Origin of the sequence: Roseburia sp. CLA-AA-H209 (assembly GCF_020687575.1) — a bacterium.
Lineage (GTDB): Bacteria > Bacillota > Clostridia > Lachnospirales > Lachnospiraceae > Roseburia_C > Roseburia_C amylophila.
Map to the genome: position 1 here is coordinate 173,015 of NZ_JAJEQU010000003.1, position 82,998 is coordinate 256,012.

General features: G+C 37.9%; 64 protein-coding genes (1 of these 64 running past the window's edge). 63 read left to right on the forward strand and 1 reads right to left on the reverse strand.

The genetic code is table 11. From position 1 onward, the window contains the following. The 61 genes from LKD41_RS04525 to LKD41_RS04825 form a co-directional block, all read left to right on the forward strand. Positions 1-700, forward strand: partial view of an ABC transporter permease gene (locus LKD41_RS04525; RefSeq protein ID WP_227700517.1) — the 3' end only. The gene continues 713 nt to the left of window position 1, outside the view; only the last 700 of its 1,413 coding nucleotides appear in the window; the start codon falls outside the window, past its left edge; its stop codon occupies positions 698-700. A 13-nt stretch (positions 701-713) separates the two neighbouring features. Further along, complete coding sequence (locus LKD41_RS04530) at positions 714-2,024, forward strand: ABC transporter ATP-binding protein (RefSeq protein WP_227700518.1); 1,311 nt, start codon at positions 714-716, stop codon at positions 2,022-2,024. A gap of 22 nt (positions 2,025-2,046) precedes the next feature. Beyond that, positions 2,047-2,946, forward strand: coding sequence for a class I SAM-dependent methyltransferase (locus tag LKD41_RS04535; protein ID WP_227700519.1), 900 nt, complete (start codon positions 2,047-2,049; stop codon positions 2,944-2,946). A 6-nt stretch (positions 2,947-2,952) separates the two neighbouring features. Next, positions 2,953-4,386: a hypothetical protein gene (locus tag LKD41_RS04540; protein WP_227700520.1), complete on the forward strand. Its 1,434-nt coding sequence runs from the start codon at positions 2,953-2,955 to the stop codon at positions 4,384-4,386. 209 nt (positions 4,387-4,595) lie between these two features. Beyond that, a complete protein-coding gene (locus LKD41_RS04545; protein ID WP_227700521.1) occupies positions 4,596-6,953 on the forward strand; it encodes a glycosyltransferase family 2 protein in 2,358 nt (785 codons plus the stop codon). Beyond that, positions 6,950-8,509, forward strand: a complete 1,560-nt coding sequence (locus LKD41_RS04550) for a glucosaminidase domain-containing protein (protein WP_227700522.1) — start codon at positions 6,950-6,952, stop codon at positions 8,507-8,509. Before LKD41_RS04545 ends, LKD41_RS04550 begins: the two co-directional genes overlap by 4 nt. 18 nt (positions 8,510-8,527) lie before the next feature. Beyond that, on the forward strand, positions 8,528-9,535 hold the full coding sequence (locus tag LKD41_RS04555; protein ID WP_227700523.1) for a metallophosphoesterase family protein: 1,008 nt from the start codon (positions 8,528-8,530) through the stop codon (positions 9,533-9,535). 19 nt (positions 9,536-9,554) lie between these two features. Further along, positions 9,555-11,279: a hypothetical protein gene (locus LKD41_RS04560; RefSeq protein ID WP_227700524.1), complete on the forward strand. Its 1,725-nt coding sequence runs from the start codon at positions 9,555-9,557 to the stop codon at positions 11,277-11,279. Positions 11,280-11,295: 16 nt separating this feature from the next. Continuing rightward, the gene (locus LKD41_RS04565; protein WP_118056500.1) at positions 11,296-12,291 is read left to right on the forward strand and encodes a glycosyltransferase family 2 protein; all 996 of its coding nucleotides are present in this window, start codon (positions 11,296-11,298) and stop codon (positions 12,289-12,291) included. Positions 12,292-12,354: 63 nt separating this feature from the next. Next, on the forward strand, positions 12,355-13,482 hold the full coding sequence (locus LKD41_RS04570) for a glycosyltransferase (protein WP_118664872.1): 1,128 nt from the start codon (positions 12,355-12,357) through the stop codon (positions 13,480-13,482). After that, positions 13,482-14,483, forward strand: a complete 1,002-nt coding sequence (locus LKD41_RS04575; protein WP_118056498.1) for a GHMP family kinase ATP-binding protein — start codon at positions 13,482-13,484, stop codon at positions 14,481-14,483. Before LKD41_RS04570 ends, LKD41_RS04575 begins: the two co-directional genes overlap by 1 nt. 3 nt (positions 14,484-14,486) lie before the next feature. Then, complete coding sequence (locus LKD41_RS04580) at positions 14,487-15,344, forward strand: sugar nucleotide-binding protein (RefSeq protein WP_227700525.1); 858 nt, start codon at positions 14,487-14,489, stop codon at positions 15,342-15,344. 2 nt (positions 15,345-15,346) lie between these two features. Further along, on the forward strand, positions 15,347-16,384 hold the full coding sequence (locus LKD41_RS04585) for a GDP-mannose 4,6-dehydratase (RefSeq protein ID WP_227700526.1): 1,038 nt from the start codon (positions 15,347-15,349) through the stop codon (positions 16,382-16,384). Positions 16,385-16,411: 27 nt separating this feature from the next. Beyond that, positions 16,412-17,266 (forward strand): glycosyltransferase, encoded by an 855-nt coding sequence (locus LKD41_RS04590; RefSeq protein WP_227700527.1) that lies wholly within the window; start codon positions 16,412-16,414, stop codon positions 17,264-17,266. A gap of 21 nt (positions 17,267-17,287) precedes the next feature. Next, positions 17,288-18,499 (forward strand): glycosyltransferase, encoded by a 1,212-nt coding sequence (locus LKD41_RS04595; RefSeq protein ID WP_227700528.1) that lies wholly within the window; start codon positions 17,288-17,290, stop codon positions 18,497-18,499. Positions 18,500-18,507: 8 nt separating this feature from the next. Continuing rightward, the gene (locus LKD41_RS04600; RefSeq protein WP_227700529.1) at positions 18,508-20,334 is read left to right on the forward strand and encodes a hypothetical protein; all 1,827 of its coding nucleotides are present in this window, start codon (positions 18,508-18,510) and stop codon (positions 20,332-20,334) included. Further along, complete coding sequence (locus LKD41_RS04605) at positions 20,335-21,387, forward strand: polysaccharide pyruvyl transferase family protein (RefSeq protein ID WP_227700530.1); 1,053 nt, start codon at positions 20,335-20,337, stop codon at positions 21,385-21,387. After that, positions 21,384-22,142: an acyltransferase gene (locus tag LKD41_RS04610; RefSeq protein ID WP_227700531.1), complete on the forward strand. Its 759-nt coding sequence runs from the start codon at positions 21,384-21,386 to the stop codon at positions 22,140-22,142. Before LKD41_RS04605 ends, LKD41_RS04610 begins: the two co-directional genes overlap by 4 nt. A 24-nt stretch (positions 22,143-22,166) precedes the next feature. Then, positions 22,167-23,360 carry a Coenzyme F420 hydrogenase/dehydrogenase, beta subunit C-terminal domain gene (locus LKD41_RS04615; RefSeq protein WP_227700532.1) on the forward strand — a complete coding sequence of 398 codons (1,194 nt, stop codon included), beginning with the start codon at positions 22,167-22,169 and terminating at the stop codon, positions 23,358-23,360. After that, positions 23,350-24,858 carry an oligosaccharide flippase family protein gene (locus LKD41_RS04620; RefSeq protein WP_227700533.1) on the forward strand — a complete coding sequence of 503 codons (1,509 nt, stop codon included), beginning with the start codon at positions 23,350-23,352 and terminating at the stop codon, positions 24,856-24,858. The genes LKD41_RS04615 and LKD41_RS04620 overlap by 11 nt, the downstream gene beginning before the upstream one ends. 17 nt (positions 24,859-24,875) lie before the next feature. Continuing rightward, positions 24,876-25,838 (forward strand): hypothetical protein, encoded by a 963-nt coding sequence (locus tag LKD41_RS04625; RefSeq protein ID WP_227700534.1) that lies wholly within the window; start codon positions 24,876-24,878, stop codon positions 25,836-25,838. Continuing rightward, entirely contained in the window at positions 25,835-26,659 is an 825-nt protein-coding gene (locus LKD41_RS04630) for an SDR family NAD(P)-dependent oxidoreductase (protein ID WP_227700535.1), read from the forward strand. Before LKD41_RS04625 ends, LKD41_RS04630 begins: the two co-directional genes overlap by 4 nt. 13 nt (positions 26,660-26,672) lie before the next feature. Continuing rightward, on the forward strand, positions 26,673-28,028 hold the full coding sequence (gene gmhB, locus LKD41_RS04635; RefSeq protein WP_227700536.1) for a D-glycero-beta-D-manno-heptose 1,7-bisphosphate 7-phosphatase: 1,356 nt from the start codon (positions 26,673-26,675) through the stop codon (positions 28,026-28,028). A 19-nt stretch (positions 28,029-28,047) separates the two neighbouring features. Further along, the gene (locus LKD41_RS04640) at positions 28,048-28,701 is read left to right on the forward strand and encodes a D-sedoheptulose-7-phosphate isomerase (RefSeq protein WP_118056486.1); all 654 of its coding nucleotides are present in this window, start codon (positions 28,048-28,050) and stop codon (positions 28,699-28,701) included. Positions 28,702-28,770: 69 nt separating this feature from the next. Then, the gene (locus LKD41_RS04645; protein ID WP_227700537.1) at positions 28,771-30,486 is read left to right on the forward strand and encodes a hypothetical protein; all 1,716 of its coding nucleotides are present in this window, start codon (positions 28,771-28,773) and stop codon (positions 30,484-30,486) included. Positions 30,487-30,523: 37 nt separating this feature from the next. Then, the gene (locus LKD41_RS04650) at positions 30,524-32,155 is read left to right on the forward strand and encodes a cytidylyltransferase domain-containing protein (protein ID WP_227700538.1); all 1,632 of its coding nucleotides are present in this window, start codon (positions 30,524-30,526) and stop codon (positions 32,153-32,155) included. A gap of 79 nt (positions 32,156-32,234) precedes the next feature. After that, positions 32,235-33,248, forward strand: coding sequence for an acyltransferase family protein (locus LKD41_RS04655; RefSeq protein WP_227700539.1), 1,014 nt, complete (start codon positions 32,235-32,237; stop codon positions 33,246-33,248). Positions 33,249-33,261: 13 nt separating this feature from the next. After that, positions 33,262-34,329, forward strand: a complete 1,068-nt coding sequence (locus LKD41_RS04660) for an N-acetylneuraminate synthase family protein (protein ID WP_227700540.1) — start codon at positions 33,262-33,264, stop codon at positions 34,327-34,329. 98 nt (positions 34,330-34,427) lie between these two features. Continuing rightward, positions 34,428-35,561, forward strand: coding sequence for an AAA family ATPase (locus LKD41_RS04665; protein WP_227700541.1), 1,134 nt, complete (start codon positions 34,428-34,430; stop codon positions 35,559-35,561). After that, on the forward strand, positions 35,551-36,330 hold the full coding sequence (locus LKD41_RS04670; protein ID WP_227700542.1) for a hypothetical protein: 780 nt from the start codon (positions 35,551-35,553) through the stop codon (positions 36,328-36,330). The genes LKD41_RS04665 and LKD41_RS04670 overlap by 11 nt, the downstream gene beginning before the upstream one ends. 72 nt (positions 36,331-36,402) lie before the next feature. Then, positions 36,403-38,655, forward strand: coding sequence for a transglutaminase domain-containing protein (locus LKD41_RS04675; protein WP_227700543.1), 2,253 nt, complete (start codon positions 36,403-36,405; stop codon positions 38,653-38,655). 186 nt (positions 38,656-38,841) lie between these two features. Next, positions 38,842-40,731, forward strand: a complete 1,890-nt coding sequence (locus LKD41_RS04680) for a hypothetical protein (RefSeq protein WP_227700544.1) — start codon at positions 38,842-38,844, stop codon at positions 40,729-40,731. Between the two features lie 72 nt (positions 40,732-40,803). Then, positions 40,804-44,013, forward strand: coding sequence for an N-acetylmuramoyl-L-alanine amidase (locus tag LKD41_RS04685; RefSeq protein ID WP_227700545.1), 3,210 nt, complete (start codon positions 40,804-40,806; stop codon positions 44,011-44,013). Between the two features lie 103 nt (positions 44,014-44,116). After that, positions 44,117-46,555, forward strand: coding sequence for a glycosyltransferase family 2 protein (locus LKD41_RS04690; RefSeq protein ID WP_227700546.1), 2,439 nt, complete (start codon positions 44,117-44,119; stop codon positions 46,553-46,555). Between the two features lie 65 nt (positions 46,556-46,620). After that, positions 46,621-47,754: a dTDP-4-amino-4,6-dideoxygalactose transaminase gene (rffA, locus tag LKD41_RS04695; protein WP_227700547.1), complete on the forward strand. Its 1,134-nt coding sequence runs from the start codon at positions 46,621-46,623 to the stop codon at positions 47,752-47,754. A gap of 29 nt (positions 47,755-47,783) precedes the next feature. Beyond that, positions 47,784-48,800, forward strand: a complete 1,017-nt coding sequence (locus tag LKD41_RS04700; protein WP_227700548.1) for an NAD-dependent epimerase/dehydratase family protein — start codon at positions 47,784-47,786, stop codon at positions 48,798-48,800. Positions 48,801-48,819: 19 nt separating this feature from the next. Further along, the gene (locus LKD41_RS04705) at positions 48,820-49,965 is read left to right on the forward strand and encodes an ATP-grasp domain-containing protein (protein ID WP_227700549.1); all 1,146 of its coding nucleotides are present in this window, start codon (positions 48,820-48,822) and stop codon (positions 49,963-49,965) included. Further along, the gene (locus tag LKD41_RS04710) at positions 49,962-50,318 is read left to right on the forward strand and encodes a transporter (RefSeq protein ID WP_227700550.1); all 357 of its coding nucleotides are present in this window, start codon (positions 49,962-49,964) and stop codon (positions 50,316-50,318) included. The genes LKD41_RS04705 and LKD41_RS04710 overlap by 4 nt, the downstream gene beginning before the upstream one ends. 4 nt (positions 50,319-50,322) lie before the next feature. Then, entirely contained in the window at positions 50,323-50,655 is a 333-nt protein-coding gene (locus LKD41_RS04715; RefSeq protein ID WP_227700551.1) for an EamA family transporter, read from the forward strand. A gap of 12 nt (positions 50,656-50,667) precedes the next feature. Beyond that, positions 50,668-51,612: a glycosyltransferase family 2 protein gene (locus LKD41_RS04720; protein WP_118056473.1), complete on the forward strand. Its 945-nt coding sequence runs from the start codon at positions 50,668-50,670 to the stop codon at positions 51,610-51,612. After that, a complete protein-coding gene (locus LKD41_RS04725; RefSeq protein WP_227700552.1) occupies positions 51,593-54,529 on the forward strand; it encodes a YfhO family protein in 2,937 nt (978 codons plus the stop codon). Before LKD41_RS04720 ends, LKD41_RS04725 begins: the two co-directional genes overlap by 20 nt. Before the next feature lie 5 nt (positions 54,530-54,534). Then, positions 54,535-56,487, forward strand: coding sequence for a DUF2142 domain-containing protein (locus LKD41_RS04730; RefSeq protein WP_227700553.1), 1,953 nt, complete (start codon positions 54,535-54,537; stop codon positions 56,485-56,487). Between the two features lie 91 nt (positions 56,488-56,578). Then, positions 56,579-58,357 (forward strand): hypothetical protein, encoded by a 1,779-nt coding sequence (locus tag LKD41_RS04735; protein ID WP_227700554.1) that lies wholly within the window; start codon positions 56,579-56,581, stop codon positions 58,355-58,357. Further along, on the forward strand, positions 58,350-59,258 hold the full coding sequence (locus LKD41_RS04740; RefSeq protein WP_227700555.1) for a glycosyltransferase family 2 protein: 909 nt from the start codon (positions 58,350-58,352) through the stop codon (positions 59,256-59,258). The genes LKD41_RS04735 and LKD41_RS04740 overlap by 8 nt, the downstream gene beginning before the upstream one ends. Before the next feature lie 56 nt (positions 59,259-59,314). Continuing rightward, positions 59,315-60,283, forward strand: coding sequence for a glycosyltransferase family 2 protein (locus LKD41_RS04745; protein ID WP_227700556.1), 969 nt, complete (start codon positions 59,315-59,317; stop codon positions 60,281-60,283). 55 nt (positions 60,284-60,338) lie between these two features. Continuing rightward, positions 60,339-60,752 (forward strand): sugar 3,4-ketoisomerase, encoded by a 414-nt coding sequence (locus LKD41_RS04750; RefSeq protein ID WP_022244453.1) that lies wholly within the window; start codon positions 60,339-60,341, stop codon positions 60,750-60,752. 12 nt (positions 60,753-60,764) lie between these two features. Continuing rightward, entirely contained in the window at positions 60,765-61,862 is a 1,098-nt protein-coding gene (locus tag LKD41_RS04755; protein ID WP_118056467.1) for a DegT/DnrJ/EryC1/StrS family aminotransferase, read from the forward strand. A 13-nt stretch (positions 61,863-61,875) separates the two neighbouring features. Beyond that, a complete protein-coding gene (locus tag LKD41_RS04760; protein WP_022244451.1) occupies positions 61,876-62,865 on the forward strand; it encodes a GNAT family N-acetyltransferase in 990 nt (329 codons plus the stop codon). 15 nt (positions 62,866-62,880) lie between these two features. Then, the gene (locus LKD41_RS04765) at positions 62,881-63,888 is read left to right on the forward strand and encodes a glycosyltransferase family 2 protein (RefSeq protein ID WP_118088230.1); all 1,008 of its coding nucleotides are present in this window, start codon (positions 62,881-62,883) and stop codon (positions 63,886-63,888) included. A 26-nt stretch (positions 63,889-63,914) separates the two neighbouring features. Beyond that, positions 63,915-64,832, forward strand: a complete 918-nt coding sequence (locus tag LKD41_RS04770) for a glycosyltransferase family 2 protein (RefSeq protein WP_227700557.1) — start codon at positions 63,915-63,917, stop codon at positions 64,830-64,832. A gap of 15 nt (positions 64,833-64,847) precedes the next feature. Next, the gene (locus tag LKD41_RS04775; protein ID WP_227700558.1) at positions 64,848-66,320 is read left to right on the forward strand and encodes a flippase; all 1,473 of its coding nucleotides are present in this window, start codon (positions 64,848-64,850) and stop codon (positions 66,318-66,320) included. A gap of 11 nt (positions 66,321-66,331) precedes the next feature. Continuing rightward, positions 66,332-67,516 (forward strand): nucleotide sugar dehydrogenase, encoded by a 1,185-nt coding sequence (locus tag LKD41_RS04780; RefSeq protein WP_227700559.1) that lies wholly within the window; start codon positions 66,332-66,334, stop codon positions 67,514-67,516. Positions 67,517-67,593: 77 nt separating this feature from the next. Further along, on the forward strand, positions 67,594-69,237 hold the full coding sequence (locus LKD41_RS04785) for a glycosyltransferase family 2 protein (RefSeq protein ID WP_227700560.1): 1,644 nt from the start codon (positions 67,594-67,596) through the stop codon (positions 69,235-69,237). Between the two features lie 81 nt (positions 69,238-69,318). Then, entirely contained in the window at positions 69,319-69,516 is a 198-nt protein-coding gene (locus LKD41_RS04790) for a hypothetical protein (protein WP_022244445.1), read from the forward strand. 120 nt (positions 69,517-69,636) lie between these two features. Further along, the gene (locus LKD41_RS04795) at positions 69,637-71,043 is read left to right on the forward strand and encodes a sugar transferase (protein ID WP_227700561.1); all 1,407 of its coding nucleotides are present in this window, start codon (positions 69,637-69,639) and stop codon (positions 71,041-71,043) included. Positions 71,044-71,046: 3 nt separating this feature from the next. Then, the gene (locus LKD41_RS04800; protein WP_118056463.1) at positions 71,047-72,495 is read left to right on the forward strand and encodes a glycosyltransferase family 2 protein; all 1,449 of its coding nucleotides are present in this window, start codon (positions 71,047-71,049) and stop codon (positions 72,493-72,495) included. A gap of 3 nt (positions 72,496-72,498) precedes the next feature. Next, positions 72,499-73,665: a beta 1-4 rhamnosyltransferase Cps2T gene (gene cps2T, locus LKD41_RS04805; protein WP_227700562.1), complete on the forward strand. Its 1,167-nt coding sequence runs from the start codon at positions 72,499-72,501 to the stop codon at positions 73,663-73,665. Further along, positions 73,662-74,366 (forward strand): glycosyltransferase family 2 protein, encoded by a 705-nt coding sequence (locus LKD41_RS04810; protein WP_022244441.1) that lies wholly within the window; start codon positions 73,662-73,664, stop codon positions 74,364-74,366. Before cps2T ends, LKD41_RS04810 begins: the two co-directional genes overlap by 4 nt. A gap of 101 nt (positions 74,367-74,467) precedes the next feature. Continuing rightward, positions 74,468-75,616 carry an LCP family protein gene (locus LKD41_RS04815; protein ID WP_117946448.1) on the forward strand — a complete coding sequence of 383 codons (1,149 nt, stop codon included), beginning with the start codon at positions 74,468-74,470 and terminating at the stop codon, positions 75,614-75,616. Between the two features lie 142 nt (positions 75,617-75,758). Beyond that, positions 75,759-76,820 carry an SGNH/GDSL hydrolase family protein gene (locus tag LKD41_RS04820; protein WP_227700563.1) on the forward strand — a complete coding sequence of 354 codons (1,062 nt, stop codon included), beginning with the start codon at positions 75,759-75,761 and terminating at the stop codon, positions 76,818-76,820. Beyond that, positions 76,817-78,268, forward strand: a complete 1,452-nt coding sequence (locus LKD41_RS04825; protein ID WP_227700564.1) for an MBOAT family O-acyltransferase — start codon at positions 76,817-76,819, stop codon at positions 78,266-78,268. The genes LKD41_RS04820 and LKD41_RS04825 overlap by 4 nt, the downstream gene beginning before the upstream one ends. Here LKD41_RS04825 and LKD41_RS04830 read toward each other — a convergent pair. Beyond that, positions 78,249-79,223: a glycosyltransferase family 2 protein gene (locus tag LKD41_RS04830; protein ID WP_117697452.1), complete on the reverse strand. Its 975-nt coding sequence runs from the start codon at positions 79,221-79,223 to the stop codon at positions 78,249-78,251. The genes LKD41_RS04825 and LKD41_RS04830 overlap by 20 nt on opposite strands. Before the next feature lie 193 nt (positions 79,224-79,416). Here LKD41_RS04830 and LKD41_RS04835 point away from each other — a divergent pair, with 193 nt between their 5' ends. Beyond that, on the forward strand, positions 79,417-80,736 hold the full coding sequence (locus LKD41_RS04835) for an ArnT family glycosyltransferase (RefSeq protein WP_227700565.1): 1,320 nt from the start codon (positions 79,417-79,419) through the stop codon (positions 80,734-80,736). Positions 80,737-80,871: 135 nt separating this feature from the next. After that, on the forward strand, positions 80,872-82,698 hold the full coding sequence (glmS, locus tag LKD41_RS04840) for a glutamine--fructose-6-phosphate transaminase (isomerizing) (RefSeq protein ID WP_227700566.1): 1,827 nt from the start codon (positions 80,872-80,874) through the stop codon (positions 82,696-82,698). The last annotated feature ends 300 nt before the right edge of the window (positions 82,699-82,998 follow it).

The following is an 82,998-nucleotide window of genomic DNA, read 5'->3' on the forward strand; positions in this document are numbered from 1 at the left end:
TATACAGCCGATTGTAACGGTAGTGGTATACTGGTTCGTATTTGAAAAGGGATTAAAGGCTGGCGGAATCAACACCAGAGCCGGAATTGATGTTCCGTTTGTACTCTGGCTGGTTGCAGGTCTGGTGCCTTGGTTCTTCTTCCAGGATGCATTAAATGGTGGAACCAATGCACTGATTGAATACAGCTATCTGGTTAAGAAGGTTGTATTTAAGATAAGTATTCTCCCAATTGTGAAAGTAGTATCTGCACTGTTTGTACATGTATTCTTCGTAGTATTTACGCTGGTGCTGTATAGTGCATATCACTATTATCCGGATTTATATACATTGCAGATTGTGTATTATACCTTTGCCATGTTTATTATGGTATTGGGAATCGTGTATGCAACCTGTGCGATTGTAATCTTTTTCCGTGATTTAACACAGGTGATTAACATTGTTCTGCAGGTTGGGATGTGGATGACACCGATTATGTGGAACATTGATACCATGGAATTATCTCCAGTGCTGATTACCATATTCAAACTGAATCCGATGTACTATATTGTGGCAGGATACCGGGATGCGTTGATTAATAAGGCGTGGTTCTGGGAAAATGCACCACTGACTTTATACTTCTGGCTTCTGACAGCGGTATTATTCGGTATCGGAACCATGATATTTAAGCGGTTGAAGATTCATTTTGCAGATGTATTATAGGAAGGCATAGGATATGAGCGAAGTAGCAATTAGAGTAGATGATGTAAGCAAATTATATAAGCTTTATGATAAACCTTCAGACAGACTGAAGGAATCGTTAGGCTTGACACGAAAGAAATTATATAAGGAACATTATGCACTGCATAATGTTTCTTTTGATGTAAAAAGAGGAGAAACCGTTGGCATAATCGGAACCAACGGTTCCGGAAAATCTACGATTCTTAAGATTATTACCGGAGTCTTGAATCCATCCGGTGGTCATGTAGAGATTGATGGAAGAATTTCTGCACTGTTGGAGCTGGGCGCAGGCTTCAATATGGAATATACCGGAATTGAGAATATCTACCTTAATGGAACCATGATTGGTTTTTCCAGGGAAGAGATTGATGCAAAGATGCAGGATATTCTTGATTTTGCAGATATCGGTGACTTTGTGCATCAGCCGGTCAAGACATATTCCAGTGGTATGTTTGTGCGGCTGGCATTTGCGGTAGCAATTAATATTGACCCGGAAATACTGATTGTCGATGAGGCGTTGTCGGTAGGAGACGTATTCTTTCAGGCGAAATGCTACAAGAAATTTGAAGATTTTAAGAAAATGGGAAAAACCATTCTTTTTGTCAGCCATGATCTGGGCAGTATCAGCAAATACTGTGACCGTGTTGTACTTTTAAACAGAGGAAAGAAGCTGGCAGAGGGTACACCAAAAGAAATGGTAAGCATGTATAAGCGAATCATGGTCAATCAGGATAAGGCGGAGGAAATCGCAGCACACCAGATGGACATGAGCTCCTTGGAAGAAGATGATGAAAAGGAAATCAAAGAGGCTGCCTGCGAAGGACAGTGGAAGAAGCATTACAATCTGAATCCGGATGTGGATGAATATGGCAATGGTGCCGCTGAAATTGAAGACTTTGCCATAATAGATGAGAATGGTAATTATACCAATGCAATTGTAAAAGGAACACGATTCCGGCTGAAATCCAAAGTAAAATTTAAACAGGATATTCATGATCCGATATTTACCTATACCTTTAAAAATATACAGGGTGTGGCAATAACCGGAACCAATACCATGTATGAGAAGAAGGATGTTCCATTGGCAAAAGAAGGGGAGACTTATGTTGCAACCTTTGAGCAGGATATGTTCTTGCAGGGAGGGGAATACTTATTGTCCATGAGCTGTACCGGATATCGTGACGGTGAGTTCCAGGTATACCACAGATTATATGATGTATGCAATGTGACGGTGGTTTCAGATAAGAATACCGTAGGTTTTTATGATATGAATTCTGTTACGACAGTGGAGAAGATAGAAGAGTAAGAGAAAGTTGTAGGGTCAGGATTTGAATATAGTAGAAAAGGCAGAAAAAAATAATACTGAAAACCAGAAAATGGAAGAACTGCTCAAAATAGTGCAGCAATATACTGAGGATGATTTTCAGAAAATTATATCTGAAAAGAAGGACTTCTTTTTTCTATATCATCTTTCGCCTATGCGAAGAAATATTCTGGAATGGTATCCTTTTAAGAAAGATGCAAAAGTATTAGAAATAGATGCAGAATGCGGGGCTGTTACAGGATGTATTGCTGATAAAGTATTACAGGTGACAAGTCTTGAAAACAATGATTTGCAAAGACAGATAAATGAATGCAGAAATAGTAAAAAAGAAAATCTCAGAGTGTTTACAGGAACATATGACAAAATGGAAAATGAGTTAGAGAGAGATTATGATTATATTGTAATGGTCGGCTCATTTGCGAAAGCACCTGATTATTTTGCTGATGAAAAACCATATCATACATTTATAAAAAGTGCATTTAATCATCTGAAAGACGGTGGAGAAATACTAATAGCGTGTGATAATCGTATAGGAATGAAGTATTGGTCAGGTTGTCAGGAAGAATTATATTCTGATTATTTTAGTGGAATACAGGACTATATAGGTTTTGATAACCATAAGATGAGAAACTTTTCAAAAAAAGAAATAGAGAATATATTACAGGAAATAAGCAATCTGGAATATAAATTTTATTATCCATATCCGGATTATAAGTTTCCGATGGCAATATATTCTGATGAATATCTGCCTAAGAAGGCGGAATTAAGTATGAATATAAGAAATTTTGACAGAAGCCGTCTGCTTTTATTTGATGAGACAAAAGCATTCGATGGAATTATTGGTGCCGGACTTTTCCCGGAGTTTTCCAATTCTTTTTTGCTTAGGATAAAAAAAGGAGACTAAAAGAGAATGGATAAAATTCTTTTTGTTAAATATTCTAATGATAGAGCCAATCAATTCGCCATTTGTACAGAGATTTTTGCAAATGGGGATAAGAAGCTTTTAAAAAAAAGAGCGACAACGGAGAGCGCAAGAGAACATATAAAAAATATAGCATCATATTATGCACCTTTAAAAAGACAATTTGAAGGAGCCCTTAATGTTGCCGGATGCCAAAAAGAGTATGATGAAATAAACTTTGAGATGGTAGAGGGGAATGGATTAGATAAAATTATTGACTCATATTTTGAAAAAAATGAGATGGACAAAGTTTTTCAAATCATATCAGAGTTTGCTCAAAAAATATATGGATTAAAAGATAAGGATGTATTTACAATTACACCCTCTTTTGAAAAAGTTTTTGGTATGGTGCATTTTGAAGAAACACAGTATGCTTTAAAAATAACAGATATTGATATGCTGTTTGATAATATTATCGTAAAGGATAATAACTGGACAGTTATTGATTATGAGTGGAGCTTTCAATTTCCTATACCGGTAAAATTTGTTGTATATCGTACATTGGCTTATTGGTATGCCCGTCTGGAAAATAGAAGAAATATGGAACAGGATTTTTTGATGGAAATGGTTGGAATAACTACACAAGAACAGATTCAATTTGCAAAAATGGAAAAGAAATTTCAACAGTATATCATGGATGATAATATTCCATTACGCGATATGCCGAAAATGATGAACCATAAAACTGTAGATTTAAATCACATCCTTTCCGCAGTTGAACTTGAAGAAACTATGCAGGTATTCTATGGAAAGGATAGAAATTTTAAAGAAGAAAATTCTTACTTTAAAAAAGTGCAGGAATTAGAAGATGGAAACTTGAAGGTGAAAGTAGAAATTCCAGAGGGAATGCAGCAACTCCGACTAGATCCGGTTGAGGAGCCATGTATCATTAGCATAGAACATATTTATAATGCACAGGGCGAAGAAAAAGAAAAGATAGAAACAAATGGTGTTGAACTCTCCAATAAGATTTTTTTCTTTGAAACGAGTGATCCGCAGATTTTATTGCAGGCAAGAGAAGAAGATAGATGCTTAAACATCGTTTATAGAAAAATAAATTTAAATGCTTTTTCAAAAGATATCGTTCATAATATAGATTTTATCATTAGGAATGAGAGAGAAAAGAATCGACTGGGACAAGCTGCATTACAATTAGAAGTAGAAGAAAGAAAGAACAAAGAAGCTTTATTGAAGAACCAAATAGAGATAAATAATGAACTGTCAAAAAACAATGAGAATTTAAAACTTGAAAAGGAAAATTTAAATTCCCAGATAGAACAATATAAAGAAATGTATGAAGCAATCATAAATTCAAGGTCATGGAAAATAACAAAACCTATCCGTGATATGGCAGATAAAATGAAAAGGGTTAAGAAAAAATGATAAGAGAACATGTTGCAATTGAAGAAAAAGAATATATTTATAGTATTGATAAAATTTGTTGCTATGTCAATGATGATAATAGGGCATATTTACAAATTGTAGGTTGGGCATTTCTTAAAAGTGGCAAAAACAAAAATTTGCAGGTTTATATAAATAATAAGCAAACTGAAATGTATATGAAATATATAGACAGAGCAGATGTCCAAAAAATGTATAAAGACTATAATATTAACTTAAATTCCGGCTTTGTAATAGATGTGGAATTTGAGGTGGAGAATCAGAACGAGTGCAATATTGGTATTGGATATGAAAGTGGACAAATATTGTTTGAGGCAAACTTAAAGGAATATATGGAATTCGAGGTAGAGCCTGAAATCAAGTATTATATCGAGCAAACCGTATATAATAATGAAATTATATCTATTGATGGCTGGGGATTTACCACATCAGTTATTGATATGCAGAAAATAGACAGTGTACCAGTAGAGTTGAGCGTTATAAATGAAGATGGTCAGCAGGAAACGTTTATGTTGAAAAGAAAGTATCGGGCTGATGTAAATGAAAATTTTGGGTTAGAGAAAAGTAAAAAAGAATTTGGATTTGAGGTAAAGTGGAAAAATACGCAAAAAAATAAAGGCATTTATACTGTTGTTTTAAAAGGCGGAAAAACTTCTGAAAAATTTATTGTGGAATGCAATAAATTAGTAGATCAGGCCAGGGAAGAAAACAGAAAATATGAAAATTTTTTCGATATGTTAAAGAATAGAGATGAAGAATTGTTCATAGATGATTGGCATTATCTGGTAAACTTTGGATGGAAGAAGTATTGTGACAGAATAAAAAAGCGGTTTCAGGATACAGAAGAGGTTTATAATGTCTGGAGAAAAAAATATATCCCGAATGCCAGAAAATTGAAAAAGCAGAGGGCAGAAAAGCTGGATTATGAACCATGTATCAGTATTATAGTGCCTACATATAAAACACCGGAAAAATTCTTGAAAGAGATGATTGATTCCGTAAGAAATCAGAGCTATGAAAACTGGGAATTGTGCATTGGAGATGGCAGCGTTACAGAGGATACCGTTAAAAATGTTGTTGAAAGTTATCAGAAAAAGGATAAGCGGATAAAGATGCTTTGCCTTTCAGAAAATCTCGGAATAGCAGGAAATACCAATGCGGCGTTGTCTATCGCAACGGGAGATTATATAGCATTACTGGATCATGATGATATACTGGCACCAGATGCACTTTATGAAGTCGTAAAATGGATGAATGAGCATTATAAAGATGAAACAGATGTCATTTATACCGATGAAGATAAAGTTTCTTTTGATTTAAAGGATTATTTTGAACCTCATTTCAAATCAGATTATAATTTGGATTTGATTCGGAGTAATAACTATATCTGCCATTTATTTGTGGCTGGAAAAAGTATTGTGGACCAGGTGGGTGGTTTCCGAAAAGAATATGACGGTTCACAGGATTATGATTTTATATTGCGTTGTATAGAACAAAGCAAGCATGTAGAACATGTTCCGAAAGTATTGTATCATTGGCGTTGTCATCCGGGCTCAACAGCAGCAAATCAGGAAAGCAAAATGTATTGTTATGAAGCTGGAAAAAGAGCAATAGAAGATCACTTAAAACGCATGGGAGAGGATGACTGTCAGGTTGTAATGACAGAGCACCTGGGATTTTATCATGTGATATATCCAATACGTGAACAGAAGAAGGTATCAATTATTATACCGAATAAAGACCAGAAAGAAATACTGGAGCGTTGCATAGAGTCGGTTATACAGAAAACAGATTACAAAAACTATGAGATTATTATTGTAGAGAATAATAGTACAACAAATGAAATATTTGAATATTATAAAACAATAGAGCAGCGTGAAAACATCCGGGTTGTAATATGGAAGGACAAGTTTAATTATTCTGCAATAAATAATTTTGGAGTAAGGTATGCGAATGGAGAGTACCTTCTGTTTTTGAATAATGATATAGAAGTAATCAGGGAAAACTGGTTGAGTGAAATGCTTGCAAATGTTCAACGTAAAGAAGTTGGAATCGTAGGAGCAAAATTGCTTTATCCGGACAATATGGTGCAGCATGCAGGTGTTATTATTGGCATGGGTGGAATTGCCGGACATCCATTATCCAGACATCCGGCAGATGATTGTGGTTATTTTGCAAGAGGAATTATCCAGCAGAATCTGAATGCGGTAACGGCAGCATGTATGCTCACGAAAAAAGAAGTTTATGAGAAAGTGAATGGATTTGAAGAAAAGCTGGCAGTGGCTTTTAATGATATCGATTTATGCCTGAAAGTAAGAAAAGCGGGCTATTTAATAGTATATGATCCAGAAGCGTTATTGTATCACCATGAGTCTATTTCCAGAGGAAAGGAAGATACTTTGGAAAAACGTAATCGTTTTGAGGGCGAAGTAGATTATATGGCGAAAAAATGGAAAGATGTTTTAGAAAAAGGTGACGAGTATTACAATCCTAATTTAAGCTTGTTATCCGGAAATTTTGAACTGAAGAAAGAATCGGAGATGCAATGAAGAGAAAAGTAAAGAAAAGAGTGCAAAGGTTATTAACATTAGTGCTGGCAGCATGTTTCATGATGGCACAACCGACAGAAGCTACGCAGGTAGTAAATGGAGTCAATTCTACCATAAATACATATTATGACGGTGGATACAGTATTATGGGACCGACAACGGTTACCATTGGACAGATGATTAATTATTATCAGGCAAATCAGGCTTATCCGGCATTTTACGCCAATACGGATGCACCAAATATTTATGTATTCTGCATGATGTATATGGAAGAATGTAATGCCGAGGGCGTCCGTGCCGAGGTGGCATTCGCGCAGGCAATGAAGGAAACAGGATTTCTCCGTTACAGAGGAGATGTCCATATTGAGCAGTTTAACTTTGCAGGACTTGGTGCTACCGGTAATGGCAATCCGGGTAACAGCTTTCCAACCGTTCGTATGGGAATCCGTGCCCAGGTGCAGCATTTAAAAGCATATGCGACATCAGAACCATTGAATCAGGAAGTCGTAGACCCGCGTTACAGCCTTGTAAATAAAGGCAGTGCACCATATGTAGAATGGCTTGGCAAACATGAGAATCCAACGGGAATCGGCTGGGCAACTGCATGGGGCTACGGAAACAGTATTGTCAATGATTATATTGCAAGAATGCGGAATTATTCTACCTATTCCACCTGGTATCAGGGAGTGAACTATGAAGCAGTATACAATCCGGATTATTATATGTTACATAATCCGGATGTGGCAGCAGCCTGTGGCGGAAGTTCCGACAGTCTGCTTTCCCATTTTCTGAATTATGGAATGAAGGAAGGACGGCAGGGAATTGTATATTTTGATGTAAATTCTTATAAACGCCGGTACAAGGATCTTCGAATGGCTTTTGGGAATGACCTCAAATCATATTATCTTCATTATGTATATTATGGACAGAGTGAACACAGAATTGCATCCGGACCGGTTGACAACTTTGATGCGGTAACGGTTTATAATGGAGTGGATTATTCTCCTGTCTATGATTATAATTATTATGTAAATAAGTATCCGGATATCCGGGCAGCCTTTGGAGATGATGATATGGCAGTTCTTGCTCACTTTGTAAATTATGGAATGGGCGAAGGACGGCGGGGTAATGAGGCATTTGATATAAATTCTTATCGGAATGCGTATTCTGACCTTAGGGCAGCTTTTGGAATGGATTTAAAACAGTATTATCTGCATTATCTATATGCCGGTAAATCGGAAAAACGTGTAACCAGTGGCGTAACAGAACTGGTTAATCCGTTGACTGTATATAATGGGGTAGATTATTCTTCTGTATACGATTATAATTATTATATCAATCTTTATCCGGATATAAGAGCAGCCTTTGGAAATGATGACAGAGCAGTCCTTGCACATTTTGTAAACTGTGGAATGGCAGAGGGAAGAAGAGGAAATGCAACCTTTGATGTAGCTGCTTATCGTAATAAGTATGCGGATTTGCAGCAGGCATTCGGAAATGACTGGAAGGGGTATTATGAGCATTATGTGCAGTATGGAAGATTAGAGGGCAGATAAGAAAGTGATGTAGATGAAATGGGCAATACGAAGAGTAGAAAACGAGCAGTAATTCTTATTTTAATAAGTGCATTATGCTTAAGTGGATGTGGAAAAGAAGTGCATGAAACTGCATTTACAGACAGTGTTGCACCGGAAGATTATGGCTTGGAAATGGAGACAGTTCCTATTTCCGTAGATGGAGTAAAGGGAAGTTACACCTTCCTTTATATGACGGATGACCAGGCAATCTTTGAAAACAGAGATGATCTGGGCTGGTTTGGAAATACCGAAACCCGTGCATTTCGGGATGATGCAGGTATTCCATCAGGAGAAAATATAGAGCATTGGATACAGTATGCCAATGACAGCAAGGTCGATGCATTTCTTACCGGCGGAGATATGATTGATTATGGCTCTACAGAAAACATACAGACCGTTCAGAAAAAAATGTCAGAGCTTACGATGCCATACTTATATACCTACGGAAATCATGATTCCTATATTCCGTGGGAGAATACCTTTGTGGATACGGATGAAACATTCCTTAAAGTATTTAAAGATAACAACTGCGAGTTTCAGAGCCTTGATATGGGAGAGTTCTATGTTGCATCTATCCGGGATTATCAGGTAGATGGATTTGCACAGATTTCAGCAGAAGCTCTAGAGGGATTTCAAAGCTTATATAAAAAGGGAAAACCGATTATTTTAATCTGTCATGTTCCAATTTATACAGCCGGGGCAGAAGATTTGAGGAAGACACTTCAAAATGAGTATGGAGAACTGGTTGTGCAGTATGATGCCGGTGATTTTGGAACAGTAAATAAATCACTTCTGTTGGGAGAAGATTGTGGCTATGAATTAACGCCGGAAACAGAAGAATTTTTAAATCTGCTGACAGCAGATGACAGTCCGGTGGTAGCAGTTCTGGCGGGACATCTGCATTCCGGTTGGAGTGGCAATCTGACAGACCATATTTATGAATATGTGGGCAAACCTGCTTTCTTAAATCAGGGAGCATTAGTTAAGGTACAAGGAAGTGAGTAGAAAGGATTGGGATAGATTTATGGAATGGATGATACAATGGACAGATAAAAAGAAAGAGAAAGTTGCAGTTGGTCTGGCGGTTCTGCTCTGCTTTATTGTACATCTCCTTACAAGCACACAGTTTACTGGCTGGTTCTCAGGTGATGTATATGGGTATCTTTCCCATGCAGCAACGTTCACTGGAAGAAACTGGTCAGGCGTATTGAGAAATGCAAGTTCTTTTTATTCATGGGGATATAGTGCCTTGCTGGCAATTCCGATGGCATTTAGCAGCAATATAATAACAGTCTATCGGGTGGCAATGCTTTTCAATGTGCTGATAAGCTGTGGAGTACTGCTTTTGTGTTATAGTATTGCAAAAATGTTGGCGCAGGATGTAAATAAGTACCTGTTACTCTTATGTGCAACAGCAGTATCACTTTATACCAGTTATATTTTCCAGGGAGCAGTTATGCTATCGGAGATGTGGCTTTATTTCTTTGTGCTATTAAGTATTTATTTTGTGCTTAAATATTTAAAAACATATGCTATACGGTGGGGAATCTGCGCAGGGTTGGCAGTTGGATACACTTATATTATTCATAACCGTTCATTGGCAGTTGTGATTGCTTATGCAATAGTTGTGCTGGCACGGAGTATCCGGCAGAAAGATTGGAAGAGCTTGCTGATTCTTCTGTTGCCGCTGGCATTTATGCTTGCACTGAATCAGGGAGTATTGCAGTACCTGAATGTGCATGAGAAACAAGGACGTTCTTATACATATAATACATATGCAAGTCAAGCACAAAATGTTGGAAGCAAAGTTAATTTTTATTTTTTGATTTCCGGAATACAATGTATATTGGGAGAAATTTGGTATGCAATAATAGGGTCATTTGGCATTGTTTTGATTGGAATTTGCAGTGGAATAAAAACGTACATTAAAGAAAAAAAAGAAAAGAATGATTTGAAATATTTCTATGTATTTGTTGGACTGGCATTGGTCGGAACAGAGATGGTTTCAGTTTTAGATTTGGCATTAGCAAAGGTACCGCTTGATACATTGAGATATGATGTTTACATATATGGAAGATACTGGGAAACAGTATTTGCTTTCTTTTTGCTGCTAGGAATGATAGAATGTTGTAGAGGCATTGAAAGAAAAACCTGGATAGCGATTATTTCAGGTAGCGTTGTATTGTCTGTTTTTGTAGAATATATGACGAGGATATATCAGAATAATGCATTTAATTATTGGGCAATCCCAGCAGTGTTATTGCCATATTTCTCGACACAGAATCGCTTTACAGTAATGCAAAGCAGTATTGTTGGAATTACGTTTATGATATTTATTGCAGTCATATATTATAATTATAAAAAAATGGGAAAAATCGCTTTGATAGGCATATGGACTGGTATGTGTGTATTTAGTGGATATAATGCAAATTATCATGTAGCGGAATTGTATAAGGATACACCAAATGTCATTAATATGCCGCTTTATGAGACTCAGTTTCAAGTAGCGTGTGATTATTTGAGTGAGAATGGAATAGAAGAGTTTGCTGTGTGTGCAACAGATGGTTATCGTGCAGTTGCTTTCCAGATAAAATTTATGGAAGCAAAAGTTACTGGAATCACGGAAGGTGAGCTGGATGAAATAGAAAGTGGAAAGACATATGTTGTGGATAAAATGGCATGGGCAGAACCAATGGAAGGTACCGTGTTATATGAAAATGAAAATTATTACATTATAAGAAAAAAATAAAGTGAGGAACTAAAAGATGAAACTGATTATACAGATTCCCTGTTATAATGAAGCAGAGACACTTGAGGTAGCATTAAATGATTTACCAAAACATATTGATGGAATTGATAAAATAGAGTATCTGATTATCAATGATGGAAGTAAAGACAACACCGTTGAAGTAGCAAGAAATTGGGGCGTGCATTATATTGTGAGCTTTAAGAGAAATAAAGGACTTGCAAAGGGGTTTATGGCAGGTCTTAACGAATGCCTGAAACATGGAGCAGACATAATAGTGAATACGGATGCGGATAATCAGTATTGCGGTGAAGATATAGAGAAACTCGTAAGACCTATTATTGATAAAAAAGCAGATATAGTCATAGGGGAAAGACCTATTGATCAGACAAAACATTTTTCGCCGCTTAAAAAGAAATTACAGCATTTTGGAAGCTGGGTTGTGCGTAAGGCTTCTAATTCAGATATACCAGATGCACCATCTGGATTCAGGGCATATAGCAGAGAAGCAGCGCTTAAGATGAATGTAGTGAATGAATATACATATACACTGGAAACAATTGTACAGGCTGGGCGTGGTAAGATTGCCATGACATCAGTGCCGATACGTACGAATGCTGAACTGAGACCGTCAAGACTGTTCAGCAGTATGTTTGGTTATATAAAGAAATCCATGCTTACAATAATCAGAGCTTATATGATGTATAAACCATTGATGGCATTTACTACACTTTCTACAATTCCTATTTTAGGTGGAATTATATTGGGAATCAGATATATTGTTAGATTAGTGAACGGTGTAGGAGGAGGAAATGTACAATCGTTGATTTTATGTGCTATGCTTATCATTATAGGGGTACAAACTTTTGTAATGGGTATGCTTGCTGATGTAATATCTGCAAATAGAAAAATAATGCAGGATGTACAATATAAGGTAAGAAAAATGTACTATTCTTCTGATGCATGCATGGATAATACATTTGATGAGGCAAAAGATGAGGCTCCATTATCATAAAGAAAATTTTATTTATGCATAGGATTATGTATTTAATCTAAGAAAGTAGGAAGGAAAAATAAAATGAAAATAGTAATGGTTGGCCCTGTGTATCCTTATAAAGGCGGGATAGCACACTACATGGGAATGATGTGCAAGACTTTTGCGAAAAAGCATGAAGTGATTGCATTATCATATAAGATGCAATATCCTAAATTTATGTATAAAAAAGAACAAAAGGATTATGAAAGCGATACATTTAAAGTTGACGGCACGAACTATTGTATAAATACAGCAAACCCTTTTAACTGGGTTCATGTTGCAAAAAAGATAAATAAGTTATCTCCGGACTTAGTGGTTTTTCAGTGGTGGCATCCGTATTTTGCACCTTGTTATCAAATAATATGTAGCTTATTAAAGACAAAGGAAATTTTATTTGTGTGTCATAATGTTTTTCCACATGAAAGATTTCCTATGGATAGACTGCTAACTCAAGCTACTCTGAAGAAGGGAAAGTATTATATTGTTCATTCCAAGTTAGATGAAGTGGACTTACTTTCGGTAAAAAAAGATGCACGTTATAAAAAGGCTGTAATACCCACATATAATGTTTTTAATAAGAGTCAACTGGAAAAAGATGATGCAAGAAAAATATTAAATGTTGCTCAAAATGAATTTGTGTTATTATTTTTTGGATTGATTAGAGAATATAAGGGATTGAAGTACTTATTAAAAGCATTGAGTATTATAAAAAATAAAATACCTAATGTTAAGTTATATATTGTAGGTGATTTTGGAGGAGAAAAGGATCATTATTTAAAAATAATAAAAGATTTAAACATAGAGAATTATATATTAATAGAAGATGCATATGTCTCGGATGATGATGTAGAAAAGTACTTTACAGCAACAGACATGGTTATTCTACCATATGAATCTGCAACACAAAGCGGAATTGTTCAAATTGCATATGAGTTTTTAAAACCTGTAGTTGTTACAAATGTAGGGGGATTGCCAGAAGTTGTTGCGGATGGAAAGACAGGCTATGTTGTTCCGCCATTTAATGCAGAAGAACTTGGACAGGCGATAGTTAAATTTTATGAATGCAATGATAAACGGCATTTTGAAAAGGAAATAGAAAACGAAGCGTACAAATTTAGCTGGGATAGAATGAACGAAATATTAGATGAAATCGTAGAAGGAGGCAATTAATGGTTATATCACAAACTCCGTTTAGAATGTCATTTTTTGGCGGGGGAACGGATATGGAAAATTACTTTAGAAAGTATGGAGGGGCAGTTTTGTCAACAACATTCGATAAATATTGTTACGTTACCGTTAGACACCTGCCGAGATTTTTTGATTATAAAACCCATTTAACATATTCTAGAATGGAATATGTAAATACATATGATGAAATTCAACATCCTGCAATTAGAAATGCAATGAAAATGTTGGATATGCATGAATTACGATTGACATATGAAGCTGATTTACCAGCACAGTCAGGACTGGGTACAAGTAGTTCATTTGCGGTGGGAATGTTAAATGCCTTTTATGCATTAAAAGGAAAATATGTAGATAAGAAAAAATTGGCAGATGAAGCAATTTACTTAGAAAGAGAATTATGTGCGGAAGCTGGCGGCTGGCAGGATCAGATAGCGGCAGCATTTGGAGGCTTTAATAGAATAGATTTTAATGAGGATGGATATAAAGTAAGTCCGGTTATTATTTCACCAGAGCGAAAAAGTATGTTGAATTATAATTTAGTTATGTTTTTTACTGGATTTACGAGATTTTCATCTGATATACAAAAAGCGAATAATGCAGGAGAGTCGAATGAAAATAAAATAAAAAAGTTAAAAGAAATGTATTCTTTAGTAGATGAAGCTGAAAAGATTTTGGTGGAAAAGAATAGCGATTTAGATGAATTTGGTAGACTGCTTGATTACACATGGAAACTCAAAAGAACTACCGGGGAAAAGGTTAGTACAGAAAGCATTGATGCATTATATAAGAAAGGAATCGAAGCAGGTGCATTAGGAGGGAAACTACTTGGCGCTGGTGGAGGAGGTTTTTTGATTTTTTATGTTAAGCCAGAAAATAAACAGAATTTAATTAATGCAATGAGTGGTTTATTGCATGTTCCGTTCGAATTTGAAAATGGTGGCTCGAGAATTATACAGTATACAGCAGAAGATTATGAGGGATAAAAAGTGAACATAGGAATAGTTGGGAGCACAGGATATATCGCACAATTCTTAATTGAACATTTTGAGACTTGTAGCAATATTGCCAAGGTGGTAAAATTTGATAAAAGCGATTTAGCTGATATATATTTAGATTTACAAGATTGCGAAAAATTTAATTTTGATTTATTGGATGGATTATCATACCTTATTTTTACAGCAGCAATTTCTGGACCGGATATGTGTGCAAAGGAATATGAAATGTGCTGGAATATAAATGTGATTGGAACAACAAAATTTATAAGTGAAGCAATAAAAAGAAATATAAGAGTACTATTTTTCTCAAGTGATGCAGTATTTGGAGATATTGATGGATTCATCTATAATGAAAAAAGTGAAACAATGGCAAAGACTCCATATGGTAGAATGAAAAAAGCGGTTGAAGATGAATTTAAACAATCAGCTTATTTTAAGGCTATTAGATTATCGTATGTAGCTTCGAGCAAGGATAGATTTGTATCGTATTGTATGTCCTGTATGGAGAAGGGAGAGATAGCAGATGTTTATCATCCTTTTTACAGAAATTGTATTGTGGTATCTGATGTTGTCAAAGTTGTAGAGTGGATGATTAATAACTGGGAGGAATTTACGGATTTTGTGTTGAATGTTGCTGGAAATGAGCTGATAAGCAGAGTGAGAATTGCAGATGAAATCAATAGAATTAAAAAAGGTAAGCTAAAATACACAATATCTGTACCAGATGAAAGTTTTTATCAAAATAGGCCAAGCATAACTCAGATGGAAAGTTTATATCTATATGATATGAATATATTAAAAAGAGAAAGTTTTACAACAAAAATACAAAGAGAAATGGAGAATGAATAAAAATGAAAAAGAAGGCGTTAATAACAGGAATTACAGGAATGGTAGGTTCACATTTGGCAGATTTTCTATTAGAAAATACGGATTGGGATGTTTATGGTGTCTGCAGATGGAGAAGTCCATTAGACAATGTTAGTCATTTGTTAGAAAGAGTAAATGAGAAAAATAGAGTATTTTTTGAATATGCCGACTTGAATGATCAGGTGTCATTAATTACTGTAGTAAATAGGATAAAGCCTGACTATGTGTTCCATTTGGCTGCACAGAGTTATCCATTAACCAGTTTTACAGCACCAATTGATACACTTAATACTAATATTCTGGGAACTGCCAGACTGTTAGAATCAATACATTTGGCAATGGAAGAAGATCCTTCATATAAGCCGATTATTCATGTATGTGCATCATCAGAAGTGTTCGGAAAAATTCCAAAAGAAAAAAAACCAGAAGCAGGAATTAATGAGGAATGTCCATTTCATCCAGCTTCGCCATATGCAATATCAAAAGTTGGAACAGATTTGTTGGGAAGATATTATGCAGAGGCTTATGGGATGACGGTTATGACTACTCGCATGTTTACACATACAGGACCACGAAGGGGCGATGTATTTCATGAGTCCACATTTGCAAAGCAGATTGCTATGATTGAGGCTGGATTAATAGAACCAAAAGTTATGGTAGGTAATTTGCAATCACTTAGGACGTATGCTGATGTCAGAGATGCTGTAAGGGCTTACTATATGTTAGTTACTGTCAATCCTATTGCTGGAGAATATTACAATATAGGTGGATCATATACATGTGAAGTTGGTGACACATTGAATACTTTGATTTCGTACTCGACAATGAAGGATAAAATAGAAGTTGTTACTGATCCGGAAAGATTAAGACCGATAGATGCAGATTTACAGGTGCCAGATTGTAGAAAATTTAAAGAGCATACTGGATGGGAACCTCAAATTCCATTTGAACAGACAATGCATGATTTGTTAAATTATTGGAGAAAAAGAATAAGCAATGGAGAAAATTTTTTGACAAGATAATATGTATTATTAATGGAGATCATAATCTTGAAGAATTTTTTGATAGTACTGAATTATAACGATGCTGAGACAACGTTGGAATTTGTAGAAATGGCAAAAATGTGTAATGCAATTGATAAAATTGTTGTTGTAGATAACTGCTCGACAGATTATTCATTGTCTAAATTGACCTGTTTGAAATCAGATAAAATAGATGTTATACAGACTGATAAAAATGGTGGATATGCATATGGAAACAATTTTGGATGCAGATATGCTGAAAAAAATTATAATCCCAAGTTGTTCTTTATATCAAACCCAGATGTTCGGTTTGAGAATCCTGTATTGCAAGAAATGGATAAGCTATCTAATAACCACAAAGATATAGGGGTTGTTGCACCGATAGTAAATCAAGGATATAATATTTGGAATTTACCAAAGTTTTGGGGACTGATAGAATCTATTTTTTTGATTTGGTTCAACTTAGACAAAAGAAAGATAAAAAGAAAAATGCTAAGTAGTAAAAATCATTTTGAAACAGTTGGTGTAGTTGAGGGTTCTTTTTTTGCAATTTCGCGTGAGGCATATGATAAGATTGATGGATTCGATGAAAAAACATTTCTTTATTGCGAAGAAAATATTTTGGCAAGACGGCTTCTGCGGAACGGTTATAAAGAGGCTGTTCTGCCAAAATGCAGGTATGACCATTTTCATTCGGTATCAATAAAAAAACATTACGGTGGAAAGGTAAAGGCGTTTAAAAATTTTCATAAAAGTATGCTTATATATTTGCAAGACTATTTGGATGGAGGCATTGTTGAACGAATAATATTTGAGATATGTTTTGGCCTGGGATACATTGAAAGATATATGTATGATATATATATGAAAGTTAGAAAGTAAGTTACGGAGGTTAGTGTAAGTATGAAAAAAGTCTTATGGGTTTCGCTAATGGTTCCATATGATTCGGTATCACATGCAAGCGGTAAAACACAAAATTGGTACTTAAAACAGATGGCAAAAGAAAAAAACATTAACTTAAGGTTAGCTACTTTCTGCAAACCAGATGAGATAGGTAAAATAGATTTGGATTTGTATGGAATAAATTATAATATGTATGTCAGACCTAGAGGTGGAATTGTTAATGAATTAAAAAGAGGATTGGCATGGATATCGAAACTGGAAATTTGCAATAAATATGCGGGATTGACAACAATTGATTATAGAATAGGAATGCGAAGAATGCTCCGGGAATTGGAGGACGAAAATTATGAACCGGATATAATAATAATGCAGTGGACAGAAATATTATTCTTTTTGCCGATTTTAAAAAAAATATGGGCAAACGCAAAATTTGTTGCTATAGAAGAAGATGTTTCGTATCTGGGAATGCAACGGAAACGTGATTTCTATAAAAATGTGTTTCAAAAGGCATTTTTTGCATGCAAAGCTAGACGAGTAAAAAAATTAGAAATACGGTATTTAAATCAATGCAATCTTGTTGTTTTTAATAATGAAAAAGATTATAAATTATCTTGTGGCGATGGATATGTGGGAAAGAGCATAATATGGTCTGTTTTTTATCAAAATTTGTCTGACAGAAAATTATGCAATAACGGTAGTAATGAAGTGGTTTTTTATGGAGCAATGGCACGGGAGGAAAATTGGAAAAGCTGTGTATGGTTTATAAAGAATGTTTTGCCTGAAATTGAAGACAAGGAAATTAAATTTGTTGTTATTGGAAGCGGACCTAAAGCTAAACTATTATCATATGCTAGTGACCGGGTCATAATCAAAGGATTTGTTGAGGATGTAGGTAAAGAACTAGCGCAATCTATGTGCCTGGTGGCACCATTGGTTATGGGAGCTGGAATAAAGGTGAAAATATTAGAAGCAATGAGTTTGGGACTTCCAGTATTGACTAATGATATTGGTATAGAGGGAATTCCAATGATTGATCAAGTTGACTATTACCATTGTGAAAAACCTCAAGATTATATAGATACTATTAATAGAATATGCAAAAAAAGAGAAGATGCAAGTTACATTGGGTGCAATGCAAAACAGAAAATAATTAGTAAATTTAATTATGATAATGATGCAAAAAAATTCATAGAACAAATCTTAGGTTTGTAGGAGAGAGGATGAAGATAATAAATGGCTTAAAAGTTAAAGAAAAAAAATATAGTGGAGTTTTAATGATATTAATTCTGAGCTTTTTATTACATTTAATTCCGATTTTTATTGTTAAGACTCCAACATCAGGACCAGATGAGGTGATTTCTTTAGCATCAGCCGCAAAACTGGCAGGATATGACTGGAGCTATTTAGTTACAAAATTTGGCACAAAATATGGATGCGGCAGCGCCTGGTATTTAGCACCATTATTTTATTTTATAACAAATGGGAAAATTATATATAATCTTGCAAGAACTGTATTGGCTTTCATACTGGCGTTACAGTCGGTCGTTTGTTGGTTAATCTTGAAAAAAATTTTTGAATATGATAATGAACTTGAAATAGCTGTGGTTTCATTAGCGGGTTCTTTTTTTTCAAATGCTACTGCTGATATTTTCTGTAACGAAGCCATATTAACACTTAGCACATGGTTATTTATTTATTTTATCCTAAAAATTTATAAATATGGAAGCAATTTAAAATATTCTCTTATATTGATAGGCGTATTTTCATATTGTTGTATCTGCCATGCAAGGACATTGATTTATTTACCTTCAATCTTGGTGGTTGTATTTTTTTTGTCTTTAAAAAAGAAGAAAAGTTTTCTTGATTATCGAGCAATTATTATTGGTAGTGCTTTTCTGCTTATTGCATGGAAAATTAACCGATATGTTGGAATGCAACTGTATAGAAATGAACAAGCTCTTAATGAATTGGCTTCGGCAGCAATCGGTCAGAGTGGTAATGCGGGATTAGTAAAAAATTTTATTCTGACGATTAAAACGTTTGGAATACGAGATACTTTAAAAGGAATATTAACCGTATCCGCTACTAATGCATATGCAATCTTAATTTTTACTGGTTTTGGTTTTGCAGCTTCGATTGTGTGTTTTTTCTTTTTCTTGAAAAAAAGAAAAAGAAAAAACACAGAGGAAATGGCGAATGTTGTTAGTATGTTTTGCATGATCGGGCTGGGCGTTAGTATTTTGGCAATGGGAGTTATAAATTGCTGGCATGGAATAAATTTAATGCAAGGTGATGTTTACAATGATGGAAGATTTTTTTTCTATTTAAGGTATTATATTAATTTTTTACCGCCAATGGTTATATCATTATATGTATACATGAAAGAAGATGACACAAAAAAATTACTTACAAAAGCTATATTGCTTGCATTAATTTTATATTTATTATTTAGAGTGGTATTTTTAAGAACTTTTGATATAAATGGAATAGAAGAATTTGATGTTGGAAAATTGTTTGAAGCATTTTCAATGGGTAAAGTGATTTCTTATTCTTTAGCATTTAAGATAAGCTTGCTGATAAGTATTATTTTGATAATGGTTTGTAAAAAATCGAACAGTATTTATATTTATTTTACATTAATAGTCAGCATGCTTTTTTATCAACAGCTGTATCAGTGTATATTTTTCAGGGGAAATATTTCTGAAACAACACAAGAATATACTGACAAATTTGTGGCATATAGCGAAAATGAAACATTAAGAACATATTTGGATAATTTCGGCAAGATTTATGTACATTCAAATAAAGTATATAAATTAGAATACTATATACAATTAATTATTCCGGAAATACAAGTTAAGCGATATGAAGAGAACTATGAGGATGATAATGAAGTAAAAATAGTATTTTCTAACGAAGATTTAACTACTTTTTTGGATAAAAAGTTATATTGCGTTAAATTAGATACAAATGAATATCTTTATACAGATACATATAAGGTATATAAAGATATAAATATGATAATAGCACAGATAGAGGAAGGATAAATGAATATAGGAATTTTAACATATGCAGGTGGATTGAATTATGGTGCACAGGCACAACTGTATGCAATGACAAATTATTTGAAGGAAAAAGGACACAATATTACAGTATTAATGTTTAAACCCAAATATTATTTTGTAAAAAATATAAAAATTGCATTGAGGGTAGAACCAAATTGGCAGAGGCATCCAAAGCATATTATGCAATCAATAAAAAGAATGAAAGCATTTAATAATTGGATAAAAAATATTCCTAATCAAATAGAGGTGAAAAACGGAAAAGAAGTAGATGGTTTGGATTTAGATTTAGTGATAGCAGGAAGCGATGAGATTTTAAATTGCAAACATCCTTTTTATGATGACATATATATAGGAAAAGATATAGATAAAACTGCATTGATTTATTATGCTCCAAGTACAGGAGCTTTATCAGTTGATTATGTGTTATCAGATGAACAGATAATGTGGTTTCAAAAATTTAAAAATTATTCCGCTAGAGATGTAGTTACAAAAAAATTTATTGAAAATAATGAACATCAAGAAGTTACGGTTGTATTGGATCCTACATTTTTATGGGAATTTAATGAAATTACATGTAAAACAAAGCTAGGGGAAAAAAGTATTGTATTATATTCATTTGATTCAATCGCTGATTATGCAGACGAAATAATTGATTATGCAAATAAACATGAATATGAAATTGTTTCTCTTGCAAGAGAATATAGATGGGCAAATATTAATTTGCCAGCAGCAACCGAGCAAGAGTGGATAACGTGTTTTCGTAATTGTGAAGTTGTTATTACGGATTCGTACCATGGCTTAGTTTTTGCTTTGAAAAATAAAAAGAAAGTTGTTTTAATATCGAGAGAAGACAAATTAAATAAGAATAATGGATTACTGGAATTTTTAGGAATACAAATGAGTTATTATAAAAAAGGTAGTATTGATAGATATTTACACACTGAGACTCTTGATTATTCAATAATAAATGAAAACATAAAAAAAAGAAAAATTGAATCTGAAAAGTATTTAAGTGAGGCATTGGAAAATATATGAATATAATATTAAAGATAATAATAGCTGTTTTGTTAATATATCTATTAAACATTTTGTTTTTATCGGTTTATTGCAGAATAGAACGAAAAATAGATGGCATGGTAAAACAAAAAACTAAAAATTCTAATCAAAAAACAGAAGAAATAAAAAATAGCAAGTCTTCTTTGAAAGAAAGAAAACTTGTGAATGCATTAAAAACTTTTTATAAAAATGCGGATCATTATTTTTATGGATGGATGCGGTATTGTCAGATGCGCATGAGTAAATATCCGAGTAATAGAATTAGAAAGATATTATATAAAAGAGTTTTTTGCATGGATATAGACAAAAAAACTGTTATAAGTGCAGGATGTGAGATTCGTTCTCCGTGGAATGTGCACATGGGAAATTGCATCATTGCGGGCAACTGCATAATTGATGGAAGATCAGGAATTATAATAGAAGACAATGTTGTTTTAGGCATGAATGTACATATTTGGACGCAAGAGCATGATGTCAATAGCCCAAGCTTTGCAGTTACACCTGAACATAGAGGTGAAGTTGTAATTGGTGAACGGGCGTGGGTGTGTTCGGATTCTACCATATTGCCAGGGGTAAAAATAGGAGAAGGAGCTGTAATAGCAGCAAAGGCATTAGTCTGTAAAAACTGTGAACCATATGGCATATACGGAGGAGTACCGGCAAAAAAAATATCTGATAGGACAAGAAATTTGACATATGTTTTGTCAGGAAAACCGCATTGGCATTTTAATTAAGCATAATCATAAGGAAGGTGTATTTTGGAAGAAGCATTTACTTTTAATTATATAAAAAAAATAGAATGCACTGGATGTGAAGCATGTGCGAATATATGCCCTGTTGGAGCTATGGAGATGCGAAAAGATGAAAGTGGTTTTTTCTATCCATATACAAATTATAAGAAATGTATTGCATGTGGAAAATGTACTAGTGTATGCCATAGGGCAAAAGATAAGCAGGAGAATAACATAGATGAAATTGAAACTTATGCAGGATATTCAAAAAAGAAACAGATAGTATATAGTAGTTCTTCAGGTGGGTTATTTAGAATTTTTGCAGATGAATTCATGAAAATGTATCCCAATGGAAAGGTATGTGCCGTTATTTGGGATGAAGATTTTAAGGGAGTTCATCATGAATTGGGAGGAGAAGAACTTCTAGAAAGGATGCAACGCTCGAAGTATGTGCAAAGCAGGAAGAACCTGATATATAAAAGAATAAAAGAATGTTTAGAAAGAGAGACTCCTGTATTATTTGTGGGTTGTCCTTGTGAAGTTGCAGCTTTATCAACATTTTTGGGAAAAGAATATGACATTTTGTATAAGATTGATCTTGTGTGTCAGGGACCAACAGCACCTTCAGTTCTAGAAAACTATATAGAAAATTTAGAAAAAAAATACAAGTCTTCTGTAAAATCTATTAATTTAAGATTGCCGGCGGGGATAAATTGGATACCACAATGGAGCGATATTAGATTTGATAATAAGAAGAGATATGTCAGGGCATTTTATGAAACTGATTTGGGGATAGCAGTCCATTATATGCAAAGAGAATCTTGTTTTTCTTGTTATGTACGAGGAAAAAATAGATTTTCGGACATTACGTTAGGAGATTATCATGGCGTATCACCACAAGAACCATACTATAATGCTAAAGGAACATCAATATTATGCATAAATACAGCTAAGGGGAAGGCATTGCTAAAACTTGTTAAAGAGCAGGTTTATCTAGAAAAAGTAGAATATTCAAAGGTTGAAAAATACAATAAGCGTTTGACTGAACCAAGGGTAAGAGATGAAGCAGATAAAATCTTCTTGATTACGTATAAGAAAGAAGGATTAAAAAGAGCAATTCAGAAAACCTTGTCATGGAAGAAAAAGGTAAAATATTACTTACCAACGGTATTGGCAAATAAAATTAATGGCTATAAAGGTTGTGGAAAAAATGAAGAATAAACAGATAGTATATGGAACAGTCATTAACTATGCTACAGTTTTTGTGCAAATGATCAGTACAGTTGTTGTAACGCCTTATTTGATAAAAATGTTTGGCGATAATGATTATGGAATATATAAAATTATAGTGTCGTTAGCGGCATATTTGATTATTTTAAATTTTGGCGTAGGAAACACATTGATACGTTTTTTGTCAGAATTGAGAGCGAAGGGTGAAGATAAAGGAGATGCAGCAAAAGCATTAGTTTCATTTTCAACAGCATTGAATTTTGTGGCGGGATTATTTGCTGTTTTAGTTGGATGTCTGATATTCCGTTTTATCCCTAATTTTTTTTCCAGCAGCTTATCAACGAGAGATTTGCAGCTCGCTAGAAATATTTTTATTATATTGTTAATTAGTGCTGTTTTTTCAATTCTAACAGATATATATATGTCTTATCTGTTTGTATATGAGAAATATGCATATGTAAAAACAGTGGATTTGTTGAAATATCTGTTGAGGGTAGCATTGATATTTTCGCTGATAAACAAAGGAAAGTCGGCTACACTTATAGCGTATATAGATTTGTATGTATCAATATTTACATTTGGTGCAAACTTTTTATATGCGATTTGTAAAGGGAAAATGAAAATTGGCTTTTGCAATATAAATAAAAATATGCCTATTTCTCCTAAAAAATTCTTTTCATATTCACTATTGTTTTTTTTAAATCTTATTATTGAACAGCTGATATGGAATACCGATTCGATAATAATTGGTATGCGCTTAAATGCATCAATGGTTTCTATTTTTTCATCAGGAGCCATTATTTCAGCAGCTTTTAACAGTATGACACAAATTATTAGTACAATGATATTTCCAAAGATAGTTATGAAATTTAGTGAGAACAACCCGAAAGAAAAATCTACAGAAGTGATGATAAAGATAAGCCGGTTACAAGCATTTATTGCGTTCTATATACTGGGTGGATATTTAGTGGTAGGGAAGTTTTTTGTAACAGATATCTGGCTTGATTCTAGGTATGAATTGGCATGGACTACTAGCATGATAGTGATGGTAGGAACATTATTTAGCTCATTAATGGGAAGCGGACACTTGATTTTAAGAGCTATAAATAAACAGACATATTTTTTGGTGTGTGAGTTTGTGATATTTTTGGCTAATGTTGTGGCAACATATGTATTAGTTAAACCATTAGGAATAAAAGGTGCAGCCTATTCTACAACAGCAGCGTATGTTATAGGAATGTGTGTGTTTATAGTCCCATATCTCAAGAAAACGATTGGCTTGGATGTAAAAAGATATTTCCAAAATATTGTGCCAATTGTTGCTTCAATGGTATGTATGAGCATAGTATTATATGTTATTTCTAATAGAATTGGTATTACAAATAAGTTTGAAATGATTATATGGGGAATAATTTATACAGTGTTATATATAGCACTTGCTTATATGGTAAGTTCTGATGAGGAAAAAAAGGCATTAAAATCCATATAGATGAAGGAAGTAAATAAATGATAGTTTTAGGAATATTATGTTTGATAATAATGGTATTCATTTTATTGAATTATAGATATAAGAATTCGTTTTATTATCAAAATTTAGTTGAATTTGAGAATCGTCCTGTGAGAAAAATATATTGGTCCGACAAAATCAAAATGGTTAATTTGGGAAGTGTACATGCCAGATTTGCATTTCAGTACTTTAAAAATGAGGGAGTTAGTCTGGCCCGTGCACCACAATCTTTATATTATGATATTCAGTTACTGGAAAATTATTCGAAGCATATTCCACGAGATACAATTGTGGTTGCTTTTTTTCCTATTGGTTTATTTGCTTTAAAAAATTATACATCATTGAATCAAATTGCAAAGTATTATTATGAACTGCCCAAAGATAGAATAGAAAAATATTCGCTTCTCAAGTATATAATTGCGGTAAAATATCCAATTTTGTATGCAGGGAAAAAAGCAATATATAGTATTGTAAATAGAAAAATTGACTCAGAATGGTCATATCAAAAATGTGTTGTATCTGAAGAAAGATTGAAAAAAATAGCACAGGAACATTGTGATGTCTGGAAGAAACAGTTTCAATTAGAGAATTTGACAGATGCAGATACAACTCATTTAATACCATGCTTTGAATATAATCGAAAGTTATTAGAAAGATTGGTGGATAAATGTAAAGCACAGGGATGGAAACTTGTTTTTGTGACTGGCCCTATGGCACGGCAGATGAACGAAATGTTTTCTGAAAAATTTTTACAAAATTTTTACTATTCGAATTTTCAGGATATAGCAGAAAAAAATAATGTTTTACATTTAGATTATAGACTGGATGATACATTTCAAGATGATAATAATTTGTTTTGGAATGGAGTTGATTGGTTATCTGAGACTGGAAGACGAGTTTTTATGGAAAAATTAGAGAATGATTTATATAAAAATGGATATTGGGAAGGAGACCAGCCATGAATAAAATTAGCCGTACTTTAAAAAAAATGTTTGGTAAAAAGGTTTATGTAGATATTTCAACAACTCAAAGTGGAAATTTGCTAAGAGATAAATGTGTGGTTATTACTGGTGGTTCTGAAGGGATTGGAGCAGCTATTGCCCGCAAGTGTATTAGTCAAGGGGCAAGAGTTTTGATAACAGGGAGAGATGAGGTAAAATTACATAACTTTGCAGATGCAGTGGATAGAGATAAAGTCAGCGTTTTGAATTGGGATATATCCGATTGCACAGTTATAGAAGAAAAATTCAAACAAGTACTTAATGAATTGGGACAAGTTGATATTTGGATTAATAATGCCGGAATATATAGGGATGTTAATTACAGTTCATGCAGGTTACGGGATTGGGATGAGATAATGTCGACCAATATCAGAGGACCATATTTCGCTACAAACAGAGTGGCTAATTATTTTATAGAAGAAAAAATCAAAGGAGTTATATTAAATATTTCGTCTGAGACAGGAAAAGTAGCAGGCACAAATCCATATGGTTTTTCGAAAAATATAATTATGCAATATACAGAGGGGCTTGCAGTAGAATTAGGGAAATATGGAATTCGTTCGAATGCAATTGCCCCAGGTGGAGTTGCTACAAAGATTGCGGGAAGGACAACAGGTGACGAATTATCATTTCCTGCATTAGGTGGAAGATTAATTACATGTGAAGAAATTGCGGAGTTAGCATTGTTTTTAGTAGCACCTTTAAGTTCATGCATTAATGGACAAGTGATTTATGCTAACGAAGGTAATACTATTGTTATACCAAGTGGAAATATTTATTAGGAGAAAAGAATAAATGTTAGCAATCATAATGGCAGGTGGTAGAGGAACTCGTATTTCAGCTATTGCCCAAGATATACCAAAACCAATGATTCCAATATGTGGAGTGCCGGTATTGGAGAGAGAAATAGTCTGTCTTAGAAATCAGGGATTTACAGATATTATCCTTACTGTGAGTCATATGGGAGAAGTAATTATGGATTACTTCAAGGATGGAAGTCAGCTGGGAGTGCATATTAGTTATTACTTTGAAAAAGAGCCGCTGGGCAATGCTGGGGCATTATTCCGGTTGAGACAGGAAATAGAAGAATCTGGAGATGATTCGTTTTTACTATTAAATGCAGATGCTATATTTGACGTTGATTTTAATAGAATGGTAACATTTCACAGAGAAAAGAAGGCTGAAGTGACTTTATTTACTCATCCGAATGCACATCCTTATGATAGTGGACTTATTATTGTTAATCGCAACGAACAGGTGGACAAATGGTTGGCAAAAGAGGATAAGAGACCTAGGTGGTATCAGAATAGAGTGAATGCGGGCTTACATGTTATTGCGAATAGGGCTATAGATGAATATTTGAAATTACTGGCAGATGATGAGAAGATGGTTGCCTCAGATGCAGGAGTGCATAGTGATAAGATGGCAATCGTACCCATTGGAAAAGTTGACCTTGATCGTCAGATTTTGAAACCATTATCTGGAACAGGAAAGATGTATGTATACGATAGCCCGGAATATGTAAAAGATATGGGGACACCAGAAAGGTATTATGGTGTATGCAAAGATTATGAAAAAGGAATTGTTCAGGCAAAAAATTTGTCAAATAAGCAGAAGGCTATTTTTTTGGATCGGGATGGTACGATAAATAAATATGTAGGATTTTTGAGAAATATTGATGAATTTGAATTGTTACCAGGCGTGATAGAAGCAATCAAAAAAATTAATGCATCAGGTTATCTGGCTATTGTAGTGACTAATCAACCGGTAATTGCACGAGGCGAAGTGTCTTATGGAGAACTGGAAGAGATTCATAATAAGATGGAAACACTTTTAGGAGAGAAAGGTGCATATATAGATGCAATTTACTATTGCCCACATCATCCAGACAAGGGATATGATGGTGAAATACCAGAGTTGAAGTTTGAATGTGATTGCAGAAAACCAAAACCTGGGATGTTGTGGAAGGCAGCAACTGATTTTAATGTTGATTTGTCAAAATCATGGATGATTGGTGATGGAGAAAATGATGTATTGGCTGGAAAAAATGCTAGGTGTAAGACTGGATATATAAAACGTGAAAATAAGCTGATAGAAGCTGATATAACAGGTGAATCTTTGCTTGAGGTAATTACGAAAATTCTTAATTAGAATTTTATGAAGGAGAAATATGAGACATTTAGAAAAAAAATTAGGGAAACATATTGATTTGTTGATACAGCGATATCCTGTTTTAGAGTTGTGCAGGCAGGATATAATAGATGGTTATTTAGTTATGGAGGAGGCTTATGAAAATAACCATAAGCTTTTGATTGCAGGCAATGGTGGCTCGGCTGCTGATTCAGAACATATTGCGGGAGAGCTTATGAAACGTTTTAAAACTCCGCGAAAAGTATCAGCAGAATTTGCCAAGAAACTTTGTGAGGTGGATTCAGAGAGAGGACCATCTTTAGCTGAAAATCTGGAATGTGGTCTGATGGCTATTCCACTTGTTGCACATGAAGCACTTACTACTGCGTATATTAATGATGTGGATGGACTTGGTGTATTTGCACAGCAATTATTCGGATATGGAAGAGAAGGGGATGTTTTTCTTGGAATTTCTACATCAGGGAATAGTAAAAATATTATAAGTGCAACTGTTGTTGCAAGAGCATTGGGAATTAAGATTGTTGGACTTACGGGGGCAAAAGGTGGAGAACTTGCAAGTGTTTCGGATGTGGTAGTAAAAGTTCCAGAGACAGAAACCTATATGATTCAAGAACTGCATTTGCCAGTATACCATTGTTGGTGCTTGATGTTGGAGGAACATTTTTTTGGATAGTTATGTTCGTTATAAAAAAGGGTTCAAGTACGAAATAAAAAAGTAAGTTTGTAAGGAAGGAAATATGATATGAGGGAAAAAGTTGTGAATAGTGCAGACTATATTATAAAAATATTGTCTGTTCTTGTATCAGTATACTTTGTCAGTTCATTAGTATATAGAAATATATATATATGTGTTTCATTGGACCTGTTAATGTATCTAATGTCAGCTATTGTAATTGTGGATTATGTAATGTATGCATTTGATACATATAAAATAAATTATGCAGAAAATAAAATAATAAGAGGATGTATATGGACGATAACAGCTTGCGTATGTAATGTGAAAATATTGATAATATTATTTGTTGTTTCATTGCTATTTTGGCTTTATATATCCAATGAAAAAAGAAGAAAATTTGATTTTTCGTTTACATTTATGGTGGCATGTTTTGGCATGGAAATCATTAGCGTTATTGATATAATGTATGATTGCGAATATAGACATGGCGCAAAAATGCTGAATAGCTCGCTGGCAGTAGATATTTTGACAGTAATATCAGTATTGATGTATATATATTCAGACAAGATATTTACATGGATGGCAAAATTACCGGCAATTGAAAGAATGACAAATTATAATAGTGTGAATTTTAATGAGGAAACACTTTGGCAGAAGAGGATGACATATGTTGGAGTAATACTTATTGGGTTATTATTGGGATTACATACGTATAATTCTTTTGTCATTAATAAAGATATTTCGAGAATATTTATATTATCATTGATGATGATACTACAAATTGTAATTGTGTATTTTTTATATGACAAGGTATGCAGTGACCTAGGCAGAACAGTCAATCTGTTTATAGCAGTAATTACGGTTTGCTTGCCATATATTAATTGTAAAAATTACAGCTTGAAAATGTCTCTTATATATTGTTCAGCGTTTGCAATTTGGTATTGCTGTTTCAAGTTTATAAAGAATAAGAAATGGAGTTGGATAATTGCTACAGTTTTGGCGATTTGTGCGGTTGCTTTTTTGGTTGTAAATGGTTATTATATTATCCCTTTCATAAATGTTGGCATCGGGATTCTTTTGGGAAAGATATTTAAAAAGAAGGAATGTTATTTAATTATTTTATGCATTATATTGATAATATGTGGTCAGGTGTTGTTTGATTATAAATATATAACACCAATGAAAGAATATGATGAAGTAATTAATACTTGCTATGATATCAATGAAAAAGTGGATGTTGACATGTTTTATGTGGGAGAAGATTCTCATATGATAAAGATGTTAAAAGATGGAGATATAACATTTAATTCAACAACCTGCGATAATATAACGGAAAGTGGAGTGATTATATTTGATGCCGCTATTCCAGAAAAATATATTATACATAAATATGTTGTGTTAGAAGACAATCAATTTATTGTTTGTTTTAACGATGAAAGTTTAGCGGAAAATTATCAAAATATGGGAGGAAAATATTCGAAGAAAGAATGTGATGCTCAATTGAATATAGACTATAAGCAGAAAACACACATGGCAGAAGTAACAGTCTCAAATGTAACGGAAGGGTATCATGACCTATCTGTGGCAGTCTGGAAAGGTAATGAGGAGCCAATATGGTATAATTTTGTGGATCATGGAGATGGACAGTTTCAAGTTAATGTAAAGTTGAAAAAATATAAGGAAAATGAAAGGATTAATTTTCATATATATGGGACATTTGAACAGGAAGACCCAAATATTATAATAGGAAGTGATTATTTAATCCCAGCGATTGAACAATAATCAGAAGTATAACAATAACAACAGAGAGGATAAGATAATGGTCTTGGCAGTAATACCGGCTCGTGGCGGCTCAAAAGGAATACCACGGAAAAATGTCCGTTTGATGAATGGAAAACCACTTATTTATTATGCAATTCATAATGCAAAGAATTGTTCAAGTATTGATGATGTTGTAGTTTCATCTGATGATGAAGAGATTTTGAAAATAGCTTCTTCTTATGGCGTAGAGACCATGACCAGAGACAGTGAACTGGCAAAGGATGCCGTGACATTAGACCCGGTTATCTATGATGCAGTCTGCACTATGGAAAAGAAGAAAGGGATTCAGTATGATGTGGTAATTACCTTACAGGTAACATCACCGTTACTTTCTTCTGATACCTTGGATAAGGCTTTGGAAAGCTTTTTGGCTTCTTCCGATGATACTTATATCAGTGTGGTAAATAAGCCGCATTTATCCTGGACGAAGAAAGATGGCTGTTATGTACCGAATTATGAGAAACGTCTGAACCGTCAGCAGTTACCGCCGAACTATCTTGAGACAGGTGCATTTCTGATTACAAGAAGAGAATGTATGGAGGTAAACAGCCGCATTGGAAAGAAGGTTTCTGTCTATGAGATGCCGGAGCGTGAGGCAGTAGATATTGATGCTGCTTCCGACTGGGTATTGTGTGAGTATGAACTGAAAAAGAAACGGATTATTCTTCGGGCAGATGGATACAAAGAGCTTGGAATGGGACACATTTATCACTGCCTGACACTGGCATATAATCTGACCGGACAGGAGATTCTCTTTGTGACAAAAGAGCAGCATGAACCGGGACTGAAGAAACTGCAGGAAGCAAATATGCCGGTACATACCATTAAGAGTGACGAAGAATTCATGGAATTCGTGCAGGAATGGAAGCCGGACGTAGTAGTAAATGACTGCCTTAATACAGAAGCAGATTACATCAAAGAATTAAAGAAATATGTGAAACGTGTCGTAACCATAGAAGATCTCGGCGAGGGAGCCGATTATGCAGATGTAGTGATTAATGCTCTGTATGAAGATCATACCAGAGGAGATAATTATTACTGGGGATCCAATTATGTATGTCTTCGGGATGAATTTTTCTGTGCCACACCATCCGTATTTCATGAACAGGTGCAGAATATAGTGGTTATCTTCGGTGGAACAGACCCTTCGAACTTTACCAAGAGAATCTATGAGATGGCAAAGCGGATTCATAAGGATTATCCTGAGATTAAATTCCATTTTGCACTGGGCGTAGGGTATGACCAGAAAGCAAATCAGATTGAGACAGATGAAATAGCAGGCATCTATGTAGAGCAGAATTTAAAACACATCAGCGACCTTTTTGGCAAGGCAGACCTGGCATTTACTTCTCAGGGCAGAACTGTCTATGAGCTTGCCACCATGGGCGTACCTGCAGTGGTTATGGCTCAGAATGAGCGTGAGATGAAGCACACCTTTGCACAGATGAACAACGGCTTCTTAAATCTTGGACTTGGAATCAATGTGGCAGATGAAACCATTGAGACAACCTTCCGCTGGCTGGTTGAGACACCGCAGATTCGAAAGGAAATGCAAAGCCTGATGATGCGTCATGACTTGAAATCCGGTATTAAGAGGGTAATCGGATTAATTTTGGAGGACGAAGAATAGATTTTGGTAGCAAGAGTGAGACCATTGAGACTAAAAATGAGACCATTGAGACCAAAGTGAGACTAATTGGAGAACAAATATGCAGAAGAACATAGCATGGCTTTCGAGCCTGCGTGGAATAGGCTGCCTCTTCGTACTGGCAGCACATCTTGGCGCAAGCTCGACAAATTATGGAATGTATTTTAACGGCTGCGGCAAAATAGGTGTCTGGCTGTTTATGATTTTCAGTGGATTCTGGTTTCTGTATCCGCTCTGCCAGAGGCAGCAGGCTTTGAAGGGGCGGAATCTTATGGGCTATTATGGCAAGAAAATCATCCGGATTATGATACCATATCTGGCAGTTCTGCTGATTTCCATGGGACTGGGATTTATTCCGGATGGAAAGGAACTGCTGCGGCATTTGTTGCTGGTAGATGGATTCGGACATTTCTGGTATATGCCGGTTATTATGAAATTTTTCCTGATTGCACCGCTGTTCTGGCTGTTGCAGCAGATGATAAGGAATAAAAAATGGCTGTTTGCAATAATCGCAGGAATTGGAATTGCACTGTCAGTAGTATTTCCGTTTACCACATACACAGAAAATTCCACGCAGCTGCGGTGGTATGTTCCGGTATTTTTAATGGGAATGCTTCTTGCAATTATCTGGGACTTCTGGAATAACTGGAAGGAAAACAGAGTAGGAGCAGATGTAATTGTATTGGCACTGGTAGTAATATTATTTTCCCTTACACCGTGGTTCCGGCAGAAGTTATGGGGAATAGAGCCATCTGCTTATCTGCAGAATAAATATCTGCTGATGGGGGGATTGTGGTGCCTTATTATTCTTGGAATCGTAAAAGGAAAAATATGGAAAGCATGGCTTAATAAGAGCCGCGTCCTGCAATGGATTGGGGAAATCAGCTTTCCGCTGTACCTCATTCATTTCCCAATCTTAATGCGGTTAAATACTACGGAAATGGGATGGACGAAAAAAGTGATTATTGTATTGGTTACAAGTATTTTACTGGCGGCAATTCTCCATTGGGGCGTGGAAAAGCCATGTATCACATTGTCAAAGAAACTGACAGAATATAAAAAGTCAGAGAAGTAAAGGAGAAATGAATATGAGTAAAATTATCGAACGTGCTCTGACACATAAAGCAGTACTGATTGCAGAGATTGGTGTAAATTATTATGACATTGCAAAGAAAATGAACATTTCCAATATGGAAGCTGCGAAGTTAATGATCAAGAAAGCCAAGGATGCCGGAATCCATGCAGTAAAATTCCAGACCTATAAAGCTGATACGCTGGCAGCAAAGGATTCTCCATCTTACTGGGATACCACGGAAGAGACCACAACATCCCAGCATGAGTTGTTCCAGAAATTTGACCAGTTTGGCAAAAAAGAATATCAGGAGCTGAAGGATTACAGCGACGAAATCGGCATTGAATTTTTATCCACTGCATTTGACATCGAATCTGCAGATTATCTCGATAAGATGATGGATGTCTATAAAGTATCTTCATCCGATATGAACAACCTTCCATTTGTGGAATATCAGGCAAAGAAAAATAAACCAATGCTTATTTCTGTAGGCGCAGCCAATGAGGATGAGATTGACCGCATGATAGCAACAGTCCGTAAGGTAAATAACCAGCCGCTTTGCATCCTGCATTGCGTACTGGAATATCCGACTCCGTATGAGCATGCCAACTTAAATAAGATAGCAAGCCTGAAAGAAAAGTATAAGGATCTGATTATCGGATATTCAGACCATACGAAGCCAGATGCCTGCGCAGATGTAATCAAAACAGCGTACAATCTGGGCGCGGTAGTGATAGAGAAGCATTTTACCCTGGACAAGACCTTAAAAGGAAATGATCACTATCATGCTATGGATCCGGAGGATGCAAGAAAGATTCTCTCCGGAATTGAATTTATTGATACCATTCGTGGCAAAGGTGATTTATGCTGCTTAGAGACAGAGCAGACTGCCAGAAAGAATGCAAGACGTTCTCTGGTAACAACCTGCGATATTGCCAAAGGAACCGTAATCACAAGAGAAATGCTGACCTTCAAGAGACCGGGAACCGGAATTTCTCCGGAACGGATGGAAGAAATTATTGGACGCACGCTGAAGGTGGATGTGGCAGAGGATACGATTTTGAAGGATGAAATGTTAGGATAGAAAATTCTGAAATGCACAAACTACATCATAGTAACAATTTGACAGTTGCCGTATTTTTTTTACGGCAGCTATTGAAAAGGACTGAGAAGTAAGTTATTATGGATGTAATGAGAGAAAGCGAGGAATCTATGTTATTAGAATTTCACGTAAAGAATTTTAAAAATTTTAAAGATGAATTGATTTTAGATTTAAGCAGAACAAACAATTATGAATTCAGTGAAGAGGCTGTCCAGGATGGTGTTGTTAAGACCGCTTTGATTTACGGTGAGAATGCCAGCGGAAAGACAAATCTTGGTTATGCCATTTTTGACTTGATTCTTCATTTGACAGATAAGGAAAAAGCAAGTGAAGATTATTCTCCATATGCGAATTTAGAGCATCGAGGATATGTGGAATTTTATTACAAATTTCGGTTTGGTGAGCATATTCTTGAGTACAGTTACAGAAAAAGCCCAACAATGTTTCTTGTGAAAGAAGATGTAGAGATAGATGGAAAGAGAGTCATCTTTTTTGATTATAGAGCAAATAAGGGAGAAGTTCTGCTGAAAGGTGCAGAGAATCTTAATACAGATTTGGCAGAGAAAAACATTTCCTTTGTGAAATATATTGCCCGCAATACGGTTTTAGATGATAATGATGAGAATAATACGTTTGAAACTTTTATTGATTTTGTTGAGCATATGCTGATGTTCAGTTCTTTGGCAAAGAATAGTTACCAGGGATTTACAGTAGGAAGTGAAAATATTGGAGAAGGAATTATTGAGAGAGGCTATGTGAAAGAATTTCAGGAATTCCTAGCATCAGTGGGAATTAAATATGAATTGGTGGCAAAAGAGATTGATGGAAGCAAGCGGTTATTCTGCCGGTTTGGAAAAAGGGATGTAAGCTTCTTTCGGATTGCATCAAGAGGAACCAGTTCACTGGCATTGTTCTACTATTGGCTGATTCAGATGAAAGAAGCATCCTTTGTATTTATTGATGAGTTTGATGCATTTTATCATGATACATTAGCAGAGCAGGTAGTGCGGGAGTTGTTGGCAATGGAACATACTCAGGCATTATTTACAACACACAATACTGCAATTATGACGAATGATTTGTTAAGACCGGACTGCTATATGCAGATTGTCGATGGACAGATTCGTTCTTTTGCAGATTCAACGGAGAAGGAGTTACGCAAGGCACATAATCTGAGAAAGATGTACCAGGCGGGGGCGTTTGATGGAAAATAATTGTATTGCAGTTATCTATGAGGGGAATAAGACAGAACGGATATTGATTGAGAATTTGAAGAAGATTTTCTTTTTAAACAGAGCCAATATTGTTTTTGTTGGATTTCCTGCAGGTCAGAATATTTATATGCTGTGGAAACAAATCCAGAAAGATGAGTACGAAACAGATTTAATAGAGCTGATTCGTGAATATAATAAGGATGCAGCAGAAAAACTAAAGGGATATAGCCGGGATGATTTCTCGGAGATATATCTCTTTTTCGACTATGATGGACATAATTGTAATTTGAGTGCAACAGATCCGGATGGAACTGCTGTACTGGGGGAGATGTTAGAGACCTTTGATAACGAGACAGAATTAGGAAAGTTGTATATCAATTATCCGATGGTAGAAGCAATACGGGATAATAAAAAAGAAGACTGCTGTTACAGAAGGTGCAGCGTATCTTTGGAAGAAGCAGGAAAATATAAGAATATAGTTTCAGATATGAAAGAGTTTCAGGATTTTCGGAAGTATACATATGAAGACTGGCAGTATCTGTGCCAGCAGGCAATAAAGAAAGCAAACTGTATTGTTCAGGGAAAATATGAAACTGCATCTTATAAGGAATTGTTTCAATATTTGTCACAGCAGGATATTTATCAGAGTCAGCAGAAAAATTTTGTAAGCAAATGGGAAATAGCAATTTTAAGTTCGGTTCCGTTATTTTTGCTGGAATACTTTCCGGGAACCTTTTATGAAAAGATATTAGAACAAGCATTGTGTTGAAAAAAGTCATCAAAACAAGTAACATGAGATTATATAAATGTGTAAACAAATAAAAAATTATGGAGGGCACCTATGAAGAAAAAAGTGGGAAACAGATTAATTGCCTTGGTACTGGCATTATTTATGACAGTAACCATGATGCCGGATATGGCGGTTTGGGCAGAAGAGACAGACAATGGGGTGGCTGATGAAGCACAGAAGTGTGGCTATGAGCAGCCAAAGGCCATCAATGTCGGAGAACTTGATGAGGATGAAGCAGAAGATTTACCAATAGTCAGGGCACAGTATAATGCAGCAGATGCATCTTACTGGGCAGTATATGGCTCCGACTATTATTATAGTAAGATGTCTGGTGCAGAGAAGCAGTTCTATCAGGCACTTTATGATGTGAATATGTCATTCCTTACAGGAAATAAGAGCGCCGGCTATAAGACCTTTGATTCTACGAGACATTATCATTCGGGCTTTGTTTCAATCGGTAGTCTGGATTTGGATACTGCACTGGAAGTAGCAAAAATTCTCCAGATGTCCAATCCGCAGTTCTATTTTGTAAATGAGGAGATGCTTTATGGTGTGAATTCAGATGGTAAATATCAACTGGCATTAGGCGTTTACAATACCTGCTCAAATGGAGGTGCAAGAGCGGATAAGACGAATGGAATTAAAAACAAGCTGGATTCATGGGTAGCATCGATTAAGAGTAAAGCGACAATTCTTGATATGGAGCAGGAAGCACATGACATTATTATGCGGAATTGCTGGTACTCTGAGGCGGGAAGCTATCATCAGAGCAGTGCCGGAGTTCTGTTAGAAGGTAAAGCAGTATGTGCCGGTTATGCGGAAACCTTTGAAATGCTTTGCAATGCAGTTGGTATTCAGACGGTATGTGTTACCAGCAGCAGTCATGAGTGGAACAAAGTAAAATTGTATGGCAGATGGTATGCAGTGGATTGTACCTGGGATGATGATAAAGATGATAAAACGGGAACCGTCTATGGTTATATGTATTTTAATGTGTCAGATAATTACAGTGATGAATATAGCAAGTGGTCGCATACAGCAGAAAGCTGGTGGAGCAGCTATAGTGTTCCGGTCTGTGAGAATGACAAAGTAATTACAGATAGAGACTATAACTATCAGGGAGTGGATTATTCGTCAGTATTTGATGTGGATTATTATTTGAAAACCTACCCGGATATTAAAGCAGCTTTCGGTGCAGATGAGAATCAGGCATTTATGCATTTTATTAACTGCGGAATGGCAGAAGGACGTCAGGGAAAATCAAGCTTTAATGTAATCTCTTATAAGAACAGGTATAAGGATTTAAGGATGGCATTTGGCAATAATTTACGCTCTTATTATTTGCATTACATATCAAATGGTAAAGCAGAAGGACGTAAGGCGACTGGTGATGTGGCGATTACGGATGGTGTCTCCGTATATAATGGAGTAGACTATTCCGCAGTATATAATTACAGCTATTATATTAAGAAGTATCCAGATATTGCAAAGGCGTTTCCAAATGATGATATCAGTACACTGGCTCATTTTGTGACATGCGGCATGAATGAAAAACGTCAGGGAAATATGAACTTTGATGTGAATTCTTATTACAATCGATATGCTGATTTACGGAGTGCGTTTGGTACAAACTGGAGTGCTTATTATCTTCATTATATACAGAATGGCAAGGCGGAAGGCCGGAAAGGAACTGGAACTAAGTCTATTCAGGGAACAACTGTATACAATGGAGTAGATTATTCCGCTGTTTATAATATGAGTGATTATCTGAACAAGAATACAGATGTGAAGAAAGCTGTTGGCGGGGATGACCTTGCTGCGATTGCTCATTTTGTGAATTATGGTATGAAGGAAGGTCGCCAGGCAAGCAGTAAATTCGATGTGAATTCTTATCGTATGCGCTATAAAGATTTGAGAAGTGCATTTGGCTATGATTTGGCAGCTTATTATTACCATTATATGAGTTCCGGTAAAGCAGAGGGTCGTCAGGCAACTGGAAAAGTAACAAGCATTGATGCGATTACCGTATACAATGGAGTTGATTACAGTGCAGTATATGACTTTAATTATTATCTGAGTGCAAATCCGGATATCAAGGCAGCATTTGGAAATGATGATCTGGCTGTATTGTCACATTTCGTGAATTATGGCATGAAGGAAGGCCGTCGTAGTTGTGAAGCATTTAATGTGTTGACCTACCGTGAGAAAAACGGAGACTTAAAAGCCGCATTTGGCGATGATTTGAAACAGTATTATATCCATTATATAAACTATGGTAAAAATGAAGGAAGAAAAGCTGCATAGATTGGAATGCAGATAAGAAAGGCTGTTGCACAGGCAGATGAAATTTGACGGTGCAGCAGCTTTTTCCCATTTTGTGACAAAATTCTTAAGATTTTCATAATGACAAGTAGTAATTCTTTAAAGTAGATTCATATCGTGTTACAATACAAACAGTTATGCAAACAGAAAAATATGGAGAAAATACTTATGAGAAAAACATGGAGACGACAGCTTGCATTGGGGCTGGCAGTGGTGACAATATGGACGGGTGGAAATGCAGAACATTTCTATGCGGGGCAGAAAGATTGTGAGACTCCGGCAATCAGTACAGAGAGGCTGACAGATACAGAACAGAAAATCAATCTGGATAAAGTCAATTATCAGGTGGAGAAAAGTGCGTATGCACCTGTTTTTGATGCATCCTATTATGCAAAGAATAATAAGGATTTAAAAATAGCATTTGGAAATGATGAAAATGCACTTTTTCAACATTTCTTAAATTACGGAATGTCAGAAGGCCGTCAGGCAAGTGCGGAATTTAATGTAAAGTCTTATCGGAATGCTTATGCAGATTTACGACAGGCATTTGGAAATGATTTAAAGAGTTATTATCTGCATTATATGAATTGCGGTAAGAAGGAAGGACGAAAGGCAGCCGGTGTTACAACCTTGCAGAATCCGGTTACAGTATATAATGGCGTAAATTATTCGCCTGTATATAATTACAACTACTATATCAGCAGGAATCCGGATGTTGCAAGGGCATTTCCGGATGATGATATCAGTACTCTGGCACATTTTGTGAATTATGGAATGACAGAAGGACGCCGGGGAGCACAGAATTTTGATGTAGCATCATACCGGAATGCGTATGCAGATTTGAGACAGGCATTTGGAAATGATTTGAAAAGCTATTATCTGCATTATATGAATTGTGGTAAGAGGGAAGGAAGAAAGACAACCGGTGTCACTTCATTGCAGAATCCGGTTACAACATATAATGGAAAAGATTATGCAGCCGTATATAACTATGATTATTATATTTCAAAATACAGTGATTTAAAGAAAGCATTTGCCGGAGACGACAGTGCAGCAATCCGCCATTTCGTGGAATGCGGAATGGAAGAGGGAAGACAGGCAAGCAGCGAATTTATACTGAATGTATATAAGAGCAATTACAGTGATTTGCGAACTGCATTTGGCAATGATAATAAGAGCTATTATCTTCATTACATAGATTGTGGTAAAAAGGAAGGCAGAAATGCAGTAACAAAGATTGGTACACCGACGAAGCCAGAACCAAATCCGGAGCCAAGCCCGGCTCCAGGTCCGGAACCGGAAGAGCCGGAAACAACGGAGGATAAGATTAAAGCAAAGGTTGCAAAAATCAGTAACGATTATGGCGTGACAGTCCTGACTGGAGATTCGGCAGGCTTCTATTGGACGGATACTTATTGTTCCGGAGAGACAGACTCGGAGACAACGCTTACATGGATTACAATGGTGGATGAACAGATGGCAAGATATCCGAAAGGTTTTTTTACAGACATGCAGGATATTACTACAGTAACCATAAAGCTGGTACATAATTTGGATGCCGGTGGAGGTTCTTTTGCAGGAGTGACAAGCAGGGAGTATGGAGATCAGATGTTTATTGCACTAAATACATCCCAGTCCTTTTTCCTGTCTGATAGAACCTTTAATCATGAAATGATGCATCTGATTGAATATTATATAGAAGCAAAATCATGGAATGTTTCCACACAGCAGTATGAATCACCATTAAAAGCAACGGAAGCAATCAAACCGGATGCAGAAGTGAACAGTACAAATAATGATTATACCACATCGGACTATAACAGAGGATGTGAAGAACAATATTATATTTCTGCTTATGCCAAGACCAATGGAAGGGAAGACCGGGCAGAAACATTCACAGATTATATGTTCCGTTCCTATAAGAAGGACTATATGATGAGGGCAGACTATCCTATCCCAAAGAAACAGCAGATTATTGCCGACTGTATCAGACAGTATTTTCCATCAGCAGCAAGCCAGCCGGCAGGCAGTCTTTCATGGGAAAAGTGGTTGCCATAATCAGATAAAGTGTTAAAATAGATAGTTAGTAAAAAGAAACAAGTAGTAAAGCAGTAAAGGAGCAAAGACAAAATGAAAAAGAAATGGAGCAGAAAAGCAGCCCTTTTGCTGGCAGCAGTAACAATTCTTACCAGTCTGCCTACAGAATATCTGTATGCAGCACAAACGCAGGAAACACATGATACTGTAACGCCAGAAGAGCAGAGCAATGAGGAAACAGTAGTAGACACAGCCCTTACCGGACAGGAGAGTGTTACAGACACTGAGCAGGAAACGACAGAGACAGTAGAAGGAACAACCGCTACAGAAGAAACGACTGATGGAACAGAAGCTGCCGGAAAGTCAGAAATAGAAGCACAGAGTGCGGACGCACAAAATGCAGTGACAGCAGATATATTGGCAGCAGAAGATTTACTGAATTATCTGGTATTAGATAATGCGTACATAGCAGTTGGCGGTACACAGAATGTAGTTGCCAATATCGGAAATGAAGATTTAGCTATTAGTGGTGGCAGATTACTGTATCATAGAGTATCTGATGGAGCAGCTTATGAGATGGCAGCCACAGAGATAGATGGAAACGGTCTCAGATTTTCAGAGACTTTTGCGGATGAGAGCCGTACCGGTGAATATGCATTGGATACTATCATTTATGAAAAAGATGGTCAGGAATATCAGATTCGTTTATCTGATGCAGGAATGGATGTTAGGTTTGGTGTCAATACAGAAGTAGAGACCAATCCGGATGCAGAAGTAGTAGATGAAGCGACCACAGATGTAGATTTGGATGTAGTAAGCTTTGATGAAAATGGCAATCAGACATCAGAAGATTCGATTGCAGATGCCATTGCAACCCAGAAAGCAGAAGCAGCAGAATCCGGAATAAGCACAGCACGTTATAATGGAAATGTGGTTGTTGTCTTAGACCCGGGGCACGATGGAACCCATGGCGGAAGTTCTGCAAATGGATTCGTGGAAGCACAGCTGAATCTGAAAATTGCACAGTATTGTAAAGCGGAACTGGAAGAATACTATGGTGTGACTGTATATATGACGAGAGATTCTGCCTCCTGCCCGAATGGTGGGGGAGATAATAAATCCTGCCTCCAGCGGAGAGCTGATATAGCAAGAGATATGGGAGCAAATCTTTTTGTCTCTCTACATAATAATTATTCCAGTGCATCCAGTGCATCCGGTGCAGAAATCTGGTATCCGAACCAGAATTATAACCCATGGACCAGTCAGGTGGGTGGCTCTGCAGCATCCTGTATATTAGAACAGTTGACCAGCCTCGGATTAAAAGGCAGAGGGACACAGATAAGAAATGCAAATGAGGATAAATATCCGGATGGTTCGGCAGCAGATTATTATGCAGTAATCAGACACTGTAAGGAATATGGTATCCCTGGAATTATTGTAGAGCATGCTTTTATGTCTAATTCTTCAGATGCTGCTAACTTTCTTTCCAATGATGAAGGATTAAAAAAACTTGGTGTGGCAGATGCAACCGGAATTGCACAGTATTTTGGGTTAAAGAAAGAGAAACCGGAAGAATATTCAGCAGTATTTGATGCTGCATATTATGCAGACCGCTATCCTGATTTAAAGACAGCATTTGGCAATGATGACAGTGCATTATTACAGCATTTTATACAGTATGGTATGGCAGAAGGACGCCAGGGAAGTTCCCAGTTTGATGTATATTCATATAAGAATCTGTACCCTGATTTGAGGGCAGCATTTGGTAATAATTTAAAGAGTTATTATATGCACTATATTAGTAGTGGAAAGTCAGAAGGCAGAAAAGCCACAGGTGTAAATACATTACAAAAGCCGATAACGACGTACAATGGAATAGATTATTCTGCCGTATACGATTATAATTATTATCTGAAAAAGCATAGCGATTTGGCGAAGATATATACGAATGATGATATAGGATTACTTGCTCATTTTGTGAATTGTGGAATGAGTGAAGGCCGTCAGGCCAAAGACAGCTTTGATGTTTTCTCTTATCGTAATCAATATCAGGATTTGAGAGTAGCTTTTGGAAATAATTTAAAGAGCTATTATATGCATTATATTAGTAATGGTAAAGCAGAAGGAAGAAAAGCTACAGGTGTGAAATCTATTCAGAATCCAATAACAACATATAATGGAGTAGATTATTCTGCGGTATATGATTACAATTTTTATATCAAAAAATATAGTGATTTAGCAAGAATATATACAAATGATGAAGTAGGATTGCTTGCCCATTTTGTAAACTGTGGGATGGCTGAGGGACGTCAGGCAAAGGCTGATTTTGATGTTTTCTCTTACCGGAATCAGTATCAGGATTTAAGACTGGCATTTGGTAAGGACTTAAAGAGTTATTATTTTCATTATATGAATAGTGGCAAAAAAGAAAGGCGGACTGCTGCCGGTGTCAAGGTACTTCAGAATCCGGTAACAATTTACAATGGAACGGATTATTCTGCGGTATATGATTACAACTATTACAACAGTAAATACAGTGATTTGAAATCTGCTTTCAAGGGAGATGACATTGACCTTTTAGCCCATTTTGTAAATAATGGAATGAAAGAGGGACGTCAGGCAAGCAAGAAGTTTAACGTTCAGATATATAAAAACAATTACATGGATTTGCAGCAAGCGTTTGGCAATGATTTAAAGCCATATTATATGCATTATATCCAGAATGGTAAGGCAGAGGGCAGAAATGCAGAATCACAGATATATCATTCTGTAATAACAAAATCAACTACAACAGTAAATCAGATGGTAAATTATTATAATGCCAAAGCTTCTTATCCGGCATACTACGGAAATGCCAATGTTCCTGATATCAGAAGCTTTTGCCAGGTTTATTATGATGAAGCAACGGCAGAAGGAGTGGATCCGGCATTGGCATTCACCCAGGCAATGAAGGAGACTGGTTTCTTAAAATTTACCGGACAGGTAAAAATTGATCAGTTTAATTTCGCAGGAATGGGTGTAACAGATGCAAGCACGAATGGAGATTCTTATCAGAATGTAAGAGAAGGAATCCGGGCGCATGTGCAGCATTTAAAAGCGTATGCAGTAAAGAATCCAACCTTTGCGAATCCTGTTGTAGATAAACGTTACAGTTCCTGGTTTGCAGCAAACCGCTCTGGTACAGCTCCATACATCGAATGGCTTGGTATATCAGAAAATCCATCTGGATTTGGTTGGGCTGCAGAAAAAGGATATGGTTATAGTATTTTAAATGATTATATGAATCAGTTATACAAGTATTAAAAGAATAGAAAAGGCATAGAAGCCGGGTGGTCATTATTTGACCATCCGGTTTATTTTTGGTACAATATAGAAAGCTATGATTTCTTTTAAAATGGAGGCAACTATGGCAGAAGTAAACTTTATAGTAGAATGTATCAGATTATATGCCCGGGAGGAAAGAACATTGATTATTCGGGGATTTTTCCCGGAAGATAATCCGGAAAACCGAACATTAAAAGTGTATCTGAATCAAAAAGAAATTCCAGTGGAATATACGATTACCAGTGGTGCAGAGGTAAGACGAAGACACTTGCAATACCGGATGAATGTAGGAGAAGAAATCACTGGAAAATTATTGTTACCGGAAGAAACTGTAGTAGATTTTAAAATATGTAGTTGCCTTGGAACAGAAGAGACAGAAGTATATCATGTTAATAAAAAACAGTTCGAGAAGATGATAAATCATCTGGATGGAAATTTGGAGATGGAACGCTTGGAAGATGGGCAATTTGTACTGACAGGATGGTGTGTGGCTGGAGAACAGACAAAGTGCCAGGCACAGGTAGATGGAAAAAATGTTCCGATAGATGTTCAGTGGAAATATCGAAAAGATGTTATGGATGTATTTCCTGAGTTAGAAGAAACGGTAAAATGCGGATTTGAAATTTATGTACCGGAACAAAATGGCAGAAAACTCAGTTTACATTTATATGCAAATGAAAAAGAAAATAAGTATATCGTGTCTCTGGATAAAGTGAGACATGGTGAAAGTGGGCATGATACAGTAAGCCTGTTTCAAAAAGGGATATGTTATTGGAAACAGTATGGTGTAAAACGTACAATACGTAAAATAATTAGAAAAATGCAGGGAAAAAAGGATACTGTATCATACGAGGATTTTCTGAAAAAATATGGTGTGAAGGAAGAAGAACTGGCTCGTCAGAGACAGGAAGTATTTGAAAATGGTCCATGTTTCTCCATTGCAGTTCCGCTGTACCAGACAAAAGAAAAATATCTGAGGGAAATGATAGAATCGGTACAGGCACAGACTTATACGAATTGGGAGCTTTGCCTTGCGGATGGAAGTGGCAGGGAGCACAGCCTCCAGTCTGTTGTCGGGGAATATATTGCAAAAGATAAACGGATTAAATATTGCCTTTTAGACAGCAACGAGGGAATTGCCGGCAATACCAATGAAGCATTGAAAATGGCAGACGGTGATTTTGTTGTGCTGACGGACCATGATGATTTACTTTCTCCGGAAGCACTGTATCAGTGTGCAAAAGCGGTACAGAAGGAGCCGCAGACAGATGTGATTTATTCGGACGAAGATAAAGTGGATATGAGTGGAAAGAAGTTTTTTGAGCCACATTTTAAATCCGATTATAATATTGATTTGTTGTGTACTATGAATTATATCTGTCATCTCTTTGTTGTTCGCAAAGATGTGATGGAGCGGGCGGGGCTATTTGAAAGCTGTTATGATGGTGCACAGGATCATGATTTTATTTTACGCTGTACCGAGAAAGCGGAGCATATCGTGCATATTCCCAAGGTGCTGTATCATTGGCGGTGTCATGCACAGTCAACCTCCGAGAATCCGGAAAGCAAGTTATATGCCTTCGAAAACGGATGCAAAGCGGTAAAAGCACATTATGACAGAATCGGAATTCCAGCAGAAGTGGAGCAGGGACCCTTCTATGGGATGTACCGTACCCATTATCTCTGGAAGGAGCAGCCGCTAGTATCTATTTTGATTCCAAATAAGGATCATGTTGCGGATTTAAAAAAATGTATGGATTCCATTGAAGAGAAATCCACATACCGGAATTTTGAATTTATCATTGTAGAGAATAACAGTACAGAAGAAGAGACCTTCGCTTATTATAAAGAGATTGAGAAAAGGGATAATGTCAGAGTTTTATATTACAAGGAAGAGTTTAACTATTCAAGAATTAATAATTTTGGCGCAAAAGAGGCAAATGGGGAATATGTCCTGCTTCTGAACAATGATACAGAAATGATTGAACCGGACAGCATCAAAGAAATGCTGGATGTATGCATGCGTCCTGATGTTGGAATTGTGGGAGCAAAGTTAATATTTGAAGATAATACCATTCAGCATGCCGGAGTTATCATTGGATTTGGCGGTGTTGCAGGACATGCCTTTATCGGACAGGACAGAGATGATAATGGATATTTTTCAAGAATTATAAGCGTTCAGGATTTGTCAGCAGTAACGGCAGCCTGCCTGATGGTAAGACGAAGTGTATTTGATGAATTAGAGGGCTTAAATGAAGAATTTAAGGTAGCCTTTAATGATATTGATTTTTGCCTGAAGGTAAGAAAAGCGGGCTATCTTGTAGTATATAATCCATATGCCCAGTTCTATCATTATGAGTCAAAATCCAGAGGGCAGGAGGATTCCGCAGATAAAGTAGCAAGATTCCAGCAGGAGATAGGTTTATTTGGAGAACGATGGGGAGAACTTTTAGAAAATGGAGATCCGTACTATAATCCGAATTTAACACTGGATAAAGCAGATTTTTCTTTGAAAGAGTAGCGTATTTATTGTGTTAAAGAACAAAAAGTCATATAATGACGTTAATATACAATGGAGGATGAAAAATGATTAATTTCAACGAACCACCTTATATGGAAAAAAGCATGGACTATATCCGTAAGGCGGTAGAAAATAAGAAAATATGTGGGGATGGAGAATACACCAAGAAGTGCAATGCATGGTTAGAAGAACATACAGGAACAAAAAAGGCATTGCTGACAACATCCTGTACCCATGCAACAGAGCTTGCAGCAATTCTGTCAGAAATTAAGCCGGGAGACGAAGTAATTATGCCGGCTTATACCTTTGTGTCAACAGCAGATGCTTTTGTACTAAGAGGGGCAAAGGCAGTATTTGTAGATATCCGGCCGGATACCATGAATATCGACGAAAAACTGATTGAACATGCAATTACGGATAAGACAAGAGCAATTGTTCCGGTACATTATGCCGGGGTATCCTGTGAAATGGATACTATTCTTGCAATAGCAAAGAAATATAATCTTCTGGTGATTGAAGATGCAGCCCAGGGTGTGATGTCTTCTTATAAAGGAAAAGCACTTGGAACCATGGGAGATTACGGATGTTACAGTTTTCATGAGACGAAGAATTACAGTATGGGAGAAGGCGGAGCACTTTTAATCCGGGATGAGAAAAATGTAGAGAATGCAGAAATTGTCCGGGAGAAAGGAACAAACCGTAGTAAATTCTTCCGGGGGCAGATTGATAAGTATACCTGGGTAGAAGCGGGGTCTTCTTATCTGCCAAGTGAATTGAATGCAGCATATCTTTATGCACAACTTGAAGTAGCGGATAAGATTAATGAAAAACGTCTGTCTATCTGGAACCGCTATTGGGATGGATTGGAAAAATTATCTGATGAGGGTAAAATTGCCCGCCCAACGATACCGGAGGGCTGCGCACATAATGCACATATGTTTTATCTGAAAGCAAGGGATTTAGAGGAAAGAACAGCTTTAATCAGTTATTTAAAGGAACAGGGGGTACAGGCAGTATTTCATTATATTCCATTACATACAGCACCGGCAGGTCAGCGTTATGGTGTATTTGCTGGAGAAGACCGTTATACAACAGTGGAAAGCGAGAAGCTGGTTCGATTACCGTTGTATTATAATCTGTCATTGGAGCAGGCAGATTATGTAATTGATAAGGTCAATGCATTTTACAAAGAGAGATAAATGAAAATACAGGAAAGAGGATTAAGGATATGGTTGTTATTATTGGGGCAACAGGATTTATTGGAATGTATACCGTAGACCGCTTCTTGGAAGAAGGTTATGAGGTGCTGGCAACAGGAAGAAATGCAATCATGAAGCGGGAACTGGAAGCAAAAGGCGTTACCTGTGTGTCATTGGATATTTCGAAAAAAGAAGATTTTGATAAATTACCGACAGAAGGTGTAGAGGGTGTCATTTTACTGGCAGGTCTGCTTCCGGCAAATGCACCGGTGGATATCAGTGCAGATGAGAATGCCGCAGACTATATCCGCATTAATGTAGAAGGAACCGTTAATGTATTAGAGTATTGCCGGAAGAATGGCATTAAGAAAGTGATTTCCACCAGCAGCTATGCAGATGTAAGAAATGCATGGAAAAAAGGCGTTGCCTTAAAAGAGACAGAGCCGAGAGATTTCATGTATACCGGAGACCATGCGGTATATGTGATTTCCAAAAATGCAGCCAATGATGTGATGGAATATTATAATGAGCAGCATGGCATGCAGTGTGCATCTTTCCGCCTGCCACCGGTATACGGAGTAGGACCTCATTCTGAGATTTATGTGAATGGTAAATATTATAAGACCGGAATCCAGACCTTTATTGAGAATGCAGAAGCCGGAAAAGACATTGAAATCTGGGGTGACCCACAGATTTCCAGAGACATTATTTATGTAAAGGATGTTGCAAGAGCATTTGTGCTGGCGTTACGCAGTGATAAGACCTATGGTCTTTATAATATGACATCCGGTACAGAACTTACTTTAGAGGAGCAGGTGCAGACCGTTATTGATGTATTTGGACCGGGTAAGGGTTCTAAGATTGTCTATCGCCCGGACAAGCCAAATAATACACCATCCTTTTTGTTTGACATGACAAAGGCGAAGGAAGATTTCGGCTTTGTACCGGAATATCTTTCTTATCGTGCAATAATGGAAGATTATAAAAAAGAATTAGAAAGCGGAAGATGGGATAAGTTCATCGCAAGCCGCCGCAAGGATAAATAAGTGCCGGGAGGATGGCAATATGAAGAAAATTGTAATTATAGGAGCGAATTCTTTTCAGAATCCGCTCATTTTAAAGGCAAAAGAGATGGGATATGAGACACATGTATTTGCATGGAAAGATGGCTCTATCGGAGAGAGGACAGCAGATTATTTTTATCCTATCAGCATTGTGGAAAAGGAAGCAATCTTAGAAGAATGTCGGAAGATTCAGCCGGATGCAGTTGCAACAATAGCATCTGATCTTGCCAATATTACCGTGCAGTATCTGGCAGAGCAGCTTGGATTACCACATAATTCTGACAACTGTATCTATATATCTACCAATAAATTTGCTATGCGGGAAGCTTTTTCGAAGCATGGTGTGCCTACACCGGGCTTTGTCAGTGTATGTGAAGGGGATGATTATGCGGCGGCTGTAGCAGATATGCAGTTTCCAATGATTGTAAAACCGACCGACCGTTCCGGAAGCCGCGGTATTATGAGGGTGGAACGTCTTGAAGAGATTGCTCCGGCAGTGGAAGAGGCAGTGCGTAATTCCTTTGAAAAGAAGGCAATTATTGAGGAATATATCGAAGGCAATGAATATAGCTGTGAATGTATTTCTTATCAGGGCAGACATCATGTACTGGCGGTGACAAAGAAATATACCACAGGATATCCTCATTTTATTGAGACCGGACATATGGAGCCGCCGGAGCTTTCTGAAATCGAAATGAACCGGGTGAAGGAATTTATTCCGAAGGCACTGACAGCCCTTGAGATTGAAAATGGTGCTTCTCATTCAGAATTTAAACTGGATGCCGATGGTAATGTACGAATCATTGAAATCGGTTCCCGTATGGGTGGCGACTGTATTGGCTCCCATCTGGTATATTTATCTTCCGGATATGACTTTGTCCGCATGGTAATTGAGACTGCTTTGGGACAGGAACCGGAACTGACACCGGCACATGAGCCAATGTGCGCGGGAATCCGCTTTGTGTTTACAAAGAAGGATCTGGATGTCTTGGAAGAGATTAAGAGCAAAAGTCCGGAACTGCTTCAGATGGTCAGTGAAATGGAGCCGGTAGGAGAACATCAGGTAGTAGACAGTGGAAGCCGTTTTGGTTATTACATTCTGGCTGGAAAAAATCAGGCAGAGATTAAGGATTGGTTGGAACGATGAATAAAGTAGAAGGAAAGAAAAAGTGGATACTGCTGATTTTATTGCAGCTGGTAATCATGATATACACATTATCTGGTGTGGCAGCGAAGTTTGCAGCAGGATATGAGTTTTTATCCATGGGATTTATCCTGTGTTACGGAGTAGAAATCTGCATCCTTGGATTGTATGCCATTTTCTGGCAGCAGATTATCAAAAGGGTTGATTTGTCGGTAGCATATGCAAACCGGAGCATTGCGATTCTATGGTCTATGATCTGGGCAGCACTGATTTTTGGAGAACATATTTCGGTACAGAATATTATTGGTGTCCTTCTGGTAATTGCCGGCACCATGATTGTGAATAAGGAGGGATAGAAGGATGATATACTGGCTTTTTCTTGTAGCGTCTGTTATTGTTGCCTCTTTTTCTCAGGTCTTATTAAAGAAAAGTGCAGCAAAGAAGTACGATAATGTGATTAAGGAATATCTGAATCCTTATGTAATTATCGGATATATGATGATGGTTGGAACAACGGTACTGACGATTTTAGCTTATCGTGGCATTGAGTATAAGAATGGCCCGGTCATTGAATCATTGGGTTATATTCTGATTATGATTTTAAGCTTTTTCTTTTTTAAAGAGCCGATTACAAAGCGTAAAGTGTTTGGAAATGCACTGATACTGCTTGGCATTATCGTGTTTTACTTATAGGAGGAAATGAAAATGGATATATCAGTTGTAGTTCCGGTCTATGGATGCCGGGCAGCACTGCATGAATTGCATAGACGTCTGGTGGAATCAGTAAGCACCATCACCGATGATTTTGAAATTATTCTGGTAAATGATGCCTGCCCGCAGAATTCCTGGGAAGTAATCGAAGAAATCTGTAAGGAGGACAGCCGCGTAAAAGGGATTGAATTATCCCGGAATTTTGGACAGATTATGGCAATTACTGCAGGACTGGATGCCTCAAAGGGAGACTGGGTAGTGGTGATGGACTGTGATTTACAGGACCGACCGGAAGAAATCCCGAATCTTTATCGCAAGGCTCAGGAAGGTTATGATGTGGTCTTTGCCAGACGAGCACATAGAAAAGATTCTTTCTTAAAGGTATTGGTATCTAAAATATTCTATAAGATTTATTCCTTTGCATCGGATGGACACTATGATCCGGCAATCTGTAATTTCAGTATCAGCAAACGTGTGGTAATCGATAATTATTGTAAAATGCGGGAAATGCACCGTGCCTTTGTTATCTATGTAAAATGGCTTGGCTTTAAACAGACAGCCATTGATGTAGAGCATGATCAGCGTTTTGAGGGAAAATCCTCTTATAACATGAAGAAGCGTTTTAAGATGGCGGGAGAGATTTTAACTTCCCAGTCGGATAAACTTTTGAAATTCACCATGGGTTTTGGATTCCTGATGTCCATCATTTCAGCAATGATAATTATCGGACTGATTATCTATTATTTTACCGGTCATGTGGCAGCAGGCTGGACCAGTATCGTAGCAACCAACTGTCTCATCGGAGGAATTATTATTATGGTAGTCGGTCTGGTAGGCATTTATGTAGGAAATATCTTTATGCAGTCAAAACAAAGACCATTATATGTGGTGCGTCAGATGCTGAATGAGGAGAAGGAAGATGCAGATTCAAGTCGATAGGAAGAAATGGTTAAAAAATGTAGCAGTATTGTTTGCAGAACTGGTTCTGATTCTTGCAGGGCTGGTTTTGGTGGGAACAGTTGGAGCAAGAGGTTTTGACAATCTGAATGTATATACCACCATCTTCCCACAGTATCAGGATATGGATGAAGTGTTAGCGGGGGCTAACGACCTGATTCCATCGGAGGATGGAAATGGTTATGTGACAGGGAAAGATACTTATTTTGTAATTCCGGTGGATTCGGATAAGTTAATTGATCTTGAGATGAGTCGTATTGAGGGCGAGGGAATCTTAGGAGAAATCTGGCAGTCGGAAAAAGAGACCTTTGCAGAAGAATCGTCTCCGTATACTTTTGAACTGGGGCACAACCCGGTTCAGGTAAAGAAAACAACAAAGTATATCCGGGTTAAGATTTCTTCACAACCCGGAGTTCATTATAATCTGTCAAGGATATCTTATCGAAATCCATTTTCTGTTTTTGCAAGAATAAATAAAAGTTCAATTATAACAACAGCCTTTGCATTATGGGGGTTATGTATTCTTTTACAAGTTATGCAATTAGTATTCAAAAATTGCAAAAAGGGTCGCAATTTTTTGCATATAGTATTATACATTGGTTTTGTTGGAATAACTATAGCATATGTATTTCATGATTTTATCTGGGGAGAGAAATTGTTCTTATATATGGATATAGGTTCGGATACGATACAACAATATTATCCATATTATATGAACTGTGTAAGAAGAATATCGGAAGGTTCATTTTCTATCTGGAACTGGGATTATGGATTAGGGACCAGTTTAATCAATAATATTTCTCAGACATTGGATCCTTTTGGTTTATTTGTAATTTTAGGTGGAGTTGTTTTCGGAATAGGAAAAGTAAAACGACTTTTAGTAGTTGCACAGATATTGAAAATTATTCTCTCGGCATTGTTGTGCCGGTACTTCTTAAAACTCTTTCATGTAAGTGAGAGGGCTGCTTGTATTGGTGGATATTTATATGCATTTAATGGATATTTGATGCTTTGGGGACAGCATTATCTCCTGGGAACAATCTGCATTTATCTTTTGTTAATATTGATTTTTTTAGAGAAGCTGATACAGGAATTCAAAGTAAGGTATGTTATGGGACTGGGTATTTCTGTTGCAGCATCAATAATTTACAGTTATTACAATACTTATATGGCGTTGCTGTTTGTTGGCATTTATTGTGTCTTGCGCCTTTTAAACCCAAACTTGAATTGGCCTTTAAAAGAGCGTATAAAACGTGCATTTACAATTTTGGGAAGTATTATTTGTGGGGTACTGGCAGGGGCAGTATCATTACTTCCGGCAGCATCATATCTTACATCCAGTTCATCAAGATTAGATTCAGATATATCGGCGTTGACAAAATTCTTTCATGGATTATTCTCCGTATACTCTATAGAACAGAATTCAGAAATAGCGGGGCGGATGATATCAAATAATCTATATTACATCAATGACATAAATGCTAGTAGTGGCTGGGGAAATTATTATGAAATGCCTAATATATGCATTACAATTTTTATTTATTTTTTCCTTGGGCAGTTATTAGTACAGAGTATAAAAAAATGTAAGAGTTATAAGAATGCATTATACGGTATTCTTATAACTTTTGTTGGAATTCTACTGGTGTTTAATCCGGGAATGGCAATTGCATTTAATGGATTTGCTTATGCACAGGCAAGGTATACATTCGTACTTATGCCGGTTGCAGCATTACTTGTAGCAGTAGAATGGGATAGACTGACAAGAAAAAAGGAATTTAGTTTTATTGGTCTTGGTCTAGGACTGATAAGCAGTTTGTATATTGCTATAAAAGCGTATAACAAGGCATCATTAGAGGTAAGGAGTTATGATGCAGAAATCATAATGCTGCAAATATGTTTTGCACTTCTTTTGCTGGTAATGTTTCTTTGGAAAAATAGGCAGGGGCGTAAGATTGTAGAAAGCTTACTAATAGTGTGCGTGCTGCTTTCAACATGCACAGAAACCTATATGACAACTAGCCAGAGAGGTACTGCTTATACAACGACAGAGGCAATTGGCTATGATGGTAAAACAATGACGAATGATACTATAGAAGCAATCAGATATTTAAAAGAGAATGACAACACCTTTTTTAGAATGGACAAAACATATACATTTTTATCAACTTTTGGGGATTCTCAGGTAGCAGGTTATTCTGCTGTGACAGACTATAACAGTACGATTAATCGCAATCTGTCAGAATTTTATAATATGTTATATACAGGAGCCATTGTGTTGGATGCACAACGCTTCTTCATATACTCTGATGAGTCTGAAGTATATCCAATGAGTTTGATTAATTTAAAATATGTATTGACAACAGAAGAAGTGGGATATCCATGGGGAGAATTGATTAGGAAAATTGGCAGTGTTTATATTTACAGAAATAAGTATGCTGATTCTGCGGCATCCTTTTACACCAATACAATTTCTCAGAGTGAATGTGCTGCAATGGATGAGACAGACCGGCGTATGCTGTTAAAAGATACCTTGATTGTGCCGGATGAGCAGGCTGCTTTACATGAAACAGAACGTGGAGAAGTAAAGCTTGGAGATTTTGTGGCAGATGGAAAATATTTTACCGGAACTATTTCGAATGAAAAGGAAGGCTTTCTGCTTCTTACAATTCCAGACCAGGATGGATGGGAAGTTTATGTTGATGGTAAGAAAACGGAGACTATCAATGGAGATTATGGTTTCCTGGCAGTAAAACTTACTGCTGGCAATCATGATATTAAAGCAGTTTATCATATTCCATATATGAAACAGGGAGCGGTAATGAGCGTATTTGGTGTATTGCTGCTGGTAGGATATTGCTTATGGTTATATCGTAGAGATAGAAAGAAAAAACAGGGGTAAGGTAAATGAAGGAAAAGTTAAAGAAGATACCACCAAAATATATCGTGGCAGGGGTAATCCTCATTGTTATGTTATTGCTATTGATAAAACATCGCAGTATTTTCTATAATTCAAGGCAGGACAATTACAATGACATGAGTGGTGAAGAGGAAAATATTGCAGCAGAGAATGCTGTGATTTCTCAGTATTTTACTGTTTCCGGTAACATGCAGAATATTGCGCTTCTTATGACGAATGATTCAGGAGAAGACGTTACGATTCAGGCGATGCTTAGGGATGCAGAGACGGATGAGGTATTAAGTGCAGTAAAATGTAATGTGCCAAAGTCTACTGGAACAGAAGAAGTAGTAAGCATGGAACTGACCTTAGATGGGGTAGAGGGAACACGTAGTGTTTATCTGACGTTAGAAGAGGAGACCAGGGCATCGGAGGTATATTATTGTGCCTTGGCCGGAGATTATGAACAGACACTTCTTGTTAATGAAGAGGCAACGGCTGCAAGACTTCGTATGTCGGTAGTCTATGGTGGTGGACTCAATAAGACATTTTTCATTCTGTTTGCGCTGGGAATGGCAGTGGTAATCGGAATCTTTGTAATGCCGGTAAAATGGGCAAAACCGGAAAATATGGTGCTGATACTGGTTTCCGTTATGGGAATCAGTATGGCAGTGATTAATCCGGCATTTCAGGAGTGTGACGGACCTTCCCATTTCTATCGGAGCATGGACGTGTCCTATGGAAATATACTCGGTTCTTTCGCTAATCTCACACATGAAGATGGTGTGATTTATGTGCCGGAAAATGTACAGGAAATTGCTTATCGTAAGCTGACACCAAATGGGAGTGAAGGAACAGGGTATCTGGAGTATTTACAGACACATAAGTTTTCTAAAAATAAGATAAAGATGACTTATTATGACAGTGTAACTTCAGTAGTATACTGGCCACAGGGACTTGGAATCTTCCTTGGAAGGACGTTCAATCTCAGTATTTATAGTGTGATTCTGATGGGACGTATCTTTAATCTGCTGGCATATATGGGCTTGGCATATGCGGCAGTACGGTTTATGCCGTTTTATAAGAATCTTATGGCAATGTTTGCAGTGATGCCTTTAAGCATTTATCAGGCATCCTCTCTTTCCCAGGATGCAGTATTAAATGGAGCTGGCTTCCTTTTCGTAGCACTATGCTGCTATTATGCTTTTGATGAAAAGGTGAAGCTGAACTGGAAGAAAACACTGGTGCTTGGACTCTTACTATTGACGATGTTCTTAAGCAAATATGTCTATGCGTGTCTTGGACTTTTAGTATTTATGATACCAAAAGATAAGTTTAACAGCAGAAAAGATTACTGGAAATCCTTTATAATCGCATTACTTCCGTTCGTCATCTTAGGCGGCTATGTCATGTTCCGGGTATCCTCCGGAATCAGCGGGTTACAGGCCGGTGCTGGTGGCGGTGCAGACACCATGACGCAGATGCAGTATCTGAAAGCGTATCCAATTGCTACGGTTAAGGTAATTATTTCAACATTAATAGTAAACCTGAATGATTATTTGCAACAGTTGAATATGCTTGGCAGTATGAATTATCCATTAACTTTGCTTGCGGTAATTGGACCTTGCTTCCTTTTAGGTGTTGGTCTGTTAGACGGTCAGGAAGTAAGAGGACGGATTAAGATACGACACCGGATTATTATGCTGCTTGCTTTTATAATCACTTTTGCAGCAATTATGATGGGACTTTATATCGGGGACGGCATTGCCAATTCGGTAGGTTCTTCTGTCATCAATGGTATTCAGGGAAGATATTTTATTCTGATGCTGATATTACCGTTTCTGGCGCTGGGAAGTGACCGGGTGAAACAGGACATCAGATATTTTACGGTAAAATGTTCCGGAATCATGGGCATCATGCTTTTATATGCAGTATTTATGCTGGTGAACACCTGTTACTAAAGGAAGATAGAATAAAGAAAAGCTAGAATAAAGAAAAGTTGGAACAAAGAAAAAACAAAGGAAGACTTAAGGAAAAGGGAGAAAACATACGATGGGATGGAACCTTGGAACTACAATTTTTTATGGAATAGCAGTGCTGGCACTTTTAAGTGGTGCATTCTTTAGCTATAAGTCAGAGCGGAAGCAGGCAGGAATGACATGGATGGTATTGCTGTTGATTCTGATGAACTGCTATCACACTTTCTGGGCAGCAATACTGAATGTGATTCATATTCCGGTCAATATTATTTCAATGGGAATCATTGATTTGCTTACCGGCGGATTGCTCTGGTTCTTTATCGTAAAGAAAAAGAAATGGCAGAGGTATGAATTTGCCATAGCAGATGCAGCATTTCTTGTAACCGCACTGGCAATTATTGCAGTATTTGCAAAGGTAAGATATGGCGGAATGGCATTAAATATCAATTTCCTGACCATTGACCCGGCAAACCATTTCCGGGCAGCGATGGATTTAGTAGAGACCGGAACCGTAACCAGTATGTTTTATGAGACGGTGTTAAATGGACTGCTTTTTGAATTTTTAGCTCCATTTGCACCGGTGGATTATTACTATCGATTCTTCGTCTTAAGTGAACTGATTCAGCTATTGATGTCGGCATTTATCTTCTATGGAATTGCAAGAAGGTTAAGCAAAGACCGGTTTGGCAGAGTGGCAGCTTATGCCCTGTCCTTTATCTATATGATAGGCTATCCGATGTGTTCTATGCTCTATGGCTTTGTTTACCTTGGCATGGGCGTAACGGTTATCGGAATGATTATTATTTTGACAGACGTTTATTTAAAGGATGATATGCCAAAATGGCAGAATATTGTATGTCTGATGTTAGGTTGCCTGGCTATCTTTGAATGCTATGTGATGTTTATGCCGGTTACCTTCTTTGCTTTGATTACCTGCATTTTTGTAAAACAGTTTAAAGTAAAGAAACTGGTATCCAAAGATACCGTGGCAATCTGTCTGACGGTATTCCTGTTCCCATGCATCGTAGGCTTTTATTATACATATGCAGGTATCTTTACCAATGGCGTGACGGTATCTTCTGCACTGGTAAATGAGGGAGCCTGCTACCGGGATTTGTTTTCAAACTTTGTACTGTTTATTCCATTGATGCTCTTTGGATTCTATGGGATGTGTAGGAAGAAGGAGAATAATCTGGTATTGTTTTTAGCACCGTATACGCTTCTGTTTGCTTTATATCTTTTCTTGAAGACAGTAAATGGACAAGCATCTACCTATTATTTTTACAAGATTCATTTCCTGTTGTGGCTGATTGCGTTGGTATTGGTCTATTATGCAGTTGTTTATGCAGAAAAGCAGACAAAGGTATTGATAACCGGAAGCTTTGTGATGTGGGCATTTTTAACAGGAATGTACCTTGGCAAGATAGAGGAGAAAATTGCAGTCCATAATGATTTGATGATTTCTACTTATAAGGCAGAGGATTTTAATGATATTTTGCGTTATAATTATGTATCATTTGGCATGCCGGGTTATTCTAAGGAAAAGGAAGAACTTTATCACTGGGTATATAATGAATTAATCAGCAAGGGTGAAGAAATTGTGCCGATGGCAGGATACTGGGAAGATGATTTATGGTATCAGGCAATTTCAGACCAGCGGTATTATGGCTGGGGACAAAGTGACCCGGATCATACGGATTATTTCAATCACCTGAATGCGTCTGATGCCAGCTATATTCTGGTATTAAAGGACAGCCAGATTTATGCGGATGAACAGGCTTATTTTGATTCATTAGAGAGAATATATGATACCGGGATAGGTTTTGTGGCAAGAAAGGAATTGTATGAGTAAAAAAGTAAATGTATTATTGTCTGCTTATAACGGAGAAAAGTATATTAAGGCGCAGATTGACAGCATTTTAAATCAGTCTTATCCCAATGTGGAGCTTTATGTCAGGGATGACGGTTCGAAGGATGGAACCCTTGCAATTGTAAGGGAATATGAAGAAAAGGGACTGCTTCATTTAGAGGCAGGAGAGAATGTCGGCTTTGTAAAGAGTTTTGAATGGCTCATTGCAAATGGCGGCGAAGCAGATTATTATGCTTTCAGTGACCAGGATGATGTCTGGTTTGAAGACAAGATTAAGATGGCTGTGGAAAAATTAGAACATGCAAGGGAAAATGTGCCGGTATTGTATTTTTCCAATTATGATTTCTATGACGGAGATTTAAATTTCATGGCGCACCGGGATGGCAGGACGCCGAATATTTCTTTTGTGAATTCATTGGTGGATTGTGTGTCTCTTGGCTTTAACAGTGTATTTAACCGCAAAGCAAAGGACATGGTGACAGAGCAGATGCCGGAAAAATCTACCGGACATGACTGGTGGATGTATATGGTCTGTGCCGGAATGGGAGAAGTAATCTATGATGAGCGTCCGACGGTAAAATACCGCAGACACAATAATAATGTCAGTGATGGTGGGTACAGCTTTATTAAGTTTCAGATCTGGCGTTTTAAACGTTTTTTCTTGAATCACTATTTCCACCATATTCATGAGCAGATTAAGGAATACAGTGAACTTTACAATAGAAAACTGACCCCGGAAAATCAGAAGGCACTGGCACTTTTTACCAGGGATGGTTTTCATCCGCTGATTGCACTGCGTAAGGTTTTCTATCCGAAGAAGTTAAGACAGAAAGTCGTAGACGAGATATTTGTGCGTTTGGTATTCCTCATCGGAAGGCTATAAGTTGCAAATTTTAAGAAAACATAGTAAACTGTATAAGTTAACAAGAAGGAGCAACGATGAAATTTACTGTTTTAATCGTAACCTATCATCCGGACTGGAAGAAATTATTAGTTACACTGGATTCTGTCATGGCACAGACCTTTAAGGATTATGAAATCGTAGTCTCAGATGATGGTTCAGAAGAAAACTGTTTTGATAAGATAGAAGCATATTTTGCGGCACACCAGTTTGCAAATTATACCCTTATTCCTCATGAGAAGAATCAGGGAACAGTAAAGAACCTCATAGATGGTCTGGCAAAAGCAAAGGGTAAATATGTCCGGGACTTTGGACCGGGGGATGCATTCTATAATGAACATACCCTGCAGCAGGTGTATGATTTTATGGAAGAGAACCGGTATGAGTCCTGCTTTGGACTGATGCGGGGTTATTGCCGCAGGGAAGATGGCGGTGTAGATTATGTGGAATTTCCGCATCCCTTTGATTTATCTCCATATAAGAACTGGAATGAGGATAAGATTGTAAAGAATCTGGTGCTGTATCGGGACAATGCTTCCGGTGCATGTACCTGTTATACCGTAGACTATTATATGACTTATCTTAAGAAGATAGAGGGAACGGTCATTTATGCAGAAGATATTTTTCAGATGATGGCAGGCTTAGATGGCAGACCGATGCATTTCTTCCCGGATTATCTGGTATGGTATGAAGCCGATACCGGAGTATCCACTAAGAAGAAAAGCAGCTTCTCAGAGCTTCTTGCACAGGATGTAGACCGTTTCTATGCCATGATTCAGGAGCAGTACAGCGATAATCCATATGTGAAGAAGCAGAAAAAGGTATTGGGATTATATAAAATCAGAAACCTTTATCTTCGTACTTTGTTACGGCTGTTCCGCAATCCGGATGCCATCCGTTATCTTGTAAGCCATATGCTGCAGGTACGAAAAGGTGCATACCGGCCATTACATCAGCAGAAGGGATTTTTGGATAATCCGGAATTCGGCAAAGAAAAAGCAGAGTAAGAAAAGAATTAAAATAGAAAGTGAAGCACAGCAATGTGGAAGAAGGAGAATGTCCATGGAAGTGATTAAGTACAGATTTCAGCAGCATGGGGATGAACGCGGTCAGCTGGTAGCATTGGAAGAGATGCGTGATATTCCATTTGAAATTAAGCGTGTTTACTATATGTATGATACCGTAGATGGTGTACGAAGAGGCTATCATGCACACCGGTGTTTAGAACAGATTCTGATTCCGATTCATGGAACCTGTAAGATTCATCTGGATAACGGCAGTGAGACGGCAGAGGTCTTATTGGACAAGCCATATGAAGGCTTATATATTGCAAATAATATGTGGCGGGAAATGTATGATTTTTCCGAGGATGCAGTGCTGATGGTACTGGCATCAGAATATTATGATGAAAATGATTATATCAGGGATTACGATAAATTCCTTGCATTTGTAAAAGAGGAAAATAAGGATAAGTAAAGGAGAATTGCCATGAAAATACCATTTGTGTCATTTGAGAAAATGCATGATGAAATCAAGGACGAACTTACCGGAAAATTTCAGCAGGTTTTAGCAAAAAACTGGTTTATCCAGGGAGAAGAATTAGCAAAGTTTGAAGAAGAGTATGCCGCATATTGTGGCGTGAAATACTGTGTCGGTGTAGGCAACGGACTGGATGCACTGTTTCTTCCACTGAAAGCATATGGAATCGGGACAGGCGATGAAGTCATTGTTCCATCCAATACCTTTATTGCAACTGCACTGGCAGTTTCTTATACAGGTGCAACTCCGGTATTTGTAGAGCCGACTTTAGAGTCCTTTGACATTGACCCGGCAAGAATCGAAGAGAAGATTACCGATAAGACCAAAGCAATTATGGCAGTACATCTTTATGGACAGCCGGCACCAATGGATGAAATCATGGAGATTGCAAAACGTCACAATCTGAAAGTAATCGAAGATTCTGCACAGGCACATGGCGCACTCTATAAGGGAAAACATGTGGGAAGTCTTGGAGACGGAGCCGGATTCAGCTTTTATCCGGGCAAGAACTTAGGTGCATTAGGAGATGCCGGAGCTTTTGTAACCAATGATAAAGAGCTGGCAGATAAAGTACGTGCCCTTGGCAACTATGGTTCTGATTATAAATATCATCATATCTATCAGGGAAATAACTCCAGACTGGATGAGATGCAGGCAGCTTTCTTAAGAATTAAATTAAAGAACTTAGACCGCTGGAATGCAAACCGTATTGAGACAGCAGAGAAATATCTTGCCGGAATTAAGAATCCGGAAATCGCTCTGCCAACTATAATGCCGGATACGAAGCATGTATTCCACATCTTTGCAATCCGCTGTGCACGCAGGGATGAATTAGAGAAGTTCTTAAATGAAAAGGGAATTGGAACTAATAAACATTATCCGATTCCAATGCATCTGCAGGGCGCATATGAAAGCCTTGGCATCAAAAAGGGAGAGCTTCCACTGGCAGAAGAGATTTCTGCAACAGAGCTTAGCATTCCGATGTATTATGGAATGACAGAGGAAGAAACCGGATATGTCATTGATGCAATCAATGCATTCAAATAGAAGAGGAGAGACTATGTTTCGATTTGAAAAATATGAGGACAGTTTAGAGGAACAGTGGGATAAATTTATTACAGAAAAATCCATAAACGGAACCTTTTTACAGAGCCGCCGGTTCTTCAATTATCATCCGGCAGGCAGATTTAAAGATGTATCTTTGGTAGTATATAATGAGAAAAATAATATCGCAGCCCTGATTCCGGCATGTGAATTGGAGCAGGATGGGAAAAAGGTATTTTTCTCCCACAAAGGAACCACCTTTGGCGGTATCATTATCGACAAGAAGCATCACAATGCCAAACATGTAGTGGTATTAGTAGAAGAATTAAAAGATTATCTTAAGGAGCAGGGCTATAACGAGGCTTATCTTAAGATGACTTCCGATATTTTCTCAGAAGTAGAAAGTGATTTATTCCAGTATGCATTCCAGCATGCAGGCTATACGGAGCATAAGGAACTGAGTACTTATGTAAACTATGCTACCTATAAAGAGGCAATTCTATCTAACTTTGCACAGGGAAAACGTACCAATGTACACAACTGTGAGAAGGAAGGTCTGGAATGCAGACCGCTGACGACAGATGATGAGATTAAAGAATTCTATGATATTCTCTGTGAGAACCTTTCCAAGTATGATACCAAACCGGTACATACTTTAGCAGAGCTTTTAGATTTCAAGAATGACCGTTTCCCGGAGGAATGTGGATTCTTTGGCATCTTCAAAGAGGATGAAATGTTAGCGGGTTCCATGATGTTTTATTTCGATAAAGTAGGCTGTGCCCATACACAGTATCTTGCTGCAAGACAGGCGTTTAATAAATTAAGCCCGATGACCTTTATGTATTATTCCATGATTGTGGAAATGAAGAATCGTGGCTATAAACGGATTTCCTGGGGAACAGCAACCGAAGATTTAGGTAATTATCTGAATATGGGACTGATTACCAGCAAAGAAGACTTCGGAAGCTCCTATTGTAATAACCTGACCTACTCCATTACATTGTAGGCACTGGAGGATAGTATGAAAGTAAGCGTCCTTGTGACTTTTTATAATCAGGAAGATTATGTGGATGAGGCATTGCAGAGTGTTTTTGACCAGAAATGTGATTTTGATTTTGAGGTGCTGATTGGTGACGATGGTTCTACCGATGGCACCATGGCAAAATTACAGAAATGGAAGCAGAAATATCCGGACAGAATGGAAATTTATGTGATGGACCGGGAACCTGGTGTGAAATACAACAGCAGCCAGCGGGCATCAAGAAACCGTCTGAATCTTTTGCAGTATGTAAAGGGAGAGTATTTTGCTTATCTCGATGGGGATGATTTCTATATCGATGACCATAAACTGCAGAAGCAGGTAGAGATTATGGATCAGCCGGAAAATGCAAAATATGCAGTCTGTGCCCACAATGTCTATGCCTATGATGAGAAGACGAAAGAAAATACACCATTTTTAAACTGCAATCATACGATGAAATTAAAGGGAACAACCTACTGGGGACGTTTCTATTTCCATCCGGATTCTATTCTGATGCGAAGTGCCTATATCAAGGATATTCCGATGGATGTGGTAGCAGATTATTTTAATGATAATACCATTACGTTCTGTTTTATTAAGCATGGGGATGTATATTATATGCCGGATATTATGGCGAGCTATCGTCAGACCGGAGACGGCATCTGGACGGGAAATTCCAGGTTTATCAACTATCTTAGAAATTTGATGGACTATGACTTGGAACAGAAGATTGCACCGGAATTTATCCGCTACAGTCTCGTACGTCACCGGGCAGATATGAGTTTCATGCATAAATGTAAGGAACAGCCAGCTGGAGAAAAGGTGGCTTTCTATGAGGAAAAGATAAAAAAAGACGGACTTACAGTATCCGAGGCGTGGTTAGAATACTGCAAGACCGGAAAGATGTCTGATAAAAAGGCATTAAAATTATACCGGAAGGCAATGCTTTGGTATTTTGTATGCCATGTAAAATGGCTGTTCATTGACAGTTTATTATTACACAATTAGGATATCTGGAATGGATGGAATCAAAGATGAGTGAGAAGAAAAAATTTGGCTTTGTGGTATTGCATTATTGCACTCTTGATATGACAAAGAAGTGTATTGCGGCAATTCAGGAGAAAATGGCACAGGCTGATTATGAAATTGTAGTAGTAGATAATGCGTCCGGCAACGGAACCGGTAAGGATTTAGCAGAGTGCTATAAAGACACAGAGCATGTAAGTGTTCTTTTGAGTAAGGAAAATCTCGGCTTTGCCAAAGGCAACAATCTAGGCTATGTATATGCAAGAGAAGATCTGCACTGTGATTTTATCTGCGTGATGAATAATGATGTGATTTTATTGCAGGATAACTTTGCACAGCTGGTGGAGGCAGCCTATGAAGCACATCAGTTTGCAGTAATGGGACCGCATATTGAATTAAAGGATGGCAGGGAAAATGCCATGTATTATGAAATTGCATCCATTGAGGGTTTGAAAAAAGAACGCCATGTATATGAGGTGAGATTAAAGCACATTACATCTTCTATTTATCCGCTTTGGAATCTTTGGGACAGAGCAAAGCTGCTGCTTCGCATCTTCCTTGGAAAGATTCATATCATGCCGGAATTAAAAAAACACGAAGATTGCACAGAAGGCTCCTTGGAATATCAGGATGAGCTGGTACTGCATGGCTGCTGTCTGATTTTCTCGCCGATTTATCTTACAAAATATAAAGATGCATTCGTGCCGGATACCTTTATGTTCCGGGAAGAAGAACTTTTATATTTAAGATGTAAAGAAGCGGGAATACCGATGGTATACTGTCCGGAGGTAAGAATTCTTCATCTTGAGGATATCTCTACGGATTATATTTATAAGACCGAGCGTAAAAAAGAAATCTTTAATCTGGAGAATCAGATTAAATCACTTGGAATTCTCTTGGAACATTTAGAGGTAATGCAGAAGTAACAGCGAGGACATATTGTGAAAGAAGTAAAATCAATCAAATTTAACTTTATAATGAATCTGATTCGGGTTTTGATGACAATAGTATTCCCGCTGATTACCTATCCATATGCAACGCGGGTACTGAATTCTGCCGGAGTGGGACGGGCTGCCTATGTAGCATCCATTGTCAGCTATTTTCAGCTGGTAGCATCCTTTGGTGTTAATAATTATGCCATTACAGAGGGTGCAAAAATCCGTGACGATAAGGCAAAATTAAATAAATTTGCTTCGGAAATGTTTTTCATCAATCTGGTATTTACGGTGCTTGCTTATATCGGATTTGCAGGTGCGTTGTTCCTGCCGAAGTTTGACGGCTATGAAATGCTGCTGTTAATCAGCAGTTCTACGATTCTATTTACCACCCTTGGTATGGAATGGCTCTATGAACTGTTGGAAGAGTATGAGTATATTACGATTCGTTCTGTCATTTTCCAGGTAGTAGCACTTGTAATGCTATTTGTGCTGGTACGGAATGAAGGTGATGTAGCATGGTATGTGGCATTGACTGCGGTATCTACCGTTGGCTCCGGTGTGCTGAATTTTATTCACAGCAGACATTACATCCATTTATTTGAAACAAGAGTCCATTGGGCTGATATCAAGGTTCATATGAAACCGATGGTATATATGTTTGGCGTTTCGATTGCATCTGTTATTTATCTCAATTCCGATATTACAATGTTGGGATGGATGAAGGGAGATAAGGATGCGGGAATCTATACAACGGCATCGAAGATGAATCAGGTTTTGTGTACGCTGATTAAATCTCTGAGTACGGTTATCATGCCCCGGATGGCATATTATCTTGAAAATGACCAGAAGGATAACTTTGACCGGCTGTTAAAACAGGCATTCCGTTTTATGATGATGTTAATTGTACCATGTATGGTGGGTATGCTTTTGATTTCGCCGGAAGTCATTCATCTGATATCCGGTAAGAATTACAGCGAGTTTTTCCCGAGTGTTACAACATCGAGAATTCTTGCCATCAATTTGTTCTTCTCGCCGATTAACGGCTTTATTGCATATCAGATATTTATGCCAAAGAAGAAAGAGAAGATTATTTTCTGGGCAACCTTGGGTGGCGCAATCAGTAACCTTATCATTAACTACCTGCTGATTCCGGTATTAAGCTACGATGGAGCAGCAATTGCTACCGTACTGGCAGAGGCAATGGTAATGTTAATCTGCATTATCTTAGGACATAAGATGATACCGTTTAAGGGAATGATGCAGGGTGTCTGGAAATATGTCATCGCATCCGTTCCGATGGTCATTGCATATGTGCTGTTTCAGAAGGTAACTTTCAGCAGTTATTTGATTTATATGTTACTGATGATTATAATTGGAGTAGTAACCTATGGCATTATGCTTTTAATCTTAGGGGATGAACTGGTGCGTGAAGAAGTACGCATGATATTTGGAAAATTGAAACACAATGAAAAATAAGGAGGATACACATGAAAATTGCAGTAGCAGGAAACGGTTATGTGGGATTGTCAAATTCCATTTTATTAGCACAGAATAATGAGGTATGGGCAGTCGACATTGTTGAAGAGAAGGTCGATCTGATTAATCATAAGAAATCTCCAATCGTCGATAAGGAGATTGAAGAATATTTAGCAGAGAAACCATTGAATCTGCGGGCTACCACAGATGCGAAGGCAGCATATGAAGGAGCAGATTTTATTATCATTTCCACTCCGACCAACTATGATGAGAAGAAGAATTACTTTGATACATCATCCGTAGAAGCCGTAATCAAGCTGGTTATGGAATATGCACCGGATGCAATTATGGTTATCAAATCTACAGTTCCGGTTGGCTATACCGAAAAAGTAAGAGCGCAGTTTGGCAGCAAAAATATCATCTTCTCTCCGGAATTCTTAAGAGAAGGAAGAGCATTATATGATAACCTCTATCCATCCCGTATCGTAGTGGGATATCCGAAAGAGGATGAAAGCTTAAGGGCAAAGGCAGAAGAGTTCGCCGGCTTATTAAAACAGGGTGCTATCAAAGAGGATATTCCGGTATTATTAGCACACCTCACCGAGGCAGAAGCAATCAAATTATTTGCAAATACTTATCTTGCACTGCGTGTTTCCTATTTTAATGAGCTGGATACCTATGCAGAGGTAAGAGGATTAAATACCAGACAGATTATCGAAGGCGTAGGCTTAGACCCGCGAATCGGTAACTATTATAACAATCCGTCCTTCGGATATGGCGGATACTGCCTGCCAAAGGATACCAAGCAGTTACTGGCAAATTATGCGGACGTTCCAAATGATATTATCGGAGCAATCGTTGCAGCCAATACGACAAGAAAAGATTTCATTGCACAGCAGATTTTAGATAGAAATCCTTCTGTAGTAGGTATTTATCGTCTGACCATGAAGACCAATTCCGATAACTTCCGCCAGTCTTCTATTCAGGGCGTTATGAAACGTCTGAAAGCAAAGGGCATTGAAGTAGTGATTTATGAGCCAACCTTAAAGGATGACAGCTTCTATAATTCCAAAGTAATCCGTGACTTAGACGAGTTCAAGAAGATGTCCGATGTTATTGTATCCAACCGTAACAGTGCAGACTTAGAGGATGTGCAGGACAAGGTATATACCAGAGATATTTATGACAGAGATTAATTTTAGAAAATAAAGCTGCCTGATTAGAACGACGAGATTAGCGCAGTGAGATTAGAGCAGTGAAAAAAGGAGACAAGATGAAACTGAGCCTTTATAACCTCAGAAAAGGTTTCCGATATTTAAAAAATTATGGTTTAAAGGAATTCTTCATCCGCCTGAAAGAAAAAGGAGAACCGGAGCAGATTTCCTATGCGGAATATGCAGCAGGCCATAAGGTAACAGAAGCACAACTTAAGATACAGACAAAAGAATCTGATAAGTGGTCCTATCGACCGCTTATCAGTTGTGTTTATATGGGAGAAAATAGAGAAGATGCGTTGGCTATGTTAGAACAGCAGAGCTATATCAACTGGAATCTAATCTGTATCGATAAGCTCTGTACCGGAAAAGAAATAGAGCTTTCCGGGGAATATGCAGCGCTTATTGAGGCGGGTGACACCATAGAACCGGATGCTTTCTATGAGCTTGCCCATGCCATTGCTTTTCCAAAAGAGACAAAGCAGTCAGGAATTCACTGGGAAGAAATCGGAAAGCCGGATTTGATTTATACGGATGAAGATGTCAGATGTCCGGATGAATCAAAGACAACGGAGACAGCAGAGCCTCTTTTAAAGCCGGACTTCAGCCCGGATTATCTGGAAAACTACTGTTATATCAGACATTTATGCTGCATCAGAAAAACGGTATTCCTGCAGGCACTGAAAGAAAATGACGGAAATCCTGCAATAGAAGAACTGATCTGCCGGGCGGCAAAGCAGTCCGATAGTATCATCCATATTCCCAAAGTGCTTTATCATACAAAGGCGGAGCATGCACCGAGAGTAGAACATGCCTCTATGGCAGCGGGTAGTCACGAAAAGAAGCAGCCACTGGTATCTATTCTGATACCGAATAAAGACGAAAAAGCTTCTTTGGAAAAATGCATCACATCCATTCGGCAGGGCAGCTACCGGAATTATGAGATTATCATTATAGAAAATAACAGTAAAAGCGAAGAAATCTTTGATTATTATAAAGAGCTGCAGATGCAGTATCCGGATATCCGCGTGGTAGAATGGAAACCTGAAATACCGGGTACTTTTAATTATTCAGCCATTAATAACTATGGAGCATCCTATGCAAAGGGTGAATATCTTTTGTTCTTAAACAATGATATTGAGATTATAACAAAGGATTACATGGAACGGATGCTTACCCTGTGCGGAAAAGAAAATACCGGAGCAGTGGGAGCAAAGCTTTATTACCCGGATGATACGATACAGCATGCCGGAATTGTCATAGGCATCGGTGGACATGCCAGAGGAATTGCAGCCAATATGTGTGTAGGACAGGTACGCAGCGATAGTGGGTATATGTATAGAGCCAGCCTGCGGCAGAATTTAAGTGCAGCAACAGCAGCATTTCTTATGGTGCCGGCAAAGGTGTTCCGTGAGGTGGGCGGATTCTGCGAAGCTTTATCAGTAGCATTTAATGATGTGGATTTGTGTCTTAAAATCCGGAAGAAGGGTTATCTTATTATATATGAACCATCCGTAGAAGCGTACCATTATGAATCAAAGTCCAGAGGACAGGAGGATACAGAGGAGAAAGTACGCCGTTTTCAGGAAGAGATTGAATATATGAGAACCCGCTGGATTGATATTTTAAAGCAGGGAGATCCCTATTATCATCCCGGACTGACCCGTTACCGGACAGATTATTCCCTGGGACAAAAGCACTAAGGCATTGCAGAATTTGTAAGAAAGTGGTAACTTTGTAACTGAGTATAGAGAAAAACAAGTAACAGGGAGGTAGAGTTACACATGATGAAAGTTTATATTTGTCCGAAATGTGGCTGGATACGGACGGTTTCAAGAAGAAATGAAGTGGAATGTTTTAAATGTGGAAATGAAAAGATGGTTCTGGCAAAGATTCCTTATGAGAAATATGGGAAGATGAGTGAGAAAGAACGGAAAGACTATTCGGAAAGCTGGCTGTATATTCACAGAAACAGCATTTGACAGAAGAAGAACATACTTTTTTCACAGAAAATTAAGAAAGAATTCGGTTGTACCTGACAGGGTAGGACTGGTATAATATTCCTAAAAAGATGGCTTGTATTGCATAAGAGGGAATAGATTATGTATAAAAAAGAACGAAAAAGCTGGATGAAGCATCTTGACTTTACGATTCTGGATATTATCTGTCTGGAACTTGCATATGCCTTATCCTATTTTATGCGTTTTGGAAGAAAAAATGAGTTTTTAAATGAGGAATATCAGCGATTAGCGGTAGTCCTTATTTTGATTGATATCTGCGTGGTATTTTTCGGCGAATCCTATAAGAGCATTCTGCGGAGAAAGAATACGCAGGAATTTAAGCATGTTGTTGTTCATACAACAATCATTGTTGCCGGAATGATGGTATATGGATACTGGACCAGACAGTCTGACTTTTCCAGACAGATTTTCCTGATGTTCTGGGGACTGTCTATGATTTTTGAATTTGTCGGCCGTTCCGGGCTTAAGAATTTTATTAAGAAAAAGATGATGAATGACAGAAATCTGTCTGCCATGATAGTGGTAACGACAGATGAACTGGTGGAGAGCTGTCTTAAGGAATTTGAAAATCTGCCATATCGGGAATTTGCCGTGCACGGAGTTGTTGTAGTGGATGCAATGCGTAAGGGAGAAATTATCCGGGGCATTCCGGTGGTAGCAAATGCAGATGATTTCTTTGAATATGTAAAAAATAATGTGGTAGATGAAGTGTTTATTAATGGCAATACTATAGCCAGCAGCCAGGCACTGGCAGATGATCTGCTGGAAATGGGCGTTACGGTGCATTTTAATCTGGTACATGCTTCCAAGCTGATGCCGAATAAAGTAATCGAGCAGTGTGGAAATTATATGGTCTTAACTTCCAGTATGTGTATTGCAACACCACGTCAGTTGTTTTTTAAACGTCTGATGGACATTGTTGGCGGTTTTGTGGGATTGGTGATTGCCGGTATTGCTACCATTATTTTTGCACCGATTATTAAGAAGCAGTCACCGGGACCGATTTTCTTTTCCCAGATTCGTGTGGGGAAAAATGGCAGGAAATTCCGCTTTTATAAATTCCGTTCCATGAATGTAAATGCAGAAGAACAGAAAAAAGAGTTGATGGGGCAGAATGAGATGTCAGGGCTGATGTTTAAGATGGAAGATGATCCGAGAGTATTTCCGGTTGGCAGGTTCATGCGGAAGTTTTCCATTGATGAACTGCCACAGTTCTGGAATATTTTAAAAGGGGATATGAGTCTGGTAGGCACAAGACCGCCGACGGAGGAAGAATTTGCCGGATATGAGGCAAGGCACCGGGCAAGACTCGGAATTAAGCCGGGGCTTACCGGAATGTGGCAGGTCAGTGGAAGAAGTGACATTACGGATTTTGAAGAAGTGGTACAGCTGGATACCTACTATATTACAAACTGGTCACTGGCATTGGATATTAAAATCTTGTTTAAGACCATTCAGGTTGTTGTAACAGGAAAAGGATCGAAGTAAGCAATGGGATTAACGAAAAAGGCTGCATATGCAGTTGGAATGATACGCAAGCATGGACTCCGGGGACTGGCGATTAAAGTAATGGAAACAAAATATGAGCCCATAGACCATGAATATACGAAAAACTGGCAGAATTATATGGTGACAAAAGAAGAATGGAAGGTGCAGCGGAATACGTTGTTTGAACATATGCCGCTGGTTTCTGTTGTAGTACCATTATATGAGACACCGGAATGCTTCTTACGGGAACTGATAGAGGGCATGCTGGGACAGTCCTATGAAAACTGGGAACTGTGTCTTGCAGATGGAAGCCCTACCGATAAAATCGAACGTTTTCTTGCAGAAAATTATAAAGAGGATGCAAGAATACGTTACCGCAGACTGTTGGAAAATGGTGGGATTTCAGAGAATACCAATGAGGCAGTTGCGATGGCAATGGGTGAATATATCGGATTATTGGACCATGATGATGTGCTGGCTGCCAATGCCCTTTATGAAGTGGTGCGGATGTTAAATGCCCATCCGGATGCACAGGTGATTTATTCCGATGAAGATAAAATTGATGCAGAATCCGGGATACACAGCCGGCCACATTTTAAGACGGATTATAATCCGGAATTGCTGATGCATTATAATTATATCTGCCATTTTCTGGTAGTAAAGAAGACCATGTTAGAGAAGGTGGGGGATTTCAATCCCTGCTATGATGGTGCCCAGGACTATGAACTGGTGCTCCGCCTGACGGAGCAGACGGATGCCATTTATCATATTCGAAAGATTCTTTATCATTGGAGAATACACAGTGGTTCCACGGCAGGCAGTTCCCTGTCCAAGGATTATGCCTATGATGCGGGAAAGCGGGCATTGGAAGCTTACGTGCAGAGGCGGAAAATCCCGGCAGAGATTAAAGAAGCCCAGGGGCATAATTCTTATGAAGTGATTTATGAACAGGAAGTTCCGGAGCCGGAGCTTATTAATCTTGCGGAAATAAAGGAAAAAGATGCTTTAAATGAACTGGTAGAAAACAGCACAAGGGAATATCTTTTCATTTATGACAGCCGTCGCACCAGATTGCTTGGGGAGAGGGAACGAAAAGAACTGGCACAATATGCCTGCTTAAATAAAGTGGGACTGACAGGTGTCCGGTTTAAAAAGCACCGGAAGTTAGTTTCGGCAGGCATTGGCGTATTACCGGATGGAAAGAAGGGATACCTTTTTGAAAAACTTCCGGTCTGCTTCAAGGGATATTTCAACCGGGCAGTGCTTCCGCAGAATGTCAGCGCCGTTCCGTTGGAACAGTGTATCATAAAGAAAGAAGCATATCTTAAGGCTGGCGGAATTGCTCTGGATAAAGAACCGCTAGAGAGAGCAATAGATTTTGCCGGACGTCTGCAAAAAGCGGGATATCAGATTATGCTGGATGCAAAACTTACAGCAGTTTATAAGGGATAGAAAATGAAACATGTATTTATTATAGGCAGTAAAGGAATTCCGGCGGCTTACGGCGGGTTCGAGACATTTGTAGAGAATCTGACCGGACAGGCAGTCAGTGAAGACATTCAGTACCATGTGGCGTGCATGTCTGACCATAATGAAGAATTTACTTATCATAATGCGAAATGCTTCCGGGTGAAGGTGCCGGATATCGGACCAGCGAGAGCCGTGTATTATGATTTGGCAGCATTTCGTTACTGCATTCAGAAAATTAAAAAAGAAAAGATAGAGGATGCCGTTGTCTATGTGCTGGCATGCAGAATCGGACCATTTGTGGGGCACTTTAAAAGGCAGCTGCACTGGTTGTCTGGTACACTTTATGTAAACCCGGATGGACATGAATTTATGCGGGCAAAATGGAATAAATGGATTCGTAAATACTGGAAATATTCGGAAAAGGGAATGGTAAAGCATGCAGATTTATTAGTCTGTGATTCAAAGAATATTGAACAGTATATCAGGGATGAATATCATAAATATCAGCCGAAGACCACATTTATCGCATATGGAACACTATCTTATAAAGCAGGTGAACCAACAGAGGATTTGCTGGCATGGTATCAGAAGTTTGATATCAGAAAAGAAAATTATTATCTTATCGTCGGAAGATTTGTCCCGGAAAATAATTACGAGACAATGATTCGGGAATTTATGGCATCTGATTCCACAAAAGATCTTGTAATCATCACAAATGTGGAAGAAAATGCTTTTTATGAAAGTTTAAAAGAGAAAACCGGCTTTTTAAATGACAAGCGGATTAAATTTGCGGGAACCGTGTATGATGCTGCATTGCTGGCAGAAATCCGCTACTTTGCTTATGGATATTTTCATGGACATGAGGTGGGAGGAACCAATCCATCCCTTCTTGAGGCACTCAGTACCACAAAACTGAACCTGCTTTTAGATGTGGGATTTAATAAAGAAGTGGGGGAAGATGCCGCACTGTACTGGAATAAGAAAAACGGAAATCTTGCCACACTGATTCAGAAGGCGGATATTATGGATGAAGCAGAGAGGGAAGAGCTTGGCCGGAAAGCGAAGGACAGAATGAAGAAATGGTATAGCTGGGAAGCAATTGTACAGCAGTATGAAACACTGTTTCTTACAGGAGAGGAAGAGAGAGAATGATATCGGTCTTAGTAGTAACCTATAACGGAGAAACCTATATCAGAGAACAGATAGACAGCATACTTAAAAATATCGGACTGGGTGATGAACTGGTGGTATCGGATGATGGTTCACTGGATACTACGAGGGAAATCCTTAAGTCCTATCAGGAACAGGATGCAAGAATCCGTGTTATGGAAGGACCGGGTGAAGGCGTTATTGCCAATGTGGAAGCAGGACTTAGGGCGTGCCGGGGCGATTATATTTTTCTTGCAGACCAGGATGATGTCTGGATGCCGGATAAAGTAGAGAAAGTCATGGAAGTATTCCGGAGGAAGAAAGCCATGGTTGTGGTTCATGATGCCAGAGTGACAGATGCTGCATGCAAAGAGACACTGATGCCGTCCTTTTTTGTTTACCGCCACAGTGGAAGAGGTGCGATTAAAAATATTATTAAGAATACCTATATGGGCTGTTGCATGGCATTTCGGAAAGAGGTATTGGATGCAGTACTTCCGATTCCGAAGGATGTTACCATGCATGATCAGTGGATTGGTGTGAAATGTGATTTGAAATATCACCGCACGGTATTTTTAAAGGAACCATTGATTCTTTACCGGAGGCATGAAAAGAATGTATCCGATTTTTCCCATAACAGCGTGGGTGTAATGATTAAGAATCGCTTAATTTTTCTAAAAAGGATATTAAGCTATCATGGATAATATTGACACAAAAAGTGTTTTGTTATATATTAGTTTCAATTGTTTTGAAAAATGAATAGAAACTGTTTAACATCAGGAAAATAAGATAATGGAGATGACTTATGAGTACAAGTAGTAATAATAGAAACCGTAAAAGAAAGAAAATGACCAGACGCCAGAGAAGAAAGAGAAAATTGATTCTTTTTATAGTGGAAGTACTGGTTATCTTAATTCTTCTGGCAGCATTATTTGTAATTATTAAATTAAACAAACTCAATAATACCGGTGATTTGGATGAAGATAAGCTGAATATTAATATTGATGCCAAAACCCAGGAATTGTTAGATGGTTATACGAACATTGCATTATTTGGTATTGATAACCGCAGTACCGGCAAATATGAGTCCGGAAACAGTGACTGTATCATGATTGCAAGTATTAATAATGATACGAAGGAAGTAAGACTGATATCGGTTTATCGTGATTCTTTCCTGGCAGTAGATGATGATGACAATTTAAGAAAACTCAATGCAGCATATGCAAAAGGCGGTCCGACCGGTGCAGTTGCAGCATTGAATAAGAATCTTGATCTGGATATTAAAGAGTATGTAGCTGTGGACTTTAATGCAGTTATGGAAGTGGTAGATGCACTGGGTGGAATTGAACTTGATATTAGTTCCAAAGAAGCAGAAACCATGAAAATATATATCAATGAGATGAATGAGGTAATGGGAACCAATGGAACAGCAGTTTCCGGACCTGGACTTCAGACAGTGAACGGAATCCAGGCATTGGCTTATTGCCGTGACCGTTACAGCGGTGGTGATGACTACGGCCGTACCGAGCGTCAGAGAACCGTTATCAGTAAAATAGTCGAGAAGGCAAAAGCAGCCAGTCTTCCTACATTAAATAAGGTGATTGATAAATTATTCCCGGATATTTCCACAAGTCTTAGCAGTTCTGAAATATTGGGACTGGCAGCAGGCATCAAAGACTACGAACTGGCAGATACACAGGGCTGGCCATTCCAGCTTACCACAGAGCGTATGGGAGGAAAGCTTGGCGATGTAGTAGTTCCTACAGATCTGGAAACCAATGTGAATTTACTGCATCAGTATTTATTTGATGTAGAAGATTATGAGACAACACAGACCGTAAAGAATATCAGTAAATCCGTAATCAATGAGTCTGGAAAGACTGCTTCGGATACAGTAAGAGATACAAATCCGTTTACGGCAGAGGACACAGAGGCGGATACCCAGACACAGTAAAGAAAGATAAATAAAAATATTCATAGGAAAAGCTGTCTGGAATAGGACAGCTTTTCTTTCGCAGGAAATAAGGAAGAGACGAAAAAGAGACGGAAAACGAATTCAGAAAAGTTGTTTCTTATATCATGACAGGAGGTTCTCCATGGCGGGAAGAACATCGGAAAAAGGGAATACAACAGGAAAAACAATATTCTGCTTTATCGGAAAGGTAATAGGAGCTGGAATTACAGCATTTGCAATTCTGGCGCTTTTTTGCGTATTTTATTACAACCCTCCGGTACATGAACCATGTGGAAATGGAGTGACCAGCTATGTAAGACAGGCAGATACGTTCTGGGCTAGAGGAACGGAAGGTTTTGCCATGGGAACTACCGATGACAGTGGTTATAACAACAGTTATCCGGCGGATGGAAGAAAGACTGCTATTTTAATGATGGGTTCTTCCCAGACGGAAGGACTGTATGTCAACGAGGATGATTGTGTATCTTATTTGCTAAATGAGAAATACGCCGAAGATGGAAGCAACCGGTATGTATACAACGTGGGAATGTCAGCCCATACCATTTACCGTAATATCAGTAATTTGGAAAATGCCCTTAAGGTTTATCGGCCTGCTGAATATGTTGCGTTAGAGACCGGAACACTGGCAATGAATCCGGTAGAAGCTGCGCAGGCATTGAATCATGAAATGCCTGAGCTGACAGCGGGAAGCGGAATACCGGCACTGGAAGTATTAGAAAAGAATCCTTATATCAAGCTGCTGTATCAGCAGTATAAGAATCTACAGAGCCAGAACAATGGCGAAGCAGATGTAACGATTACGGAAAATGCCGGATATGATGTATTTGGTGATGACACCTATGCGGCCACGGAGGAACTGCTTGCCTATATCAGCAGGACAGCGGAAGAAGCAGATGTTCAGGCGGTGATTTATTATATTCCGGATATGACATTGACAGAGGATGGTAGTTATGAATGCTCTGCAAGTGTGGACACCAGAGATACTTTTGCAGAATTATGTGGAAAATATAATATTATTTTTGTGGACATGACAGATTCCGTAGAGGAAGCCTATGTGAAAGAGCATATCGTAGCCAGTGGATTTGATAATACAACAGTTGGCTATGGGCATCTTAATGCATATGGACATGAGCTTCTGGCACAGTGCATTTATGATGCAATCGGAGAGGAGGAGCAGAGATGAGTTTTGCAAGTGTAAGCTTTTTACTGTTTTTTCTTGTAGTGCTTCTTCTTTTACTTCTTGTACAGAGGGTGCTGCCTTTTGCGGAAATAAAGCGCCGCATCATATGCCAGGGAATCCTTCTGATAGCCAGTTATGTTTTTTATGGCTGGTGGAATATGCGGCTTTGCCTGCTTTTAATGGGAATTACATGGATTTCCTTTTTTACCGCGGTAAAAAAAGATGAAAAGCATCTGCGGCAGAGCCGGATTTCTCTTCTGATTGGAGTAGGCACGCCTTTGGCGGTCCTTGGAATTTTTAAATATTATGATTTCTTTGTGACTTCCTTTTGTGATGTGTTTCATCTGACACCGGGAGTGCTGAATCTGATTCTTCCGGTAGGAATTTCCTTTTATACCTTTCAGGCATTGAGCTATACCATTGATGTCTATACCGGGAAGATAGAAAAAGAAAAAAGCTTTTTGCAGTTTGCGTTGTACTTAAGTTTTTTCCCACAGCTTGTAGCGGGACCGATTGTAAAAGCATCGGAGTTTCTGCCACAGCTTAAGGAGAACCGGAAGGTTACACTTGCGGGACTGGAAAGTGGAATACAGATATTTGTATTTGGTATGTTTAAGAAAGTGGTACTGGCGGACAATATTTCTGTATTTGTGGATGAAGTATATCGTAGTCCTCAGATATTTGGTTCCGGAACGGTTGCACTGGCAGTAGCAGCCTATGCCATTCAGATTTATATGGATTTTTCCGGTTATTCGGATATGGCAATCGGCTGTGCAAAATGTATGGGCTATGAATTACCGGTGAACTTTAACCTTCCATATATATCACATAATGTCAGTGAGTTCTGGAAACGGTGGCATATCAGCCTTTCAAGCTGGCTGATGCAGTATCTTTATATTCCACTGGGTGGTAACCGCAAGGGACGTATTCGTACTTATGTAAACCTGATGATAACGATGCTTTTAGGGGGACTCTGGCACGGTGCAGAATGGAGCTTTGTATTGTGGGGGGGTCTCCATGGACTGGCTCTTTGTATCCACAAGGGCTTCCGGAAACTGGCTGGGTATCAGAAAGGGCAGGAGAGAAAGAAAAATGTTCTGGTGGATACCTTATCCATCCTCGGAACGGACATTTTTGTCTGCATCTGCTGGATATTCTTCCGGGCAGAAAATGTGCCGAAGGCATGGCTGGTATTAAAACAGTTATTTGGCTTCCGGGCGGGCATTACACATCCGTACAGCTTTGCCATTGCAGCAATTATTATTCTTTGCATTGCAACAGTGGCTGCATATCTTAGGGCAGCAAAGAAAAAAGAAAAGACCGTCAATGGTTTTTATCCTGTTATGGATTTAAATCATTTCTGGTCTCTTGTGATTTTCTTTGTTGAGATAGGCCTTATCCTTGGTCTGGCTTATGTGAAGGGCAGTCCGTTTATTTATTTTCAGTTTTAGGTAAGGCGGTTTGTGTGTCTGCCATGGAGGTCTTTGGTGTCATCGGTTCATCAATAATGAATGGTGGACGGTTTCTGGTGGCATCATAAATACGCCAGATGTAGGAACCAATAATACCGATGGAAAGCATAATAATTCCCATACCCATTAAAAGTACGATTAATAATGAGGTATAGCCTTCTGCAGTTATAATTCCGGTCATTTTCCGGTAAATTGTAATAAAGAACAGAATGAGTGCAAAGAGAAATACTCCGGCACCGGCTGCAGTGACCATGGTAATCGGAAAACTGGAGAATCCTATCAGGGAATCCGTGGCAAGTTTTATTTTTTTGTGAAGAGTCCATCGGGAATGTCCGATGGTTCTTTTTTTCCGGATATAAGGAACAGTTGCAGTCTGAAAGCCACTCCACAGGACCTGTCCCATAAGAGAGGTATTTTTTTCCTTCATTGCGACCAGCAGGTCAATGATTTGGCGGTCAATCAGAAAACTGTCAAATCCACCTTTGGGCATGGTGGGAAGTGCAACCTCCTTCATAATATAGGCATAAAGGGAAGAAACAGCTTTCTGTGTAAGAGGTTCCTCGCGGTCAGCACGGGTAGCAAGTACTACCTTATTACCATCCCTGTATTTTTCTAACATACTTAAGATTAATTCGGACGGTTCCTGTAAGTCGGCAGCTTTGCGGACAGCACAATCGCCACTGCAGCGGGAGAGTCCTGCAAGAATGGCAGCATGTTCACCAAAATTACGGGATAATTTTAATGGGATAATATGTGTATCCAGGCGGGCAAGCTCGCAGATGACATCATAGGATTTATCTTTAGAACCATCATCAACCATGAGAATTTCATAGTCACAATCCAGTTTACATAAAACCTTTTCCCGCAGATCATTGTAAAGTGGAAGAAGGTTATCATGGTTAAAATACACTGGTATTACAATGGATAGTTTCATAACATTGGCTCCTTTCATAAAGTATTACTTCTTGATTCTTTATTATGATAACGTATGTTTTTGTAAAATCAATAGGGTAAAGAAAGTCTTAAGAAAATAGTAAGAGAACACTTAGTTGTCTGGATAAGTTTTCAGGAGTATAATACCAACGATTCATCATGAAGAAGAAATTAATAATGAAAAGGAAATGAGAATGGAAAAGACAAATCAGACTCTGAAAAGAGGGTATTTAATATGTTTATTTCTGGCATTGACAATTTGGAGTATGGCAACTACTTCCGGGAGCGGGCCGGATGAAGCCATGAAATATGATATCTGTAATTATATAGCGTCCCATGGAAAGCTTCCTGATGGAACGGACCCGGCGCTAAGAAATCCAATCTGGGGAATATCATATGGATTTACTCCGATTCTGTCATATATGATAAGTGGAGTTTTTTTGAAAATAGCTTTTTTATTTACCACAAATGTGTATTGGCTGTATGTGGCAGTCAGATTCACCAGTGTACTTTCCATAACCGGAATGGCATATTTGATGTTTCAGATAGGAGAGTACTTATTTCAAACCAATAGAAGCAGATTTTTGTTCGTAATGTCTGGAACCCTGCTGCCCCAGGTAATGTATCTTGGAAGTTATCTGAATAATGATTCCTTTGCATTATTTACAATTGCATGGATTATTTATGCCTGGCTTAGGGGCAGGGACAGACACTGGGACTGGAAAAGCTGTATCCTATTAGGAACTGGAATAGGGTTATGTGCATTATCTTATTATAATGCCTACGGTTATCTTTTGATGAGTATACCGTTTTTCTTTATTTCCTACTGGAAGGAAAGGCAAATAGAAGGTGAAGGAAAAAGAACTGACATGCATCGGATGTTCAGGATGGCAGCAGTAATTGCTATTGTAGCAATACTTTTAGCTGGCTGGTGGTTTATCCGGAGTGCAATATTATATGATGGTGATTTCCTTGGACTTCGAACAACGGATAAATATGGGGAAATGTATGCACAGCCGGGATTCCGTCCGTCAGAACGGCCGACGCCATATCATCAGGGCTGGTCATGGCATCAGATGTTATTTACTTCCGGCTGGCTGAGAACATCACTGATCAGCTTTATTGGAATATTAAGGACCTGCGACTGGAATCTGATGGGCAGGGGCTATCTGGGGATTGGAATACTTTTTCTTGCTGGAATCATTGGCTATCTGGCAGGCGGGTGGAAAAGAAAAATATTTTCGTCAGACAGACTGCTGCATATCACATTTCTGATATGCATGGTAATTCCATGCGGATTGAGTATTTATTATTCTTTTTATAGTGACTATCAGCCACAGGGGCGGTATCTGATGCCGATGCTGATTCCGTTTCTATATTTTGTCACGACAGGACTGACTTTGGTACTTGAAAAGATACCACAAAAAGTAAATCGTATGTTATACGGTGGAATTTATATGTTTTTCATATTGATATCTGCAGCAAGTTTTTATTATGTTCATGCGCTGATATAGATTTCAAAAAAGGACTGGATAATCCCCGGTTATTCTTATATAATGTCAAAAGGACGATAAAGACAGTTCTATAAAAGATAGGATGAAACAACAGCAATTGGAATAGAATGTAAAAGAAAAGCAGGAGGAAGAATTATGTGCGGAATTGTTGGATATATAGGGAAGAAACAGGCTGCACCAATTTTGTTGGATGGACTTTCAAAACTGGAGTACCGTGGTTATGATTCGGCAGGTATGGCAATCTTTGATGGGAAGAAGATTAACATGGCTAAGGCGACCGGAAGATTAAAGGTATTATCTGAGCTGACCCATGAGGGTGCTACCTTGCCGGGAACGGTTGGAATCGGTCACACACGCTGGGCAACCCATGGTGCACCGAGTGATATCAATGCGCATCCACATTTCAATGAAGCCGGTACGATTGCTGTGGTACACAATGGTATCATTGAAAACTATATGAAATTAAAGAAAAAGTTATCAGAAAAAGGCTATAAGTTCCAGTCAGACACGGACACTGAGGTTGTGGCCCAGCTGCTGGATTATTACTATACCGGGAATCCATTGGAGACCATTACCAAGGTCATGCATCGTGTGGAAGGTTCTTATGCACTGGGAATTATCTTTGCAGAGAATCCGGATGTTATCTATGCAGTCCGTAAGGACAGTCCTCTGATTGTAGGAAGAGGTGAGGGGGAGAATCTGATTGCATCCGATGTCCCGGCAATTTTAAAATATACCAGAGATGTATATTTTATTGAAAATGAAGAAATTGCCCGCCTCTCCGAGGAAAAAATAGAATTCTTTAATGTAGACGGGGAATCTATCGAAAAAGAATGCAAACATATCGAGTGGGATATTCATGCAGCAGAAAAAGGCGGCTATGAGCATTTCATGTTAAAAGAAATGAATGAACAGCCAAAGACCATAAGAGATACCATCAGTCCGCGTATCAAGGATGGCAGAATTGTCATTGATGAGCTTGGAATGAGTGACGAAGAAATCAGAAATATCAGCAGAATTCACATTGTTGCCTGCGGTTCTGCTTATCATACCGGATTTACCAGTAAGTATATTTTCGAGGGAATGGCAAGAATTCCGGTAGAAGTAGATGTGGCATCCGAGTTCCGCTACCGGAATCCGATTTTAGAGGACGGAGCCCTTGTCATTATTATCAGTCAGTCCGGAGAGACAGCAGATTCCCTGGCGGCACTCCGTATGGCAAAAGAGCGTGGAGTTAAGACCCTTGGTATTGTAAACGTAGTTGGAAGCTCCATTGCAAGAGAGGCAGATAAAGTAATGTATACCTGGGCTGGACCGGAAATTGCAGTTGCAACTACAAAGGCATACAGTGCACAGCTTGTGGCACAATATCTTCTGGCAATTAAATTTGCACAGGTTCGTGGTAAAGTTACGGAAGCAGAAGTAGGAGAAATGCTTCGTGACCTTAAGAAGCTGCCGGATCAGGTAGAAATGTTACTGAGCCATAAAGAGAAGATCCAGAAATTTGCCAACCGTTTTATTGCAGCAAAGGATATTTTCTTTATCGGAAGAGGAATTGATTATGCGATTTCCATGGAAGGCTCTTTAAAATTAAAGGAGATTTCCTATATTCATTCTGAGGCATATGCAGCAGGTGAGTTAAAGCACGGAACCATTTCCCTGATTGAAGATGGTACACCGGTCGTTGCAGTGGCAACACAGGATGCACTGCTGAAAAAGACCATCAGCAATATTGTAGAAGTGAAGACCAGAGGCGCATTTGTCATGGCAGTCACCAATGAAGGCAATACAGAGATTGAAAAGACAGCAGATTATGTCATCTATATTCCACAGACCAATGCATATTTTGCCAATTCACTGGCAATTATTCCATTGCAGCTGTTCAGCTACTATGTAGCAGTTGGAAAGGGCTGTGATGTGGATAAACCAAGAAATCTTGCTAAATCTGTTACGGTTGAGTAATTTATAGAGCAATTGGAAAAGAAGATGCGGTTTTACTTAGAATTCTATTTCTATGAAAGGACATTTTATTTTGTGCACACTAAAATGCCAGCCGTTCTAAAATTTTGTTTTGCTTGCTTGTAAACTGTCTTTCCGTTGCTTTGACTTAAGATAGCTCCACCGTCCGTTGAATACGGATGCCACATAATGCCTGCAAGGGGCACTAAGGATTTCGGATAAAGTTTAATTCATCTGGCAACCGGCGCATATTCACATCCATGTTCAGATGCGCCTCGCTGGCACGTCCTGTGCCAGCGTTGC

Excerpts from the sequence above, each read along its gene's own strand:
- LKD41_RS04720 (WP_118056473.1), top strand. The coding sequence starts at position 50,668 with ATGGATATATCAGTTGTAGTTCCGGTCTATGGATGCCGGGCAGCACTG.
- LKD41_RS04785 (WP_227700560.1), top strand. The coding sequence starts at position 67,594 with ATGAAACTGAGCCTTTATAACCTCAGAAAAGGTTTCCGATATTTAAAA.
- LKD41_RS04660 (WP_227700540.1), top strand. The coding sequence starts at position 33,262 with ATGAGTAAAATTATCGAACGTGCTCTGACACATAAAGCAGTACTGATT.
- LKD41_RS04685 (WP_227700545.1), top strand. The coding sequence starts at position 40,804 with ATGAAAAAGAAATGGAGCAGAAAAGCAGCCCTTTTGCTGGCAGCAGTA.
- LKD41_RS04795 (WP_227700561.1), top strand. The coding sequence starts at position 69,637 with ATGTATAAAAAAGAACGAAAAAGCTGGATGAAGCATCTTGACTTTACG.
- LKD41_RS04755 (WP_118056467.1), top strand. The coding sequence starts at position 60,765 with ATGAAAATACCATTTGTGTCATTTGAGAAAATGCATGATGAAATCAAG.
- LKD41_RS04570 (WP_118664872.1), top strand. The coding sequence starts at position 12,355 with ATGAAAATAGTAATGGTTGGCCCTGTGTATCCTTATAAAGGCGGGATA.
- LKD41_RS04820 (WP_227700563.1), top strand. The coding sequence starts at position 75,759 with ATGGCGGGAAGAACATCGGAAAAAGGGAATACAACAGGAAAAACAATA.
- LKD41_RS04835 (WP_227700565.1), top strand. The coding sequence starts at position 79,417 with ATGGAAAAGACAAATCAGACTCTGAAAAGAGGGTATTTAATATGTTTA.
- LKD41_RS04560 (WP_227700524.1), top strand. The coding sequence starts at position 9,555 with ATGGAATGGATGATACAATGGACAGATAAAAAGAAAGAGAAAGTTGCA.
- LKD41_RS04740 (WP_227700555.1), top strand. The coding sequence starts at position 58,350 with ATGAGTAAAAAAGTAAATGTATTATTGTCTGCTTATAACGGAGAAAAG.
- LKD41_RS04595 (WP_227700528.1), top strand. The coding sequence starts at position 17,288 with ATGAAAAAAGTCTTATGGGTTTCGCTAATGGTTCCATATGATTCGGTA.
- LKD41_RS04790 (WP_022244445.1), top strand. The coding sequence starts at position 69,319 with ATGATGAAAGTTTATATTTGTCCGAAATGTGGCTGGATACGGACGGTT.
- LKD41_RS04735 (WP_227700554.1), top strand. The coding sequence starts at position 56,579 with ATGGGATGGAACCTTGGAACTACAATTTTTTATGGAATAGCAGTGCTG.
- LKD41_RS04600 (WP_227700529.1), top strand. The coding sequence starts at position 18,508 with ATGAAGATAATAAATGGCTTAAAAGTTAAAGAAAAAAAATATAGTGGA.
- LKD41_RS04575 (WP_118056498.1), top strand. The coding sequence starts at position 13,482 with ATGGTTATATCACAAACTCCGTTTAGAATGTCATTTTTTGGCGGGGGA.
- cps2T (WP_227700562.1), top strand. The coding sequence starts at position 72,499 with ATGAAACATGTATTTATTATAGGCAGTAAAGGAATTCCGGCGGCTTAC.
- LKD41_RS04545 (WP_227700521.1), top strand. The coding sequence starts at position 4,596 with ATGTATAAAGACTATAATATTAACTTAAATTCCGGCTTTGTAATAGAT.
- LKD41_RS04640 (WP_118056486.1), top strand. The coding sequence starts at position 28,048 with ATGAGACATTTAGAAAAAAAATTAGGGAAACATATTGATTTGTTGATA.
- LKD41_RS04700 (WP_227700548.1), top strand. The coding sequence starts at position 47,784 with ATGGTTGTTATTATTGGGGCAACAGGATTTATTGGAATGTATACCGTA.
- LKD41_RS04725 (WP_227700552.1), top strand. The coding sequence starts at position 51,593 with ATGCAGATTCAAGTCGATAGGAAGAAATGGTTAAAAAATGTAGCAGTA.
- LKD41_RS04715 (WP_227700551.1), top strand. The coding sequence starts at position 50,323 with ATGATATACTGGCTTTTTCTTGTAGCGTCTGTTATTGTTGCCTCTTTT.
- LKD41_RS04565 (WP_118056500.1), top strand. The coding sequence starts at position 11,296 with ATGAAACTGATTATACAGATTCCCTGTTATAATGAAGCAGAGACACTT.
- LKD41_RS04650 (WP_227700538.1), top strand. The coding sequence starts at position 30,524 with ATGGTCTTGGCAGTAATACCGGCTCGTGGCGGCTCAAAAGGAATACCA.
- LKD41_RS04705 (WP_227700549.1), top strand. The coding sequence starts at position 48,820 with ATGAAGAAAATTGTAATTATAGGAGCGAATTCTTTTCAGAATCCGCTC.
- LKD41_RS04680 (WP_227700544.1), top strand. The coding sequence starts at position 38,842 with ATGAGAAAAACATGGAGACGACAGCTTGCATTGGGGCTGGCAGTGGTG.
- LKD41_RS04620 (WP_227700533.1), top strand. The coding sequence starts at position 23,350 with ATGAAGAATAAACAGATAGTATATGGAACAGTCATTAACTATGCTACA.
- LKD41_RS04655 (WP_227700539.1), top strand. The coding sequence starts at position 32,235 with ATGCAGAAGAACATAGCATGGCTTTCGAGCCTGCGTGGAATAGGCTGC.
- LKD41_RS04745 (WP_227700556.1), top strand. The coding sequence starts at position 59,315 with ATGAAATTTACTGTTTTAATCGTAACCTATCATCCGGACTGGAAGAAA.
- LKD41_RS04550 (WP_227700522.1), top strand. The coding sequence starts at position 6,950 with ATGAAGAGAAAAGTAAAGAAAAGAGTGCAAAGGTTATTAACATTAGTG.
- LKD41_RS04710 (WP_227700550.1), top strand. The coding sequence starts at position 49,962 with ATGAATAAAGTAGAAGGAAAGAAAAAGTGGATACTGCTGATTTTATTG.
- LKD41_RS04765 (WP_118088230.1), top strand. The coding sequence starts at position 62,881 with ATGAAAGTAAGCGTCCTTGTGACTTTTTATAATCAGGAAGATTATGTG.
- LKD41_RS04540 (WP_227700520.1), top strand. The coding sequence starts at position 2,953 with ATGGATAAAATTCTTTTTGTTAAATATTCTAATGATAGAGCCAATCAA.
- LKD41_RS04675 (WP_227700543.1), top strand. The coding sequence starts at position 36,403 with ATGAAGAAAAAAGTGGGAAACAGATTAATTGCCTTGGTACTGGCATTA.
- LKD41_RS04770 (WP_227700557.1), top strand. The coding sequence starts at position 63,915 with ATGAGTGAGAAGAAAAAATTTGGCTTTGTGGTATTGCATTATTGCACT.
- LKD41_RS04605 (WP_227700530.1), top strand. The coding sequence starts at position 20,335 with ATGAATATAGGAATTTTAACATATGCAGGTGGATTGAATTATGGTGCA.
- LKD41_RS04825 (WP_227700564.1), top strand. The coding sequence starts at position 76,817 with ATGAGTTTTGCAAGTGTAAGCTTTTTACTGTTTTTTCTTGTAGTGCTT.
- LKD41_RS04585 (WP_227700526.1), top strand. The coding sequence starts at position 15,347 with ATGAAAAAGAAGGCGTTAATAACAGGAATTACAGGAATGGTAGGTTCA.
- LKD41_RS04830 (WP_117697452.1), bottom strand. The coding sequence starts at position 79,223 with ATGAAACTATCCATTGTAATACCAGTGTATTTTAACCATGATAACCTT.
- LKD41_RS04750 (WP_022244453.1), top strand. The coding sequence starts at position 60,339 with ATGGAAGTGATTAAGTACAGATTTCAGCAGCATGGGGATGAACGCGGT.
- LKD41_RS04555 (WP_227700523.1), top strand. The coding sequence starts at position 8,528 with ATGGGCAATACGAAGAGTAGAAAACGAGCAGTAATTCTTATTTTAATA.
- LKD41_RS04810 (WP_022244441.1), top strand. The coding sequence starts at position 73,662 with ATGATATCGGTCTTAGTAGTAACCTATAACGGAGAAACCTATATCAGA.
- LKD41_RS04630 (WP_227700535.1), top strand. The coding sequence starts at position 25,835 with ATGAATAAAATTAGCCGTACTTTAAAAAAAATGTTTGGTAAAAAGGTT.
- LKD41_RS04610 (WP_227700531.1), top strand. The coding sequence starts at position 21,384 with ATGAATATAATATTAAAGATAATAATAGCTGTTTTGTTAATATATCTA.
- LKD41_RS04780 (WP_227700559.1), top strand. The coding sequence starts at position 66,332 with ATGAAAATTGCAGTAGCAGGAAACGGTTATGTGGGATTGTCAAATTCC.
- LKD41_RS04530 (WP_227700518.1), top strand. The coding sequence starts at position 714 with ATGAGCGAAGTAGCAATTAGAGTAGATGATGTAAGCAAATTATATAAG.
- LKD41_RS04800 (WP_118056463.1), top strand. The coding sequence starts at position 71,047 with ATGGGATTAACGAAAAAGGCTGCATATGCAGTTGGAATGATACGCAAG.
- LKD41_RS04730 (WP_227700553.1), top strand. The coding sequence starts at position 54,535 with ATGAAGGAAAAGTTAAAGAAGATACCACCAAAATATATCGTGGCAGGG.
- LKD41_RS04690 (WP_227700546.1), top strand. The coding sequence starts at position 44,117 with ATGGCAGAAGTAAACTTTATAGTAGAATGTATCAGATTATATGCCCGG.
- gmhB (WP_227700536.1), top strand. The coding sequence starts at position 26,673 with ATGTTAGCAATCATAATGGCAGGTGGTAGAGGAACTCGTATTTCAGCT.
- LKD41_RS04665 (WP_227700541.1), top strand. The coding sequence starts at position 34,428 with ATGGATGTAATGAGAGAAAGCGAGGAATCTATGTTATTAGAATTTCAC.
- LKD41_RS04815 (WP_117946448.1), top strand. The coding sequence starts at position 74,468 with ATGAGTACAAGTAGTAATAATAGAAACCGTAAAAGAAAGAAAATGACC.
- glmS (WP_227700566.1), top strand. The coding sequence starts at position 80,872 with ATGTGCGGAATTGTTGGATATATAGGGAAGAAACAGGCTGCACCAATT.
- LKD41_RS04645 (WP_227700537.1), top strand. The coding sequence starts at position 28,771 with ATGAGGGAAAAAGTTGTGAATAGTGCAGACTATATTATAAAAATATTG.
- LKD41_RS04760 (WP_022244451.1), top strand. The coding sequence starts at position 61,876 with ATGTTTCGATTTGAAAAATATGAGGACAGTTTAGAGGAACAGTGGGAT.
- rffA (WP_227700547.1), top strand. The coding sequence starts at position 46,621 with ATGATTAATTTCAACGAACCACCTTATATGGAAAAAAGCATGGACTAT.
- LKD41_RS04670 (WP_227700542.1), top strand. The coding sequence starts at position 35,551 with ATGGAAAATAATTGTATTGCAGTTATCTATGAGGGGAATAAGACAGAA.
- LKD41_RS04625 (WP_227700534.1), top strand. The coding sequence starts at position 24,876 with ATGATAGTTTTAGGAATATTATGTTTGATAATAATGGTATTCATTTTA.